Genomic DNA, 115,343 nt, shown 5'->3' on the forward strand with positions numbered 1-115,343 from the left:
CAATCTGGCTCCCGTTCAGGTGAATCTTTTGCAGGCCCTGGCCGGTTACATCAGCGTGGAACTTTTTCTGCTGACCCCCTGCCCGGATCTTTGGCAGCGCTCGCAACGGCGCCGACGTCAACTTGGCGACAATTGGACGGACTCACCCAATGGTTCTTGGCTGATCGAAGCCCCACGCCTGGAGGGAATCCTGGGCAGGATGGGGGCTGAATTTCAGCTGCTGCTGGAGGGCAGCGGTGACTGCATGCTTGGCAGCTGGGAACAGGGCGATCTCTTCGCCGATCCCACCGCCATGAACAGCGGTGATCCCGATGCTCCAACCCTGCTGGAGCAGCTGCAGCGCCAGCTGGCAGCTGGAGAGACTGAGCCAAGCCAATTGGTCTTGGCGGATCAGGATCAATCGCTCCAATTCATGGGCTGTGCGGGGCCATGGCGGGAAGTGCAGCTGGTGCGCGACCGCATTCTTGGCTGGATGGCGGACGACCCGACCCTTCAGCCCCGCGACGTTCTGGTGATGACGCCCGATGTGGAGCGCTATGCACCGCTGCTGGCCTCGGTGTTCTCCGATCAAGATGCCACCGGGGTGGATCTCCCCTGGCGCTTAACCGACCGCAGCCAGCAGAGTTGCCCAGGACTGCAGCAGGCCTTCATGACCCTGCTGCGTCTCAGTGCAGATCGCCTCACCGCCAGTGGACTCGAAGCCCTGTTGGGCAATCCGGCGCTTCAGGCGCTCCAAACCATCACCTCCGATGATGCGATGGCCATCACCTCAGCCTTGCAGCGCACTGGCTTTCGCTGGGGGCTCGATGCCAGCGAGCGCAGAGGAGACGACACCCATAGCCTGCGATGGTGCCTCGACCGCTGGCTGCTGGGCCTCACGCTTCCGGAAGACCCAGGCCTGGCCTTGGGTGATTGTGCACCGGCTCTAACCAATGTCAGCCTTCAGGAGCTGGCACTGTGGTGGCCCTTGCTAGACGGCCTGGCGAGCTGGATCAGCCGATTACGCGTCAGTGCACCTTGCCCGGTGTGGGTGGAACGTTTGCGGGACTTGCTCGAGGATCTCTTTCTCGATGGTGGCGATTGGGACTGGGAATGGCAGGCGATCCAGCAGAGCCTGGACACCTGGCAACAGCAGGCGGCTGATTGCTCCCTGCAACTGGATGTGGCAGTAGTCATCCAAGTGCTGCAGGAAGCGCTCTCTGCGGATAGCGGCCGGTTTGGCCATCGCAGCGGAGCCCTAACCGTGAGCGCCTTGGAGCCGATGCGGGCCATCCCTCACCGGGCGATTGTGCTGATGGGCCTGGACGCCGCATCATTTCCACGCCATCAGGAGCGTGCAGGCTTTCATCTGCTGGAACTGCAACGGCGACTCGGCGATCCCAGCAGCACGGATCAAGACCGCTATGTGCTGCTGGAAGCATTGCTATCGGCGAGGCAACACCTACTGGTCAGTTGGACTAGCCGTGATGAACGCCACGGCGCAGCGCTACCCCCTTGTCCACCCGTGCAGCAATGGCTGAGCCTGCTTGAAGAGCAGCTCGGATCCCAGGCCATGGAGCAGCTGATGATCGAGCCACCGGCCAATCCGCTGGACGCTGGCAATTTTCAAACCTCAGCAGAAACGGGGGCGATCAGTCGCGACCGTCGCCTCTTGGATGCGCGCCGAAACCTTGAAGTGCAGCTGCAAGGTCAACCCCAACGTCCCAGCCTGGGCTTGGCGATGCCCTTGCAATGGCGACATCAGGGGATCCAGGACGTGGCTGTGCTCAATCCAGAAGCGATCCAAATCCTGAACCTTTGGCTTCACGCACCCCAGAGCGACTGGCTCAAGCGGCAGGGCATCGAAGCAGGCGAATGGTGCGATGCCGTCGAAGACCTCTCACCCCTGTCGATGGACGAGCTGGATCGCCATCGGTTGATCAGGGAACGGTTGGCCGAACAACTGGATCATCTGGCCGAACATCCAGAGACGCGCTGGGATCACATCGACCACGTCGACTGGAGGGTGCGGTGCTGTGGCCAGGGCCTGATGCCTCCAGGAGCGGCGGCAGCACTGGACCAGGACAGGCTTGAACAACGCTGGCAAAACCTGCAGCACACCCTGTTCAGCCTTGGCCCCGTGCATCAGCTCCAATCGCACAGCAACACGCTGAACACCGGTCAACTGATGGCCGGGGAGCTTGCCGTGCACATCAGCACGTCGAAACTGCGCGCCAGAACGCTCCTTCAGGCGTGGCTCCAACATCTCCTCGTGCAGTTGGGCAATGCTCCTTGCAGCAGCGCCGTGATTTGCCGACCTGAAGGGAGTGCCAAAGCGGATCAATTTCAGATCGCAATGCGTTGGCAGACGATGGCGCCGCAGGAAGCAGCGCATCAGATTGCACAGCTGCAGGGGCTCGCGGCACAGGGCGCGGAGCAGTGCTGGCCGGTTCCACCGGAGAGCGGCCTGGCTCGAGCCCTGGCGCTGGCCAAGGGACAAGACGCCGCGGACCGGGCCTTCACCAATCGCTGGCAAGGAGGATTCAGCCTCTGGGCGGAGCGAGACCAGGCCCAACTCAGCCTTTGTTTTGGCGACGGTTGTGACGCGCAACAGCTGCTGCAAGATCCAGGATTCAAAACAGCCTTTGCGTCGCTTTATCAACCCTTGCTCGAGGCTCGCTGCCAATGAGTCCGATGGCAGCGGCGACCAACCGGCGCTTTGACCCGAACAAGTATCCCCTGACACCAGGGGTGCGACTGCTGGAAGCGAGTGCAGGCACGGGAAAAACCTTCGCTCTCGCGCATCTTGTACTGCGACTGGTGGTGGAACAGCAGCTCACTCTGGACCAGCTGTTGGTGGTGACCTTCACCGAGGCCGCCGCGGCTGAACTGCGCGACCGAATTGGCCGCCGCCTGGATGGAGCACTGCAGGGCCTGATGCAACGGGAAAGCAATCAACCAGTGGACGACCGTGCGGATGCGGTGCTGGAGGAATGGCTGGAGCGGCACGGGCAAGACGCCTCTCAGCGCAGGATTTTGGCGAGCCGGTTACTGGAAGCACTCGAAGCGCTGGAACGTGCAGACATCACCACCATCCATGGGTTTTGCCGGCGCACATTGCGCCGGCAGGCCTTGCAGAGCGGACAGGCACTGGAACTAAACCTCGACGATGATCCCCAGACCATGGCCCAGGACGTGGCGCATGACCTCTGGCGGGAGCAAGTTCTCGGCCTAGCCCCCGCCGATCTGGCGGGATTGCTAGCCGCGGGGCTCAACGCGGATGCATTGACCGCGCAGCTGCAACGCCTTGATGGAGACTGCGCAGTGAGCATCGTCTCTGACGCAGAGCCGATTGAGCCAAGACAGCCCCTGGCCGTCGCCTTTGACGGGTGGATGCAAAGCCGCTGGATCCGGTTCTGCGAGCGCTGGAGAGACGGCGGCACCGCCTTGGAGCAAACCTTGCGATCCTGCGCTGCCGAATGGCGAGGCTACGGCTGCAAGGAGACCAAACCGTTCAGTCCGAAACCGAGAAAGGATCGCAGCCAGGAGCTCGATACCTGGCTGCGGCACGTGAACGCAACGGGACAGGAACGCCCGAGCTACGTCGACGTGCGCAACCAGGGGCTGCTGGGGAGTTATTTCCACCCAGGAAACTTCGAAAAAACGGCGCGTGCTTGCGGGGACATCAACCCCAGTCTCCCCGCACCAGAGCTGCAAGAGGCCATCGCCGATCTGTGGGATGGTCCCGCTGAGCAAACCTGGCGCCTGTTGCTCAGTCGCGGGCTGGAGCAGGTCAGAGAGCGACGCCGTCAACGGGGTGTGATCGGTTTTTCAGGCCTGCTGGATGCCTTGGACCCCGAACAGTCGGCCCATGCCGAATCCTGGATCCAACCGCTGCGAAAGCGCTATCGCGTCGCCTTGATCGACGAGTTTCAAGACACCGATCCACTGCAATGGAGGCTGATGCAGACCGCCTTCGGCACATCGGAACACCTGCTGCTGATGGTGGGTGACCCTAAGCAGGCAATTTACCGCTTCAGGGGCGGAGATCTAAACACCTACAAGAGCGCCCGTCGTGCCGTGGAGTGCATCGATGACCTGCTCGACAATCGACGTACCACACCGCCCCTGATGAAGGGGATGAATGACCTAATGGCTCCGGGACTGCTGCACTCTGAGCTGCCAGTGCCAGCGGTGACGCCGCGTGCCTCCATCAGCCCACTTCCTCTCAACAAGGACTGTCAGTCCCTGCAGCTCCTGGACATCAATCCCGAGGGGGAAACAGAGCAGACCAGTCGAACGACGCTCGAGGAGCGCATCCCCGCCATAACCTCCGAGCTGATTCTCACGACTTTGGCGGACGTACCGGAGCTCGACCCCTCGGACGTCTGCATTCTCGTCAGCCGTCACCGCCAAGCCGAAGCGATCCGCCGTCAGCTGGCGGCATCGGGATTGCCCAGTCGCCTGGTGAGCCAGGGCGATGTGTTGAGCAGCCAGGGTGCGGCAGATCTTCAGACGTTCCTGAATGCCCTGGCACGCCCGGCGCACTCCAGTGGACTGCGCGAGCTGGCCGTATCGCCCTTGCTGCAGTGGCGCCAGGTGGACCTGGAAATCGCAGAGACCAACGGTCGACTCGACCAACTGGCGGCCCAGATTCAGAACCTGGCGGAGGGGCTTCCCAAACTCGGCTTAATGGGGTGTCTGGCCCAGTTGATGGACGGACAAACCGTGGCCGATTTGTCCAGCCGCGGCCGGTTGCTCGGAGACCTGCAGCAATGCGCACGCCTGGTGCAAAACACCATGCATCGTCAGGGTCTCGATGCCGCCAGTGGCGCGGACTGGCTGAGGCGACAACGCCTGCATCCCCCAGATTCCATTCCCGAGGAAAGGCAGCCCTACAGCGATCTCGCCGAAAGCGCCATTGCCGTGGTCACGGTGCATCGCAGCAAAGGGCTGCAGTACCCCGTAGTGATTTGCCCCTACCTCTGGGAGGCACCCTCACCAGCCAAAGGACCGTTGTGGCGCAACCCAGCAAACGAGTCCGCCTCCGGCTGGCGCATCGCACTCAACATGCACTGGGGACTGGGTCGCCGTCTGGCCCAGGATGACGCGCAGGAACAATACGCAGAGGCAGAACGCCTCGCCTACGTCGCCGTCACGCGCGCGGAACGCCATCTCGTGCTGTTCCAGGCCCAAGCAGCTCAACAGGACGGCAACCCACTCGCACCCTGGCTGTGTGGGCAGGCGGAATCACCATCGCCATGGATCAGTGTGCATGCTGCCCAGCCCTGTCTTCAACCGGGTCGTTGGCGTCCACGCTTCAGCACAAAGCAGCTGGGATGCGGCCCCATCCCCACCCATGGCTTCGACCGAAGCTGGGGCCGCAGCAGCTATTCCGCCTGGGTTGCCAACCACGCGACTTCTCCCGTCAACCGTCAAGACCCGCGCAGTTTTGAAGAAGGGCGCGATGTGGATGCCCGCACCGGTGACGACCTCAGCAGCATGTCCACAGAAGCACCCAGCCCTGGTGGCGACAACGAAGACAGTCCTTTAGGCGCCTTCCCCCGGGGTGCCAATGCCGGAGATTGCCTGCATCGCATCCTGGAGCAGATCCCGTTTGACCAACCGGTCGCGCAAGCCGAGAACGAGGAGCTTGTGCAGCGCGAACTGAGTCGTTCGGGTCTTGACACCGACCTGACGGGTGTCGTTCTGAAGGGACTCACCACCCTGCTGCAGACACCGCTCGGCGGCCCCCTGGGAAAGCTCTGCCTCCGGGACTTGCATCCCGGCCGCCGCCTGCATGAAATGAGTTTCGATCTCCCCGTGGCACACCATGGGCGAGCCGTTCGCCCTCAGCATCTCGCAACTGCCTTTCGGACCGAACCCAAGCAGCGTTTTGGAGTGGACTACGCCGATGCCCTGGAACAGCTTGAGTTCATTAGCCGCGGCTTTCTCACTGGATCCATTGATCTGGTGTTCACCGATGGCGAGGATCCCAAAACCGCGCGCTGGTGGGTTGCGGACTGGAAAAGCAACTGGATCGGCGAGCGCGACAGTGCCGGACGACCGCTGCACTGCGGTCCACGTCACTACACCCAGGCAGCAATGGAGGATCAGATGCGACTGCATCACTACCCTCTCCAGGCCCATCTGTATCTCGTTGCCTTACACCGATTCCTGCAATGGCGTCTAGACGACTACCAGCCGGATCGCCATCTGGGTGGTTACGCCTACGTGTTTCTCAGAGGAGTCTCCCCAGAGAACGGTGGCGGTGTCGTCCTCGAAAGGGCACCACTGAAACGGCTCCAAAAGCTCGACGATGTGTTGCGAGGTGACGGGTGAGCGAACAACCACTGGAGAACGCTGCACCACAGGCCCTCAGCCGGGGACTGATGGCAATGCTGACTCGACGCCGTCCCTTACCGAAGCAACTAACACCGCTGGAGCACAGAGCGATGCAGGATCTCGTGCAGGCACTCACCCACGCCCTGAGTCGCGGTGAGATGAGCGTGACCCTCGGCCATGGTGCGCCCGAGCCCGAGGGTCTCTCGGCCGCGGGATGGCCCGACACCCACCGCCAGGCCCTGGAACACAGCGGCTGGCTCAGCGAAGACCCCGCCTTGATGGTGTTAATCGACGACCAGCTGCTGTGGAGGCGCTGGCATCAGGGGATCACCGACCTAGAGGAGCGCCTGGTGCAGCGAAGCCGACTGACCCCCTTGGGACAGGTTTCCGCACAGCACCCGCCGCTTCACAGCTCCGGCAGCGGCGTTCATGAGCAACACAATGCCGAACAGAAGGCAGCGGTAGAAGCCGTCAGCCGTCACCAGCTGGTGTTGCTCAGCGGAGGTCCAGGCACGGGCAAGACCAGCACCGTGCAAGCCATGTTGCTTCGGGCGATTCACGACCGCGGAAACCTGCGCATCCATCTCGCTGCACCAACGGGCAAGGCTGCCCGACGCCTGCAGGACGCAGTCCGGTGCCATGCAACCACCGCCGCACTGCCTTGCACCACAGTGCACCGATTGCTCCAGGCCCGGCCGGGAGGATTCGCCCGCAACCGCAGAAACCCCTTAAGCATCGACCTGCTGGTGGTGGATGAGATGTCGATGGTGGATCTCAACCTGGCCCAGGCACTGCTGGACGCCCTGCCGGAGGGCGCACAACTGGTGCTGGTCGGCGATGAAAATCAATTGCCACCGATCGGGGTAGGCGCGGTGTGGCAGGCACTGCAATCAGAGGGCCTGCGCCAGAGGTTCGGGCCGGCATCCATCCGTCTGCAGGTTGTGTACCGCAACCGTGGCGATCTGGCTCGCTTGAGCAACGGGCTTTGCAAAGACGGGCCAGAAGCCTTCTGGCAAGGCCTATCGGCACTGGATCACGCATCAAATATCAAGTCGATCCTCACACGCTCAACACGACTTCCCGACCTCGTGCTGACGGCCATTCGTCATCGCATGGACGCAATGAGCAGAGCCTCTCAGGCGCTGAGCATCAACCCCGAAGGAGAGCCTGACCCGAGCCAGGCCCATGCGCTGCTGGAGCAACTCGACTCCCTGATGGTGTTGTGCCCGCGGCGTCGCGGACTTTGGGGTGTCGAGACGCTCCACCGACAGCTCGTGTCGGGCCAAAGTCCAGAGACCTGGCCGGAGGGTTTGCCGGTGCTGTGCAGCGACAACCAGACGGAACTGGGGCTCGCCAATGGTGATCTTGGGATCTGCATCGGCCATGGATCCAGCCGAAGGCTGTTGTTCCGCTGCAGTGATGATGCAGGTGACAGCTGCTTTCGCCTGCTGCACCCGGCACGCATCAAACAGATTCAGCCGGCCCTGGCGCTGACGATCCACAAAGCACAAGGGAGCGAAGCCGATGCGGTGATCCTGCTCTGGCCACCCCAAGAGGAGCGGCCGACCACATCGCTGCTCTACACCGCGATGACTCGTGCGCGTCACCAACTGACCATCGTGCGACTGGCGGCCACGGTCACTGGCAGCCAGATTGAAGAGCGGCATCCTGGACACATCGGTCACCAAGGGGGCAGGACGTGACAACACGGGTTGAGCGTCCCTGGGGCTGGTACGAAAACCTGACGGAGGGACCCGGCTACAAGGTCAAACGCTTGCTGGTGAAGGAGAACGCACGGCTGAGCCTGCAACGGCACCGTCATCGCAGCGAGCACTGGGTTGTGGCGGCTGGTCAGGGGTCGCTTTACTGCGACGGTCAATGGCTGGATGCAAGCGCTGGCACCACCTTTGAAATTCCGGTTGGTGCCCTTCATCGGGCCCGTGGAGGCGCGGGCGATCTGCTGATCATCGAGGTGCAACGCGGCACCGTTTTGCAGGAATCCGACATCGAACGGTTGGAAGATGACTTCGGGAGGGTGATACCTTGAGCCTTCACCTTTGAACAGAAGGCAAGCAATACAGCGCGGCATTTGCCGATTGGACGTTGCAGGCCTGATTTGAAGGATCAATCAGGCGGCAAGCCTTCACGTCATGACCCAGATGCAATCGCAGGCCACTGAGCCCTGCGCCGTGGATCTCACTGTTTCTGAGCTCCCCGAGTCTCCCCAGGCCGAAAGCGAGTCGGACCTGTTCACCACCGTGATTGAACCCACGGTTGACACCAAGAGCGTCGAATCGAGCAGTTCCGACGCCAAGCAAGACGCTGCTGAAGGATCCGGCTTTGCCGGCTTTGGCTTCAGCGAAGCTCTGCTGAAAACACTCGACGCCAAGGGATACAAGGAACCCTCACCGATTCAAAAGGCAGCCTTCCCCGAGTTGATGTTGGGCCGCGATCTTGTGGGACAGGCCCAGACCGGCACCGGCAAGACCGCCGCATTCGCACTGCCGCTGCTGGAACGGCTGGAAGGCCGCAGCCATGACCCAAGGGTGCTGGTGCTAGCCCCGACCCGTGAGCTGGCCATGCAGGTGGCTGATTCCTTCAAGGCCTATGCCGCAGGACATCCTCATCTGAATGTGCTGGCGATCTACGGAGGCTCGGATTTCCGTTCCCAAATTCACGCCCTCAAACGGGGCGTCGACGTGGTGGTCGGCACCCCAGGTCGGGTGATGGACCACATGCGCCAGGGAACCCTCAACACCTCGGGACTGCGCAGCCTGGTGCTGGATGAAGCCGATGAAATGCTGCGCATGGGCTTCATCGACGATGTGGAGTGGATCCTCGATCAGTTGCCCGAAGAGCGTCAGGTGGTGCTGTTCTCGGCCACCATGCCGAACGAAATCCGTCGGCTCTCTAAGCGCTACCTCAGTGAACCAGCTGAGATCACCATCAAAACCAAAGATCGTGAAGCCAGGCGGATTCGGCAACGCTCGATCACGTTGCAGAACGCCCACAAGCTGGAGGCGCTCAACCGCGTGCTCGAAGCCGTCACCGGTGAAGGCGTGATCATTTTTGCCCGCACCAAGGCGATCACACTCACCGTGGCGGAATCCTTAGAGGCCGCTGGCCACGACGTCGCGGTTTTGAACGGCGATGTGCCTCAGAACCAACGCGAACGGACCGTGGAACGCTTGCGCAAGGGAACGGTCAACATCCTGGTGGCCACCGACGTGGCAGCCCGTGGACTCGACGTTGATCGCATTGGGTTAGTGATCAACTACGACATGCCCTTCGACAGCGAGGCCTATGTGCATCGCATCGGACGAACGGGGCGTGCCGGACGCACCGGCGAAGCCATCCTGTTCATCACGCCGCGTGAACGTCGCTTCGTCGGCAACCTCGAACGGGCTGTGGGGCAGGCCATCGAACCGATGGACATCCCCAACAACGCCGAAATCAACCAGAGCCGTCTGGACCGTCTGCGCGGTCGCCTCAGTGAGCAGGCCACAGCAGAAGGCAATGAAGAAATGGAGCTGCTCAGGGAATTGGTCCAGCGCGTGGGTCTCGAACATGAGCTGGGGATGGAACAGCTAGCCGTCGCCGCGCTCAAGATGGCTGTGGGCGATCAGCCTCTGCTGGTGCAGGGAGATGAAAGCTGGCTGAAGATGCCGATTCGAGGCGATCGACGCGACGACCGTCGTGGAGATCGTGGCCGTGATCGTCGCCGCATGGATCGTGAGTCCCGTCCTCCGGAAGAGAACATGACCCGCTATCGCGTTGAAGTCGGTCATCGCGACCGGGTCAAGCCCGGCAACCTCGTGGGTGCCATAGCCAACGAATCAGGGCTTCAGGGCCGGATGATCGGGCGCATCCAGATTTTCGACAATCACAGCCTTGTAGACCTGCCCAAGGGAATGCCCGAGGATGTCTATAACTCTCTCAGGCGACTAAAGGTCATGAACCGGGAGCTCCAAATCACCCAAGCCTCCTGAACCCCATGGTCGGCCGCCTTGCGTCGATCAGCGTGGCCCTTGGCCTGCTGATCACACCGTCTTTTCCTGCCAGGGCCACGGAAGGAGAAAATGCCATCACCCGCTTGTGTCTGGCTGGCTTCAATGCCGCCATGGCCCAGGCTGGCAAGACACCGCCGGACGGCATGGGTGATTTCACCTGTGATTGCTTTCTCACACAAGTGAATGAGGGTCGTTCGATCCAAACGGCGCAGGAGACCTGCAAACAGAAAGCAGCTCAGCAATTCAAGATCTGATCCTCCCGAGGGCAAGATCTCTATGCGAAAGGTCTCCGCGCCAACAGTCACTCGTCAGATCGCCCCCACCACCCCCCTATCGGGCTCCGACAGGGCTGTAGCTTGGATCGGTTCAGCTTCAACGTTCGGCTCTGATCGGCTCGCTCCCCCAGGCTTCAGCTTTTTGGCTTCAGCATCAAGGACTTTCCTTTTCGGACCACGGCTTCACTGATCACACCCCCCTCGGTCCCAATAGGAAATGACCATCTACATCGGCAACCTCTCCTTTCAGGCTGAGCAGGAAGACCTGCTTGACCTGTTCAGCCAGTACGGCGAAGTGAAGAGTGCCAGCCTCCCCCTCGACCGCGAAACCGGTCGCAAGCGTGGTTTCGGCTTCGTCGAAATGAACAGCGACGACGATGAGCAAAAGGCCATCGACGACCTCCAAAACGTGGAGTGGATGGGCCGCATGATCCGCGTGAACAAAGCCACCCCCCGTGAGCGCACCGGTGGCGGTGGCGGCCGCGGTGGCTACGGCGGTGGCGGCGGTCGCGGTGGCGATGGCGGCTACGGCGGCGGTGGTGGAAACCGCTGGTGATCTGATCACCAGGGGGAGTCAGTTCAAAGAGCTGGCTCCTCATTCAACATCGTGTCCGATTGTTCATCACGGCAGAGGGCACGTTGAATCAATCACTCACTCCCGTCCAGAGGTTTGGACTCGACCCGTTCGGGATGTTGCGTGAGAAAAGTGCGACACCAAGCGGCGATGGCCTCGAGTCAGATCATGCTGCAAGCGATGCATTGCGTGTGATCGGGCCAACCAACCTCCTCAGCTCCTGATACCGGCTGACCGCCTGTGACGGAACCAAACAGGGCATGGGCAACACAACGCTTGAATAAAGGCCTGGACAATCAGCGCGGATGCCCCCAGCCAACGGTCAAGCCAAGCCTCCAGCCAACGTTCATGCCGCGGGCGTCACAGCCTCACCGCTGAACCGCCTGATACAGCACCTGCGGCCTTACCGACGGCGGGTGTGGCTAGCAGCATCCTGTTCCGTGATCAACAAGGTGTTTGATTTAGCCCCACCGGTGCTAATTGGACTGGCTGTCGACGTGGTGGTGGAACAGGACACCTCCTGGCTCTCGAGACTGGGCGCCACCACGGTGACCAGCCAGCTGATCACACTGGCGGTTCTGTCTTTTCTGGTATGGACAGCGGAATCGCTGTTCGAATACCTCTATGGGATTCTCTGGCGCAATCTGGCCCAGAGCACGCAACACAGCCTGCGGCTGGAGGCCTATGACCATCTCCAGAAGCTGGAGATGGATTTTTTTGAACGGGACAGCAGCGGTCGACTGCTCACGGTGTTGAACGATGACATCAACCAGCTGGAGCGGTTCCTCGATCATGGAGCCAACGAGCTGCTGCATCTGATCACCACCGTGCTGCTGGTGGGCGGCGCCATGACCGTGCTGGCTCCGCGGGTGGCCGTTTTTGCCTTCCTGCCGATTCCGGTGATTCTCTGGGGGTCGCTTCGCTTTCAACGTCAGCTCGCACCGCGATACCGCGATGTACGGCAACGGGCCGGAGACATGGCCAGCCGACTCACCAACAATCTGGGAGGCATGCTCACGATCAAGAGCTTCGCTCGAGAATCCTGGGAGCTTGAACAGCTCAGGCGTGAAAGCGAGGCCTACAGGCAATCCAACCGTCAGGCGATTCGCGTGTCAGCTGCTTTCATTCCACTGATCCGTTTCGCAATTCTGTTTGCCTTCCTGGCGATTCTGCTGATCGGAGGATTGCAAGCCTTCAACGGTGTGATTGCTGTTGGCACCTACAGCTTTTTGGTCTTCATCACCCAGCGTCTGCTCTGGCCGCTAACCACTCTTGGCCGCACCCTGAACGAATACCAGCGCTCCATGGCCTCCACCAATCGGGTGCTCGATCTGATTGACACCCCGGTGCAGATTGCCGGTGGAGATCGGCGCCTCAATCCTCGAGACATTCAGGGAGAGATCCGCTACGAGGCCGTCTGCTTCGCCTATCGAGACCGTCCAGAACTCCTACAGAACTTCAATCTCAGCATCGCTGCCGGTCACACCATTGGCATCGTGGGCGCCACAGGCTCCGGTAAGAGCTCTTTGGTGAAGTTGCTGCTGAGGCTCTATCCCCTCAACCAAGGCAGAATTCTGTTGGATGGCATCGCCATCGACCAATTGCAGCTTGGCGATCTGCGTCGCGCCATTGCACTGGTGAGCCAAGACATCTACCTCTTCCACGGCAGCGTGGGAGACAACATCGCCTATGGCGCGCCGGATGCATCAGCATCAGCGGTACGCGAAGCGGCACGCCAAGCCGAAGCGCTGGGGTTCATCGAGGCCTTGCCACAAGGATTCGACACGGTGGTGGGAGAACGCGGACAGCGCCTCTCTGGAGGCCAACGTCAGCGCATCGCTTTGGCTAGAGCGATCTTGAAGGATGCGCCAGTGCTGGTGCTCGACGAAGCCACTGCTGCCGTTGACAACGACACCGAGGCGGCCATCCAGCGCTCCTTGATGCACATCACGGAGAACCGCACCACAGTGGTCATTGCCCATCGCCTCAGCACGGTTCGCCACGCTGATCGGATCGTCGTGATGGATCACGGAAGGATCGTCGAAGACGGCACCCATGACCAACTGCTGCATCAGGGCGGCGCCTATGCCGACCTCTGGCGCGTGCAGGCAGGGCTGCGCCGAGATGAAGCACTGACCCTTTGATGATCCAACCGTTGGCAGTGGCAGCACCAGGGCAGGCGTCGCTGGCGCAGCTGATCCATCAACCCCTGGGAACGTTTGCCCTGCTCGTGGCGCTCGCCATGCTGGTGCCCCCTCTCGTCCGGCGCACAGGACTGCCAGACCTGATTGGCCTGCTCTTGGCCGGGATCCTGATGGGACCGGATGTGCTGAACCTGCTGCAGCCTGATGGTGAAACGTTGCAGCTGGTGTCCGACATCGGAGCCATTTATCTGCTGTTCATCGTCGGACTGGAGATCGACCTTGAGGAATTCAATCGCGTGCGCAGCCGATCGCTGACCATCGGCATCCTCCACTTCCTGTTCGGCATGACAACAGGCGGCCTCATCGGTTTTGTCTTTGGCTTCCCACTGGTTCCTTGCCTGCTGATCGGCACCTTGATCGCCTCCCACACACCGTTGGGCTACCCCATCGTTCGCAGTTATGGAGCCCAGCGGGATGAAGCCGTGGTGGTCAGCGTGGGGAGCACCATCCTTACGGACATTGCTTCACTGGTGGTGCTGGCCATTGCTATCGGCCTTGGCAAGCAGACATTTTCCTGGGGGAATCTGATCGGCTTAATCGCCAGCGTAGGGATCTTCGCGCTCACCATTGTCACCGTGATCCGCATCGTCGGACGACACATTTTCAGGCGAAGCATCAATGACGAAAGTCGCATTTTTTTGACGATCCTGCTGATTCTTTTCATTGCCTCATTGGGTGCGGAAGTGGCTGGCGTTGAAAAGGTCGTGGGTGCATTTCTGGCTGGACTTGCCGTGAATTCGGTCTTACCGGAGGGCAAGTCGAAGCAGCAGGTAATTCTGGTTGGCGCGTCATTGTTCATCCCCATCTTTTTCATTCACCTGGGGCTGCTGCTCGATCTGGGCAGCCTGAGCAGCTCGATCACTCACTTCCAGATGCCGCTGTTGATGGTGCTTGGCGTGATCGCCTGCAAGGGTTTGGTCAGCCTGATTGCAGGTCGTGCCTTTGATTACAACGGCAGCCAGACCGTGATGATGTGGTCCCTGGCCATGCCACAAGTTGCAGCAACTCTGGCCACAGCCTTCATCGGATACGAAGCGGGATTCCTCGATCGCACGGTGCTAAATGCCGTGCTCGCGATGATGGTGGTAACGGCAACCCTCGGCCCTCTGCTGACCGCACGCTCCGTGCGACAGCTTGTGGAACCCAACCGTCAGCTGAAAGCAACGCCCCCGAGCGACGAATCATTCGCGATTGGCGATGACAGCTCACTCGCTGTTGTCCAGCGACCGCTGAATATCGTGGTGCCGATTGCCAATCCCACCACAGAGCGAGGACTACTGGATATCGCCTCGCGACTGCTCAGTGGCGGGGCCCAGTCGCAGGGACGCCTGCTGCCCTTGGCACTGGTTTGTCCGAGCCTCGAGGAAGCTCGAGGAGGTGTGAACCACGCCGTGTCATCCGCACGGGAGCGCCTCGCGCAGGCGGCAGTGATCGGTGACCAGCTCAACGTCAAGACTCGCTGTTTGTTGCGCCTGGATGAAGACATTGCCGGAGGCATGAGCCGGAGTGCGCGCGAACAGAGCGCTGACCTGCTCGTGATCGGTGCAGGGCGTCCAGACAAATTCAGGCGCTGGTTCTTCGGCGACCTCGTGGATGGTGTCTGTCGAACAGCGCACTGTCCTGTCGTCGTGGTCAATCTCGCCAACCGCGAGGTTGAGGATCTTCAAAGGATCCTGGTTCCCATCAAAGACCTTTCCGCTAGTGCCAGAGAGCAGTTTGAACTGGCACAGCGTGTGCTGGCCAGCACCTCCCCTGATGCCGGCCTGATCACCTTGCTGCACATTGTTGACCCCCGGTTCAACCGCACGGATCGGGAACGGATCGAGTGGGAACTGAGGCGCTGGCTACCGACCCAAGGCCAGACAACCAGCACCGTGGTCCAACTAGAGCGAGGACCGGGTGTGGAAACGAAGATCGAACGCCGCAGCCGTGATCACGATCTGGTGATTCTGCGATCGCAGAGGCGTCAGGTGGCTGGACTGCCAATCCCGGCCAGTGATCGAACTAGCAACCTGGTTTCACTGCTGGATTGCGCTTCGATGGTGATCAGCGAACCGTTGACATGACCGCAAAGCGGCGTAATCCAATGCTTAAGAAAACGCAAATACTGGGCTAACCTGAATAGATGGACCAAGCGAAAAAAGTTCGCCCAGGAACCCTTCTTCTCTCAGCTGCCATTGGGCTGACTGGGGGGTTTCTGCTGGCCATTCCGCTGAGCCGGTCCTTGACGACAGACGCTGGTGCACCGCCGCTGCTGCCGGTGAGCAATCCTTTTTCCTCCTGGTCTGTATTTGATAGCCGCGAAATTCTCGTGCTCGGTGTCGACGAGGGAGGTGGCAATACCGACGCAATTTTCACCTTGCGTGTGGAAGGGGGGCGTACCTCCATTACGCAGATCCCCAGGGATAGCTACATCAACTCCCAAAGCTTTGGTCCAGTCAAGGCCAATGCTCTCTATGCCTACGGCGGCTTGGACGCGGTCAAATCCGAGCTGTCTCGATTGATGGGCCGTCCAATCAATCATCATATTTTGGTCAATCTCAATGGCATCCGAACCCTCAGCGATCTTGTCGGAGGTGTCGAAGTCGACGTGCCCAAACGGTTGTATTACCGCGATAGCAGCCAGGGGCTGCTGATTGATCTGCAGCCAGGGCCGCAGGTGCTTCAAGGTGAAGACCTGGAAGGATTTCTGCGCTGGCGCCACGACGGTGAAGGTGACCTAGGGCGCTTGGCACGCCAGCAACTCGTGCTGAGAAGCCTGTTTGGCTCCATGACCCGACCGGAAAACCTGGTGCGCTTGCCTGCACTGATCCAAGCCGCAGGTCAGAACCTCGACACTGATCTGGGCGCGATGGAACTGGGTGGCCTGATCACCGCCATGGGCATCACAGAACTGGAAACTGAGCGCCTTCCGGCACGCCCCTTCTACAAAGACGGCATCAGCTATCTCGATACGGAATGGCCGGTGTACCAAAACGGTCGCAACGCCAGCGATTCGAGCGGTCAGCGTTACCCGTTCCTGTATTGATCCACCGCCTCGATCCGTGAACGGGAATCTGCTGAGACAGAGCCTCAGGCTTGGGTTGAGCATCCTGATCACCTGTGCGATCGCACAGCACTTTGACCGCATCACATTTGCCTGGTATCCGCTGCTCGCGGTCACCTTCGTCATCGATGACCAGGACGAGAACAGTTTGCGGGCAGCGCGTGGACGAATTCTTGGGACGATCACCGGCGGCTTGGTCACCTTTCTGGTGCACACGATCATGTCCGGTTGGATCGGCATTCTCGTGAGCCTGCTGATCACCATCCCCCTGCTGCGACGTCTGGGCTGGAGCAACGGACTGTCCACCGCAGTGGTGGTCACGGTGATGTTCCTGAGCATCGATGCGTACACCAAGCTCGATTGGGCCTACGTGTTCAATCGCAGCCTCGACACCCTGGTGGGCATTCTCGTGGCGCTGCTCGTCGGCCGTCTGCTCTGGCCCAAAAACAGGATGACGCGCTTGCAAGCTGTGCATGAGCAACTCCATGCCCTGCTGCACGCCCGCGTGAATGCCCACAGTCTGGCTTTGCAGGGACAAGCAGCAGCGCCAACACCCATCGCACCAGCCTTGATCACCCGGCTGGTGCTCGAAATGCAGAGCATCATCGCGGTGGAACAAAGTTTGGGGCCACGCCACGTCAGTCGGCTCAATCGACGTCGCTGGCTTCAATGCCTGAGCCTGTGGCGCTGTCAACAGGTGCGCTGGATGCTGGTGGAGCGGCTGATCGAACGACTTCACAAGGACAATGGCGCCAACGAACTCCCGGTGCTGGGTCGCTACCTCGTAGCCGAGCCTCGAAGCCAAGAGCGCCTGAGCCTGGAGTCGGATGACGCTGGACTGTCCCTGGCCCAACGCATCGCCCTCGAGGAACAGGTGACACGATTCGGCAGGCTGCTGAACAGCCAGCAACGGCTGGATCGAGCACGGGGACGGTCATGAAATCCTCCTCTGCGACCACCCGACCCTGGTTTGTCCGCTCCGACCTACGTCTTGCATTGGTGACGGGCCTCGGAGCGGCCTTTGGCTTGCTCAGCAGCATTCCCTTCGGTTACTACATCGCTCTCACCACCGGCGCAGTGCTCTCCGGCAGCTATGGGAACTCTCTACGACTGAGCATCCAGCGCTTGCTGGGATCGCTGATGGGAGTGGTCATCGTGGTCATCTTTTCCCGAGGCCTGGAATTGCCACTCCCCCTAGGTATCGGCCTGGCCATGGCCAGCGTGCGCCTGCTCGGTGGAGCCCTGGGTCTGCAGGTGGGTTACAAAGTCGCGGGCAACATCGTGATCATGGGCTGGCTGGTCCACAGCGCCGAAGAAACCACCTGGGGTTTCACCCGACTGTTTTGGACCGCGATCGGCATCCTGATTTCGCTCTGGGCAACCCGCTATGTGTGGCCCAGTGCAGCGATCCCTTCCCTGCACCGCCAGTTCGCTGCGTTCATCGACGAGATCATTCAGGAATTCAGCTTGGAGGTTGATCGCCTGGAAGCAGATGTGCCCACACGACTGTCCATGCGGCAGCGCCGAGAGCGGCGATCTCAGCTACTGGCAAAAATCAGTGCCATGAGAGTGCTTCAGACCACAGCACAAATGGAGCTTGGCGTGAACCCCGAGACGCATCCGTTGCATCGGCTCTGGACTGAACTGGACTTGCTGATCTCCCAGCTGATGTCGGTGCTGGACGGCCTGCGCGGCCTGCCGGCTCCAATCCAAGCACCGTCGGCCATCAAGACGCTTCACCAAGAAGAAGCACGAGTGATCAGGCACCAGATCCAGCTGCTGTCGCGCTTGGCCAAAATGCTGCGACAGCTCGATCCAGGCGCACGCCAATCGCTGGATTTGGAGTGCTTGAAGCCGCTGGATCTCACCCTGACAGCCGCGGCCAAACAGATGACCACCAACCTGGAGAATCGCGTCGGCAGCGAAGCCCTCAGCAGCGTGCCGACGGCACGCATGCGGCAGATCGTTCAACGCAGCTCACTGATCCGCCATGGAGCCTCCGTGTTGCATGACTGCCTTCCCGGCATGGCCGGATCGCAGCCTGTCACTGCCAATCGTTGAAGCCCGCCTGTGGCGGCAAGATCAGCGAAATTCGAATGCACCATTACGTCTTGATCCGCTTGCTCATCAAGGGTTCCTTCGTGATTCCTGTGATGGGCATGCTGTGCCAAGTCGTGGCCAAGGCACAAACTCCGATCGATGCGGCACCACGCCTGAACGAAGGCGGCAGCGTGCGCCAGTTGGAGCGCAGTTGGGATCAGTTGAACCAGCAGTTGAACAGTCTGGACACCCTGCTGGGCCCCGCTCCCGCGCTGGAAGCCTCCGATGATCTGCGCAGTCCAGAGCTACCTCGCCGTTTGCTTCGCGCCAATGAACCGGCCAATGGATCGCTAAGCGACGACCAAAGCCTCCCAGATGCACCTCTGCAACTGCCGAATGCGCAAGAAGCAATCGCCGGAAGCATTCGAGCCGTCAGCTTGGAGCAGGCGATCGCCATCGCCTTCCGCAACAACCCAAACCTAGAGATCCAACGCAATCAGATTGCAGCGCAAGCGGCCACGGTGGCTTCGCTGTCGGGGGCTTACTGGCCAACCATCAGTGTGTTTGCCGATGTCGAAGGATTCCAGAGCGGCAGCAGCACCTATTCGCCCTACGGCAACAACAACTATGGCTTCGGGCCCATGTTTGTGGCCCAAGGGCAGGGAGAGAACGTCGCGCTTACCAAGAACGGCAACAGTGTCAGTAGTCCATCCGCCGGTCCCTTCTATGTGCCCGCTGGCGGGGGCCTCTATGCCGTCGCCAATGGAGTGGATTCCGAAGCAGGACTTCAGCTCAACTATGCCGTGGTCGACTTTGCCCGCACCCCAAGGGTCCGAGCAGCCGAAGCGAGGCTGGAGCAATTCGAACAGCAATACGCCAACCAGCTCCGGGCCCTTCAGCTGGAGGTGAGTGAGGCGTATTACCAGCTGCAGCGTGATGAGCAGTTGGTACGCATCCGCGATGCCGTGGTGCGCACCGACCTCATCGTGCTGGAAGACACCCTCAACCTCAAGCAGGCCGGTCTCGTGCCAAGGGTGGATCTGCTGCGCCGCAGCGCCACCCTGTCAATCGACGAAGAAGCCTTGATTCAGGCGCTGGCAGACCGTGCCATCGCCCGACGCGCGCTCTGGACGGTGATGAATCTTCCATCCGATGTCACGCCAAGCGCAGCGGATGCGATCACCCTGGCGCCAGCCTGGCCCTTAAACCTTGAGCAATCACTGCTCGCGGCCTATGACAGCAATCCAGAGCTGGCTGCAATCCTGGCCACACGGCGGGCTCTAGCCCTGCAACAGGATGAAACGGCAGCACAGCTCCTTCCTCAGCTCAGTCTGTTTGCCTCCGTAGGTGGTCTGGCATCGGTGGAACGACTCTTCGACCTCTCCATCAGTGGAGGCGGATGTTGCGGCTCCACCTTCCTACCCCTGGAACAAGTGGCCGGTTACGACTGGTCCGTCGGACTCGCGTTCAACTGGATGATTTTTAATGCCGGTGCGACGTCTAACGCCATCAAGGCGTTAGCCCTTCAGGAGGAAGCCGCAAGCCAGGCCTATGCAGCGACGCGCAATCAGATTCGTCTTCGCCTGGAGCGCGCCTTTCTCAACCACGAAGCAAGCCTCGCCAAGCTCCTTTCGTCTCGGCGAGCAGTGGGAGCTGGCAAGGAAGCGTTTCGCGACAGCTCATTGCGCTACAAAACGGGCCTGAGCAATGAAGTGGATCTTTCGGTCACGCAGACCCAACTGGTGGAAGCGTTGGTGAACCGCTTAACAGCCACCGTGGATGTAAATGTGACCTACGCCAGGCTGCTACGTGAATTGCTGCCGATGCCGCGGGATCCTGAGCTTGCCGTGCCAACGACAATCACTCTTGAAGGGTTCTCTCCTCAGGAGTTGGGGCGTGATGCCCACCAGCGTTCGACGCGGTAGCCGAAGATCACCAGAAAGACGACCAGCCAGAACCACACCTCCGGTGGATTGGCATTGAGAAGAATCACAAGGAGAACCACTTCTGCAATCAGCCAGGGCAACTCCTGACGCAACAGGGGGCGGAGAGTCATTGAAGGCGCAGAGTTACTAAATGGTTCCGGGCTGCCGTAGGAACGGCAGATCCCAGAGTCGATCGATGCGCAGGGTGCGGAAGCCACCGGTGAGCGAGCGCAGACCGGGAATGATGTAAGTAACCGGTGAACGCCACTCCACATAGGCGAAGGTGTCGATGGTGAGTCCGTCCCGGATCGGGAAGACCCCACTGCCATTGGAGAGGGTCCAGCGGTAACCGTCATCGCTGCGTGCATCGCGATCCAGTTCAATCTCAGCGCGCATCACCGGACCGTTTTTGACGAGGGCCTCAGCCAACTGGCTGTTACCGACGGTGGTGGCGATATCCTCCCGGGTCGCCGGAAGGCTGAGCACGCTGCTAACCGTCCCCTCAATCCCACCAAACCGTCCCCGTTGGTTCCACAACGGCACCACCTCCACAGGCAACCCGATCGGCAAGCGGCGAGCATCGGCGGGTGGGAAGTAGGCAACAGCCATCAGATCACCACCGGTTTTGCGCTGATCAGTATCGGGGCTGGCACTGCGACCGATAGTGCCGAGGCGGTCACCGGTCTTGACGGTTTGGCCCTGGATAACCTGCAAATCCAGCACAGCACCACTGCGCTCAGCGGTGACGTTGCCATCGAAGGCAATGCGGGCCTCAGTCACGGCGATTTCTCGCTTGAGATCATCGATCTGGAAGCGTCGATCTAGGCGTTCGGTCTCAATCTCCAGCTTGATCTGCTGAAAGGCTGTGATCTCATCCTTTCGCTGGATTTTGATGTCATCCAGCTGAACGCTGGTGGTGGTCAGCCCCTGTTCAGCAGACACCACAGCTCTGGAGAGCGGTGCAACCACTTCGCGTTGGGCCAACCAGCTGAGGTTCTCAACTTTGGTGTTGTAGATCGACTGCAGGTTGGTCAGCCGCTTCTGATCGTCATCCAGCTTGGCGAGCGCCGTGTCAAGAGCCGCCTGGGCTGTCCGAATCCGCAGCGCGTCGCGCGCATCCAGTTCCTCGTTCTGGCGCTCCAACTGACGCAGGTTGCCGTTCTGTTGATCCAGCTGTCGTTCCAGAACAGGGAGATACAGGGTCATCAGCACCTGCCCCTTGCTGACGCGATCGCCCACCTTGGTGTTGATCCGCTGCACCTGCCCGCCCGAACGGGCATTGAGAATCCCGGCATTGTCTGGATAGATCAGAACACCGCGGCCCTCCACCTGCGTGGGAACGGGCCAGAACAGCAGCCAGACCCCGAACAGGCCGCCAACACCCGCCAACGCAACACCAACCTGGTGGTGATCCGAGAGCCCATTCCATCGGCTCTTGAGTCGCGCAACACGGGAGGAGGTGGTCATGGCAGCCATCTTGGAGGGGATGGACAGCCGTTGCCGTTCAGCGGAGGACAGTTCCGATCAACGGTTCGCGATTTAGATCAGCAGCGTGAACGAATGAATCACCGATTCGAACAGACCCTTCACCTTGGGCCAGCGCTCTTCATTGGTGCTCGTCGCCAACGTGTAAAGGCGACCTCGATCCACCACCACCGTGGCCAGTTCGTGGCGATCACGGTCTTGCAGGTGAACGGCAAATTCGAGGTCGTAGAAGATATGCCCCTCGGAATCCCGCTCACTGGCCTCGATCAGATCAGCATCGCGCCCGCTGCCGTCTGGTGCGATCACCTCACGCCGAAGCCGCTCGCCGACCGCCACGGCACTCCCGAGACTCTCCAGGTCATCGTCGGCATCGACATCCGAAACGACCAGGCTGACCGTTTCATCACTGTTGATCAGATCGTGGAACACCACCGCAGGGCCTCCGGTGACCGCCACCCGCGTCCAGCCGGTCGGATACAGGAAGGCATAACGGCCATCAGGACTCTTGAACGAGTTCAGACCGGCAGCGGCACCACCACAGGCACTGAGCGTGATGACGCAAAGCAGAACAAGCAGGGACCGGAGCGGACGTCGCAGCATGGAGCGCATGAAGAGAAGGGCCGGATGCCGGCATTCTGCCCGTCCCATCCCCTGCCTAGATTTTCTCCACCTGCCAAAGAGCTCTGAGCGGCTTCACCCGACCCCTGGCTCGGCTGATTGATCAGTTCGAGCGATTGCCGGGGATCGGTCCCCGCACCGCCCAACGACTGGCCCTGCATCTGCTGCGGCAGCCGGAAGAACAAATCCGCAGCTTTGCGGACGCACTCCTGACAGCACGGACCCAGGTGGGCCAATGCCAGACCTGTTTTCATCTCAGCGCCGACCCCACCTGCGAGATCTGCCGAAACCCCGAACGCTCCAATGGTCAGATTTGCGTGGTAGCCGATTCTCGCGATCTGCTCGCCCTGGAACGCACCCGAGAATTCAGTGGGCGCTATCACGTACTGGGTGGCCTGATCTCACCGATGGATGGCATCGGACCGGATCTTCTCCAGATCAGCAGCCTGGTGAAACGGGTTGCCGACGACAACATCGAAGAAGTCATTCTGGCCCTGACCCCCAGCGTCGAAGGCGACACCACCAGCCTGTATGTCGCCCGGCTGCTGAAGCCTTTCACACGGGTTAGCCGGATCGCTTACGGCTTACCGGTGGGAAGCGAGCTGGAATACGCCGACGACGTCACCCTCAGCCGGGCCCTGGAAGGACGACGGGTTGTGGAATGAGCCAGTACTCCGCTATCCCACCCAAGGAACGCCTGCCGGAATGGCTGCGCCGCCCGCTGGGCGATGCCTCAGCAATGGAACGGGTACAACAGCTGGTGAAGCGCAATGGCTTGCACACCATTTGCGAGGAAGGCCGCTGTCCGAACCGGGGCGAGTGTTACGCAGCAGGCACAGCCACGTTTTTGCTTGGGGGGGCGATCTGCACCCGCAGCTGCGCGTTCTGCCAGGTGGACAAAGGCCAAGCTCCGGAGCCCATCAACACGCACGAACCGAAGCGCGTCGCTGATGCTGTCATCGCCATGAACCTGCGCTACGTGGTGCTCACCGCCGTAGCTCGCGATGATCTTGACGACCATGGCGCGTCGCTGTTCACCTCCGCCATGGCAGCGATTCGGGAACGCAACCCACTGATCGCCATCGAGGTGCTGACACCCGATTTCTGGGGGGGACATGCCGATCATGCGGCAGCCGTCTCCGCCCAGCGGCAGCGCTTGGAGACCGTGCTGAAGGCTGAGCCGGTGTGTTTTAACCACAACCTGGAGACCGTGCAGCGTCTCCAGGGGATCGTGCGCCGCGGGGCCACCTACGCGCGCTCGCTCGCTCTGCTGGCAGCGTCACGCGCCTTGGCACCCCACATCCCGACCAAAAGCGGGCTCATGCTGGGTCTCGGGGAGACGCGCGATGAAGTGATCGCGACGATGCGCGATCTCAGGGCCGTGGACTGCCAACGCGTGACGCTCGGCCAATACCTGCGTCCATCCCTAGCCCATTTGCCCGTCGATCGTTACTGGCATCCCGACGAATTTGACGAGCTAGGGGCCATCGCCCGGGAGCTGGGCTTTGCGGTGGTGCGCAGCGGACCGCTGGTGCGCAGCAGCTATCACGCAGCGAGCTGACGCCAGCGATCCAGAGCCCGCGTCTGCACCCGTTCACAACTGCCGACCATGAGAGCGCCAGCACCGCCCCAGACCATGCGCAGGGGCAGATCCCAGAGCGCAGCCTGCACATCACGGACGGGCTCGAAACCGCGTTGTTGGAAATACCGCACCAGACGACGATGCTGGCGCTCGTCATCGCGTATGGCCAGCAGCCTGGCCCTGCGGCAAGGCGTGACCTCTAAGGCCCAAGCCATCGTTGCGGCCCAGATCAGATCACCACAACCCGCAGGTGCTCCCGGAAGCACCCGCATGGTGTCGAGCTGCAAACCATTGGCACCGCTGTAAGCCCAGGCCTTCATCTCCCCTAGCAATTGCAAGCTCTGAGGCAGTGATCGGGCCACCACCAGTCGCAGGCTCCACAGACCCAGCGGGCGTCCGACTTGGAGTCGTAGCAGCAGGTCGCGCTCACGCGCTTCCTTCTCCAATTGATCCAACATCAGCGTTCGGTGGCGGGGTAGGGACACGCAGCAGTCACCGCTGTCAGCGGTAGAGGGCCATAGAGATGGGGAAACAGTTCACCGCTGGGAATGGCATCAGCGCGCAAAGGTGCCGCAAGCGCATTCGGATCAATGGTGAGCAGCATCACCGATCCAGCATCGGCATAAAACCGTTCATAGGTGGCCGCCACCTGCTCCTGCCAGGAGAGATGCATGAATCCCACTTGGTCGACGGCTAGTCCTCGGGTTGAGATCGCGTAGACCCCCGACCGCTGAGCTGCTTGCCAGTCCTCGGCGAGTGCCAAATGGAACAAGGGCTGATCGGTCGGAACCGCAACGGCATCAGCGGGGAAATGCGGCTGAAGGCCTCCCGGATCCCAGGGATCAGCACGCTGCATCAAACGCTCAAAAAGCGGATCCGCGAGGATGCGCTCCAACCACTGGCGCAACGGATCCAACGACGCATCGCCATCAAAGGCATCAGGATCCGCAATCCGCCATTGACGCACAAAGGGCCAAAGCGCCGCATCCGCCAGCGAACAACGAGCATCGAGCAACCAGCCACCACGGGCTTGAATCCGATCAGACCAGCCGCGAAGAATGGCGAGACCCGCTTGACAGTGCTCCTGCTTGGATTCGCCCGAGTAGCGGTCGGTGTATTTAAAACGATCGAGATGGTGCTTAAACGCGCCATCGTTCAAGCCGATCAGCTCCTGGATCTGGCGTTGATCCTCGACGCAGTTCCGGCGACGCCAATCACATGGATCGGCCTGAGCGAAAGCCCACTCCATCACCCCAAGACTTTCGTCGATGACGGTGCCATCGGCGAGCGCCAGCACCGGAACGGTTCCCTTAGGAGAGAGGGCGAGCATCTGAGCTGGCTTGGCCTTGAGCGCCACTTCCCGCCATTGCACAATGATGCCGGCCTGCAGCAGCGACCAGCGGGCGCGCATGGCATAGGGACAACGCCGAAAGCTGTAAAGCACAGGAGCGGCTGTCATCCCCGGGCCTCATCCAACTGCCGCTGACGCATGGCAAAACGCGCGCGATCCGCGTCCGTAAATCGATCCTGGCAGTGAAGACACTGAACACCACGCACGTAGCTCTCCAGTTGCCGTTGAGCAGGCGTCAACGGCAGACCGCAGGCATGACACAGCCGATGCTCACCAGGCGCGAGCTGATGATTGACCGCAACACGTTGATCAAACACAAAGCATTCACCCTGCCAGCGGCTCTGGTCCTCCGGCACCTGTTCGAGGTAATTGAGGATTCCGCCCTTGAGATGATGGACCTCAGGAAAACCCCGTTGCTGCAAAAAACTGCTCGCCTTCTCGCAACGAATGCCACCGGTGCAAAACATGGCAATGCGTGCCGGTGAGGTCTGCTCCACCAGCGGACGCAGGTCGCTTTCCACCCAATCAGGGAAGTCGCGGAAACTCTCAGTCCCCGGATCCAGAGAACCGGTGAAGCTGCCAATCGCCACCTCGTAACGGTTGCGAGTGTCAATCACGAGGGTCTTGGGATCATCGACCAGGGCATTCCAATCGCTGGGCTCCACATAGGTGCCAACGCTTTGACGAGGATCCGCACAGGGTTCGCCAAGAGTGACGATCTCCCGCTTGCGACGCGCCTTGAAACGACGGAACACCTGCTTCGGACTACGACTGCGCTTCACCTGCAGACGCTCGAAATGCTCCTCTCCCAGGCAGAGATCGGCATACAACCGATCCAGCATGACCTGCACCCCGACATCCGGGCCACTGATGGTGCCATTGACCCCCTCCGGAGCAATCAGAATCGATCCGACCACATCAGCGCGGCGTGCCATCAGCGGCAGATCCGTTAGCAACGCCTCCAGCCGCTGCGAATCGAGGGGCGTGAAGGCGTAGAACGCAGCCACCAGAAACGGTGCTGCCTCCTGGGAGGCCGTCATGCGGCTGCCGTCTCCTGCCAGCGCGCCTGAACACCGGCCGCCTCCAGCAGAGCACGATCGGCCTCCACAGCTGGATTGCCCGTTGTGAGGAGTGTGTCGCCGTAAAAGATGGAATCCGCCCCGGCCTGAAGGCAGAGAATTTGGGCCTCGCGGTTCAACTGTTCACGGCCGGCGCTGAGACGCACACGGCTAAAGGGCATCAGGATGCGTGTCACGGCCACCATTCGAACCAGCTCCAATGGATCGACCGAAGGAAGCGATTCCAGCGGGGTTCCCTCCACCGCCACCAGTCCATTGATCGGCACGCTCTCGGGATGCGGGTCGATGCAGGCCAGCACCTGCAGCATCGAGGCACGATCCTTGAGCGATTCGCCCATGCCGATGATGCCTCCGCAGCAGAGTGTCACCCCGGCACGACGCACCCGTTGGAGCGTCTCCAGCCGCTCCTGGTAGGTGCGGGTGGTGATGATTTGGTCGTAGTGCTCCGGACTGGTGTCGAGATTGTGGTTGTAAGCCGTCAGACCCGCTTCAGCTAGGCGTTCAGCCTGGTCGTCGGTGAGCATTCCAGCGGTGACACAGGCTTCCAAGCCCAGTTGCCGCACACCGCGCACCATCTTCAACATCGACTCAAATGCCGGCCCCTCACGGATCTCCCGCCAGGCCCAACCCATGCAGAACCGATCGGCTCCGGCATCAGCAGCAGCCCGTGCGCGATCGAGTACGGCTTGGACTTCCAGATCCGGCTGGCCTGTCACATCACTGCTGTGGTGCATTGACTGAGGGCAGTAAGCGCAGTCCTCCTCGCAGCCACCGGTTTTCACGCTGAGCAGAGAGGCCAGCTGCACCCGATACCCCGGATTGGCAGCGCGATGCACACCCTGGGCACGCCAGAGCAGGTCCATCAGGGGGAGTTTTAGGAGGGCTTCGATCTCCTCCAGCCTCCAGTCATGGCGTAGGTCCACCGTGTCCGTCATCGAACCAGCCACCGCTGCTGCAGCCTTCAGGATCCCAGAGCGTGGGTTTCGACCGCCTGCACCCCCCCGAATCGACGCTGACGTCCTTGGTAATCCTCAATGGCAGAGCGCAGGGCCTCTGCATCGAAGTCAGGCCAGAACAGGTCCGTCACATGAATCTCGGCATAGGCCAGCTGCCAGAGAAGAAAATTACTGATGCGGCGCTCACCGCTGGTGCGGATCAACAGATCGGGATCTCGCTCACCTGCAGTGAACAACTCAGCCGCCAGGGCCTGTTCATCGATTTGACACGGCAACAACTCACCGTTGGCGACGCGTTCCGCCAGTCGCTGACTGGCACGCACCAGCTCACGACGGCCGCCGTAATTGGTGCAAACGTTGAAGTGAATTCCCTTGTTGCCAGCTGTGCGCTCCGTGGCATCGGCAATCAAGGCTTGCAGCTTGGCAGGAAGAGCGTCGAGGTCTCCGAGGAACCGAATCCGCACCTGCTCGCGTTCCAGAGCCTGCAACTCACGCTGCAGCACGCTTTCGAACAACGTCATCAGAAAGTTCACCTCATCGCCAGGCCTCGACCAGTTTTCAGTGGAGAAGGCATAGGCGGTTAGAGCCTCAACCCCCCAGTCGCTGCAGAGCCTGAGCGTTGACTTCAAGGCCTCCACACCGGCCCGGTGACCCATCACGCGCGGAAGACCTCGGGATTGGGCCCAACGGCCATTGCCATCCATGATCACGGCCACGTGGGCTGGAATCCGAAGGGGATCAAGTCCTTGCGGACAGCACCGTGACGTGGGTTGTTCCGTACTGACGGCCAGATGACGGCTCAAGGCAAGGATTCCTGAGTGCCAGAGCTCACGCTACGACCAGATGGTGATTTCACCGGCGCCGATGACACAGAAGAGGCGATCAGTTCCGTCAGCAGATCCTGCAGACGTGAGCTGGTGATTGGTCGTTCCAGACGCCCCTGGTTGGCCAACGAGAGGGTTCCGGTCTCCTCAGAGATCACCACACAGATGCAGCGGTCGAAGCGTTCGGTGATGCCGAGCGCTGCCAGATGACGGGTGCCATAGCGACTGATCCCCTGCCGCGACAGGGGCAGGATCACCCCCGCCGAGACGATTCGGTTGCCCTTGATCACCACCGCTCCATCGTGCAGCGGCGTGTCAGACGCAAACAGGTTGAGGAGTAGTTCACTACTCAATTGCGCATCGATTGTGATGCCGGGATTGAGAAAGTCCTCAGGCCTGAGGTCGCTGCCGAGATCAACCACGATCAGCGCTCCGCGACGCGTTTTGGACAGTCGTCCGGCCGCATCGGTGAGCTGCGCCACCGTGCTGGCCGTCGAGCGCATCTTGCTCTGAGGATTGCCGAGCAAGACGGCCAGACGGCCCGTGCCGAGCAACTCCATTAGCCGTCGCAGCTCGCCTTGCCACAAAATGGCCAGGGAAAGGGAGCAAGCGAGCACCAACGCATCAATCAGTGTTGATGTGAGCGGAAGATTGAAAAAGCGTTTGACGAACCACGCCAACGCCACCAGGAACAAATATCCGCGCAGCAGCCAAAGCGTTCGCTGCTCATTGACACGCGTGAACAGTAAAAATCCGAAAAGCGAGGCGCAGAGAACGTCGAAAAGCAGGCGCAGTTGCAACAACGCCAACACGTTCCATCACACCCCGAAGTCTCCCTAGACTACTGAGGTCAGGCGTTCTGGCAGTAGGTCGTAACGGAGTAAATCCTCCGGCTGCTCGCGGCGTTGAACCAATTCCGCATGACCATCGTGCACCAGCACGGCGGCCGGTCTGGGGATGCGGTTGTAGTTGGAACTCATCGAGGCGTTGTACGCACCCGTGGCGAACACCGCTAACACTTCACCGCTGCTGCAGGCAGGGAACGCCAGATCCTTAAGCAGCACGTCCCCCGACTCACAATGCTTGCCGGCGAGCGTCACGGTTTCCTCTGCAGCGGCTAGGGGACGGTCCACCAGGCAGGTGGTGTAAAGCGACTGATAGGTGATGGGCCTTGGGTTGTCGCTCATGCCCCCGTCGACGGAGAGATAGGTGCGCACCCCTGGAACCACCTTGCGGGAACCAACGGTGTAGACCGTCACTCCTGCTGGCGCCACCAGGGAGCGTCCTGGCTCGCACATCAGTCGCGGCAGGTCGAGGTTGCGTTCACGGCAGGCCGTGGCAACAGCTTCCGCCACCACCTTGACCCAAGCATCGATCGACGGAGGGTTATCACTGGCCACGTAGCGGATGCCAAGGCCTCCACCAACATTGAGATCACGCACGGGATGGCCCAGATCACGGGCCAGGCGAAGTGCATCGGCCATCACTGCCGCGAGATCGCGATGGGGCTCGAGCTCGAAAATCTGTGATCCGATGTGAGCATGCAGGCCCTCCACCCGTGCCCAGCTGGCGCCTTGCAATTGACGCAGGACGGGCTCCAGTTGATCGGGATCGAAACCGAATTTGCTATCGAGGTGTCCAGTGCGGATGTATTCGTGCGTGTGGCATTCGATCCCCGGGGTGAACCGGAGCATCAAACGAGCGGGCGCGCGCCCTGCCGGAATAAGTTCCTGCAGTCGATCCAGATCGTGCTGGTTGTCCGCCACCACCATCACGCCATGGCGGTAAGCGAGCGCAAGCTCTTCAACAGATTTGTTGTTGCCGTGCAACACGATCCGATCAGCCGGCATGCCGCCATCCAGCGCTGTAATCAGCTCTCCGGCTGAGACGGCATCCAAACCAAGCGCCTCTGACGCCACAACAGCCGTTAGAGCCAAAGAACTGTTGGCTTTGGAGGCGTAGATCGCGAGTGAATCCCCTGGGTAGTGACGCTTCAGTGACTCGCGATAGGCCTGGCAGGCCTGCCGGATACTGGATTCATCGAGAACGTAAAGCGGCGTTCCGTACCGTTCAGCCAGCTCACTAAGCGTGCAACCACCCACCGCCAAACGGCCCTGATCATCCAGCTCAGCTGTGACCGGTGCGAGGTTGCGGTTCGGACTGTTCTGATCGCAGCCGGATTCAAAAGGCTGGGGCATGGATCCTGGAACTTGCTCGAAAGTGCAATGTAAAGAGGCATCCCCCTGAGCAGCGCAGGCATGACAGGTGAGCGCGCGATCGACATCCGCGAACTCGGCAGCGGCGATCTCGAGGATTGTCTGAGCCTCGACCAGCAGGCACTGGATGATTTTTGGACTCAGGAGCAGTGGTCACGCGAGCTCGCCGACCGCGATCGGCTGGTGCTGGGGGCCGTTCTTGATCAAAACACCTTGGTGGCCGTGGCCTCAGCCTGGCTTGTGCTCGACGAGCTGCAAATCATGGTCGTTGCGGTCACCCCAGCCCATCAGCGCCAGGGCATTGGTTCGCGCCTGCTGAACGCACTGTTGCGTCTCGGACAGAGCCGGGGAGCGCAGACAGCTTCCCTGGAGGTGGCTTCAACCAACCTGGCGGCGCAGAAGCTCTACAACCGCTGTGGCTTCGCGAACTGCGGCCTGAGGAAGGGTTATTACAGCAATGGGGACGATGCCCTGTTGCAAAGGCGACCAATCAGCACCGGGTAGGGATTCCCGCACTGATCGAACTGAATAAAGGGATACATTTCGGCATTGTTTAATACTTTCTGAAGCAACCAACCCCTGGCAGCACTGGGATGTGAGTTGTGACCAATGAAACCACAACAGACCTACAGCCCTGATAGGTTGGTGCTCATCAGCTGTCGGCCTAGACGATGTTTGAGAGGTTTACCGAGAAGGCCATCAAGGTGATCATGTTGGCCCAGGAAGAGGCACGCCGCCTGGGTCACAACTTCGTAGGCACAGAGCAGATTCTCCTTGGACTGATCGGCGAAGGAACCGGCGTCGCTGCCAAGGTTTTGAAATCCATGGGCGTCAACCTCAAGGACGCTCGGGTCGAGGTTGAAAAGATCATCGGTCGGGGTTCTGGGTTTGTAGCTGTCGAGATCCCCTTCACACCACGGGCCAAACGGGTTCTCGAGCTCTCCCTCGAAGAAGCTCGTCAATTGGGCCACAACTACATCGGCACAGAACACTTGCTCCTGGGACTGATCCGGGAGGGTGAAGGTGTTGCAGCACGTGTTTTAGAGAATCTGGGAGTCGACCTGGCCAAGGTGCGCACCCAGGTCATTCGAATGCTCGGCGAAACTGCTGAGGTCGGCGCAGGCGGGAGCAGTAGCTCCGGCGCCAAGGGCTCCACCAAGACCCCAACGCTCGATGAATTCGGCAACAACCTCACGCAGCTTGCAAGCGAAGCCAAGCTCGACCCTGTTGTTGGACGTCACAACGAAATCGACCGTGTGATTCAGATTCTCGGTCGCCGGACAAAGAACAACCCTGTGCTGATCGGCGAACCCGGCGTTGGTAAAACCGCCATCGCTGAAGGTCTCGCACAACGCATTCAAACAGGTGACATCCCCGACATTCTCGAAGACAAGCGTGTCCTCACCCTGGATATCGGTCTGCTCGTGGCAGGCACCAAGTATCGAGGCGAGTTCGAAGAACGTCTCAAAAAAATCATGGAGGAGATCAAAGCCGCAGGCAATGTGATCCTCGTGATCGATGAGGTGCACACCCTCATCGGTGCTGGTGCCGCTGAAGGTGCCATCGATGCCGCCAACATCCTCAAGCCGGCCCTGGCACGCGGTGAGCTGCAATGCATCGGCGCCACAACGCTGGATGAATACAGGAAGCACATCGAACGAGATGCCGCCCTGGAACGCCGTTTCCAACCGGTCAACGTCGGTGAGCCTTCCATCGAAGACACCATCGAAATTTTGCGTGGCCTGCGCGAGCGCTATGAGCAGCATCACCGCCTGCGGATTACGGATGAAGCGCTCGAAGCTGCCGCGACCCTTGGTGACCGCTACATCTCTGATCGTTTCCTACCCGACAAGGCAATTGATTTGATTGATGAGGCGGGCAGCAGGGTGCGACTTCTGAACTCCAAGCTTCCTCCCGAAGCCAAGGAAGTCGATAAGGAGCTCCGTTCCGTTCAGAAAGAAAAGGAGGACGCCGTTCGCGATCAAGATTTCACCAAAGCCGGTGAACTGCGCGATAAGGAAGTGGAGTTGCGGGAAAAAATTCGCACCCTGCTCCAAACCAGCCGTGAAGGTACTCCGAGCGACCAAGTGATTTCATCTGAGGCTCGAGAGGCGACCGCGGTTGCCACTTCTGTGGTTTCAACCAGCATTGACTCCACGTCCGCCACCCCGGTGGTGAGTGAGGAAGACATTGCACAGATCGTGGCGTCTTGGACAGGAGTGCCCGTCCAGAAGCTCACCGAAAGCGAATCGGTGAAGCTGCTCAACATGGAAGAGACTCTGCACAAGCGTCTGATTGGTCAAGACGAAGCAGTCAAAGCTGTTTCGAAGGCCATCCGCCGTGCCCGCGTCGGCCTGAAAAATCCCAACCGCCCGATCGCCAGTTTCATCTTCTCCGGCCCGACGGGTGTGGGAAAGACCGAGCTCACCAAGGCTCTGGCTGCTTACTTCTTCGGCAGCGAAGAAGCCATGATCCGACTGGACATGTCGGAATTCATGGAGCGCCACACGGTCAGCAAACTGATCGGTTCGCCTCCGGGCTACGTGGGCTTCAACGAGGGTGGTCAGCTCACCGAAGCCGTCCGCCGGCGGCCCTACACCGTGGTGCTCTTCGATGAGATCGAAAAAGCCCACCCTGACGTGTTCAACCTGCTTCTCCAACTGCTTGAAGATGGGCGCCTGACCGACTCCAAAGGTCGCACCGTCGACTTCAAGAACACGCTGATCATCATGACTTCGAATATCGGTTCGAAAGTGATTGAGAAAGGCGGTGGCGGACTTGGCTTTGAGTTTTCCGGAGAAAATGCCGAGGAAAACCAGTACAACCGCATCCGCTCCTTGGTGAACGAAGAGCTGAAGCAGTACTTCCGTCCCGAATTCCTCAACCGTCTCGACGAAATCATTGTGTTCAGGCAACTGAATCGCGAAGAGGTCAAGGAAATCGCCGAGATCATGCTGCGCGAAGTGTTCAATCGGATCGGGGAGAAGGGCATCACCCTCACGGTCTCCGACGCCTTCAAAGAACGCTTGGTCGAGGAGGGTTACAACCCTGCCTACGGCGCGCGTCCCCTGCGTCGTGCCGTGATGCGTCTCCTTGAAGACAGCTTGGCCGAAGAAGTTCTCTCCGGTCGCATCAAGGACGGCGACTCCGCGCAAGTGGATGTCGAAGATGGCAAGGTGGTGGTGAAGCACCTCACCGGCACGGTCAGCGGGACGCCCGAATTGGCTGGAGCCGGTCTCTGACCTGGATGATCCAATCAGCCATCCGTGACGGAAGGGTCTCGACCCACTCCATCGCTCCAGCCCAAGTCATCCGTGGTGCTGGAGCCTGGAACCAATCTTTTACGGCAATTCAGTCGCTGACGCAACGTCCGTTGCTGCTGGGTCGAAGTTTTGCCACCCAGTCACTGCGTGACGAGCTCGTCCGAGACTTACGCAGTCTCAGCCTCAGCGTGACCCCTCAAACACTGGATTACGACTGCTGCGAGCACGATCTGCAGCGTTTGGAATCTGCGTTCAGCACCCATGGCTGTGATGCCGTGATTGCTGCAGGCGGCGGCAAAGTTCTTGATGCAGGAAAACTTCTGGCCCACCGCAAAGGAGTGGCCTGCATCACCGTTCCACTCAGCGCAGCCACCTGCGCCGGCTGGACGGCGCTGTCCAATCTCTACAGCCCTTCAGGTGCTTTTCAAGGAGATCAAGCTCTCGACCGCTGTCCTGATCTGCTCGTGTTCGACCACGACCTGCTGCTGCACGCACCAGCACGAACCCTCGCGAGTGGAATCGCCGATGCCTTGGCCAAGTGGTACGAAGCGTCCGTCAGCAGCGGCTCTAGCAGGGATGGTGTGATTCAGCAGGCTGTGCAGATGGCGCGGGTGTTGCGCGATCAATTGTTGCTCGACAGTCTCGATGCGATGGCACACCCTGGGGGAGAAGCCTGGCAGCGGGTGGTGGAAGCCTGCGGACTCACCGCGGGAGTGATCGGCGGACTGGGGGGAGCGCGTTGCCGCACGGTGGCCGCCCATGCCGTGCATAACGGTTTGACTCAGCTAGAACCCTGCCACTCTGTTCTGCATGGCGAGAAAGTGGGCTTCGGCGTCCTCGTGCAACTTCGCCTGGAAGAGCGGTTGGGAGGCAACCGCTTAGCTGCCCAGGCCCATCGACAACTCCTGCCACTGTTGCAGGCGCTCGAACTGCCCGTCAGCTTGGATGATCTCGGCCTGGGCAACGCAAGTCTCAAGGATCTGCAGCAGGTGTGTGAGTTCGCCTGCAAGGAAGGCTCTGATTTGCACCACCTTCCCTTCCCGGTCACACCTGGCGCGCTGCTGGAAGCAGTTGTGGGCGCAGCCGAAGTCAGTCCGGTGCTGCCTTGAAATCACTGCTCGACACGCTCAAACCCGAGCTTCTCGATCCAAGCGCTCAAGCCCTGATTGACGACCTTCAGTGGTGGTCGATGCCCGAGCTGGGCATAAAGGACCCGTTCCCGGTCAGCGTGGTCGGCCATGGGGATCCCCTGTTATTGCTGCATGGTTTCGACAGCAGTTTTCTTGAGTACCGGCGTCTAGCACCGCTACTGAGCGAACGGTTCCAGTTGTTCATCCCCGATCTGTTCGGCTTTGGTTTTTCACCTCGGCCCCTTAATGCGAGTTATGGCCCAGAGAGTGTTCTCACCCACCTGGATGCCCTTCTTGAGCGCATGCCAGCGCAATCAGTTGGTGTGATTGGTGCCTCCATGGGTGGATCCGTGGCCGTCGAAATGGCGCGGCGACAACCGGAGCGGATTCACTCGCTACTGTTGCTAGCCCCCGCCGGTCTCACCGGACGGCCGATGCCGGTTCCACCGCTGCTCGATCGACTGGGGGCTTGGTTCCTGGCGCGACCCGGTGTCCGCAAAGGTCTTTGCCGACAGGCCTTCGCTGACCCTGATGCTGATGTGGGCGCTCCCGAGGAACAGATCGCCTCGCTGCATCTGCAATGCCCGGGCTGGGCGGACGCCCTCGCTGCTTTTGCCCGTAGCGGTGGCTTCTCCGGCTGCGGAACGCCCTTGCCCCAGCAACCGCTGCATGTGATCTGGGGAGCCAACGACCGCATTCTGCGAGCACCGCAGAAACAGGCCGCAGCAGCGATCCTCAGGGATGGCGTTGAGGAATTCGACGATTGCGGACACCTCCCACACATTGACCAGCCCCGCAAGGTGGCTGACCGCTGTCTCAACTGGTTCCAAACGACCGCGCACGCCGCCTGATGATGCGAGTTCATCGGATGATGCACCGGCGATTCCGCCTCGAGGTCTGAAGCGTTTATGCCCCAGTCCAGCTCCGGACCCGTTCTCCAACTCCTTGCCAGTGGACTTCAGCGCTGGATCCGCAGCCAGTGCGATTCAGCCGAGGTGATCAACCTGGCTCTGAAGGGTTCAGCCCTGGAACTGCTGCGCGGCCGACTGCAAGGGGTCTCACTGGAAGCCAGGAAGGTGAGTTTTGACCAGCTGCCTCTGATGCGCGCAGAGATCGAATGTGGTGCCTTGAAGGCGACGCTCCGGCCGGGCCAGCCCAATCAGCCCGTGCAACTTGAAGCCCCGTTCTCGATCAAAGGAGAGGTGGTGCTGGCTGGCCAAGATCTCAATCAGGCCCTGGCCAGCGATCGCTGGCGCTGGCTTGGGGATCTACTCGCCGAACAACTGATGGGATTGACGCCCTTGCGTTCGTTGGTCATCGACAACGACCAACTTGTGCTGACCGCGGATGTGATCACTGGCAAGGATCCAGTGATGCAACGATTCCAACTCTGCGCAGACCAGGGGACCATCCGCGTCGACCACTGCGATGCCGAAGAGTCGCTTTTGCTTCCCATGGACCCCAACATTCAGATCCATGCAGCCCGACTTCAGGGAGGGCACCTGGTGCTCAATGGACAAGCCATTGTTCAACCTTGAGACTCTTCAACCCTGAGACCGTTCAACCCTTCAAGCGATTGAATCTTGAGTGGCTCAGCTTCGGCCAAGAACCGGAAGCAGGAGGGTCACCCCATAGAAGACCACCGCTGGAGTGAACAGGAAACTGTCGATGCGGTCGAGAATGCCGCCGTGGCCAGGCAAGGCATCACCGGAATCCTTCAGACCCGCGTCTCGTTTCATCATCGATTCAGTGAGATCACCCACAAGCGCAAACAAGGCGACAAGAGCACCGAGACAACCACCGGAGAGTGCCCCATAAGGCCACCCCAGCGATGCACCGGCAACCACGCCCAACAGCACGGAGGAGGCCAAACCGCCATAGGCCCCCTCCATCGTTTTGGCCGGCGACACTGGAGACAGCTGGTGACGTCCGAAGCGGCGACCGATCATGAAGGACCCGATATCGGTGGCCACCACCATCAAACAGGCCATCAACGTGATCGCCAGTCCCGGCGTGATCCAATCACCCGACCACCCCGGCAGTTGGGCGAGTGTTGGTGCGAGATCCACATCGGTGAGGTTGCGCAGCTTCAGCCAGTGACTTGGGAGAAAGCCCAAATAGAACAGTCCAAAAATCGAGGCGGCGATGTCGGCGATGGAACCGGTGATCGGCTGCAGCAACAACCATCCGCAGATAGCAGCTCCGGACAGTGGCAGCACCGCATCGGCGAGATGGGAGGCAAGACCACCATTCACGGACCATTGGGTGCAGACCAACAGCAGCTGGCAGGCCACCAGGGTCGTCTTGGTGGCAGGTCGCATGCCTTTGAACTGCGCCATCCGGAAAAACTCCAGAAGGCCGAGATGCACCATCACACCAAGGGCGATGGTGAACCACCAGCCGCCCAAGCCCACCACCACAAGACCGAACAGGCCAACGAGCAGGCCGCTGACAAGACGTTTCTGATCCGAAGCCAGACGTTGACTGGGGCCTTTACTGGTTGTGACGTCTGCAATCACCGGCCAGATCCCAAGGCGCTTCAGGCCAGAACCTTCACCATACCGGGCACCTGATCAGGCCACCGCCGGTGTTGCTGTTCCAGCCAGGCACAGCGTTGCGCATCCATCCGCTCTCCTGGCACCAGCAGGGGCACGCCGGGGGGATACGGACAGATCAGTTCAGCCGCAATGCGGCCGATGCAGCGGGCCACAGGCAAACGGGTGGCGGGTCGGCGCAGCGCTTCATCGGGCGGAAGCACAGGAACCGAAACGCGATCGCAGGGCGGTGCCGGTATCGGGGCCAGGGGCTCACCGCCCGCCTCGTCAAGCAAACGCCGCCAAAGGTGCCTGAACTGCCTGGCTAGGCCTCGATGCTGGGCGAAGCCAAGACAAAAGGTGAGGCAGAGCGGTTCCGGCAATTCGGCAATCAATCCCTGCTGCATGCACCAGTCATCGGCCTCCAAGCCACTGATCCCCGCCTGGCCAGTCGCCAAGATCAAGCGCAGCGGATCATCACCGGAATGGAGTGGCACACCGGCCCGTGCCAGAACCGTCGCCAGAGTGGTGGCGTCACACTGACGTGCCTCCAACAACACCGGCCAGCGCGGCGACAGCATCCAATCGAGGGTGGCTTCACAGGACGCCAGCATCAAGGCACTGGGGCTCGTGGTCTGAAGTCTCTGCAATGCAGCTTGAACTCGCTCTGGATCGATGCGTCCGTTGCGTTGCCAGAGCACAGCAGTCTGTGCCAAGCCGGGGGCTGACTTGTGCAGGGAATGCACCACAAGATCTGCACCAGCGTGAACCGCTGACGCCGGCAGCGCCGAGCGGGAGGGAAAGGCCAGATGGGTGCCATGGGCTTCATCCACCAGCACCGGCAGTCCCCGCGCATGCAACAGGTCAAGCAAGCCGCTGATGTCAGCGGCATAACCGTGATACGTGGGGTGCACCAGCACCGCAGCGGCGATGCGACAGCCAGGGTCAGGCAAGGTGTCCAAAGATCGACGCAGGCCCGCGACAGACATGGCACCTGGATGGCCGCGATCGGCAAGAAACGGCACCGGTAGAAACACCGGCATCACTCCTCCCAGTTCACAGGCAGCAATCAAGGAGCGGTGGACATTGCGAGGCAACAACACCGCTTCACCAGGCTGAGCCATCGCCAGCAGAGAAGCCTGCAACAGCCCCGTGGCCCCATTGACGCCAAACCAACAACGATCCACACCCAACGCAGTGGCCAGCCGCGCCTGACTGGCGGCCACCGCTCCCTCCGCCTCCAGGGGACCGCCGATCTCTGGGAGCTCCGGAAGATCCCAACGACCCGGCGGTTGTCGCAACAGTCGCTGCAAGGACGGAGGCAGGGCAGCACCTCGTCCATGGACAGGCAAATGCAACGACCGTCCACCAACTGAACGCAGCAGCGAAAGAAGCGACGTCATCTCAAAACAACGGGGACGAGCGCGGTGAAGACTTTCTAGGATCAGGTTTGTGACAGCGCCGCTGCGCTTGGAATCTCTTCGTTACAACCCCGGCCGCGATGCTCGCTGGCTGCTGCTCCGTCCCTGGATCGGCATTCCGCGCCTGATTCAGATTCTTTGGGCCCTTTTGGGGTTGGTGCTGAGTGTTCTGCTACGCGGTAACAGCAGTGATCCGCGCGTGCAGCGCAATCTGGCACGAACCCTGCTGCGCACCCTCACCAATCTCGGACCTTGCTTCATCAAGGTCGGTCAGGCTCTCTCCACACGACCGGATCTAATCCGCAGGGATTGGCTGGATGAACTGACCCGCCTCCAGGACGATCTGCCGGCGTTCAACCATGCCATTGCTCTCAAAACCATTGAAGAGGAGCTGGGCGCTCCTGCCGACGCGCTATTTGAGGAGTTTCCGGATTCACCGGTGGCCGCCGCCAGTCTTGGCCAGGTCTACAAAGCCCGAGTTCGCGATCAGCACTGGGTCGCGGTCAAAGTTCAGCGCCCCAATCTGGTCTTCATCCTGCGGCGCGACATGGTGCTGATCCGCAGTCTCGGAGTGCTGGCAGCACCCTTCCTGCCCCTCAATCTGGGGTTCGGCTTGGGAGAAATCATCGACGAATTTGGGCGCAGCCTGTTCGAAGAGATTGACTACTGCTGCGAAGCGGACAATGCCAAACGCTTCTCCCGACTATTTGCCGAGAACCCTGCTGTCACCATCCCTGAAGTGGACGATGGTCTTTCGAGTCGCCGCGTGCTGACCACCAGCTGGATCAGTGGGACCAAGCTGCGCGACCCTCAGGAGCTGAAAGCCCAACGGCTTGACCCAGCGGCTCTAATTCGAACAGGAGTGATCAGCGGCCTGCAACAGCTCCTGGAATTCGGCTACTTCCACGCCGATCCCCACCCCGGCAACCTGTTCGCGCTCAGCGGTCGCACTGGCGAGCTGGGTCATGTGGCCTATGTGGATTTCGGAATGATGGATTCGATTAGCGATGACGACCGTCTCACCCTCACGGGCGCGGTCGTCCATTTGATTAATCGCGATTTCGAGGCCGTTGCCCGCGATTTTCAGCAACTGGGATTCCTCGCACCCGACGCCGATTTAACGCCAATTATTCCGGCTTTGGAGGATGTGCTGGGGGGCAGCCTCGGAGATTCAGTGGGCTCGTTCAACTTCAAAGCGATTACTGACCGCTTCTCCGAGTTGATGTACGACTATCCCTTCAGGGTTCCTGCACGCTTCGCACTGATCATTCGCGCTGTGGTCAGTCAAGAAGGCTTGGCCTTGAGGCTGGATCCTGACTTCCGGATCATTGCGGTGGCTTATCCCTATGTGGCCAAGCGATTGCTGGCGGGTGATACCCGGGAAATGCGCGAGAAGCTTCTCGATGTGATCTTTGATGAGTCCGGCAGCCTCCGGGTGGAACGACTGGAAAGCTTGCTTGAGGTGGTGGGCAACGACACCAGCCTCCCGAGCGGTGGCGATTTGCTGCCGGTGGCAGGGGCGGGTCTACGTCTGCTATTCAGCCGTGATGGCGGTGATCTCAGACAGCGACTGTTACTGACATTGATCAAGGACGATCGCCTGAACATCTCAGACCTTAAGGAGCTGAGCACTTTGATCCGGAAAACCTTTGGCCCTAGAAAAATCGCTGGAGGCATGTTGCAGCGCCTGAATCCACTGGCTGCATGACATCGCCATAATGGCGATCCGCAATTTCTGACCGTTTTCGATGTCGCTTGCTCCGGATTACGCCCCGGTCGATCTCGACCAGGCCGAGCTCGATATGCTCACTGGAGCCTTCGGTGATCTCAGCGCTGACGAGATCCTGCTGGAGTTCGCGCGGATTCAGCAACCGCCCTATCTCGTGGCAGGCCTTGGGCTAGCCATTGGAATCCTCTGCGGACTGACCTTCTCAAAACTGGTACAGAACCGGTTAGACGGTTGGAAGAGTGATCGGCTGGCCATGCTTCCCCTCGGCACAGCTGAAACCACCATCAGCTTCGCGGGAACCTTGTTGGGCATCACGCTGTTCATCGGCGGGTCCCTGCAAGTGTTCGGCTTCGCGTCGGGTGCGGCCTACCTAATCGCGATGCTGCTGTCACTATTGACGGGCGGAGCCCTCTGGGTTCAGCTGGAAAGGCTGATGACCCAGGTGGAGACAGGCAATTTCAAGGCTGTCGATTTCGACAACTTCGACGAATTTTTCTAAGAAGCGGCATCGATTGGAGGGAAGATTTGATTCTTCAACTCACCACATAAGCGTCCAACTGAGCATCACCGCGGCGCAGCAACTCCAACCCTTCCCTCTCCAACTTTCGGGTGCGATCGCGACTCATCTTCAAAGACTTGGAAATGGCGGTGAGGCTCATCGGGTCCTCGCCGTCCATCCCGTAACGCATCCGCAGCACACGCTCCTGCAGTTCCGGCAGCTGACCCAGCAGATCCCGCAGGTCGCCCTTCAAGCACTCACCCTCCACCTGTTCGCTTGGCAGCTCGCCTTCACCCGCCAGCAGATCCAGCAGCTCGGTGTCATCACCGTCGCCCACCTTCATCTCCAAGCTCACCGGCTGACGCGCCCGGCACATCAGATCCTTCACGTCGTCTTCCGGCAGTTCCACAAACGCCGCCAATTCCGTCACCGATGGTGTGCGGCCCAGCTCCTGACTTAACTCACGCTGGCCTTTCTTCAGCTTGTTCAGCATCTCGGTGATGTGAATCGGTAGCCGGATCGTGCGGCTCTTCTCCGCAATCGCGCGCGTGATCCCCTGACGGATCCACCAGTACGCATAGGTGCTGAACTTGTAGCCCCGAGTCGGGTCGAACTTCTCCACTCCCCGCACCAAACCAATCGTTCCCTCCTGGATCAGATCCAGCAGTTCCATGTTCCGCTTGGTGTATTTCTTGGCGACGCTCACCACCAGGCGCAAATTCGCGGCCACCATCCGCTCCTTGGCACGCCGGCCCGCCTGCAGTTTGCGCTTCAGTTGCACCGGGCTCAATCCCGCTGCCTTGGCCAACTCGGCCGCAGGCACAGCGTCACCGCCACGCTGATCGCTCAATTCCGCTTCCTGCGCTTCCAGATCCATCAGCTCCTGCACCTGACGGCCCAGAGTGATCTCCTGTTGATGGCTCAGCAGCGGCACACGGCCGATGTCCCGCAGATAAGAGCGCACCAGGTCCACATCAGGCAACAGGGACAGGGGCGCCATCGGCTTATTACGAAACCAATTAGTTTCTTAACTTACCACTGATCAACAAATTTTCCGCTCAAATGACGAGGCAGATGGTTCAGGGCAGAATGTGATTAACTCTGAATTTGCCGGTGTCTGCAGCCCTAGCCAGTGCCGTCAGCACAGCTCGACTGCTGGTTGTCGAAGACGATGACTCCATCAGAGAAACCGTGCAGGAAGCCCTCAGAGCGGAAGGGTTCGATGTCACAACCTGTCAAAACGGCAGCGATGCTTTAACACTGCTCACCACAACAGCCGCAGAAGGCATCGATGCCTTAGTGCTCGACCTGATGCTGCCAGGTATGGGCGGCCTCGACCTCTGCAGAGAATTGCGCAAACGCGGAATCACCACGCCGATTCTGGTGGTGAGTGCCAGGGACAGCGAAACCGATCGTGTGCTTGGACTCGAGGTTGGAGCGGATGACTACCTGGTCAAGCCGTTTGGCCTGCGTGAGTTGGTGGCCCGCTGCCGTGCCCTGCTGCGCCGATCACAGCAGATCCAACCCAGCCCCGGGGAGGAGCAGGAAACCATCGAACACGACAACCTCTGCCTTTACAGCAGGGAATGCCGAATCACGCGGGACGGCGAAGATCTGAATCTGTCACCCAAGGAATTCCGGATTCTGGAATTGCTGATGCGCAATCCGAAGCGGGTCTGGAGTCGCGACCAGCTGCTCGAGCGCATCTGGGGCGTCGACTACGTGGGCGACACCAAAACAGTGGATGTTCACATCCGGTGGCTGAGGGAAAAAATTGAATCGACGCCATCGGCACCCCAACACATCCGAACCGTACGAGGTTTCGGCTACCGGTTCGGCTAATCACCGTGAGCTCAGGCGCATCGCTCTTTCTTGGCATCACGATCGGTGTGTTAACAAGTTGGGCGCTGCACCATCGCTGGCCCCGCCAGGATCGGAAACGACAGGACGCCAGCAAAACGCCACCGGTGATCTCGGGCTATTCGCTCAGCACAGCCCAATTGTTGGCTTGGATTGACGCCGCCACCCAGGGATGGTTGATCCTCACACCGGATTTGACCATCGGCTACCTCAATTCAAGGGCCGAACGCCTACTGCGGTTTTCCAGCAATCTTTTGGTGCGCGGACAACCACTCGACCACGTGTTGTCCGTGCCTCAGCTTGAAGAGGCGATTGTCAGCGTGCGACATCAGCAGCGACCGCAGCGCTGCGAATGGGATCAACAAGGTGCTCCCTTGGAAGCGATTGTTCTGCCAGGCTCGGATGAATGGCTGCTGGTGCTCCTGCAGAGTCGCCAGTCCCTGGAGGCGCAGCAGCAGCAACAGGAGCGATGGGTAAGCGATGTCGCCCATGAATTAAAGACACCTCTCACCGCTTTGATGCTGGTGAGTGACCGTCTGGAGGGATCCGTATCTGATCAGGACAGTGTTCTTGTGGAGCGTCTGCAACGGGAACTGAAACGCCTGCAGCTGATGGTGGAGGATCTACTGGAGCTGTCCCGGCTGGAGAACGTGCTTCCCCACGAACAAGGGAGCTACTCACCGGTCTGCCTGGATCAGCTGGTGGATGCGGCTTGGAACAGCATTCGCCCTCTGGCGGATCACCGACAGGTGTCACTCATGCTCAACACCGAAGAGCCAGGGCCGCTGCTGGGAGATCAGAGTCGACTGCATCGCGCCGTGCTCAATCTTCTCGACAATGCCCTGCGGTATTCACCCGATGGGAACTGTGTTGAAGTGGAGATCCTCCCGAGCGGAGGGTGGTGGTTGCTCTCCGTTCGAGACCATGGCCCTGGCTTGAGCGAGCGCGATCTCAGCAACATGTTCCAACGCTTTTATCGCGGCGACCCGTCTCGCGCCCGCTCCAATCGCAGCGGCAGTGGTCTGGGACTATCAATCGTGCAGCAAATCGCCGTCAATCACGGCGGCAGGGTGCAAGCCAGGAATCACCCTGATGGTGGTACCTCCATCGAACTGCTGCTTCCCCGCGGCGTGCGCTGATGCAAGACCGAGCTTGATGCAACAGAGATTGCAGAAACTGATCGCCGCTGCAGGACTCTGCTCAAGACGCCGAGCAGAGGAGTGGATGCTTCAAGGCCGTGTAGCCGTGAATGGCCAAGTGGCATCCCTAGGAGATCAAGCTGACCCTTCCAGCGATCAAATCACGATTGATGGCAAGCCCCTGCCGATGGGAACCGCACCAAGAGTGCTGCTACTCAACAAACCGATGGGTGTGATCAGCAGTTGCCATGACCCCCAGGGTCGGCCCACCGTTTTAGAGCTGATCCCACTGGCGTTCAGGCAGGGACTGCACCCGGTGGGCCGCCTGGATGCGGACAGCAGAGGAGCACTGCTGCTGAGCAACCATGGTGACCTCACCTTGAAACTCACGCATCCCCGCTACGAGCACCAGAAGACCTATCAGGTGACGGTGGCTGGAGCACCAAGCCAAGGGAGCCTGCAACGCTGGCGAGAGGGCATCGAACTGGATGGATCCCGCACCCTGCCGGCCTTGGTGCGCCTGATCTCAAGACGACAGGGCAACAGCAAGCTAGAGGTGACCCTCCGAGAAGGACGAAACCGCCAGATCCGCAGAACTGCAGCCAAACTGGGACATCCAGTGACCGATCTGAAGCGGATCGCGATCGGAGGCCTCTCCCTTGGATCCTTACCAGAGGGCTGCTGGAGAGAGATCCCCGAGCAAGAATGGCGGAGCCTGATCAGCAACGCATGAGGCGGGGCGCGAAGCAGCCATGGCTCTGATTCAACGTTCACTCTTCTCGTTGTGGAGAAAGCAGCGCACGCAGGAATCAACGGGAGACGACCTCGCCTCTGATGCCGACCCCCTGTTCGAAGCAGGGCGGCGATTGCGGGAGCACCGTGAGCAGCGCGGCTTAAGCCTCCGGGATCTATCCCGTGAAGTGCGCATCACGACCCCAGTTCTGGAAGCCTTGGAGAGGGGCTGGTCCGATCGCCTCCCCGAGCCGGCCTACCTGGTGGCCATGCTTCACCGGCTGGAGCAATATCTCGATCTCGAACCAGAAAGTTTGAGCGGTGCCCTGCCCAAACACTTCTTCCAGCAACAACTGCCGAAGGATCAACGGCGCACTCGCTTCACGCTGGGCAGCATCGACATCTTCACCACCTGGCAAGGCAGCGTGGTGTACGGCGTTGTGATCACGGTCTCACTGCTGGCGTTGAACCAGCAGCAACGGCAACTGGCCATCAACAACACCAAATCGTTCACGCCAGTGGCACTCAACCTGCAACAGCCAGACAAACAAGAGGCAACCCAGCCAGCACCTGGTTTGCTGGAACTGAACCTGCTGCAACCCAGCACCATCATCATCATCAGCAGTGAAGGTGGCGAGACCAGCGACTTGCGCGGCGTGACCGGTGAACTGAAATTGCAACTGCTTCCACCCCTGGAGTTACGCGTGGAACCGGCACCCGATGAGGGTGCGGTGCAATGGAACGGACGTCCCCAACAGCCCATCCAGGAGGCCGCCGGGACTTATCGCCTTTCCCAGGCCTCGGCGCGCAAGCCGTAACCCAGAAGCGCTCCATCAACGGCCTCATCCAACGACGCAAGCCGCCAATCCCAGTTGCCACCGACCGTGCCCGGAGTGTTGAAACGGGCTGCGTCATCCAGATGCAACAAGTCTTGGAGCGGAGCAATCACAAGCTGAGCGGTGGAGGCCATGCCGAGCTCCAGTAATTGCCATCCAGGCGCGTCGACTGGACCATCCACGCACGCAGCAAAGCGCTGCCGGGATCCCTCATCCAGCCGCTGCCACCAACCCAGACTGGTGGGGTTGTCATGGGTTCCCGGGTAGACGACCCACTGAGACCCTTGAATGTTTGCGGGGAGATAGGGGTTGTTGGGATTCCCATCAAAAGCGAACTGCAACACCTTCATCCCTGGAAGATGAAACCGATCCCGCAGCCGCTCCACATCCGGCGTGATTACACCCAGATCTTCCGCCACCAGCGGCAACCGGCCTCCGGCATCACGTCGGAGCAACCCGAGCAGCTCTGCACCAGGTGAACGTCGCCATCGCCCCCGCATGGCGGTGTCATCACTGCCGGGAACGGACCAGTAGGAGGCCAGGGCACGAAAATGGTCGAGGCGTAGTTGATCCACCAGCGCCCACTGACGCTTCAGCCGATCACGCCACCAACGGAATCGCGTGCGCCGGTGACGTCCCCAGCTGTAGACCGGCGTCCCCCAGAGTTGGCCGGTCGCTGAAAAGTAATCCGGCGGTACACCGCTCTGTTCACGGAGGCATCCATCGGCAGCGATCGAAAACAGATCGCGGTGACTCCAAACATCGGCGCTGTCGCGAGCGACATAAAAAGGCAGATCACCGAGGATCTCTACGCCCAACTGTGCGCCAAGACAGCGAAGCCGCTGCCACTGGCGATCGAGGTGCCACTGGAGCAGCTCCTGCTCCAGCAGATCATCCTGATGATCACCTTTCCAGGCCTGCAACACGTCCTGATCGTGCCGGGCCAACCCTGCTGCCCACTGCCACCAGGGCTGATGGTTGTGCTGCTCCCGCAGCACCATGAAGGCCGCATGATCCTCCAGCCAACGGGCTTGATCGTTGCGCCAGTGATGGAAGGCTCGATGTCGCGCAGGGTCTTGCTGCGACCAGCACCGTCGCAAGCCGCGACCGAGGCCGCCCGCCCGCTCCAGGGCCAACTGAAAATCCAGCCGGGGACGAACGATGCCAGCACCTGGCAGTGCCGCTTCATCCGCGCGCGACAGGAATCCCTCGTCCACGAGGTCCGTCGCATCGAGCAACCAGGGATTGAGAGCAAAACTGGATGGAGAGCTGTAGGGCGACCCCGTGCCATCCGGAGGTGCAAGGGGCAACACCTGCCACACCCCAATGCCATGCCGTGCCAGAGCATGGATCCACTGACGCGCCGAAGCGCCAAGACCTCCACAGGTGGGGCTGCCGGGCAGTGCAGTCGGGTGGAGAAGAACGCCGACTCTGCGGCGCGACTTCAGGCCAGTGGATTGCGACATCGCCATCACCGATCACCCCCAGGAACTGGCGTCATCAGAACAGTGCCGCATCACCGAGATCCTGGCCTTCCATCCCGTCGCGCACAACACGCTCAAAGAACTGCTCCAGGGTGTCGGTGCCATAGGACGGCGTTGCATCACTGTCGTATTGCTGGCGCTGTTCGTCCCACACCAACATGGACTCAGCGGCGTAGTAGCGACCGATCTTGCCAAACTCGGCAGTGTCTTGCAGCGCTGGAAACCGCTGCGAAAGGAACTCCAGAACACCCACGGGAACATCCATCAGGGCAATCGGGAGAGAAATCATCCAGGGCTTCTTGCCGAGAGCCTTGAACAGCATTTCCCCCTGCTGACGAGCACTCAAGGCAGCACCAGGTCCCCCGATCGGCAACACCTGATTGACCTTGTCACGATCAGCGACGCAATCGACGATGAAAGCAGCCAAATCGGCCTCGCTGATGGGTTTGCAACTGGCGAGCTCTCCTCCTTCAAACATCACATAGGGAGCACCTTTGCGACAGCTTTCAACTTGAGCACCGAGGCTTTTAAAAAAGGCAGTGGGTCGCACAATCGAATAACTGACGTCGTCGCCTTCACGCAACTTGGCTTCCAAGGCCAGTTTCGCTTTCTGAAATTCCAAGAGCGGCTTCTGCACGCAAATGGCCGAGAGCAACACGAAGTGAGCCATCCCCGCCTGTCGCCCCTGCTCGTAGGTGTTCAGGGTGGCTTCGTAGTCAATGGCCCATGAATCCTTGCGGCCACCCGTTCGTGATGCCAAGCAGCTGATCACCACATCGGTGGGTTGATCAAAGGCTTGGGCAGCCAATGAATCCGGTTGGGTGACATCGCCGAAGCGAACCTCAGCGCCGGGGAAATCAGCAATAACACTGTCTTGCCCCTGGCGACCGCCAATGCCGCTGCGCTCGCGGGCGAACGCCACGACGTTGTAGCCACGCTGCACCAGCTCTTTCACCACGAACCGTCCGATGTAACCGGTGGCGCCGAAAACCACAACGCGCACCTGGTCGGGCGATCGGTCACGGAACGCGTCGTTCGCAAGCATTGGCATATCGTCAACACCCCCCATTATTCGCGGAAAACCAGGCCAGACTGCGAGTCGGAGACGGATGACACGGCGCAATGAAGGGTGAGGCAGCGAGGAGCGAGGCATCCTCGAAACAGCGTGAGCGCTGGCTGGGTAGTCGCCCCTTCCGCACCATCCTCCGCATTGCTGCTGCTGTGGGCGGAGCCGCCCTAATGGCGGGAGGTCTGGGACTCATCTGGCCTGAACCGGATCCCATGGCGGAAACACCGCCCACTGCCGACGATCCCGCCAGCTTGGCACCGCTTCCCAAGCAGCCCGTGATGGTGCTCGTGGTGGGACTCGATGGCGACGGTCTCAATGACATGAGCAACCAAGCCGCACCTCTTGGACCCGCCAACGCCGACAGCCTGATGCTGCTCAACGTCAGTGCCGGCGGACCCTTACAAGTGCTTCAACTACCGATCGAGCTGGCGGTGAACCTGCCGGGTCAAGACGAGCTTCAATCCCTTTCAGCCACCTACCGGCAGGGAGGTGTCTCCCTCACTGCTGATGTGATCGCTGAAGTGGTGGGCCTCGATGAAGGGAAACCGGATCGCTACGTGGTGATGCCCCGTGAAGCGCTCAGGACTCTGGTGGATGGGCTTGGTGAAGTCGACGTCACCCTCAATCAGACCTATTCGCGTCAAGATCTCGCTCAGAACTACAGCGTCAATCTTCAAGCAGGTCGGCAGACCTTGAATGGTCAACAGGCGGAGCAATTGGCGCGACATAAAGCCAATCCAGGTGATGAAGAAGACCGGCGCCGGCGTCAGCAGAAGCTGTTGAGCGGGATTCACGATCAACTCAATCAACCGAATGCCATCACCCTCCTGCCAACAGTGGTCGGTGCGCTGTCATTGCAGATCGAGACGGATCTAACCCCCCCGGAGATCCTCAGCCTTGCTGCTGGAGTCCTGAGTAGCCAAGAGGCTCCCGAGATCAGTCAGCTCCAACTGACGCCGCGGGTCGGTCAACAGCTGCTTCGGGAACTTAAACCTGACCAGCCACTGCCGCTCTGGCCGTTGCTTGCCAACGAAGGCGCAGGCAGCTGACCAACCCTGCAGGATCGTCATCCGGCCCCTGCAGACAACCGCACCACGGCAACCCATCGGTACGGCGAAGCTCTGGTGACCAAGTGCCACCCATCTGTGCCAGACCCACCAGAGAGAGATTGAGCTCGTGAGCCAACGCCACAGAGGCACGAACGATGCCGGCAAAACGCCCATCGGAGCGGGGTTCGGCGAGCATCAACACAGAACAACGCCAAGCCGCTAACGCGTCCAACCAACTGCCATAGCCCGATTCATCGACAGCAGCGTCACCACTGATCTGCAACAGCGTGAAAGGCTCGGAAGCAGAAGAGCTCATCTCCGTCAGCGTCTGCAGCAGAGGATGGGGCGGTTGACCACAACCTTCCTGCACCAGAAGGGCATCAAGGGCGCGAGCGAGATCGTGACAGGCCGCTGACATCAGCCGGTCTGGCAGGACACCAGCACCGACCACGACCAGGAGGTTCTGAGGCATGGAATCACCCTAGGAGGCTCAGTTTGAAAAGCGCCTGTGGGTCGTCTGGACCTCGCAGCACTACGATCGGGGTACCGAATTTTTCGTTCGCGGGCATCGTGACCGGATTCCTGACTGCAGCCCGCGCCGAACAGGAGAAGATTCAGCACGACACCCGTCGTCTGAGGCTGTTCAGCGGCACCTCGAACCCAGGGCTATCCCGTGAGATTGCCGCCTACCTCGGCGTGCCTGATGGTCCAAGGGTTTGCAAGCGTTTTGCAGACGGTGAGCTGTACGTCCAGATTCAGGAATCCATTCGCGGCTGCGACGTCTTCTTGATTCAGCCCACTTGTGCTCCGGTGAACGATCACCTCATGGAGTTGCTGATCATGGTGGATGCCTGCCGGCGCGCCTCAGCACGTCAAATCACCGCCGTGGTCCCGTATTACGGCTACGCCAGGGCTGACCGCAAAACGGCTGGACGTGAGTCCATCACCGCAAAGCTCACCGCGAATCTGCTGGTGACCTCGGGAGTGGACCGGGTGCTGGCCATGGATCTTCATTCGGCTCAGATCCAAGGCTATTTCGACATTCCCTGCGATCACATCTACGGATCACCCGTGCTGGCGGATTACCTCTCTGATCAAGATCTTGGTGATTTGGTTGTGGTGTCTCCCGATGTCGGTGGTGTTGCCCGGGCACGCGCCTTCGCCAAACAAATGGATGATGCGCCGCTGGCCATCATCGACAAACGACGGACCGGCCACAACATGGCCGAAAGCCTGACCGTGATCGGTGATGTGGATGGACGCACCGCCATTCTCATCGACGACATGATCGATACCGGTGGCACCATCTGCGCTGGCGCCCGTCTGCTGCGTCAGCAGGGAGCACGCCGTGTGATTGCCTGTGCCTCCCACCCGGTGTTTTCTCCTCCTGCCGCAGAACGCCTCTCAGAAGAAGGGCTGTTTGAACAGGTCGTTGTGACCAATTCGATCCCGATTCCTGCGGACCGCACGTTCCCGCAGCTCCAAGTGCTCTCCGTCGCCAACATGCTCGGAGAAGCCATTTGGCGCATCCATGAGGAGAGTTCGGTCAGCTCCATGTTCCGCTGATCCAGCCACCCGACCTCAACGGGTGATGCGTCGGCGACTGACGGTTGCGCTTGCTGGGGTGTTAGCCCTGTGGATGGGTGCACCGGTTGCAGCCGGTTTGCCCACTGCTCAACGCAAGCGCACGCTCGGGGTTTGGCTCACCAATAGTCCAAGCCGGTTGTATTACGACCGGGCAGAAATGACTCGAGCCCTGAATGAACTGCAAGCTGCTGGGTTCAATGCCATTTATCCCAACGTTTGGAGTCGGGGCACCACCTTCCACCGCAGCCAGTTTGCTCCTGTTGAACCGGCCTTGATCAAAGCCGGCATTGAGCTCGATCCCATCTGCACCCTGGCGAAAGAAGCCCGCCAGAGAGGCATGACCATCATTCCCTGGTTCGAATACGGCTTGATGGAACCGGCCGACGCAGCCGTGGTGCAAAACAACCCCGAATGGGTGCTCGCCAAGGCGAACGGCAGCCGCAGCATGACGATGCACGGCAAGCAGATGTCTTGGTTGAATCCAGCGCATCCACAAGTGCGTGAACGTTTCATCGGGCTGGTGCTTGAGGTGATGCAACGCTGCCGCGTCAATGGCCTCCAGTTGGATGACCACTTCGCGTGGCCCGTGGAATTTGGCTACGACGCTTACACCTCTGCCCTGTACGAACAGGACACAGGGGCACCACCTCCCAAAAATCACACCAACCGCTATTGGATGACATGGAGACGCCGCCAACTCACGGGATTGCTGCGTGAACTTCGCCAGCGACTCAACAAAGAATCCTTGCCACAGCGCATCAGCCTGTCGCCGGGGCCCTTTCGGTTCGCTTACAACCACTGGCTCCAGGATTGGGAACTGTGGGCAGTGGGCGAACTGATCGACGATCTCGTCGTTCAGAACTATGCCTATTCACTGAAAGGGTTTGCCAAAGACCTGAATCAACCTGCTCTGCGTAAGGCCAGACAGTGGGGCCTTCCCATACAAATTGGCATACTCGCTGGATTTGGAAAACGCACGACACCTATTCCAATTCTTGCCGAGAAAAAACGGCTTAGCAATGAACAAGGCTACGGCGTGATCTACTTCTATTGGGAGGGATTATGGGGGGTCCACAGCGGCATAGAAGGGGCATCTTTTCGCAGAAAAGCTTTGCAACAGATGGGAAGCGCGAACTAATCAATCTCCATCTGGTGGAGACAACTTGATTGACACAATCAACGTATCGGTAAAACCGAAGCGAACGCTAGCTCAATGGCGGATAAGATTCCTTGCAAATACCGATCACTTCCATCAGAGGCATTTCAGTTTGCTGCTCGTAAATAAAATCAGCGACACAATCACAATACTTTGATTTTTGCTCCCGATAAGCACTGTCATCTATTTTTTCATCACCCATACAGCTTGTCTTAAAAACATCACCTGCACTGGATTCAATTTCAGCAATGGCAGGATGCATTGAGAGCAGGAGAGATGAAATAAATAAAGAGAATTGCACAACCATAACCAAAAAAGAAAGTACTCAATTGATTCGTCCGAAACAATTAAGCAAGAAGATTGATCAACCCTCAAAGCACCGAATTCAACCAATCAATGAATACCTGATTCACTTCATCGGGAGTGAACTGCGTTTTCTTGAAAGCAGCCAGGATGGCACCTGGATGCCGTTCACTGCAGGCGCAGCGTGCTTCATCTGCATCGGCAACCCTGAGGCGATCAATGCCTGCACCTCCCCGAGGGACGTGCCAGAACACCGCATAGTTGTAATCCATGACCCCTCAAGAGGAAGGACACTCTTCTGGTAGCCACGAATGCGCCTCAGTGGGCTGGATTTCCGCGAATCAGCAATCGGGGGAATCAAGCCAGCGAACCATCAAGCCTGCATCAGGCTGACCACTTCTCGTGTGTTCGTGGACAGGTCTGCTTCAGCCAGAATTGATAACGCCATCTTCACAGCCGCTTGGCGCTCAGCGCCATAGGTGCGCCAACGGCTGAACACCTTGGCCAGACGTGAAGCCGTAATCGGGTTGCGCTGATCCACGGCAATGATCTGCTCGGCCATGAATCGATATCCACTGCCATCCAGTGCGTGGAACACCCTGGGATTGCCCACAAGGCCGCCCAGTACCGCGCGCACGGAATTCGGAGCCATCGGGTCATAGTTCGGGTGTTCCAGCAAAGCCGCCACCCGCGCCAGTGCATCGGTGCGTGGTGTCGATGCTTCCAAAGCAAACCAAGTGTCAAAAATCACAGGACGCTCCTGCCAGCGGTCGTGAAAAGCCTTCAGGGCCTGATCACGTTCCTGGCAATCCAACGGCTGCAACGCCCGCAGGCCTGAGCGTGCAAGGGTCATCGACGCACCATGCACCGCTTGAACAGCTGAAAGTCGCGCCGTTGCATCGCCTGCAGCCGCAAGCCAGCTCCAGATCAATCCGGTGAGTTGGCGCTCTCCCTGACCGGCAGGCCAAGGCTGTTCTAGCCCTGAGGCCACGCTATTCAGGCGAGCTTGCAGCAGCGACGCCAGCTGGGAACCCAGGTGGGCACGTAGTTCGCAGGCAGCGCGTTCCAGGGCCGGAGGATCTGCTTCGGTCTGGAGCGCTTCCAGCTCCGCTTGTCCAGGAAACGCCAGCAACGTGGCCAACACAGCCGGATCCTTCTCACCCTGATCAGACAACAGTTGACGGAGCGCCTCCAGCATGCGTGTCTCCAGCGCAAGCGCAGGAGTGCCGGCAGCACGAGCCAGCATCAGCTGTTTCCAGAGCTGCTGTCCTGCATCCCAACGCGCAAAAGCATCGTCATCCCCTGCAAACAGGGCAAACAGTTCGTCCGTTGACTGACCGGCATCCCAGGTGACCGGCGCAGAAAAATTGCGAAACAGTGACAGAACAGGGGGGTTGGCTGCGGGTGGCAAGCCCTCGATCACCACCGTCTGTCGTTGCTGATCGAGCACTAGCAAGCGTTCCTTCCCAGGACGACCGTTGGGCTGAAGGGCTGCCCAAAGCACGGGAATCACCAGCGGCAGCTTCTCCGGCTGACCCGGCGTGGGAGCCGTGATCTGCTCCAGGGTGAGTGTCAGTCGTCCCTCCTCGCCATTCCATTGCGAGCCGACCGTGACCCGGGGCGTTCCAGCCTGGTGGTACCAACGGCAGAATTGATCGGGGTCAAATCCCAAAGCCTGACCATCGGAGCAGGCTCCTTCGACGATGGCGGTCACGAAATCTTCCGTTGTAGCGGCTTCACCGTCGTGACGTTTGAAATAGAGGCGCGTTCCTTGCATAAACCGCTCGGGGCCCAGCAATGTGCGCAACATACGGATTAGTTCTGCACCTTTTTCGTAGATGGTTGTGGTGTAGAAATTATCAATCGCCTGGTAGGCATCAGGCTTTACCGGATGCGCGGTCGGCCCAGCATCTTCTCGAAATTGCGTGTTGCGCAGCATCGCTGCATCCTCGATTCGTTTCAACGCCTCGGAGTGCAGGTCAGCAGTGAAGCATTGATCTCGAAAAACAGTGAGGCCCTCCTTCAATGACAACTGAAACCAGTCGCGGCATGTGATGCGATTGCCGGACCAGTTGTGGAAATACTCATGACCAACGACACTTTCAATCCGCTCGAGTTCGCCATCCGTGGCCGACTCCGCATCAGCCAGTACCAATTTGGAGTTGAAAATATTCAACCCCTTGTTCTCCATCGCGCCCATGTTGAAGTGGCGCACAGCGACGGTATTGAACTCATCGAGGTCGTATTCCAGGCCATACACCGATTCGTCCCAGGCCATGGACCGTTTCAGTGATGCCATGGCATGGGCCGTAAACGGTTCATCACCAGCTTCCACATGAAGCCTGAGCGTGATGTCACGACCCGAAGCAGTCACATACTGATCGCGGATCTCCCTGAGATCACCGGCAACAAGCGCAAATAGATACGACGGCTTGGGGAACGGGTCTTCCCAGATCGCTACATGGCGCGAGGGATCCTCAGCCAAGGGGTCCGAACTGATGGGATTGCCGTTGGACAACAGCACCGGATAGCGCTCGCGATCGGCCTCGATGCGCACGCGAAAACGGCTCAACACATCGGGCCGGTCGGGATGGAAGGTGATCCGCCGGAATCCCTCGGCCTCACACTGCGTTGTGAGCATCCCACCGCTCACGTACAACCCCTCCAGGGACGTGTTGGCCTTGGGATCGAGGCGGCTGACTGTTGTCAGTTGAAAGGGGTGTGCGGGAGTGTTCGGGAGCACCAGCCCGTCACCATCCAGGGAGTAGGCCTCCGGCGGAAGAGGCTGGTTGTCGATAGCAATCGACACCAGCTCGAGATCAACGCCCCGAAGCACCATGGCTTTGGACGCCCCGCCGTGCTTCGGTTCCACCTGAAACTCAGCCGTCACGGTCACGAGCTGTTCGCCAACGACCACATTCAGGGCGATGGCAGGAATACGAAACGGATATGGCTGGTAATCACTCAGACGAACCGTGGACTGGGGTGCAGCGGTGGAAACCATGACCAGCTCATGCTGCTGTGATCCTGCCTCGCATCAGCAGCAAACGGTGGGAGGGAAAACCTCACTCAAGCGGGAGAAAACCCCATCAGGACGATCCCGGCCGTTGCACATCGGCGACCGCCGGGAGGGATCCGTTGATTTGAAGCTGATCTCAGTTGGCGCCAGCCTGCTTCTCGATCGCTTCTTCCACCTTTTCCTTCACATCCTCGGGGACGAGATCAGGACAGAACTGCATCGCACCGGTGATGATCTGGAATTCAGCCCCAGCAAACAGCTGCTCGTTGGTGAGCTTTTTGCTGCCAGCAGAAGCAACGAGGCCACCGTGACGGCCATTGAGCAGCTGCACGTAGGTGGCAGCGGCGATACCAACTGCTTTGGGAAACTCAAGGCCTGCGGTACGGGCATTACAGACATAGGAAGACCCCATGCCGCGGTAGAGAAACACGTCCTCATTCGACGCAGGTTTCGTAGCCTGGCCCGTAGCTTGAGCGAATGCTGCGGGACCTCCCAGCAGGATCGGCATCAGAGCCAGGGGAGCAGCCAATGCTGCACGGATTCGACGGATGGAAGTCAAGAGTCCTGACTTAAGAATGCGGCCATGGTGCCGCATCTGATCGGTTCCGCACCACCTGCTTCAGCACTGAATGCAAACCGTCCTCGTTGGTCAGCTGGGGATGGGCGCTGACGCATCCTCGAGACGCGTTTCATGGTGGTGTTCAACGATCTCCAATTCCCCTTTCTGCCAGCTGTAGATGGCACGGGAACGGAAACGATCCTGATCAATCAGACGGGTGTATTCCTGAACATCCCAATCGAGGTAATGCGACTCAAACACCACTTCATGCTCATCCACCTGACGGATCTGCGTGCGCGCTTCCACTTCTTCGAGATAGGCACGACTGCGTTGAAGCTGATGTCCAAGCAAAGTTGCTTCCATCACACCCTCGCGCTGGTAGCGGGGTTTCCGTTCAAAAAAGTCTGTGTCGTGCTCCGGCCACCAACTCATTCGATAGCGCGGCTTGCCGACTCTTGATTCAGCGAAAATTTCGACCCGAATCATCATGTCGAGGAAGAGAACCTCCTCGTTTTTGAAAACGTATTGGCGGCGCGACCGCCAGAGACCGAGGTTGCGTGCGAACCACCTGCGCAGATTGCTGTCGAGATGCACCCGTGTTGAAGCCGGAGGCTCTCCGTCTGGAGGCTGAGCACCGCGACGTTCAACGGGGAGAAGGGGCATGAACTGTTTGACCTGACAACAGTCTGTTCAAAATCGTCTTAGCGGTTCTGCTGCGCTTTGCAAAAACCCATAAGGTGAGGCTCAACTTTCGGAGCCACATCTGGTGGTCGGGATCGATCCCACACCACGTCAACAGCTGACACTGCTCCTCGTTGCAGGTCGTCATCACCTTTCCAGTGGTGATCTGCGTTCATTGATCCAGTTTCTGGAGCATGAGGACTGCGGCTTTGACGTGACACTCCAGGTGGCAGATCCGGTTCAGCAGCCGGAGCTGCTCGAACTACACCGTCTGGTTGTGACACCAGCCCTGGTCAAACTTCAACCACTTCCCAAACAGGTATTTGCTGGAAGCAGCATCTTTCAACAGCTGCGTGGCTGGGTTCCACGCTGGCAACAGGATGAAGTGGTGAGTGGTCTTGGCTTAAGCCTCAAGCCCACTGAACTGGATGGCAGCCGCACCCAGCGGGAACTGCAACTCGAAGATCAGTTGCTGGTCTTGCGTCAGGAAAACGAAACACTGATCGACCGTCTGCAGTCCCAGGAGCGGCTGCTGCGGATGGTGGCCCACGAACTGCGCACCCCGTTGACCGCCGCAACGCTTGCCGTCCAGAGCCAACAACTGGGGCAGATCGACCTCAACCGTTTCCGTGATGTGCTGAAACGCCGGCTCGAAGAGATCGCCTTGCTCTCCAAAGACCTCCTGGAAGTGGGGAGCACTCGCTGGGAAGCCCTGTTCAACCCACAACGTCTTGACCTGGCCAGCCTTGCCGCCGAGGCCATTCTCGAACTGGAAAAGCTCTGGCTGGGACGAGACGTGACCGTCAACACCGACATCCCAGCGGACCTGCCGTTGGTGTACGCCGATCAGCGACGCATGCGCCAAGTGATTCTCAACCTGCTGGAGAACGCACTCAAGTTCACACAAGACGGAGGAACAATCTCTTTGGCCCTGGTGCATCGCACCAACCAATGGGTTCAGGTCAGTGTCAGTGATAGTGGCCCTGGGATTCCTGAGGCAGAGCAGCAACGCATCTTTCTGGACCGCGTTCGCTTACCGCAGACCTCCGGAGGAACCTCTGGCTTCGGGGTCGGATTGTCCGTCTGCAGACGCATCGTTGAAGTGCACGGCGGGCGGATCTGGGTGGTTTCAGAACCAGGCAAGGGCGCATGCTTCACCTTCAACGTTCCGGTCTGGCACGGACAGGGGCAAGAGAAGTCCATAACTGTCTTGACGGAGGGTCCGTCTGACCCGTAATTTCGTTTAGTGCTCGGGGGATCTCCTGAGATCACGGCCTCGCCCCCATCGTCTAGAGGCCTAGGACACCTCCCTTTCACGGAGGCGACAGGGGTTCGAATCCCCTTGGGGGTACTGATCTTTCAGTCATCATTTTCTAACACTCACTAAGGTGAGTGTTTTTTTATGACAATGACGCCCCGCATCTTCGGTTGTGAAACCCTAACTCTTAATTGAATTCTTCAGTGTGGGACGGTGTGCAATGCCTGAATCAGGCGAATCGACGTTCTGCTTCTGATTCAACCGCCAGCAAATTGGCGCTGAGATCTTGACGAAGACGCTGCTCAATTAGACCAATGGGCATTCCCAAACAGCCCTGAACAGTGAGCTCGTAAAGCATCAACGTTTCATCGGGTACGGACTGCAGTCGCCATGCTCCTTCGAAACGGCGGAAGTCCCCTTTGATCATCCGGAATTGCAGGAAACCTTCCGGTCGGTGCTCGGTCAACTCAAGCTGAACTTCAGCGGAGAACTTCAGACCAAGAACTAGTTGTTGACTGCCAACTTGGGAGAGGGTGACTCGGTTTCCCGTCCGCTCAAGCAGAGTGCTTTGGCTGAGATTAGGGATGAAATTGCTGAGGCCCTCGTAATCGGTGAGCACTTGCCAAAGCTGCTCAACGCTGTAGCGGGTGCGCAATTGAACAGCCAGACGCCGAACTCCTTGCGGCAGACGTTCCACGGTCTGCTCGATCGTCTGCTGACGGCCTCGGATTGCTCGCTGAAGAGTCGGCAAGGGGTCGGCGAAGTTCAACCTGAGAAAGGTAACAACCAGATCCTAATAAAAGTGCGCAGTCCGTCCAGCCAATCATCCGAAACAACCCTGTGACAGCTGGGTAAGAAATTGAGTCGTCACGCCTATGATCGCCCGGTCTCGAACGGGAAGCCTTCAACTCATGCGTGTCAGCTCGGCGGGTACCAGCACCTTCAACGAACGGATGTTCACGTTGGTCGTCGTTGGGCTGCAGTCCGGTTCTCAACGCAGATCCGAACAACGCATCAATGTTGCCTATAACCAGTTACAGGCCACTGTCCAGCGCATCAACGCTGCAGGCGGACGCATTCAGTCGGTGACGGCTGCCGGCGCTCCTGCCCAAGCAACGCCTGATGCACCGGCCCCCAAGCCGACGCCCGCCAAGGCCGCTGCGAAACCCACCGCAACCAAGGCCAAGGCCGCCAAACCTGCTCACAACTCCGTGCCCGTCAATCTCTACAAGCCGAAATCTCCCTTCATCGGCACCGTCACCGAGAACTACAGCCTTTTGGACGAAGGGGCCATCGGCCGAGTTCAGCACATCACCTTCGACCTCAGCGGTGGCGATCCTCACCTCGAGTACGTCGAAGGGCAATCCATTGGCATCATTCCCGAGGGCACGGATGCCAAAGGCAAACCCCACAAACTTCGCCTTTATTCCATCGCCAGCACTCGCCATGGCGACAACATGGAGGACAACACCGTCTCGCTCTGCGTTCGTCAACTCGAGTATCAGAACGAAGCTGGCGAACAGATCAAGGGCGTTTGCTCCACTTATCTCTGCGACATCAAGCCTGGGTCCAAGGTCAAGATCACAGGTCCTGTCGGCAAAGAAATGCTGCTTCCTGACGACGAGGAAGCCAACGTGATCATGTTGGCCACAGGCACGGGCATCGCTCCGATGCGCACCTACCTGCGTCGCATGTTCGACCCTTCAGAGCGCGAAAAGAACGGTTGGACCTTCCGAGGCAAAGCCTGGCTGTTCATGGGCGCACCCAAGACACCAAATCTTCTTTACGACGCCGACTTCGAGCACTATCAGACTGAGTTTCCCGACAACTTCCGCTACACCAAGGCGATCAGTCGCGAGCAGCAGAATGCCAAGGGTGGTCGTATGTACATCCAGGACCGTGTGTTGGAGCATGCCGAAGAGATCTTCTCGATGATCGAGGATCCCAAGACCCATGTCTACATGTGCGGTCTGCGCGGTATGGAGCCCGGCATCGATGAAGCCATGACCGCTGCCGCTGCGGCCAAGGGACTCGACTGGTCCGAACTTCGACCGCAGCTGAAAAAAGCCGACCGCTGGCATGTCGAAACGTATTGATGACACGCCAAAGCCTGGTTCATTCTTGATTGGATGCTCCGAACCCGCCCAATGGCGGGTTTTTTAATGCGTGTCGAAGTTGTGACGAGACGGCCACAAATCATGGCGTGATGTGCTGCGGCACTGTCATCTCGAGGATTCCTGGTTAAACCTGCGACAGAGATTGCAGTGCCATGAGCGCAACGATCACGAACCCGTTGAGGGTGGGGCTGCGTCAAGAGCGCGTGATCGCCCCACAGTGTCTGGTGATCTTCGGAGCCAGCGGTGACCTCACCCACCGCAAACTGGTACCGGCGCTCTTTGAGCTCTTCAAGCAACGACGACTGCCCAGTGAATTCGCACTGCTCGGCTGCGCTCGCAGGCCATGGAGCGACAACGAATTCCGCCAAAAGATGGCAGCCGCGATGGAGAGCACCATCGCGGAAAATCCTGAGGCCTGGGAACAATTCTCAGCGGGCATGTTCTACGAGCCCGTGGATCTCCAGCAACCCGAAGATCTGGTGAAGCTGGGACATCGGCTGCATGAAATCGACCGGTTGAGGGCTACTCGCAACAACCGCACCTTCTATCTGTCGGTGTCTCCGAAGTTTTATGCCGGCGGCTGCAGAGCCCTCGCCGATGCAGGCCTGCTGAAAGACCCGGAGCGCAGCCGGGTGGTGATCGAAAAACCCTTTGGTCGGGATTACAGCAGTGCCCAAGCCCTCAATCGCGTGGTGCAGAGCTGCGGACAGGAAAACCAGATCTTCCGGATCGATCACTATCTCGGAAAGGAAACTGTTCAGAACATCATGGTTCTGCGGTTCGCTAACACCATTTTTGAGCCGATCTGGAATCGCAACTACATCTCAAGCGTCCAAATCACAGCGGCAGAAACGGTTGGCGTGGAGGAACGCGCTGGCTACTACGAAACCTCTGGTGCACTCAGGGACATGGTGCAGAACCACCTGACCCAAATGCTGGCCATCACGGCCATGGAAACCCCCGGGCGCTTTGATCCTGAAGCGATCCGAAGTGAAAAAGCCAAGGTTCTGCAAGCCGCACGCCTGGCCGATGAGAACGAGCCTTGGAACTGTTGCATCCGCGGCCAGTACGGACCAGGGGGCACGCATGAATCTCCCTTGCTTGGTTATCGCCAGGAGCACGGGGTCGACCCGAACAGCACCACGGAAACCTATGTGGCGATGAAGCTGTTCATCGACAACTGGCGTTGGCAGGGGGTGCCCTTTTACGTCAGAACGGGGAAACGCCTGCCAAAACGACTGAGCGAAGTGGTGCTGACCTTCCGCGAAGCGCCGGTGCATTTGTTCGATGCAGCCGGAGGCGGGCCCACTGCCAATCAACTCATCCTGCGCATTCAGCCCGATGAAGGCGCAGAGTTCAAATTCGAAGTGAAGTCACCCGGTTCCGGCATGCGCAGCCGCCCGGTGGAAATGGAGTTTTCCTACGACGAGTCGTTTGGAGAACCCTCCGACGAGGGGTATGTGCGGCTCCTGGCAGACGCCATGCTGAGCGATCCAACTCTGTTCACCCGCAGTGATGAGGTCGAAGCCGCCTGGCGCCTTTACACCCCTCTGCTGGAACTGATCGAAGACAGCCCATGGCAGCTGCCGATCCATCCCTATGAATCCCGCACCTGGGGCCCCGCGGCCTCCGATGCCCTGCTCGCACGCGACGGATTGCTGTGGCGCCGACCCTGACCTGATCCGCCCTCTCCGACCTGCTCCACCCAACGGTTCGCCATGTCTCCCCAGCTCACCCTTCAGACCCCTCTAGAGCTTCCGCCTTCGGAAGTTCCCAACTACCTGGAACAGCTCTGGTCACGCGATCAGCCCAACAACACCGGGGCGCACACCTTCTGCCTATTGATTTGGCAACCGGCCTGGGTGGAACAGCAACTGGTTCGGACGGGGCGGCTGGATGGGCCCATCACCGGTGTGCAACGAACGCAGCTGATCGAAGCGGGACGCAAGGCGGTGGTCGACGGCGATCTGCCCATCAGCACCCCACCACTGACCGAGGCCGTGGCCCGTTGCCTGAGTCAGATGGATGGCGATCACACCAGTGAAGATCTCCGTGGTCAGCATGTGGATGCGGTCCTCAGCCATTTGCGTCCACGCCGGCTGATCACCCTTGCGCCCAGTCTGAAAGCAGAGCAGCCGATGGAAACCCTCGTGGCCGCCTATTGCCCACTTCCAGAGGAAGGTGGCGGAACAGCGGTTTGCGGAGATGTGGTGGTGCTACGCGGTGGAAAGCCATCTCTGGTGCAAGGGTTGTCAATCCTTGATCCGCTCTTGCCCGAGGAACTGCCCGCTTGGGTTTGGTGGAACGGAGCCCTCGATGAGGCCCCCGATTTGCTGCAGCAACTGGCCAGCGCACCACGGCGACTGATCCTCGATTCAGCACTGGGAGACCCCAGGCTCTGCCTCGGTCTTCTCGCCGACAGAATCGCAGCCAATCAGGCCGTCAATGATCTCAATTGGCTGCGTTTGGGCAGCTGGCATCAGACGCTGGCGATGGTGTTTGATCCGCCGCACCGGCGGGATGCCTTGGGCCACGTGGTGCAGCTCGACATTGACGTCGAGGGCGATCATCCGGTGCAAGGCCTGCTGCTGGGCTCTTGGATCGCGGATCGCCTGGGTTGGACGCTGGACACCCATCAGCACCATTCGGACCAGAGCATCACCGCCACGTTCAAGCGGCCTGATGGCACCGCAGTGAAGATGCGTGTGGCACCAGTTCCCATGGGTCAGCCCAGTATTCATCCCGGACAAATTGTGGGACTCCGACTGATCTGTAAGCCCGATGACCAACCGGCGATGTGCGTCATTCTCTGCACAGAATCCGGAGGCTGCATGCGCCTCGAAGCCGGTGGCATGGCAAGTCTGGAGCTGATTGAAGAGGTTGTGCCGGTGCAGCAGCTGCCCGTGGAAGCCGATGTGTCCCGCCTGCTAGAAGGCGGCCATGACTCCACCAATCCGCTCTTGGCAGCAGCGGCTCCATTGGCTGCCAAGCTGATCAGCTGAACCCCCGCTGAGCGGGACCTGACGTCGTTGTTCCGCTCAGACCATGGCCTGCATGATCGCTGCTCCGGCGAGCGGAAGTGGCAAAACCCTGCTCAGCCTCTGTCTCATCGCCTGGGCGAGGCACCATCAACGCAGCATTCAACCCTTCAAGGTTGGGCCTGATTATCTCGACCCTCAGCTGCTCACGCTTGCAGCAGGGCAACCCTGCCGCAACCTCGACCTACCGCTCTGTGGCAAGGCCTGGGTCAATCAGAGCTTTAACGGCTACGGAGGTCGCAGCCATCTGGCCCTGATTGAGGGCGTCATGGGTCTCTATGACGGCATTGGCTGCAGTTCAGAAGGGAGCAGCGCCGATGTGGCCATCCAGCTCAGACTGCCCGTTGTGCTGCTGGTGGATGCCGGAGGGCAGGCCCGATCACTCGCCGCTCTTGTGGCTGGCTTCCGTGCGCTCGACCCACGCCTGCAGCTGGCGGGTGTGGTACTGAACCGGGTCAATAGCCTGCGTCATCGAGAACTGCTGGAGGAGGTGCTCGAGCAGATCGGCGTGCGCTGCCTGGGATGCCTGCCGAACGATCCCCGCCTTGACTTACCCAGTCGCCACCTTGGACTGGCACCAGCGCATGAATTGCGACAGCTCGAACCACGGCTCAAGCGCTGGGCCGAGCTCGCCGAAGAGCATCTAGCGATGGACGTGTTTCAGGAGCTGCTCAAGGCTCCCTCTCCCGGTCCCGATCCCATTCAGACCGCGCTTAGCTCTGCCCTCACGGCTGGAGAGCCAATGCCTGCCTTGCCCGTGGCGGTGGCGCAGGACGAAGCCTTCCACTTCCGTTATCCAGAGATGCAGGAGTGTCTGGAAGCCCTCAACATGCCTGTGCTGCCCTGGAGCCCACTGGCAGATGGTCCACCGCCTGAGGAGGCGAGGGGGCTGGTGCTGCCGGGGGGCTTTCCGGAACTGCATGCCGCCCGACTCAGCACCTGCGAACAAAGTTTTGCAGCCCTGCAGAGCTGGATTCAGACAAAGCCGATCTATGCCGAATGCGGCGGCATGTTGCTGCTCGGCCAGAGCCTGGCTGATCCTGAGGGCCGACAGCACCGAATGGCGGGGCTGCTCCCTTTTGAAGCCAAGCGAGGCCGCCTACAGGTGGGCTATCGCACGCTCAAGGTCAGAAGCGACACGCTGCTGATGCGCCGAGGAGAACAACTCAGGGGCCATGAATTTCATCGCTGGAACTTAAGCCAAGAGGCCGATACCACGATGGGCAAAACCGGACCGCTGTGGCAGGTTGAAGGTTGGAAGATCAAGCGAAGAGCTGAGGGATGGAACAGACCCAACCTCCACGCAAGCTGGGTCCACCTCCACTGGGCCGGATCCTCGACGATCTCATGCCGTTGGCGCGCCGCGCTCGCGTCCGCAGCGAAGCGGAACGACGCCGTTGGGTAAGCCGAAGCGATCGTCAACGAACCAACCGATTGCTGGAACGCTGGCGCTTCTTGGTGGAGGGACACGTCCAAGGAGTGGGCTTCAGACAGGCCTGCAGGCGACGCGCCATGGAGCTTGGGCTCAGCGGCTGGGTGCGCAATCTCGCGGATGGACGGGTGGAAGTTCAGGCGGAGGGCGAGTCGCTACCCCTCAACGAAATGCGGCTGTGGTGTGAGCAGGGCTCCAGTGACGCCCGTGTTCGCCTGGTGAGGCCATCCCAGATCCCGATCACCGGCGACGACTGGTTCGAGATCCGAAGCTGAGCCAACGGCAAGCCAACCCTTGGTGTGCTGAGTGGCGGAAGGAGGAAACATGCGATCCTGCGCTGACATGCACTCGTCGACGGCCGGTTCTGATGAGCGACACCACCCTCTGGGCTGAATTGCTGGCCTACGGCACAGGCATTGGCCTATCCCCAATCCACATCGCCGTGCTGCTGCTGCTGCTGCTGGGCCCCCAACCGATCAAGAGAGGAGGCTGGTTCGTCGCTGGCTGGGTGGTGACCACCCTGTTGGCCGCGACACTGCTGGTGACAGTGGGACACACCCTTGTGCTGGACATGAGCCATGGTTCCCATCACCGCACCGGGCTGGATCTGCTGGCAGGTGGCGCCTTGATCGCCGTTGGCGGTCGTGAATTGATCAAATCAGCCACGGAAGGCGGTGAGCCACCGAGCTGGACGAAGGGCATTGACCGGTTTGTAGCTATGCCACTGCCACTGCTGCTGCTGCTGGGATCCGTCGGTGAGCTGGTGAGCCCCGATGATCTCGTGCTGTTCGCCAAATCGGCCGGCGTGGTGCTGTCTGCCCAGCTACCCACCTGGCAAGAAGCGGTGGGTCTGATCGCTTTCACGGTGGGCGCGAGTCTGTTTCTGCTGGCTCCCCTGATCGCTGTGATGATTGGTCGCGACAAGGTCATCCCTTTTCTGGAAAAGGGTAAAACTGTGCTCTTCACCCGCGGTGAACTGGTGGTGGGCGGCCTCAGCCTTGGCCTGGGGATCTACCTGGGATGGCAAGGCGTGAGCGGGCTCACTCTGACCTGAGTGCTGATGTCCAGCGCTCAGCCATCACCGCGGAAGGAGAACGGCCAGCCAGCCAGACCCCCTCTCTGGCACGACTGACCGCGACGTAAACAAGTTGCCGCCTTAAGGCCTGATCTTGCGGCCAGAACACATCATCCGCCACAAAAACCTCACCGAAACTGCTGCCCTGGCTGCGATGCACCGTGAGTACAGCGGCTGGCCCCAGCGACGCGAAAGCATCCCTGACAAGGAAGTATCGGCGCCACAACGACCGTCCACCGCGCTTGCCGGCTTCCCGTGCCTCCTGGGCCAGACGCTTCATCAGGGCATCCAACTGCTGCCTGGCCTGGCTACCGGATGGGGGCTGCAGGCGCAGATTGAGCTCCAATTCACCGCTGCGCACCCGGGCATTGAGAGTTTCGATGACGGGTGCCCCAAGGCCAGCCAGCGAGAGCTGGGTGTCACCAGCCACACCGAACTCCGCCAAGTCGCAGCGTTCCGGCGCTACGTCTTCCACCACCACCTCACGGTTGGAACCCAGCACCAGATCCGGCTCCTCACCGGTTTCACCATTATCCCGTGAAGCCGGGGCCATCACTGCCGTGCGGGTGATCAACACTTCACCAGGCAGCACCGCCATCTGATCGGCCATGTCGCCATGAATTGCCCGGCGGGCATGGGGCACGAGCGCCTCCAGACGGCGATTGGTGAAGCAAAGAATCCTTGCAGCATCGGGGTTATCGCAAGCCGCGGCCTGACGGAGGCCTTCCTTGGCTCGCTCTAGCCAGTCGTTGCGGTTTAACACCCCCACCTGGCCGAGCTCGGTGCGCACAGGCGGAATGATTGGTGGCACTTCACAGGGCAGCCGTCCATCGCGCAGGCAACTGGCCAGCTGCAATACAGGGCCCTGATGCCGCACGACCTGGCGCAAGCAGGCGGTGACAGCCCGATTCATGGCAAACACGGGGCTATCGCTCTCACCCACAGGCGGTAACTGGGCCGGATCACCAACAAACACCAAACGCGTCTTAAAGGGATGGGCGCATTGCAAGGCGATCGACAACAACGAGCTGTCGACCATCGAAGCCTCATCGATCAGCACCAATCCCAGATGTTCCAAGGCACCGGCGGTCTGCTCGGTGGCTTCACAGAGCTCCCGGTCCCCCTGGCGTTTGAGCTTCAGTCGTAACAAGCGATGAATGGTGGAGGGATACCAGGTCGGATGCAGGCCCTCGAGTGTGAGTGCCTGGCGCAGCACGCCGACGGCCTTGTGGGTAGGAGCAACCACGGTCCAGCACAGACCACTGGCCTCCACCTCACGCAACAGGCGCATGGACAGAAAGGTCTTGCCGCTACCGGCGAAACCGCTCAAAACAAACGGCAGGCCAGGATCCTTCTGCTGCAGCCAGTCAGAGAAGGCAGCAGCAGCATGGGTCTGATCCTGCGTAAGGCTCAGTTCGGCGTGGGGAGGCGATGTCACCCCAGGGCGTCGGTGATGGTGTGCGCCAACTGAAGCGGAGAACCCACAAAAGTCAGTCCGATCAAGGCGATCGCCGGCCCCATCAAGCTTCCTACCAACACTTCGGTGCGGGAATGTCCCAGCCGTTCCTTGAGTGGTTGTTCAGGAACTGTGTCCCACACGGCATCAGGCAGCGCATTCACCCGTTCCGCCGTGAAACCGGCGGAACGGCGAACACCACTGGCGTCGTACATCACCACGAATGCCACGGTGGCGGCCAAGGCAAACACGGCCGAGTTGAACCCCTCCTGCCAGCCCGCAGCCGCCGCAGTCCCGGTCACCAGAGCCGAGTGACTGGAGGGCATTCCTCCTGTTTCGATCAACACCGCGGGCCGCCACCGCCGGTGGAGCACCAGTTCAATCACCAGCTTGGAGAGCTGAGCCAGCCCACAAGCCGCAAGGCCCCAAGCCAAGACGGCGTTATCGAGAAACTGAAGCGGCATGGACACAGTCATGACCGCCATGATCAACGGTCGCGGCTAGCAACGTAATCAGCCAGGGCCAGAAGCGGTTGTGCCTTGTCTTTCCAGGGGTCGAGTACCGACTTGGCCTCCGCCACCAGCTCGAGAGCACGGGATCGGGATGACTCCAGGCCGAGAAGCTTCGGATACGTGGTCTTGTCTGCGACCAGATCCTTACCAGCGGTTTTACCCAGCACCTCGCTGCTGGCCGTGACATCCAGAATGTCATCAATGATCTGGAATGCCAGGCCGATGCCATTGGCATAGGTACGCATGGCCGACACCTGCTGGGCATCGGCACCACCAATCAAGGCACCAGTGACCACACAGGCCCGCAGCAGGGCTGCGGTTTTGTGCAGATGGATGTATTCCAGCGTTTCCAGGTCGACTTGTTTGGCTTCACTTTCCAGATCCACCACCTGGCCGCCCACCAGCCCTGGAGCACCAGACACCAGCGCCAGCTCGCCCACCACCTGGACCAGCCGATCGGGAGACACCCCTTCACTGCGGACCGCCACCATTTCGAAGGCACGGCTGAGCAGAGCATCACCGGCCAGAATGGCCATGGCATCGCCATAGACCTTGTGATTGGTCGGACGGCCTCGCCGCAAATCATCGTTGTCCATCGCCGGAAGATCGTCGTGGATCAGCGACATGGTGTGGATCATTTCCAGAGCCACGGCTGTGGGCATGGCCAGTGCAGCATCGCCCCCCACCAACTCACAGGCGGCGAGACACAGGATCGGACGCAAGCGCTTGCCCCCAGCCAGCAATGAGTAGCGCATGGATTCCCGCAGGGATTCCGGCCGCTCGGGCCCCAATGAGGCATCCAGAGCCGCTTCCACCCGTTCGCGGGCGCTGCTCAAGTAAACGTTGAAGTCAAAGCTGGGCTTGGGGTCACCCGACGGCGGAACACCCTCAGGACTTGTCGCCGTTGCGGTCATGGGGAACGCAATGCTGGCGGAATTCTGTCAGGCCACTGGCCAACCCAGGACCATCACTCGATCAGATCGGCAAGATCGTGATCGATCTGGTGTCGCCGACACCAGGCCACCACCGTGTTCACCAGAAGCATGGTGACTGTCATGGGTCCCACCCCCCCAGGCACTGGCGAGAGTGCTGCTGCAATCGGCTCCAGTTCGGCCGCTTTCACATCACCGCAGAGCCCACCCTCGGGTCTGCGATGGATACCGACATCCACCACTACGGTGCCAGGACTGACGTGGTCAGCCCCCAGCATTTCGGGACGACCGGCGGCCACGACCAGGATCTCGGCCTGACGGGTCACAGCGGCCAGATCGCGGGTGCGTGAATGCGCCACCGTGACCGTTGCATTGGCAGCCTGCAGCATCAGCGCCATGGGCTGGCCAACCAGGATGCTGCGTCCGACCACCACAGCCCGCTTTCCAGATGGATCAATGCCCTGACTGCGCAGCATCGCCATCACTCCGGCCGGGGTGCAACTGCGTGGCCCAGGTTCACCCTTGAGCAGCCGACCGAGATTCAGGGTGTGCAGTCCATCGGCATCCTTCTCCGGATCAATGGCAGCAAGCAATGGCGCTTCATCCAACCCCTCAGGAAGGGGAAGTTGCAACAGGATCCCGTCCACGCGCCCATCGGCATTGAGAGCACGGATGGCCTGCAACACCTGGTCTGCTGATGCATCAGATGGCAGGTGGGATCCGAAGCTGTCCACACCGATCCGGGCACAAGCCTTCTCCTTGTTGGAGACATACACCGCGCTAGCCGGGTCGTCCCCCACCCGCAAAACAGCTAATCCAGGTGGACGTCCCGCTGAAGAGCATGCGGATTGGATTTGCGTCTGCAAGCGCTGTTCGAGTTCTTTGGCCAGCGCCTTGCCATCCAATCTGAGGGCCATTGCCTTGTCATGCCATTGAATCCAGCATGCCGCTCCGGCAGAGCTAGCGTTTGGTCTGGATGCCGTCCATTGAGTTGCGCTCGCACCGCCTAACACGGCTCTGGAGATCCTGGCTAAGGAGCGAATCGCCACGTCGCCCCGTGCTGCGCTGGAACCGCTTGCAGACAGGTGCACTGCTGATCCTGTGTGGGCTGGTGGCGCTGGTTTCAAGCTGGCCATGGCTGGTGGAGCCAGATCTGCGACCGGGACTGACCGCTCCTTTCGATGCCGTAGCGCCCAAGGAAGCGCGGGTCGTGGATAGCGAAGCGCTGGAGCAACGCCGATCCAGCCTTGGGTCCAGCACCTTTGTTCAAGTGCTCAATCCCGCTGACAACCAGCAGATCCGCATGCGGCTGGAGCGGTATCTAAGCGAACTGGAACGGGTGGCCAATAGCGAAGAGGCCGAGCGTATCGGCCCCGTCAATCTCTCGGCCGATGAACAGCAATGGCTCCAACAACGCAACCCTGAACAAGGTCGCCAATGGGACATGGCCCTGCGCCGGGCCTTGGCACGCATGCTTAGCCAGGGACTGGTCAACAATCTCGCCCTGGAGCAGCTGCAGCAAGCGACGGCACTTCAACTCCAGGGGCTCGAGGACACCAAGAGCCCAGGAGCGCTCAGCCTGGGCAGCAAGGTGCTGACGACAACGCTTCAAGGCGCGAGCAATCTGCAAACCGACCCCCTGCGCAGCCAACGGCTGATTGAGGAATTGATCACGCAGCAGGGAATCCCCACGATTGAAGTGAGCAAGGGCGATGTGATCACACGGAAGGGGGAGCCAATCAGCTCTCAGGCCTACGACGTTCTGGATTTTTTCGGCATGGTCAATCGACGCCCCAAGCTGGGGCTGTGGATCAGCCATTTCACCGAAGCGCTTGCCGGCTGCGGTGTGCTGCTGCTGGTGATGCGCAGGGAACGTCCTTGCCTGGAGGCTCCCCACGGCTTGTTGGCGCTTGGGCTGCTACTGCTGAGCCAAGCCTGCAAGCTGTGGTTCGGAGCCTCGGTCAGCCCGCTGGCGGTGATCGTGCCGCCCACCTTGTTGTTGGCGCAAGGGTTAGGCACCACCAGTGCCTTGGCCTGGATGGCCATGGCCAGCTTGCTCTGGCCGACGCCTGTGACAGGACTGGGTGAGGGAAGACTGCTGATTGCTGCCGCGACAGCCACCGTTGCGGCCATTCAGGCGGGCCGCCTGCGCAGCCGTGCTCAACTCCTCCAATTGGCGGTGCTCTTGCCGATTGGGGCTTGGCTGGCCGAGCTGTTACTGCCTTCTCAAGGGGGCTTATCCCTCACTGGTTCGTGGATGCCGCTGCTCCCGAATGCAGGCGATCGAGCACCAGAAGCGTTGCTGCTCGGGCTGATGATGATGATGGCTATTTTGGTCATTCCTCTGCTCGAGAGCTCCTTCGGCCTCCTGACCCGGGCCCGGCTGATGGAGCTGGCCGACCAGGAGCGACCGTTGCTCCGACGGCTCTCTTCGGAAGCACCTGGCACCTTCGAACACACCTTGATGATCTGCGGACTCGCCGAGGAGGGAGCCCGTGCCATTGGTGCCGATGTTGATCTGATCCGCACGGGCTCGCTCTATCACGATGTGGGCAAGCTGCATGCACCCGACTGGTTCATCGAGAATCAGACCAGCGGGGAGAACCCCCATACCCGACTGAACGACCCTCTGGCCAGCGCCGGCGTACTGCAGGCCCATGTGGACGAGGGCCTCAAACTGGCGCGCCGTCACCGCCTGCCTCGCCCGATCGCCGACTTCATTCCTGAGCATCAGGGGACACTGAGGATGGGCTATTTCCTTCACCAGGCCCGCGAGAAGGATCCCAGCGTTGCGGAAACACGATTCCGTTACCACGGACCAACGCCACGTTCCAAAGAGACGGGGATCATGATGCTGGCCGATGGCTGTGAGGCCGCTCTGCGTTCCCTGCCACCCGACACCAGCGAACAGGAAGCCAGGAACACGGTCAAGCGGATCGTCGAAGCTCGGATTAGCGATGGTCAGCTGGCGCAGAGCAGTCTCAGCCGGGCTGAACTGGAGCTGGTCATGCACTCCTTCGTGCGTGTATGGCGACGGATGCGTCACCGCCGCATCCCCTATCCGATTCCTGCGAAACGACGGTTCTCCGCCTAAGCCCAGCTTGGGAATTGCGCCCTGACCCGCACACGACCACGGCCTTCAAAATTTGGGAAACTTAAGGCCAGCGCGTGCAACCGCATCGGCCCAAGGCCGCTGCTCTCGGAGCCTCCATAGATGGGATCACCAACAATTGGTGTTCCCATTGCTGCAAGATGGGCCCGCAACTGATGGGAACGGCCGGTCAGCGGGCGCAACCAAAGGCGGGTTAATCCAGGCATACGGGCATGTTGTCGCCAGAGTGTGCGACAGGGTTTGCCATCGGGGTGCGGGCCATAGCGCGGTGGATGCCTCTCCAGCCGAGCCAAGGGTTGATCCTGGCAACCCTGGTGCTTGCCAACCGTGCCCACCACATCAGCGAGATACAACTTCTGCACCAGGCGGGCCGCAAAGAGCGCACTCAGATCACGCAAGCTGTCTTGGTCGCGGGCCACCACCACCAGCCCTGAGGTGTCGCGATCCAGACGGTGCACCAAACGCAACCCCTTGCACTCGCGCTGGAGCCGCGTGATTAGCGAATCCTGCTGATGGGCCCCGAGTCCTGGCTGACTGAGCAGACCTGCAGGTTTCTGCACCACGAGAAAGCGTGGATGAGCAAGCACCAGCGGGATGCCAGACAGCTCACCCATCAGAGCCGGCCGCCCCGCCGGTGTTCGGAACGGCACCAATAGATCAGGGCCAGCAAGTGGAGCACGGCCAGTAGGACCGACCAAAGACCGATGGCAGGTTGAGCTCCCAAGGCCAGGCGAACGATGCCGTAGGGGAGGGCTCCCGCCAGGCTCATCGAGAGCGCCACGATCGCCAGAATTACGCCCCAGCGTCGCTGCGCCAACAGACCGGCACAGGCAACGATGCCGACGATCGTCGCTGGCCAGGCCAGGGAAAAAGCCAGGCTGATGTTGGTGGCCTGAAAACCGGCCGAGTGATCCGATCGAAAGGCCAGCACACCAATTGCAGGAAGCGCCAAGAGATTGGCCACCAGACCGATCCAGGTCATGAACCAGTAACCGCGCATCCGGGGACCCATAGAAAGCATGAACCGAAGCGCTCACCGTACGGTCTGCCGATTAATCGATGACCCCATCCGCGGATGCGGCTTCATCGTCCAGGTCGGTTTCAAGAGTCGCCAGAAGCAGATTGAGTGCGTCCTCGCGACTGAGCGACTCAGCGGACACCTGATTCATCCAACGTTGCGCGAGGCTCTCGATCTGATCCAATAACAACCCCGCATCGCGCAGCGCATCGGCCACACGCAGGGATGTCTGGTGATCCAGCTCCAGCGCATCCAGAACCACGTAGCGCTGGCCGTCCTCTCCGATGTAGGTCAGGCGGCCTTGCGCATCGAGCGTGGGTCCGGCGCAAGGGGTGATGGGTTCCTCCTTCATGGCAGTCATCAAGGTGGGGAGAACGGTGATTCTTGAGGTGAGATGGGACCGCCCCCACGCAGCTCATCGGCACAGAAACTGCGGAACAACGCTTCCACCTCTGCAGGGGGCATGCCCTGCACAAGGCGTGCCTCGATCTCATCACGGCGCTGAGACTGGTGATAGAGCCTCAGCTCCTGGAACGCCAAAGTGGATTGGGCTTCAATCCTCGCCAATGCATGGCCCACCTGATGGTCCTCCAGCAGCGGCGCACCGTGGCAATGCTGCATCACGTGGGCAGACTCATGGGCCAGCACCACCCAAACCTGCAGCGGATCATCCTCGAGGTTGTTGGCACACAGAAGCAGGGCATTCTGGGGAGCATGAAACGCCCCGAGCAGCGTCTCTGGACAATCCTTGGCCACCATCGTGTCTGTACCCGCTTGCCGAATCAGAGCGGCATAGCGACCGATGCGATCCCACGTGTCCGCCTTGGCGCGGCCTGGATGGAAAGGGGCCAACAATGCCAGCACCAGCGCGACAGCGACAGGCACCCGACTTGGTGGAGGAAGACCCAGCAAAGCGAAGCATCCAATCCCTGGTCTTATTCAAGACGCGCTGGACAGAATTGGCATCCCTTTCGTCAAATTCAAGGCGCCAATCGGCGCACACTCTCCACCTTGTCGCGAAACGACTGGACGCGATCGATCCGGGTGTTCACCCGCAACGAAGCATGCAAACGCGGCACCCCCTCAGCGTGAAGCCGCACATGGCAGGCCTTCACGCAGGCGAAAACGGCATCCCAATCACCCTCAATCGCGGTTCCATCAGGCCCCAATTGATGCTCGAGCCCTGAGGACTCAATCACCTCCTGACACATCGCCACATAGGGAGCCAGAGAAACACCAACCCCAAGCGGCACCAGGCAGAGATCAACACTCACTTTCATGGCTCGCGCCTTTCACACCCGACCATGCTTGATCTGGAAGCCAGAGGACGCAAGGCCCCTTTTCAACGAGCCATCATGCATTCCTTATCGACCACCGCCAAGCTCCGGCTCACTCGTTAAACAAGCACTGGGATATCCGAGCGTGCGCCACTCACCACATCGGGTTTGCACCTCAAGCGCCATGCCACGCTCACAAACAGAAAGGGATCGTCCCTGACCGGCACACCAGCGACTGGCTGCCGCCTCAGCAGCCGCCACAGACTCGTATGGGGCATCCAGCACTGGGTGCGGTGTTCCATCCAGCGCCACGAGCCTGTACATCGGGCGACCGGAATCGGGCATGTCCACTTCTGCATCTGTCTACAGTGTTTCACGGCACAGGCGGTCCCGCCATCCCGGATGCTGAACCGAGCCGCCTTCACGCGATGCCTAGCCAAGTCCTCGCTGACGCCTACGAGGCACTGCTCACTCGAGCTCCTGCGCCTCTCTTTGCTCGTGCCAGGAGGCTCTACCTCGACAAGTACTGCCTGGAAGGGCGGGACACCGAGAGTCCGCTTCGCCTTTTCGTGGCCCGAGAACAGCTTCATGAACAGGTCCAACCGGACCAGGACGCAGGCCCCAATGGACGGATCGCCACACTCACCTCCGAAACGAGAGAACTGGCGCTGGTTCATTGGCAACAGGACTCACCGCCGGACCCTGACCTCATCGAGATGTACCTCAACAATCATTGGCAATGCCAGCCGACGCTGATGATGCCAAGCGAGCAGCGCTGGTTTCGCAATAGCGGCTACCAGATGCGCCTGACCCTCTCCGATCCGCTGATCTGGATTCGCAGCACCCGCTACCAAGAGACGGAGAATCAATCGATCAACGAAAAACCCACAAAAAGCTGAAGTGGATGACACCAGCCACAGAGAGCTGGCTAGGCATTGATCAGGACAAGATGACATCCGTGATGAGAACGCAACGCCTTGAGCGCTACGTCCTTCGCCATGAGGGCACAGGTGACTATTTGCGCGTTAACGAGGAGAGTCAAGAAATTGAACGCAGCACCAATCCTGAAATGGCGTGGGAATTCCACACCCATGACGGTGCTGTCACCCATGCCATCTGGATCGGCCAAGTGTTCGGTCAGACGCCCGACGTGGTGAGGATGGATTAAAGATTTGGTGAGCGAGGCCCACCAAGTTGATCAGAGCTCGTCTTCCACCTCGGCCTTGATGGTGCAATCCGATAGCGGATAGCTCACACATAGCAGGGCAAATCCGTTGCCCATCTGTTCATCATCAAGAAAGCTCTGGTCGGTCTGATCAACGCTTCCAGAGATCACTTTTCCAGCACAGGTGCTGCAAGCTCCAGCGCGACAGGAATAAGGAAGATCAATTCCTTGCTCTTCTGCTGCGTCCAGAATGTATTGGTCATCCGCACAGGAGAAATCTTTGCCGCCCTCAAGGGTGATGGTGAAAGTAGCCATGAACCTGAAAACACCAAACCGTTCGTAGGTGGTGTGACGCCATCCAGACACACCGGTCAGGAAACTCAGACGCAAATCACGGGCGATGGTCTCAAGGGTGAACTTCAGCCCTGGATGAAATGGCGCAGGCGTCTGGACTCATCAGCCATGCGTCGCTGCAACTCGGTAGACGACACCGTCGACTCTTCTCGCTGCTGCGCCAGGAAAACATCCTCTTCCGTAATCACCAGATCACGTTCACGTCCGAGCGCGATCAGGGTCTCCAACGACAAGGGCTCCGACAAACGTTGCGCCAGTTCAGGCTCATCCTTTCGACGTTGCAGCAGGGCATCGAGATCCTGAAGAGACAAGGGCAGCAGCCTCACGTGCACAGAACTCATTTCATCAGACCATTGCTAGACATCGCAAAAGTGCTGCTACGCCCAATGGCATTGGACCGTCTGAGCACCGCTGCACGGAGCCTTGGAACCAGCCTGATCAGGCTCGACCTCGGTCGGTCCGCCATGCAGGCCGCCTGCCGTGTTCTGCCACCCGTTGGCGGTGACGGCAACAGTGACCCTCTCAACAAACGGGTGGGAAACGCCAAGAACATCGGCCACACCCAATGGAACACCGATTTCGCAGTAGACGGTCCTTCCACGAGCTCCAAGCCAGTCTTCACCGCCGATTCATTCGCCAGCAGCGGGGCCAAGATATTGAGGCCTCCTACCATCACTCAAGGCAGACAGATCAATCAGGTGAAGTTCAAGAACGGTGCTGGCAGCGATCCCAGTTCCACAGGATTCAGCTGCCAAAGATCCGTTCAAACTTGAAACTGAGCCGCCGAACCTCCCATGCAACAACGCCTTTGGCTCATCCTTCCCACCGCGGGGATCCCACTGCTGATTGTTTTGTTTGTGGTGCTCTGGCAAGCCGTTCAACGCCAGAATTTGATGTTGCAGGAGCTCGTCGATCGCGTCGAAAAGTTGGAAGGGTTTGACCGCGCAGAGCAAAAAACCAGTCAAGAGCTCCTCCAACAGCAGCTAGGCGCCCTACAAGCCCGGCAACGGCGACTGCAGGGAAAGATCTTCGATCTTGAGAGCTGGCGCAGCGGATCACGAGAACGCGAGCGAAGGTTGCTGGAGCGACTCAACCCTGGCCCCTTCCAAAGTCCGGACACTCTGCAAGCACCACCGGAGCCCAGCATCAACCCTTAACGGCATCACCGCTGGCACTGGGAAGAATGAAACGCTGCAAAAGAATGAACAACAGCAGCACCGGAAGAATCGACACCACCGAGCCGGCTGCGACCATCCGCCAGTCCAGGGAAAAACTGCTGGCCAACTGCTGAAGACCCAAGGGCAGTGTGAACAGCTGTGGATCATCAAGGATCACAAGCGGCCAAAGGAAATCACTCCAAGTGCCGATGAACACGAACATCGCCAGGGTGATCAGGTCGGCACGCGCAGCCGGAATCATCACGTTCCACCACTCCCCGAGCTTGCTGCAACCATCCATTCGGGCTGCTTCCTCGAGCTCCACAGGCACACCTAGAAAGCTTTGGCGAAGGAGATAAAGCCCGAAGGCGGTCGCGGCCTGCGGGATCACCAAGGCCAGCAACGTGTTGCGCAGTCCCAGCTGAACCATCAGCAGGTAAAGCGGAATCATCACCACCTGGAAGGGAATCAGAATCGTGGCGACCACTAGCCCAAGAACGAGGCCACGACCGGCGAAGCGCATGCGCGCAAGGGGATACGCCGCCAATGAGCAGAAGAGAAGGTTGGCCACCACCGCCACCAGGCTCACGATCGCGCTGTTGAGCAAATAACGACCCAGAGGGTTGTCCTGAAACAAACGAACGTAGGCATCAAGACTGGGCTGGGCGGGAAGTAGTGCCGGAGGGCTCGTAAAAATGTCCTCCGCCTGTCCTTTGAGCGAAGTGCTCACCAGCCAGAGCAGGGGCACCAAAACGGCCAGCGCCAGAAGGATCAGAACCAGAAGCTGAAGCAGAGCACCGAGACGAACGCCGGCACGGCCTGGGGATGCCTGCATCAACGTCAACGTGCTGGGCTCGAATCCAGGGGGGCCGCATCCCGCTGAGGATGCAGAGCCGGCTGGGCCGCGGCGGCGACAAGACGGTTGAGCGCATTCACAAAGGCCTGAGCCGCTGCCACCACCACATCGGTGTCAGCGGAATGACCGGAATACAGCTCCCCATCGCGTCGCAGGCGGATGGTGACCTCACCCATGGCGTCAATGCCTTCGGTCACAGACTTGACTGAAAACTCCACCAGCTCATTCGGCTCCCCAGCCAAGGCATTCAGCGCTCGGCAAACGGCATCCACCGGTCCAGTCCCGATGGAGGCCATGGTTTGCTCTTCTCCATCCTCATCCGCCAGGGTGACGGTGGCGGTTGGGCTGAGGCTGCTCCCGCAGCTCACTTGCACCAGCTTCAGCTGGTAGCGAGCTTCCGGTTGCTGCACCTGCTCGCTGACGATCGCTTCAAGATCACGGTCGGTGATCTCTCGTTTGCGATCGGCCAAATCCTTGAATCGCGCGAAAGCATCGTCGAGATCCTCCCGACTGAGGTTGTAGCCCAGCTCTTCCAGACGGGCACGCACGGCACTGCGACCACTGAGTTTGCCGAGGGAGATCCGGTTGTCGCTTAAACCAACAGTGCGTGCGTCGACAATCTCATAGGTGAGGCGATTCTTGAGAACACCATCCTGGTGGATTCCGGATTCATGAGCGAAGGCATTGGCACCAACGATGGCCTTGTTGGGCTGCACCACCATGCCGGTGAGATTGGACACCAGACGAGAGGTCTTGGTGATCTCTTCGGTGCGCACCGCCGTGAGCGGGGTCGGTGAATCTTCTTCACGCCCAAAGTAGGGATTGAAGAAGCGGCGTCGCACGTGCAACGCCATCACTAACTCTTCCAAAGCCGCATTTCCAGCCCGCTCCCCAATGCCGTTGATCGTGCATTCGAGCTGACGCGCACCGTTTTTCACCGCCTCGAGGAAGTTGGCCACCGCCAGCCCCAGGTCGTTATGGCCATGCACGGACAACACCGCATCCGCAATGTTCGGCACATGCCGGTCAATACCAGCAATCAGCGCACCGAATTCGCTCGGGGTGGTGTATCCGACAGTGTCTGGGATGTTGATGGTGCTGGCACCGGCTGCAATGGCAGCTTCGATCACCTCGTACAGGAACTCCGGATCACTGCGGCCGGCATCCTCGCAGGAGAACTCGACGTCATCCACCAGGGAGCGGGCGTAGGCCACCATGTCGGGGACGATGGCGAGCACCTCCTTACGGCTCTTGCGCAGCTTGTGCTCTAGATGGATATCGCTGGTGGCGATGAAGGTGTGAATCCGCCTACGGGGTGCAGGCGCCACGGCATCCGCACAGGCTTTGATGTCGCCACGGGAGGCCCTAGCCAGTCCGCAAATCACTGGTCCGTTGTCGCCGCCCACCTGCTGGGCGATGCGTTGCACAGCAGCAAAATCTCCGGGACTGGCGAAGGGGAAACCAGCCTCGATCACATCCACTCCGAGCCGGGCGAGCTGTTGAGCAATCGCCAGCTTTTCTTCGAGGTTGAGGCTGGCTCCAGGAGACTGCTCACCATCCCTGAGGGTGGTGTCGAAGATCAGAACGCGGCCTGGATCGTGGGCCATGGCGGAAGCCTCGACGCGATTTAGTCGGAATGACTATGAGTTAGGCCAGTCTAAGCGAGTGTGCGTGTCGATTCTTGCGAAACCCGCAAGGAATACCGGTACATTCACACGGTTGATGGGACGGGACCGTGGCACCCGGAGCACTCGCTCTTGTTCTGCACGCACACCTTCCCTATGTCCGGGCAGAGGAAGAACACTCTCTAGAAGAGGACTGGTTCTTCCAAGCGCTGATCGAGTGCTATCTACCGCTGCTGGAGACCCTGGAGGCAGCAGCAGCCGATCCGCAGCTGGCACCCGAACTCACCATGGGGGTTTCACCCACCTTGCTGTCGCTGCTGTCGGATCGAACCCTGCAGCAGAGGTTCCCCGCCTGGATTGAGGCCCGCCTCAGCCTGTTGAACCAAACGCCAGACAACCGCAAGGACGCCGCCGATCACCTGGCTGACAGCTTCCAACGCCACCTGAGCTCCTGGCATCAGTGTGAAGGCGATCTGATCGGTCGCTTCGCAGGCCTCCAACGCCAAGGTGTGCTGGATCTGCTCACCTGTGGTGCCACCCATGGCTACCTGCCCCTGCTGCGCGAGCATCCGGAGGCGGTGCGTGCACAACTCCGCACGGCTGTGCGGGAGCATCACCGGCTTTTGGGAGAACGCCCACTGGGAATCTGGCTGCCGGAATGCGCTTACTACGAAGGTCTTGACCACTGGATGCGGGATGCGGGTCTGCGCTACGCCGTCCTCGATGGGCATGGTCTACTCCACGCCGAACCTCGACCGCGCTACGGCGTCTACGCCCCAATCGTGAGCCGTCAAGGCGTGGCGTTCTTTGGCCGGGATAGCGACGCCACGCTTCCGGTTTGGTCCGCCAAGGATGGCTATCCAGGAGATCCTTGGTATCGGGAATTTCACCGGGACCTTGGCTGGGATCTCCCAGCGGAAACCGTTGCCGCCGAGGGGCTACCCACCGGCAGACCCCTTGGCCTGAAGCTGCACCGCGTCAGCAATCCCAGCAGTGGGCTCGATGGCAAGCAGCCTTACCAACCCAACCGGGCCATGGAACGCACCTGCGAGCATGCCCAGCATTTCCTCCAAGGTCGTCGTCAACAACTGGATCGGTTGCAGGCAGGCATGGCCATCGAACCCCTTCTCGTGGCGCCCTTTGATGCCGAACTGTTTGGCCATTGGTGGTTCGAAGGTCCCCGGTTCCTGGCGGAGCTGTTTCGACAGGGACCCAGCGAAGGCATTCGCTTCACCAGTCTGCGCAGCGTGCTGAATGCCCAACCCAATCTGCAACTGTGCAATCCCTGTCCCTCCAGTTGGGGGCGTGGTGGTTTCCACGATTACTGGCTCAACGAAACCAATGCGTGGATCATTCCTGAATGGAGCCGGGCCGGCCGCGCCATGGTGGAGCGCTGCAGCCGAGGCGTTGGCAGCGAATCGGATCTGCGCCTGCTGCATCAAGCAGGGCGAGAGCTTCTCTTAGCGCAGTCGTCGGACTGGAGCTTCATCCTGAGAGCAGGGACCACCACAGAACTGGCGAAGGAACGCATCGAACGTCACCTCCAGCGTTTTTGGCGTTTGATGGCGGCCATCGATGGCCGCGAGGATCTTCAGGAGAGCTGGCTGGATGAACTGGAACGGGAGGATGCGCTGTTCCCGCTCATTCAGCCTGCAGATTGGGCCAGGGCCAGTCCTTAACCCTCCGCAGGCATCCAACACCCCTGGAGGACGACCACGACATCAGAACTGCCAGGTCATGCCGCCGCTCGCGCGCCAGGTCGTGCCACGGTCGCTCGCCCAGAACTCCATGCCACCTCTTCCATACAGCTTCACCGAGATGCCGTTGAAGTTCTGCACCGTGTAGTCCAGACCCGCCTCAATCAACGCACCGTTCTCGGTGCCCAGCTGTGAATCGAAATTCACCGTCTTGTTGGTGAACTTGTAGCCGATCTCCTGGCCTTCATTGCCCTGGTTCCAGTCCGCAAGCCAGGCCGCCCGAACACTCGGCACCAGCAGTCCCCGCTCGCCGGTGCGGATCGGCACCGACAGCTTCATGCCCAGCTCCGTCTCGGCAAAGTTCGTTGTGCGGCTCTTGTACTTCAACCGCAGGTTCTCCGTTCCGCTGGTCTCGGAGAATCCCTGTTCATGGTTACGGGTCCACACCACCTGCCCTTGGGGCTCGAGCACCACGCCACCGGTCTTGAACGGTGCGCCGATCCGCAGTGCGCCCAGGTAGCTGGTGACGCTCTTGTCACCCCGGGCCGTATTGCCACCCAGATCGTCGTTGATCCGCAGGATGTTGCGCGACTGCTCGCCGCTGAATTCACTCGCCCCCAGCAGGCCCTGCACATAGAAATGGCGGGCGGAGTACTGGGCCGTTAAGCCCCCACCCCAGCCCTCAGGGTTCCAGCTGCCGCCACCGGTCTCGCCGCTGTGCTGGTTCACGTTCAGATCGCCGTAATTGGCATAGGCGCCGATCTGGAACGTCTCGCTCAGCGCCACATTCACACCAAAGCTGGTGCCGTAGGCGGTCAAGCTGTAGTCGTTGTAGAGAATCGATGAGTCATCAGCCCGGCTGTTGCCGCCGAATCCCTTCACCCAGGCGCTCACGCCCTCACGCTTGGCCAGATCCAGTTCGTCATCCTGCTGGTCGACAAGGCGGACGCCGTCGAACTCAACAACAACGGCTTCTTCTTCTACCTCGATTGCTACCGCAGCATCAGCATCGGCAACCTCAACGCTTTCAACAGCGCCTTCCACATACTCAGCCGCTTCTCCATCGCTGAGCTCCTCAGGCTTCAGCCACAACGGCTGCACCGGAGCCGACTCCTCAATCACGGCCTCGTCTTCCACAACGCTCTGCTCAACAACTTCTTCTGCAATCAGCAGTTCCTCGAACTGACGCAGCGGCTGTCGATCAAACAACGTGTCCACCAGCAAATTGTTATGCAGCGCCAAACCACGACCCGCAGCATCCACATTCCGTGGGGCTAAACCACTGCCCACCAACTTTGCCAATTGCCCGTAATCAAAACTCAACAGCAGATCAATTTGCTCTTGCTTTAAGCCATCGAGCAAACCTTCAATTATCTCCAGCGCAACCTCTTCCTCGTCTTCCCAAGCGTCGTCTTCATCACCGGGGACATCACTAATCACGTCGCACAGGTCGTCATCTTCTTCACAACCAGGGAGTGGAACAGGCTTATCATTTTTGCATTCATCACCCTCACAGATCGGCGGATCCGGGTCCGGCTTATTAGGCTCTTCCTTGCACTCTTCGAGAGCGGGATATAAGTCGCAGATCGGCGGATCCGGGTCTGGCTTATTAGGCTCTTCATTGCACTCATCAGAATCAGGATGCAAGTCGCAAATAATCTCATCACTTTTTTTGACTTCTATAACAAGATCTAAAGAACCTTTGGCCAAATAACCCTTGTAAAGAGCTGGACCATCTTTGGCATATTCTTCGCCAATTCCATCAAAGGAAAAGATCTGATCTTGACTAACTACGATATATGTATTTTCGGCAAGATCATCAATATTTTTGACATCTCCATCGATGATCTCCCAGACCCCTTCGGGATCATCAGAATCTGGAGCGCCAACAACCAAGCTGCCATTCTCATAATCAAATGACTCACTGACTCGCAAAGGCGGATTATTCTTTCCATCCAAAGAGGTGATAATTCCACCTGGACTTGAATCCTCTAAAGAGTAAGCATCTAGGCTGATTGTTTTAGAGACCAACGGCTGTTCAGGCGAAACATAAACCCGACCCCCTTCCTTGATACTTAGACGATCAATCTCAAATTCACCTCTTCCTGACGGCCCGGACAGCAAGTCAAGTCGACCAGCTCCTGTCACCAATGTGGAAGATCGCCGAGGGATGCTCGACAAGTGTCCCAATAAAAGGGCACCATCTTTAATCTTCGTCTCGCCCTTGTAGGAGTTGGCGCCAGAAAAAGTGGTTGTACCATCACCAACCTTGGTGAATCCACCATCACCAGAAATCGGACCAGAAAACTCCGTATCCGTCCCCAAACCACCAGCAGTCAGGGTCTGGTCATCGTCAATGACAATGTCGCCAGCACCTTCAATCGATCCGATCTCATCACTATTAGTAACTTCATAGGTGGCGCCATCGGAGACAGAAACACCCGTAACATCGCTGAGCGAGCCCGTGACCTTCAACGTTCCCGCCTTGATCTCAGTAGCACCCGCATAGGTGTTATCGCCAGAAAAACTCGTTGTGCCATCTCCAACTTTCTTAAATCCACCATCACCAGAGATCACTCCAGACAACGTGGTATCTGTATCAAGACCACCAGCTGTCAGTGTCTGATCTTTTTCAATAACAATATCGCCAGCACCTTCAATCGATCCGACCTCATCGCTGTTAGCAACTTCATAGATGGCACCATCAGCGACAGAGACAGCCGTAGCGTCGCTGAGAGATCCAGTGACTCGGAGAGTTCCTTCAAGAATATTGGTATCGCCAATATAAGAATTGTCTGCAGCCAAGACTGTTATGCCACTCCCCTGAAAATTTAGTGTTCCAGAGCCGGAGAAAGTCGCCAACAAAACATCAGAAAATTCCCCATTGAATCTTGTTGCGATTCCATTATTGTCCACTGTTCCACCCTCAATTCCAACCCAGAAAGGAATATCTAAGTTCGTGTTGGATGATTGTCCTTCGACATCGACAACCGTTTTTAGTGTTCCACCCTGAAACACTGGTGCATATAGATCCTCTCGAACTTTACCGTCTTCAAATTTACACGGATCGATAGCAGTTTTGATAAGCTGTTGATTGCTTGTTGTCGTTATCTCGCCAGAGGAGATTGTATTCACAGCACAACCACCAAAAGCTTGAATTCGGTTATTTGGCCCTTCATGGGTGTAATATTGAGCTGAATTCCACATGTACTGTAGCCCATTATTTCTCGTAGATGCATTATTTGGCCTCTGATCTCCAGGAGGGAGATCACCCTTCCAGCCATCAAAAATAAATCCGCCACCATTGAAGATATCATTCAGCCATAGATCACCATCCACAAGCAGATTGTTATTTTCCGCAAATTCTTCATAGCCATTCGAAAGACGTTTCGCCAGATCCTCATCGTCTCCCCAGGGAAAGAATTGTCCTATTTGGCTATCTTTCCACCATAGCCCTGCAGATATTCCAGGAACAGCATCGTCTCTGCCTGCGTCATTCACCTTCGGATTAACATAGGTATAGTAATTGATTGCGTAATATTTGTCGTCATCACCTTCAATAACTGTTTGCATATTTACAGGCAAAGTATAAATTTCAACAACGCCAGTCTCGTCCTCTGTGATTTTTTCTCCGCCATCGATGGGGACCACCTGTGCATGCACAGCAGCAGTGGCAGAGAGCGAAAGAGCCAGAGAAAGCACGGAAAGCAGTTTTCTAGTCACCAGACACGCGAACAGCTTGATTCCTTTTAGCGGCACCGTCGAAGTGCGCCATGCAGAAAATATTGACTTTTTATTTGTATGTCACGGCTTCACCTCAGAGTGAATCGCACGAGGAATCTCAAGAGACTCGCGATGCGTATCTCTTGATCGAGCTTTAAGGAGCCCACAAACGTGATCCCAAAAACATTAAGTCTGCCGTTTTGACACATGAGGAATTTAAAAAAATGCCTCCCCATCAGGGGGAGGCATGGATGTTCAAAACTCCCTCAACTGAGGGAGTGGCGTCCTGAGTAGCGATCAGAACTGGAAGGTGGTCACACCACCGCTCGCGCGCCAGGTCGTGCCACGGTCGCTCGCCCAAAACTCCATGCCACCTCGGCCGTACAACTTCACCGAGATGCCGTTGAAGTTCTGCACCGTATAGTCCAGACCCGCCTCGATCCAGGCGCCGTTTTCCGTGCCCAGCTGTGAATCGAAATTCACCATCTTGTTGGTGAACTTGTAGCCGATCTCCTGGCCCTCATTGCCCTGGTTCCAGTCCGCCAGCCAGGCCGCCCGAACACTCGGCACCAGCAACCCCCGATCGCCGGTGCGGATCGGCACCGACAGATTCATTCACTGATGCACAGACGAACAGACACGCACTCCCTTTGATTGGCCGTTATTGAGATCTCTTAGTTACGCCAGCCACAAGGATCTCAAAAACGCGGAGCTTGATCCTGAGCCGCACCCAACACCAATCCCCACCGCAACTCCCAAGGCGAAAGGGCGAACAAGCGCAGCATCACGCCCATCAAGCGCGGCAACGGCAGGGTGTTGGTGAGGAAGCCAAACCACTCCTCCCGCGGCAATGAGAAGAACGTGGCGAAGTGGGTGCGCAACAACGCCTCGTTGAAGCCCATCAACCGGCCCAAGCCGAATTGATAGAGCTGATGCCGCAGCACGAGCTCGATTGGCCACAGCGCTTGCCAACCCCGTTGCGCCAGGGCGGCTGAACCAAGGGCTGGATTGGCGATGGCTTCGGAGATGGCATAGGCCAGATCAGGTCCCCGCCGCAGCAACGCCCCCACCATGTAGCCCGAGGCCGGATGCACCATGCTCGCGGCGCCCCCAAACGCCAGCACCGGCTGATTGCGATCCGGCAGCGGCAAGTTCATCGGGAAGAGGCAGAACTCTTCGTGGATCACCTCGGTGATCTCCACGCCGCGCAGATCCAGGCGCTGTTGGAGCCGTTGCTTGAGCACGTCGTAGGGAACACCCGGTGCCAAGGCGAGTGAGGTTTCCTCCACGAAGAACACCCCATCGCCCAGATCCATCGCATAGAGGAACGTGGGCGGTTCGCTGCGCTGCTCCTCGCTGAGGTGATCACAGCGGTAGTCCATCAACACAAATCGGTTCTCCTCAATCGACGGTTTGGAGAAACGCCCCACCACGCCGTAGGCCGCCTGACCCGCCACCGGCCCCTGATCGGGACGGCGAATGTGGGGTGTGCGCGAGCCGGAGGCATCGATCACCAAGCGCGCCTGCAACGTGGTTCCCGATGCGCAGCTGACGCTGGTGGTTGCACCATTCACGTCCACCCGTTCGGCGGTGTCTTGATGCCAGACCACACCATCAGCCCGTTCCAGCCAGAAGCGCTGCAGGGCGGCCCGATCGAACAAACCGTAGTCAATGCCGTGAGCATGGCTCTGATCCTGAGCCGTTGAGCCGCCTTCGCCGAAATAACTGACGGTGTCGCTCCAGCGGTGCTCCAACAGGTGCTCGAGCCCCAGCCCTTTCAATTCGTCGGCCCAGATGCCGTAGGTGTTGGGCCAAGGAGCGTCAATCGGATCGGGAGCTATCCCAGAAACGTCAACACCGCGCTGGTTCAACTCTGAAGCGATGCAGAGAGCAGCCGGGCCGCCCCCGAGCACCAACACATCCACAGGTTCAGGCAAGGTCAGCTGTCCTGTGCTTCAGCGTTCGCCTCCGGTGCGGCAGCAGCGTCAACGTCCGCATCGACGCCGTCATCAGCATCGGCATCGTCGCCTTCTGCCTGCGGCGGCACGAGCACCACCTTGAGCAAACGATCGCCTTTGTCGAGCTTTTGCAGGCGGACGCCGGTCGCCGCGCGGGACTGCTGTGGAATGGCATCGGCACTTGTGCGCACGATCACACCCTTTTCGCTGACCAACAGCAGCTCTTCGCCCGCTCCAAGCACCCGCAGGCCCACCAGTTCATCGGCATCCGTGCGGAACTTCATCGCCCGCAGGCCCATTCCGGCCCGTTTCTGAAGGCGGAACTGAGTCACAGGCACCCGTTTGCCAAGACCAGCGGCCGAGGCTACCAGCACCCATGGACCTTCACTGCCGACATCGTCCTCATCATCGTTGCTGGCGGCCACTTGGTCCGCCAACTCAACGGGCAAGACGTCCATGCTCACCAGCGCATCGCCATCACGGAGGTTCATCGAGCGCACGCCACGGGCGGTGCGTCCGAGAGGCCTGAGTTCATCGTCACTCAGGCGGAAATGAATGGTCATTCCAGCCTTGGAACCGATCAGCACACTGTCTCCTGGAACCGCCAACCGCACCCAGGTGAGCGCATCCCCGTCTTCCAAGTTGATCGCGATCAGACCGTTGGAGCGGATGTTGCTGAAGGCCGACAGGCGCGTGCGCTTGATGAAGCCACCGCTGGTGAGCATCAGCAGATCCGTGTCGTCGTTGAATTCCGACACAGCCAAGAGGGATGTGATCGCCTCCTCTCGGGGGATGGGGAGCAGCTGCACCACGGGCGTGCCCTTGGCAGCCCGACTGCACTGGGGAACCCGATAGGCCGGCAGGGCATAGGACACACCCCGATCGCTGAACAACAGCAGGGTGTCGTGATCGTTGCAACCAATGAACAGCTTGACCGCATCTTCCCCCTGACTGCGGGTTCCGGCCTTACCGCGAGTTCCTCGGCTGGTGGCTTCGAATTCACTCACCGGCATCCGCTTGAGGTATCCGGTTTCGGTGACCAGCACCACGGAACGCTCATTCGCAATTAAATCGATGTCTTCGAGCCCACCACCGAGGTCGAGGATTTCCGTACGCCTGGGCACGGCATGGCGATCCCTGAGCTGAGCGAGTTCGTCTTGGATCAGGCCGAACACGCGCTCACGCCGGCCAAGGATGTCTTTGTAGTCGGCGATCTTGACGACAAGATCTTCGTGCTCGAGGCGAATCTTGTCGGCCTCGAGAGCCGTGAGACGCCGAAGCTGCATCTGCAGAATGGCGTCCGCCTGGATGTCCGTGAGTCCGTGGCGGTCTTGCAACTGCTGTTTTGCTGTTGCTGTATCGGATGCCGCTCGGATAAGGGCAATGATCGGATCCAGCTGATCAAGGGCCAGCAGCAAACCGAGGAGAATGTGATCACGTTCCTCGGCCTTGCGCAGCAGGTAGCGCGTGCGTCGCTCGATGGTCTCGACCCGGAAGTCGAGGAACACCTCGAGCATTTTGCGCAGGGTGAGCAGGATTGGCTCACCGTTCACTAGCGCCAGCATGTGCGCACTGAAGTTGCTCTGAAGTGGCGTGAGTTTGTAGAGATTGTTCAGCACCACCTGCGGATAGGCATCGCGGCGCAGCTCCACCACGATGCGCATGCCATCGCGATCACTCTCATCGCGGATGTCAGAGATCCCCTCGAGCTTCTTGTCGTTAACCATTTCGGCGATGCGCTCGATCAACGCCGCTTTGTTGGTCTGATATGGCAACTCGGTGATGATCACGGCGTCCCTGTCAGGGCGGCCCGGTGCCTCAATGGTTTCAATCTCCGCGACACCACGCATGGTCACGGAGCCGCGGCCACTGAGGTAGGTCTCGCGGATCCCAGTGCGACCGAGGATTTGTCCGCCGGTGGGGAAATCAGGACCGGGAATCAGGGTCATCAACTCCTGATCGTCGAGCTCAGGGTTCTCAATCAGAGCCAGCAGTCCTGCGATCAGCTCACCCAGATTGTGAGGCGGAATGTTGGTCGCCATGCCAACAGCGATCCCGGCAGATCCATTCAGCAGCAGCTGAGGAATCCGTGACGGCAGCACCGTGGGTTCCTGCTGCGAACCATCGAAATTGTCGATGAAGTCGACGGTCTCGGCTTCAATGTCTTCGAGGAGGCTGTCGGTGGTGAGCGCCTGAAGCCGCGATTCGGTGTAGCGCATGGCGGCGGGCGGATCGTTGTCCACAGAGCCGAAATTTCCATGCCCATCGATCAGGGGCATGGACATGGAGAAGCTCTGCGCCATGCGCACCAGTGCGTCATACACAGCCGTATCGCCATGGGGGTGGTACTTACCCAGCACCTCACCGACCACACGGGCACATTTCCGGTAAGGGCGGTCGCTGGTCAGACCCAGCTCGTACATCGCGTAAAGAATGCGGCGATGCACAGGTTTGAGGCCATCTCGGGCATCGGGCAAGGCCCGACCCACGATCACACTCATCGCATACTCGAGGTACGAGCGCGACATCTCGTTGCGCAGATCCGTTTGGATGATCCGATCGTCCGAATCTCCGGGACCGCCGCCGCTGGGCCCCACAGGATCCGCCATACAAGACCTACTTACCGCCCTTCAGTTTATCGCGTCAGGGCCAACTGAAAACAGCCTCCACGTCTCCTTTTGCTGTCGACACGGGTCGATTACGGATCCTGCCCCTACGCTTTGGCGCTGCTGTGTGATCTGAAGACGATGTCGTCCGATAACTCCCCGAAAAAAAAGGGCACTGAGGACTCCATCAGCAGCGATGGAGCTGATTCTGAGACCACCACCGTTGACACGTCCATGCCAGCAATTAACAGCGAAGCGGATGCTGTAACGGTCTCCGCGGTTCCAGAAGCCAGCGAAAGCGAAGCGCTCGCGACACCGCAGAGCCAACCGGTGGCTAAGCCATCCGCCCCGACGGTGAGCGAGCCAGCTCCAGTCGGACAGGCAACCGCACCCGCTGTTCAGCCCAGCACGCCAATCTCCTCCATCGCAGAACGCGTCCAAGTGCCCGCGCAGGCCCCGAGTGGAGACAGCGACGAGAGCGGCGGCGAGTGGGAGATGCTCTCAGGACGCATCAAGGAGTTCTTGGAAGGCAACAACCTTGTGGAGTGGTGGCAGAAGATGCGCCAACCCCTGATTCTGGTTGGTGTGCTGATCGGACTGATCCTGACCTTGAGGATCTATGGGGGCATCCTCGACGCCATCGCCACCGTGCCCCTCGCACCGCGGCTTTTTCAACTGGTCGGAGCGATCTACGCCGCCTGGTACGCCGCAACACGACTCGTGAAAAGCAACGAGCGCAAGAAGGTGTCCAGCAACCTCCAAGACCTCTGGACCAGCATCCGTGGAGGTCGCAAGGGGTAAGGCAGCAGACGGGTAGAGCGAGAAACACCGATTGGTAGTTTGATCAAACTCTGTAAATTCCCGCGGTGGACATTCAGCTCGGACGCTCAAAGGTTGTACGTCGGGCCTACGGCATTGACGAAATCGCCTTGGTGCCCGGCGGCAGGACCGTTGATCCGGAAGTGACCGACACCAGCTGGAGCCTCGGGGGCATCAACCGCGAGATTCCGATCATCGCCAGCGCCATGGATGGCGTTGTGGATGTGGACATGGCCGTGAAGCTGTCCCAACTGGGAGCCCTCGGCGTGATCAATCTCGAAGGAGTGCAGACCCGCTACGACAATCCGAACATCGTTCTTGATCGCATCGCAGCTGTCGGCAAGCACGAGTTCGTTCCCCTGATGCAGGAGATCTACAGCCAGCCTGTTCAGGAATCGTTGATCCGCAAGCGCATCCAAGACATCAAGGCCCAGGGGGGCATTGCAGCTGTCAGCGGCACTCCTGTGGCGGCCATGCGCTTTGGCAAAGTCATCGCGGAAGCCGGTGCCGACCTGTTCTTCGTGCAGGCCACGGTGGTGTCAACCAACCACATCGGGCCCGAAGGTCAAGACACCCTTGATCTCGAGGCGCTGTGCCGGGATATGGGTGTTCCCGTGGTGATCGGGAACTGCGTCACCTACGACGTGGCGCTTCAGCTGATGCGAGCTGGCGCTGCCGGCGTGATGGTGGGCATCGGCCCTGGCGCCGCCTGCACCTCCCGCGGCGTGCTTGGCGTTGGGATTCCCCAAGCAACAGCCGTCGCTGACTGTGCCGCAGCCCGGGATGACTTCCAGAAAGAAACGGGTCGCTATGTTCCGATCGTGGCCGATGGCGGCATCGTTACCGGTGGCGACATTTGCAAATGCATCGCCTGTGGTGCCGACGCGGTGATGATCGGCTCGCCGATTGCGCGTGCGGAAGAGGCTCCCGGTCGCGGCTTCCATTGGGGCATGGCCACACCAAGCCCTGTTCTTCCTCGGGGCACGCGCATCAACGTCGGCAGCACAGGAACCCTGGAGAGGATCCTGCGTGGGCCGGCCAAATTGGATGACGGCACCCACAACCTGCTGGGCTGTCTGAAAACATCCATGGGCACGCTGGGAGCCCGCACCATTAAGGAAATGCAGCAGGTGGAGGTGGTGGTAGCCCCTTCACTGCTCACCGAAGGCAAGGTGTATCAGAAGGCCCAGCAACTGGGCATGGGCAAATAACAAGAAAGTCTCAAGCTGAGACATGTTGAATCAAGTGAGACGCAAGGTAAGTTGAAAGTGTGCGGGCTCCGGCCCACACACTCCTCACACCCCCTGGCCCGACGCGTTCGGGCTTTCTGTTTTTTTCGGCGTCCATCACAGTTCAGGCGCAGAGAGGCTGTGATCGAAAGGCAACCTCGGAATCGGTTGCTAAATTTCGCCCATCTCGACCCATCCTGAATGTCCAGCGCTGCTGCTGTTACCGACGCCTCCTTCGAACAGGACGTGCTTCAGAGTGACGTTCCCGTGCTGGTGGATTTCTGGGCGCCTTGGTGCGGCCCCTGCCGCATGGTGGCTCCCATCGTCGATGAGATTGCAAAGGAATTCGAGGGCAAGATCAAGGTGTTCAAACTGAATACCGATGAGAATCCCAACGTGGCTAGCCAGTTCGGCATTCGCAGCATCCCGACCCTGATGGTCTTCAAGGGTGGCCAGAAGGTTGACACCGTTGTTGGTGCTGTTCCGAAGGCAACGCTGTCTGGCACGATTGCCAAATACCTCTGAGGCCAACACTGACCTCGACCGCAGACGCTTCATCCCAACCCGTGACAAGACCGATCCAGAGGATCGGTCTGATTGATTACGGCATGGGCAACCTTCATTCCGTCCAGACCTGCTTCGAACGGTTAGGACAACCGTTAACCGCAGTGCAGCATCCAGAGGATCTGGAACCCTGCGATGCCCTAGTGCTTCCTGGCGTTGGTGCCTTTGACCCAGCGATGCACAAGCTGCATGCATCGGGTCTGGTTGCCCCCCTGCAGAAGTGGCATGCCGAAGCTCGTCCCCTGCTCGGCATCTGCCTGGGTCTCCAATTGTTATTTGAGCGTAGTGATGAGGGCAGTGCTGAAGGACTTGGCCTTCTCAAAGGTGGCGTCCACAAACTACCCAGCGGCCAAGGTGAACGGATCCCCCACATGGGCTGGGGACAGCTGAAACGCCACAACGCTTGTCCACTGCTTCCAGAGGAAGCTGACGAACCCTGGGTCTATTTCGTGCACTCCTTCGCCGCGGCCCCGGCCTTAGAAGCCGATCTGGCCGCCACAGTCCCCTTCGGCCATGGGAACGCCACCGCGATGGTCTGGAAAGGACGCACAGGAGCCTGCCAATTCCACCCAGAGAAGTCATCCGTCGCTGGATCACAGCTGCTGCAGCGCTGGCTGAAATGGCTTCAGCACGATGCAGCTGATCCCACGTGAGCGGCGGGCAGCTGCGATTGATCGGGGGGCGTCGGTTGCGCAGCCCTGCCGGTCAGAGCACGAGACCGACCACGTCTCGCGTCCGAGAAGCGTTGATGAACATGTTTCAGGCGGAACTGCAGGGGTGCCACTGGCTTGACCTCTGCAGCGGCAGTGGCGTGATGGGATGTGAGGCTCTGCAGCATGGTGCAGAACGCGTGGTCGCCATCGAGAACAACCCGCGGACAGCAGCCATCTGCCGCGAAAATCTCGAGACTGTGGCGTCAGCGCACACAGAGCGAGCCCGGGTGAGCGTGATTCGAAGGGATCTGCTCAGTTGGCTGAAGAGCGGACGTCCTGCCGATGAACCCGCCTTTTCAATGGTGTACTTCGATCCACCCTATGCAGCGGGGATTTACAACGAAACCCTCGGTCTGCTCCATCGTGGTAGGTGGGTGCAGCCCGAGGGATTGGTGATTTGCGAATACGCCAGCAACATTCAGATTGAGGCTCCATCACCCTGGATTGAAAGGGAGCGACGGCGTTATGGAAGCAGCAGCCTGCTGATCCTCAGCCCCCCAGGGCACTACCCCGGCGATACTGGTTCCAAGCAGCCACAAACAGACCCAAAAGCGTAACGGGGATCAAGCCCAAAACTATCCCGCAAAGTAGGGGTTCGATCATGGCGTCACGCCGGATGGAAGGATTAACCACAATTGTTCCATGCATGCGATACATCTGTGACCTCATCGTCATCAACTGCTGCAGCTTCTGAGCGCAGGCGTGGGTTGGTGCCAGCGCTGGTCGCAGTGGCTGTGATTACCGCCCTGGTGCTGGTGGGATGGCTTTACGCAGGAGCTCGTCTCGACCCTTACAGCAAGGCGACATTGGCCCTGACCGGTGACATCCAGCACGGTGGTCAAATTTTCAGAATCAATTGCGCTGGCTGCCACGGCATCGCCGCCCAGGGTTTGGTTGGTCCCAGCCTCCAGGGCATCAGTGTGCGCCGATCTGACCGCGCTGTGATCCACCAGATCGTGAGCGGTGAGACTCCACCGATGCCCCGTTTCGAAATTGAACCGGAAGGGATGGCCGACCTGCTGAGCTACCTGCACACCCTCGACTGATCGGCCTTTGACTCTTGTTGTCGTGCTGGTGGAGCCTGCCGGACCGCTCAACGTGGGCAGTGTTGCCCGCCTTTGCGCCAACTTCGCAGTGGATGAGCTGCGGCTGGTCAACCCACGCTGCGACCCCAAAGACCCTGAAGCCCTGCGCATGGCCGTGCATGGCCAAAACGTCTTGCACAACGCAAGGCACTGTCCATCCCTGCTGGACGCCCTGTCCGATTGCCATCGGGTCGTGGCCAGTTGCGGACGATTGGACCACGGAGAAATCCCACTGCAGGCACCCGAACAGGCCATGCCCTGGATCCATCAGGGGCTCGAGACCAATGCCCGCGTCGCTTTGGTCTTCGGACGGGAAGACCGTGGACTCAGCAACGAAGAGTTGCTGCTCAGTCAGCGTGTGGTGCGGCTGCACTCGGGCGATGCCTACCCATCGCTCAATCTGTCCCACGCGGTGGCTGTACTTCTGCACGAGCTGGAACGCACCCGCAGGCAACCCAATCCACATCCCCTGGAACCACTTCAGGGGGGCGAGGCCGCACTGCCTCCCCAGCTGGATGCCTGCCTCATCGATGCAGAGGATTTGTTGCTGGAAGCGGGTTTTCTGCTCGACCACACGGCCAAGGCACGGATGGCCAAGGTGAGAGCTCTGCTGCAGAGGGCCTTGGCGCGACCTGAGGAAGTGGCACTGCTGCGTGGCATGGTGCGCCAACTTCGTTGGGCGATTCGTTGCAACCGCCCGTAATCTCTGGCTTTCACACACCGCTCTTTGGCCACAAGTCGATCCAGTCGCCAAACCCCAGGCTGGGGACGACCACTGCGTCTGTTGTTGCGCCTCGTGCTGATGGGCGTGGGGTTGGGGGTGATCACTGGATCCGTTTTAAAGCTTGCTGGCACAGGGGCCCAACGGGGTGACTGGCCCATTCCCAGCTGGCTGGTCTCAACAGAAACGGCACCGGAAGACCCGCCAGCACCAACGGCAACGGGCAGCAATGGCCTGCGCTCCAACGGCAACGACAACCTCGGTCGCTTTGAAACTCGCAATGAACTCACAGCCCTGAGTCAACGCTGGAAAGAACTGGCCGCCACGCAAGCAGACCTGAAGGTGAGTGCTTTCATGCTCGTGCTGGATGACGGTCGCTACGCCCAGCTCGAGCCGGACACCGCGCTACCCGCAGCGAGTTCGATCAAGACACCGATTTTGCTGGTGACCCTGGAGGAGCTGGATGCTGGACGCTTGGTCTGGAATGAGCCACTCACCCTGACCAAAACCGTGGTGGGAGGAGGGGCCGGCTGGATGGCCTCCAAACCCATCGGCACCCGCTTCCCCACGCATGAAGTCGCCACGGAGATGATTCGTGTGAGCGACAACACAGCAACCAACCTGCTGATCGATCGACTCGGCGGCAAGAAAGCACTCAATCTCCGCTTCAACGCCCTGGGGCTGAGCGCCACGACCGTGAACAACTGGCTACCAGATCTTGAGGGAACCAACACGACAAGCGCTCGAGATCTGGCCTATTCGATTGCCCTGGTCGACACCGGCGAAGCCCTATCGATTCGCAGCCGGGATCTGTTCCGTCAGGTGATGGGCACATCCATTACTAACACCCTGATTCCCCGTGGGCTGATGCGTGGGCTCGGCGGTCAGCAAGGCAAACCTGATCAAAGTCTGATGATCAAGGGCTATCGAGTTTTGAACAAAACCGGCGACATCGGTATTGCCTATGCCGATGCCGGGTTAATCGAACTCCCTGATGGCAGTCGAGCCGTTGCCGCCTTCCTCGTGAAAGGTCCTTTTAACGACCCACGCTCAACGGAAATGATCCGCAAGCTCACAGCTGCCATGGCTCCGGCGCTCAAACCCAAACTGGCTGTGAGCGCGGCCGTCTCTGAACCCAGCAACAACCCGTGATGAAACGCCTCACTCGGATTCCGATGCTGGTCACGCTGGCCTCATTCGTGGCCTCCGCTGCAAGCCTGTCCGTTGCTCCATCGATGGCATGGGCGCAAGTTCAGACATCCACCAGCCAAGCGGCTGCAGACGACGGTCCGCTGATCCGACGCCAGGAGGTGCGCAGCCTGCCCGGCGGTCTTGACCAGGTGCTGATCATCAACGACAACAATCCGGAACTGATCATCGGGGAAGGGATTCTGGTGTCCACCTTCCCGCAGAGCCCTGGACTGAATCTGGCCTTGAACGGGCGTTTCGACCTGTTCAGCCATCACGTCTATGCCGGAACACCTGATCGTCTCGACTCCACGCTCTGGCTTGCCGTCATCGCTCAGCCGGCAACTAATCAAGCGGTTTCACTGGAACTGCTAGGTGGTAGCACCGCACTCTCCCAGGCTGTCAGCGAAGAGCAAACCGCATCGCCCTTTCTGCCCCTGCCTGCCTTGATGCAGGAAAGCGGAACCGTCATTTCTTCAGGTCCGGGCAGTCGCGTGGCCGGCGATCTGCTCCGCGGAGACTCGGCTGCCGAACTCCCCCGGCAATGGACGATCCAGCCAGGGTCACCGTCATTACTGGTGGCGCTCCCCATTCCTGTGGCCGGGCTGGACCCCCTGCTGAACGGTCGCAATCTGCAGATGCGTCTGCACAGCTCAGGGCCGGTGCACCTTGCCACCCTCGCCGCTTTCGGCGACAACCGTCAGGCTCCCAACGCCGCTTACTGGCAGCGGCTTCTCGACGCCGGCAAACAGAGTCCGAAAGAACACGAACCGACACCACGTGGCACCAGGGGGCGCATCATCTACTCCCGCGTCAGTGGCGTCCAAATCGGCAGCACCTGGCAAGCAGAGCTTTCCGACCCCGGGTCAAGCCATCTCGACTTAAGTGAAACCGCAGTCTCCTGGCCGATCAGCAGCCTTGTTAACGGCGATCTACGAACCGGGCAGATTCAGACCGCGGAGCTCGAGGCATTCGACCCCGGCACCGCCTGGGCAGCCCACGGCAACTACGGAGTGGAGTACGACCTCACGCTTCCCCTGCGCAACACCAGCACCGAGACGCGAACCGTGGCAATCGCCCTGGAATCTCCCTTTAAAAATCGCAGCACGAACCAACAACTCATCTTCAGCCGCAGCGATCGGGAACCGGTGATGTTCCGCGGGCCGATCGAGGTGACAGGGCTGGACGGATATGACGGGAAACTCAGTGCAACTCAGCGGTTTCACCTTGTCCTGCGTCGGGGTCAGGAAGGCCCCGAGCTTGGCCAGGTGTCGCTGGGCCCCGGTGAAAGCCGGCGGGTGCGCGTGCGCCTGATTTACCCAGCGGATGCCACACCACCACAGGTGCTGAGCCTCCGACCTGTGAAACAATCCTCTCCAGCACAAGACGATCGTCCGTGAGTTCACCGCGCAAGCGCAGAGTCTTCCCCTTCACCGCTGTGATCGGGCAGGAGGAGATGAAGCTTGCTCTCCTGCTGAACGTGATTGATCCCCGCATCGGAGGGGTGATGATCATGGGAGATCGGGGCACAGGAAAATCAACCACCATCAGGGCTCTGGCTGATTTACTGCCCGGGATTGAAGTGGTGGCCGGCGACCCTTACAACAGCTCGCCCACGGATCCGGATCTGCAAAGCAGTGACGTCGTTCAGCGTCTCGAACATGGTGAAACCCTTGGGACAGAGGAACGCCAGGTGCCGATGGTCGACCTGCCGCTCGGGGCCACAGAAGACCGCCTGTGCGGAACCATTGATATCGAGAAGGCACTCAGTGACGGCGTTCGAGCCTTCGAACCGGGCCTGCTAGCCAAAGCCAACCGAGGCTTGCTCTACGTCGATGAGGTGAATCTGCTAGACGACCACCTGGTGGACGTTTTGCTGGACTCAGCCGCTTCCGGCTGGAACACTGTGGAACGCGAGGGAGTGTCGGTGCGCCACCCGGCCCGTTTTGTGCTGATCGGTTCTGGCAACCCTGAGGAAGGTGAGCTGCGTCCTCAGCTGCTCGACCGCTTCGGCATGAGCGTGGAAGTGCGCACCGTGCGTGACCCCGAGCTGCGCGTGCAGGTGGTGGATCAGCGCACGGCCTTCGACACAGACCCTGATCAATTCAGTGCAGCCGTTGAAGCTGGCCAGCAAGCTCTGCAGCAACGCGTGGTGGAGGCTCAGCAGCGTCTCGACCAGGTTCAGATCGACGACGATCTGCGTCTGCGCATCTCAGCGGTGTGCGGAGAACTCGATGTGGATGGCCTCCGTGGTGACATCGTCACCAACCGGGCCGCACGCGCCCTCGCGGCATTTGAGGGTCGCACCGAAGTGACCGAAGACGATGTTGCCCGGGTGGCGTCTTGTTGCTTAAGGCACCGCCTGCGCAAAGACCCACTGGAGCAGATCGACTCGGGCGATCGCGTGGTCAAGGTGTTCTGCAAGGTGTTTGAACGAAGCGAAAGCAGCGATCGAGCTGAGTTCGAGCTGGCTTTGGCCGCTTAAGCACGGGAGGCCACTCCTTTGCGCATCCTCGGTATCGACCCCGGTCTCGCCCGCGTGGGCTACGGCGTGATCGACACCTGCGGGGGTGAGCAGACCATGCTCGACTGCGGGATCATCCGCACGGACCCCGGCCGAACAGAAGGGGAGCGGATGGTGGAAATTGCAAGGGATCTCCGTCAGCTCATCCGGGTTTGGCGCCCGGAGCTGGCGGCGGTCGAGAAATTCTTTTTCTATCGCTCGAGCAACACCATCGCGGTGGTGCAGGCCCGTGGGGTTGTGATCATGACCCTCAGCCGGTTTGGACTGCCGGTGGTCGAATTCCCTCCGATGCAGATCAAACAGGCCCTCACAGGCCATGGCCATGCCGACAAAGACGAAGTCCTTGAAGCGGTGATGCGTGAACTCGCCTTGGACTCACCCCCACGACCCGATGACGCCGCCGATGCCCTTGCTGTGGCCCTGACCGGTTGGTTCCAGCGATGACCGGGGCCTGGTATAAAAATGGCGCAGCCGGACTTGGGTGCTGAGATGGACCGAACCGAAAGCACCGTTGATCTCACGCTGAATGCTGCGGGCCTGAGACTGCTCTTGAACTCCGTGAGCCATGAGCTCGAGCGCTGGCCGGGTGGAGATCCCGCAGAACAAGACGATCTACAGGAGATGAAGACACTCCTGACCGCAGCACTTCTGGAATGCAACTTTCAGGACAGCTGAAACCTTCCAAGCGCTGCAATCAAAAAAAGAGCCCTCGCGGGGCGAAGGCTCGACGCAATTCTCTTGTGGCGAAGTTATGCAACAACCGCAGTGACGGGCAAGTGAGATGAGTGAATCCATCCCTGTTCATCGGCTGGGCTTATCGATCCGATTCAGCAGGCGATGAGCAACACCCCCAACAACGGCTGGTTCGGTGCTGTCGCCCAGGACTACTCCCGGTTTCGCCCCCGCTATCCCGATGCAATTTTTCAATGGATGGCCGAACGGGCTCCTGCCCGAAGCCACTGTTGGGATGCGGCCTGCGGCAACGGGCAGGCCTCTGTTGGCTTGGCTCGCTGGTTTGACCATGTAACGGCCACGGATCTGAGCCCTGAACAGATTGAAGCTGCCCAACCGCATCCTGGCGTGACTTACAGCGTGGGGGCTGCAGAGCGCTCCCACCTACACGACTGCAGCACAGATGCAGTGCTCATTGCCGCGGCCATTCACTGGCTGGATGTGGATGGCTTCAACCGTGAAACCCTGCGGGTGCTGAAGCCGAAAGGCCTGCTCGTCTGGCTGGGTTATCAGCCCATTGAGGGGGCACCGATGGTCCTGCAGAACTGGCTGGAGGATCTGTATCACCAACGGCTGCGGAGCTTCTGGCCTCCCCAACGCATGCATGTGGACCGGCACTACACCGATCTCGACTTTCCACTTCCCAGCCGAGCCATTCCTGAAGGGTTCGTGATCAACGTGCAATGGACCCAGGTCGAGCTTCTGTCCTTCATCAGCACCTGGTCAGCCATGCGGCGCATTGAGCAGAGTCTGGAGTTGGACCGGCAACACGACTTGCTCCTGCCTGCACTCGCCGTCGAACTCAGGACGATCTGGCCTTCGGAGTCGGACACACTGCAACTGCAGCTACCGCTGATGGGCCGCTGGGGGCTTGCGCCATGACCATGCCACGTCGTGAATGGAACAAACCAGCGTTGCGTCGGCTCTACCGCTCGGAGCGCCAGCGTTGTTTCCAGCAACAGCACAACCTGCACATTCAGATCCGACATCAGGTTGAACGCCAAATTCACTGCCGCCATCACAGCGGCAGCTTGCAAGGCTTCGTGGGGTTGTACTGGCCACTGCAAGGGGAAGCCGACCTGCGGCCTTTACGCGATGTCTTCCAACACAAGCTGGGCCTGTCGACGGCCCTACCAGCAGCGGACGGCGATGGTTCTCTGCAGTACCACCCATGGAACGACGCCCCTCTCGCACCCGATGGCTGCGGCATCGCCGCTCCCCTCGATCAGCCGGCTTTAAGCCCCGAACAACTAGCGCTGCTACTGGTACCAGCTCTCGCAGTGGATCAGCACGGCATGCGCTTGGGGTATGGCGGCGGCTACTACGACCGTCTGCGTTGCCAGACGACTTGGAAGCAGCGGCTGGCACTCGTGGTGGTGCCAGAAGCCTGCGTCAGCCCCGAACCCCTCCCCGTGAATGACTGGGACCAACCCTTCGATGGCTGGATCACAGAAACGGGCTGTCAACTCAGGAGGGAACGCAGCAGTGGTTGCTGAGTGCTTGCCGATCCGACTGGCGCCCACCCCCCATGGCCCGCAGGATGGGCATCCAGGCGCTTCAACCTCCATGCCAGCCCTTCCCCGCTTTGCCCTGATGAGCATGACCGCCCTGGCGATAGGGCTCGGGCAGGTGCAGAGCGTCAGCGCCCACGGCGTCGAAAGCACCTTGCGTTACCTCGACGGACAACTGGAACTGAAAAGCAGCTTTTCCACCGGCGAGCCTGTGGAAGGTGCCGTGGTGCGGATACTGGAGGCCGACGGCACGGCAGGAGCGGAGCTCGGTCGGATCGACGCCTCTGGTCGTCTGCAGGTGAACCTGCCTGATCTGAGCGACGGCCAGGTGGACTTGCAGGTGGATGGGGGGCCGGGTCACCGGGATTATCTGACCCTGCCGCTTGAGCAGGGACGGGTGAATTTGGACGACGTGGTGCGCGCCCCTCTCCCCTTCGATGCCTTCCCCTGGGCCGTGGCGCCAGCCATGGTCGGCACCGTAGGCCTGATGGTTAGGGTGCGCAGGTGAATGCAGCGACGCTGATCCAGCCATGGCTGAAGCAGGTAGCTCCACATCCCAATACGGCAGCCAGGCCCTGGATCAGCTAGCCGAACGACTCAACGGCACGGCTGATCCGCGCAAGCGCTACGAATACGTCCTCTGGTTGGCGAAGAAACTGCCCGCCATGCCGGCGGAGCTGCAGACCGACGACCGCAAGGTGAAAGGATGCGTCTCTCAAGTGTTCATCGCCTCCGAGCTGGTGGGTGGCCGGATGTGCTGGCAGGGCGATTCCGACGCATTGATCACCAAGGGACTTTTGGCTCTGTTGATCAAAGGACTGTCCGACCTGACGCCGGATCAGGTGATGGCTGTGGATCCAGGCTTCATCGCCGCCACGGGGCTACAGGCCAGCCTCACGCCATCGCGAGCAAACGGATTCCTCAACATCCTGCGCACCATGCAAGAGCAGGCGCGAATTCTGAAACAAGCCGACTGAAGCGCAGCGACAGGCAGGCCTGAACCGGCTGCTGCCTAAAGTCGACGGCTCAGCGAAACCCACGGACCCGCCCATGGCGACAAGGATCGGCATCGGCCTGCTCGGCCTCGGAACCGTCGGCGCGGGCGTTGCAAGCATCCTGAGCAGCCCCGACGGCCGCCATCCCTTGATTGCCGATCTCGATCTGGTGCGTGTTGCCGTTCGCGATCTGCAGCGAGCTCGGCCGGTCTCCATTCCCCAGGAGTGCTTGACGACCAACCCTGAGGAGGTGGTGGACGACCCCAACGTGGATGTGGTAGTCGAGGTGATCGGTGGCATCGAGCCAGCCCGCACCTTGATCATGCGAGCGATTGCCGCTGGGAAATCCGTAGTGACAGCCAACAAAGCTGTGATTGCGCGTCACGGCGAAGAGATCGCTGCAGCGGCGGCGGCGGCAGGCGTTTACGTGCTGATCGAAGCTGCTGTGGGAGGAGGTATTCCAATCATTGAGCCACTTAAGCAGTCCCTTGGAAGCAACCGCATTGATCGGGTCAGCGGCATCATCAACGGGACCACCAACTACATCCTCAGCCGCATGGCCGATGAGGGTGCTGACTATCACGCGGTTCTCAAGGAAGCCCAGGATCTGGGCTACGCCGAAGCAGACCCCGCCGCTGACGTGGAGGGTCACGACGCCGCCGACAAGATCGCCATCCTTTCGGGACTGGCCTTCGGCGGCCCCATTGAGCGCGGCGGTATTCCGACCAACGGCATCAGCAACCTTCAAGGTCGGGACGTGGATTACGCCACGCAGCTGGGCTATGGCGTGAAACTGCTGGCGATTGCAGAGCGACTGGAAAGCGACGGGGAGCCGGGAGGATCTCTGCCCTTGGCCGTTCGGGTTCAGCCAACCTTGGTTCCCAACGATCACCCCCTTGCCGGGGTCAATGGCGTCAACAACGCGATCCTCGTTGAAGGCGACCCCATTGGACGGGTGATGTTCTACGGCCCAGGAGCAGGGTCTGGGCCCACGGCTTCTGCTGTGGTCGCCGATATTCTCAACATTGCGGGCATCCGCCAACTGAAGAGCAGCGATGGAGGCCTCGATCCATTGCTGGCCGCCAGCAGCTGGCGGTCTTGCCATCTCGTGGACGGCAGCCAGATTCGCCAACGCAATTACGTGCGTTTTCACACAGAAGACGCTCCTGGCGTGATTGGTCGCATCGGCAGCTGCTTTGGGGAGCGAGGCGTCTCGATTCAATCCATCGTTCAATTCGACGCCAGCGACCAAGGCGCTGAAATCGTCGTCATTACCCATGAGGTGGGCAATGGCGCCATGCAAAACGCCCTTCAGGCCATTGCGGCATTGCCGGAAGTGCGGACCCTGGCCGCCCACCTCGGCTGCTTCTGATCAGGACCCCAGGGGTTGTGATCGGACACACATCGACAAGCCGCCACCTGGCAATGCCCCCCTTGCATGCGGCAGAGTCATAAGAACCATCACAGATGAGGTCTGCATTCGCAGATCCATGATCCAAACCGTTCATGTCGAACGAACTCTCAGTTCTGCAAGGGCAACGCTGCGTTCAGTCGGGCCACCGATCCTGCATGAGGCTTCATCAAGGTGATTGCATCCGTCTGAGAACCAACGCGGGGGTCTATCAGGTGATCGGGATCGACGACGATCACGACCGTTGCTGGGTGCGCGAGTGGCCGCTCACATCCCAGGGATCTCCGGTGTTTGAAGTCCCTTTTCACCAGATCACGCCACCCCTCAGTGCCGATTCAGCCTGAAGGGCCTTTGAATGGCGTTGTCCGAATCACCTGAAGCGTGATCGATCAACGCAGCCCGTCAGGCTCGGCCAACATCAACAGGGTGTTTCGCTGCTTGCTGTCAGTGAGCGCAGCCGCAGCAATTGGACTGAGCCAGAGCGCCTGTCAGCCGATTCGACCCAGTGACCGAATCACGGTGGCCCGTGCTGGCAGGATCACCTCTCTGGATCCCGCACAGGCGAGCACGTTTGGCGCCCAGCAAGTCATCAGTGCTCTTGGAGACACGCTGTACACGCGGTCGATGAGCGGCGAACTGATGCCTTCGCTCGCGTCAGGTCCGCCAGAAATTAGTGACGACGGTCTCACCGTCACCATTCCTTTGCGTGACGACGTGCTGTTCCACGACGGCACGCCATTCAATGCAGAGGCGATGGCCTTCAGTCTGCGTCGCTTCCTGGCCATCGGCACGCTCAGCTTTGTGGTGGGCGATCGGATCAAGGCCGTGGAGACGCCGAGCGCGTTTGAACTGAGATTGCGGCTGAATCGACCCTCCAGCTCCCTGGAGAACCTGCTGACCTCCACCAATCTCACCCCGGTCTCCCCGACCGCCTACCACGATCATCAGGAGCGTTTCCTGAACGACAACTTCGTGGGCACGGGCCCTTATCGCTTGGCCAGTTTCCAAGCAGTGCAGCAACGCCTGGACCCCTTCGAGCAGTACTGGGGGCAGCCACCGAGTAACCCTGGACTGAATCTGATCTATCTGAGCAATTCCACAGCCTTGTTCGGTGCGATTCGCAGCGGCGAGGTGGATGTGCTGATCTCAGACTCCATCGACGAGGATCAGCGCCTAGCGCTTAATCGCATGGCCGACGAGGGCCGGCTGCGGGTCGGAGAGGGCCCTGCACTGGTGATCGGCTACATCACGCTGCTGAGCAACGACGGTCCGCTCAAGAATCCCGTTCTGCGCCAGGCACTGACCTACAGCCTGGACAGACCACTGATCAGCCAACGGGTCAGCCACGGTCTGCGTCTCCCTTTGCTCTCTCTGGTTCCTCCCGGACTGCCTGGTGGCAATGCCGAACCCTGGCCCCGTTATGACGCCGCTCAGGCCAGAAATCTGTTTCTCAGTGCTGGCTACTGCAATGGGCAGGTCTTCACCCTGCCCTTCACCTATCGAAGCAATCTGCCGGCCGATCGACTGATGGCGCTCACCTGGCAAGCCCAAATCCAGCGCGATCTTTCCGATTGCCTTGTGTTGAAACTGGATGGCGTGGAATCAACCACGGTTTACGACCAGCTTGAGCAAGGAGCATTTCAGGCAGTGATGCTCGACTGGCGCGGCTCCTATCCCGATCCAGCCGCATATCTCACACCTCTGCTGAGTTGCAGCAAATCCAACGGCAGCATCTGCGAGCGAGGCGAAGCCGCCATTAGCGGCAGTTTCTGGACAGCCCCAGGCTTGGAAGACACCTTGCTGCGCTCGGATCGCAGCAGTGGTGAAACCCGCCTACGCGATCTCAACCAGGTGGAGGCCATGGCAGCCGAGGGCGCTGCTTACATTCCCGTTTGGCTTGTCACACCGCGGGCCTGGAGTCTGCCCGAATTGGCAACACCAGAATTTGACGGGAACGGTCGGCTGAAGCTGGCTCGGTTGCAAGAGGCGAGCTGATGGGGCGAAGTCGCGACCTACTGCGCTACGTGGCCACCCGTCTGGCATTGGCACCTCTGATGCTGTGGCTCATTGCCACGCTGGTGTTTCTGCTCCTGCGGGTTGCACCGGGTGATCCTGTTGATGCGGTGCTGGGAAGCCGGGCCCCTGAAGAGGTAAAGGCTCGTCTGAGAGAGCAGCTTGGCCTGGATCAGCCTCTCTGGCATCAGTACATGGACTTTCTCGGCGGCTTGCTTAATGGAAACCTCGGTGAAGCACTGATCAATCAAGAGCCCGTCCGTCAGATCATTGGGAGGGCGTTACCCGCCAGCCTCGAACTGAGCGTCACCGCCCTGCTGGTGGCTGCTGTTGCCGGACTGGCGGTGGGCTTTACAGCCATTGCTAAATCTGAAGGGAGCATCGACCTGGCTGGACGCTTTTACGGCATCGGCACCTACGCGCTGCCCCCATTTTGGGCAGCAATGCTGGTGCAATTGCTGTTCGCAGTGATCCTTGGCTGGCTACCGGTCGGCGGACGATTTCCACCGGGAATGATTCCTCCAGATGGCAGTGGCTTCCTAATTTTCGACAGCTTGCTGCAAGGAAACTGGATCGCTCTAAAAGGAGCGATTCGTCACCTGGTTCTTCCGGCCTGCACCCTTGGGCTGCTCTTGAGTGGTGTCTTCACCAATGCCTTACGACTCAACCTCAACCGCAGTCTTCGCTCGGATTACGTCGAAGCTGCTCGCAGCCGCGGCCTCAGCGAAACCCAGGTGATTCTTCGCCATGCCCTCCCCAACGCTTTACTGCCAGTGCTCACCATTGCGGGGATCACCGTGGCTTCCTTAATCGGTGGTGCGCTGCTGATCGAGGTGACCTTCTCCTGGCCAGGCATCGCTCTGCGACTCCAAGAAAGCATCAACCAGCGGGACTACCCCGTGGTGCAGGGGATTGTGGTGGTGGTGGCTGCGCTGGTGGTGCTGGTTAGTGTGGCGGTGGATCTTCTTGTGGCCCTGCTCGATCCACGCGTGCGTTACTGACAATCACCTGAGCCGACTGCAGTTAGAGAGTTCTCATCAGCTCTTCAGAGCATTCTGATTGCGCAGTCGCACAAACCCCACATGATGTGACTGTTGGGGTTGATCCAATGCAATCTTCAATCGTTTCTGAACCTGAAGCGTTCAGCATGGCCTGCCTGATTTATCAGGGATTAACGGTTCCAGGCCCGCGTCAGATTCCCTGCGAACACGAGTCGAGCCTGAGCCCTCTGGGCATCTACAGGCTTCGCGATGCGCAGGCGATGCCGATTCTCGAAATGAAACTGCGGCAACTGCAAGCCACGGTGTCCAGGCTTCAATCCAGCAGACGAGTGGCGCCGGTTTGATCGAGACGATGCAGGTGCAAGTCGCCCACTATCAGGTGTTCGACCCCACCAGGAATGTGCGCTGACTGACGGTCATTTTCGAGATCCATCAGAAATTGGCTGATCTCGAGTTCTAACTGGGCCTGAACCTCGAGGGGTTGCACGCCAACCAGCTCCTCACCGAGCTGAAACACGTCCTCACCGCGACCGGTGCCGTTCTGACCTTCCACGCGGATGGGGGAGAAATGACTGGCACCCTCCACCAGCACAGCTCGGGAGTCTGGGTGAAAGGGCAACGCACGAAGCAGACCCACTTGTTCACTCAAGGGCGGTGTGATCAGATCGAGGGTGCCACCGCTGAGGAACACGGGCAGTGAATCCTTAAGAGCAAGATGGCGCGGCCAAAGCAGGCTGCCGAAGCTGTTGAGACCAATGACCGCAGCCAGCTGATCAGGCGGACGAAAGGACGGAAGCTCCACGTCCTCGATCTGGCATTGCAGCAGTCGGGAGAGGTTGTTGACTGGAAGGTCATCCAGGTCTTGTCCACATCGGCGCGCCAGCCCTTCCTGCGGACGGGCACCAGCGGCCAACAATGCAGTGAGCGCTCCGAGCGAGTGACCCGCCAACACCAAACGCTCGCCGGGCAACGCAAGTTCACCGTTCTCTCGGGCTGCCAGCACGGCCTGAAGATCAAGAAGCCGATCGGGAATCACCTCCGCACCCGGTGGGGGCAAACGGCCCTCGAGCAACGCTTGCACAGCCAAGGCATCGCTGCCGGGATGCTCAAGCACCAGAACGGAATAGCCCCGGCGGCTCAGTGAGCGGCCAAGCCAGCGGAAATGATCGGGACTGCCTCCAAGTCCGGGCATCAGCACCAGCCAGTGACGCCGGAGATCACCATCAACCGCCGACGGTGACCACAGCTGAAGCTGCAGCGGGCGATCTCGGTGGTCTACTGCAAGCGTGACCCGACGCAGATCCCGATCCGCGATCAAGGCATTGGCTCTTGCGGGGGCAATCTGGCGGTTGTTGGCTGAAAGAGGAGTTTGGTGCAGGTTTTTAACCAAGGCCTGCTGACGCTGAAGCTGTCGACGCCAACTTCCGGCCACGGTCAGCAGAGCATCCAGATCGAGATGCACGCGTTCAGCAGGCAGCGCCTCCAGCAGATCAATCGTGGACACCTGCGCGCGCTCGTTCAGGAGCGACTCAAGGGTCTCTTGCACTTTCCGCCCTGTGACGTCTCCATCCACCAGCACGAGGTCTCCCACCTGATCCAGAAGACGACGCCCAGCCCAGCTGTTGAGCATTTGCCGGGCCATGCTGCGATCGTTGATCAGAGGGGCCTGCAGCAGTTCGATCACCCCTTGCCGGCTTTCTTCCTCCAGAAGATTCAGCCAGATTCCCAGCTCGGAAAACGACGTCCCGTTATTGCGCAGCCAGCCGCCCAGATCATTGACAGGGAAAGGAAGTTCCATCCCATCAAGGCGCACTACGAGCTCCCGCGCGGCCTGAACAGGTCGCAGTGACAGGCCATGGAGCAGCAGACTGCTGATCAGTCCCACGGCAACCCGTTGTCCTGTTGAGCGTCTTCGCAAGGCCAAAGCCCATTCACTGGTGGAACCAGTTTCCCGCACCTTTGCAGGAATTGGCGTCGATCCGGCTGATGGCCTCGCTCGGGGCAGGTGGTGTCATCTATCTGACACCAATGGTGTTTCATCTGGCCAGCTTCAGCGCCAGCCAGGTCACCCAAGGTCTGGCCGCTTCAGCTTTGATCGGCACGGCAGCACGGCTCCTCAGCGGCGTCTTACTTGATCGTGGACTGTCCTGCTCCTGGCCAGTCCGTGCCGCAGCTGTAATTGGTTGTATCGCCGATCTCACCCTGCTGCAGGCGAATGGTTTTGGTGGTTACCTGGCGGGACAGCTTCTGATCGGAATCGCTGCAGGGTTGTATTTCCCGGCCATTGAGCTGGCCGTTCCTCTCAGCTGCACAGGCTTCAACTCTAGTCGGGGTTATGCCTTGGCCCGAAGTGCTGACGCCCTGGGTGTGGCACTGGGGGCCCTCATCGGAGCCTTGGTCACAGCACTGGGAATGATCCGCGCGATCTACCTGGTGGAGATGGGTGCTCTGGTGGCCATGTTGCTGATCCTGGGCTGGCGTCCGCTGCCTGATGGACGCGCACCGTTGCTCCATGTGAACAGCCCGGATCCGATCACTCAACAGCGCGCAGTGGGGGACGAAGGCGTGGGTTGGCTGACACCACTGCTCCCGGTGCTGGCGGTCAGCATCGTGGCCACTGGGATCATTGCTTTGATGCAAAGCGCTCTGCCACTCGATCTGGTGCGCGGGGGCCTTGCCCGTCCGCCACTGAGTGAAACGTGGAGTGGCACCTTGATTGCGTGGCAACTGGGACTGCTCGTGCTGCTCCAGTGGCCCATCGGCAACTGGGTCGCCAAGCGCAGCCTGCGTTTCGGGCTTGGTATGGGCCTAGGGGGATTCGTTGCCGGCTGCTTACTGCTGGCAGGTTCCGCACTTTGGAGCGGTGGTATTGCCCTCATCGCCGTCGCGATGGTGCCGATTGCCTTCGGGGAGGCCGCCTTTCTGCCGACCGCAGCTGAAGCCATGGTCGAGGAAACACCGATGCAACATCGCGGTTTGGCCATGGCACTGTTCTCCCAATGCTTTGCCATTAGTGCCACGGGTGCACCGTTGATCGCCGGGTTATTGCTGGATCGTCAGGGCCACGGCCTGATGCTCTGGCTGTTGATGGCCGGCATCTGTCTCAGCATGTTGCCCCTACTTAAAACAGTGCGCCCCCGCTACTCGGCAGAACTCAGTGCCACGTTGTTGGAAAACGAAAGCGACATCACAACTCCACGAGCTGCCTCCGTGCAATAACAACTGCTGATCTTCACTGATCCAATCATCCACATTAATTAAGGGTTTGATTAACACCAAGACGGTAATTTCCGTTTGATAAAACCGCGGCCACTTGCCAATCATCAATCACAACCTAAATTCAAAAAATAGCCCTTTCACCATGCAAGCATCAGCATTGAATGAACAGCAGATTTTAGTTATTGCAAGCATGAAAATTAAATTCGCAGAGCAGGAAAGATCCGATTTTTATCGTGTTACAAAGACGCTCATTCAGAAGACAATCATGATTGAAAACCCCATTCAATATACTTGCTGTGAAAACATTAATGATCCAACCGATTTTACTTGGAATGAAACATGGCCATCGAAGTCAGCACTCGATCAGCATTTCTCATCCGATCATGTCCAAGAATGGTTGAGATGGGTACAGCCTCGCCTCATCGAGCCAATCAAAGCAATTTTTGTTGAAACAACAAAAACAACAGCTTTATAAGTTGAGTCCGCCCATCAAAGCTGGTTTTGATGAACGAACGCACCACAACCCGTCTGATGACTTGAACTGAACCTCGTTCGATAGACATCCGCGAGGCGTCAAGATGGCTGAACCTGATTGGATGGCAACGCTGTTGCTCGATCACCAGAGTCTTGTCCTGGAGTTGGAAATGCTCAAGACCAGCCACAGTTTGAGCAGGATGTCCCTGCTCAAAACGACGCTTTCTCGCTAGAAAGCGGATCTGGAATCGTTTTTTGGAGGGCGGGGACGATGTCACGAGCCCGCGAGCTGCTTCGGTCCGTGAGGAACTTGTCAATCCTGCGGGATCTGGCCAAAAGCCAAGGTGGTCTCGACAGCGTTGGAGACCTGGTCGACAACTTCATCGACAGTGAAGCGATGGAAGTCTGCCTGCAACGCTTCAAAGCCCTTCCCGGCGGAACAGACATGGTGGAGCAGCGATACCCCCCTTTTCAACCGGACATCTCGGCTCTCAGAAAGTTGCCGGAAGGAACCCTCGGCCATGCCTATGCCGGCATGATCAGCCGCCTTCATTACGACGCCGATTTCTTCCGCCCCAGAGACACGAGCACAGAAGCATTGTGGCTAACCCAGCGCATCGCCTCCACCCATGATCTGCACCATGTGATCGCAGGCTTCAACACGGAACCGGCCGGTGAATCGGGTGTGCTGGCCATCACAGCCACCCAAATCGGTTTCCCTGCCTACGTTCTACTCAACATCTTGGCCAACTTCCGAGCTTTTCGCTTTCAACCCAAGCAGCAGGAAGTGATCAGTCAGTCCATCGCCTTTGGCAGTCGCATTGGGCTGGAGGCAGCACCGCTGGTGCTGCAACGCTGGGAGGAGGGCTGGGACAAACCCTTGAGCCAGTGGCGGGAGGACTTGGGTGTCAAGCCCGTGGAGGATGAACGCTTCGGCGCCATCTACTGACGCTTCAGTCCAAGATCCCTCAGCAATCGTGCGGTGCGCTCCATAAACTGCCCAGACGCCTGTGCTGCCATGGCATTGCAGATCCAAGACTCATCCAAAGCTCTGAAACGAGATGCGTTGCGTTCATGGATGAAGGCCTGGGGATCTCGAGCGATGGCGTTGGGCCTGGTGGGACCCATGGCTCTCCCCACAGCGGCCAATCAGCAGGAGACGCGCAAGGCGCTCGTAGGTCTTGCCGCTTACGCAGAATGCAAAGTGCTGCATGACGGCTACAGCAGGGCTCGCGCCGAGGCCATCATCCAGGCTGGCATCGAGAACAACGGCTGGCAGCAGGATGCCTCCTGGCTGCAGTCACCACAGGGCATCCGCGTGGTGACGCTCACCAGCAAAGCGATGAACACGAGCTGCAACAACTTCGATCAAAGCAGCCCCCAGTTCATCCCGGCCATAGAGGCCATTAATGCGCTTTAAACCGAACGCCACAACGATCCAAAACGGATCATTGGGACTGATTACACGTTGAACAGAAACTCCATCACATCCCCTTCTTCCACCACATAATCCTTGCCCTCACTGCGAAGCCACCCTTTGTTGCGAGCTTCCGCTAGGGAACCGGCTTCCAGCAGTTTCTCTGTACCGATCGTCTGCGCACGAATGAAACCACGCTCGAAATCGGTGTGAATGACACCAGCGGCCTGGGGGGCCGTCATCCCAGCCTTGAAGGTCCAGGCCCGGGTTTCCTTTTCACCCGTCGTGAAATAAGTCCGCAGTCCCAATAAGCGGTAGGTAGCGCGGATCAAGCTCTGTAGGCCCCCTTCTGTCACGCCCAGACCGTCGAGGTAGTCCTTGCGCTCCTGCTCACCCAGCTCCACCAGTTCGGCCTCCACCTGGGCAGAGATGCGAATGGTCTCAGCACCTTCAGCCTTGGACAGAGCCACCACCTCCTCACAGAACGCATTGCCAGCGGCGAGATCGTCTTCGCACACATTGGTGGCGTAGATGATCGGCTTAGCTGTCAGCAGCCCAAGGGGTTTGATCATGGCTGCTTCATCGTCTGCCAGCTCGACGCTTCTGGCGGCGCCACCATCCTCCAAAACCGCCTGGATGCGCTCCAGTGCTGCATCTTCAACCTGAGCCTCCTTGCTGGTGCGCATCTGTTTCTTTAGACGCTCCCGCCGCTTCTCGATCTGGGCCAGATCTGAGAGACCCAGCTCGAGGTTGATCACCTCAGCATCCCGGGCCGGTCCCACCGAACCGGACACATGGATGACATCGTCGTCCTCAAAACAGCGCACCACGTGCACGATGGCGTCCACCTCACGAATGTTGGCCAGAAATTTGTTGCCGAGACCTTCTCCCTGACTGGCGCCCTTCACCAGACCAGCAATGTCCACAAACTCCATGCGCGTGGCAATGGTCTCCGCGCTGCTGCTCAGCGTTGTGAGCTGCTGCAGTCGAGCGTCAGGAACTGCCACCGTGCCGACATTGGGCTCGATTGTGCAGAACGGGAAGTTCGCAGCCTGAGCCTGGGCATTGGCAACCAGAGCATTGAAGAGAGTGGATTTGCCCACGTTGGGCAAACCGACGATTCCGGCTTTAAGCATGGAGGGGAATCTATCGGCAGGGGTCAGCCGAAATCCCCCCGCCTTGACACAATTTGGCCCTCCACGCGCGAGACTGCGTAACGAAAGATGTAAGTGGGGCCATGGGCAGCCGTCAAAGCTTGTCCCCTGGGGGAGTTAGTCAGGATGCGCTGCGATCCCTATCCCGCCTAAGCGGCATGAAACGACGTCGTCGAAAGCTGATGGGTGCTGCGGCTGCCGCACTTGTGTTGGTGGGCGGCGGTGTGATCTGGAGCCAGAGTTCAGGAAATGGCCGCGCCCGCCAGCTGGGTGATTTCACCGTTGCTGCAGAGCAGGGATCCCTGCCTGGCGTCATCACCGCGAGTGGGGAGCTGGAAGCCATTCGGCGCGTGAATGTGAGTCCTAAAAATCAAGGGCGCCTGGCAGCCCTTTACGTGGACGAAGGAGATGTGGTGCGCAAAGGGCAGGTACTGGCGCGCATGGACAGCGGTGATTTCAAAGACCGTTTGGATGAACTCACCGCCCTTGAACGCCAGGCCCGTGCTGAGTACCAAGCCAAACGAGCTGACTTCCTTCGCCATCGTCAACTGCTCGACAGCGGCGCCATCAGCGCATCGGACTTGGACGGTTTCCGCGCGGCCTTCATCAGCAGCCAAGAGGCCCTGACAGCAGCGCAAGAGCGGGTTGCGCAGCGGAAGGTGGAGGGCAGTGACCTGGACATCCAGGCGCCATTCGACGGAATGATCACCGAACGGTTTGCCGAGCCTGGCGCCTACGTCACACCCACCACCACCGCCTCCACCAATGCCGGTGCCAGCAGCTCATCGATCGTGGAACTCTCGGAGGGATTGGAGGTGGCGGCCAAGGTTCCCGAAAGCGACATCGGCCGCATCCGAGTGGGTCAGGAGGCTGTCGTGCGGGTCGATGCCTATCCCGACCAGCGCTTTGCCGCGCAGGTGCGTGACATTGCACCTCGTGCTGAAAAAACCGACAACGTGATTTCGTTTGAAGTGGAGTTATCCCTGATCGACCCGCCGCCGAGCCTTCGCATTGGCATGACGGTGGATGTTGACTTTCAAACCGGTCGCACGGCGGATAGCACGCTGGTGCCAACGGTGGCGATCGTGACGGAAAACGGGACGCCTGGAGTGCTGCTTGTGGGCGACAACAGCGAACCCACATTCCAGCCGGTGGAGCTAGGGGCCAGCAGTGGCAGCAAGAGTGCCATTCTCTCCGGTGTGACGCCCGGCACCCGGGTGTTCATTGACATGCCGCCCTGGGCGAAGACGCGCGACTGACTGACACCGGACCTGCCCGAATCCATGCCCGACACCAAGGAGAAACCGCTGCTGCTGCTGGTGGATGGCCATTCCCTGGCCTTCCGCAGCTTCTATGCATTCAGCAAAGGAGGCGATGGTGGACTGGCCACCAAGGATGGGCGGCCCACCAGCGTGACCTATGGGTTTCTCAAGTCACTGCTCGACAACTGCAAGGGCTTGAAGCCTGAAGGTGTCGCGATCGCCTTCGACACCGCGGAACCCACCTTCCGGCATGAAGCCGATCCCAACTACAAGGCCCATCGCGATGTGGCGCCAGAGGTGTTTTTTCAGGATCTGGATCAATTGCAGGGAATCCTGCGCCAGTTCCTGCAGCTGCCGCTCTGCCTGGCTCCAGGATTTGAAGCCGACGACGTACTGGGCACCCTGGCCAACCGCGCTGCCGAGTCCGGCTGGCGCGTGCGCATCCTCAGCGGCGATCGTGACCTGTTCCAGCTGGTGGATGACCAGCGCGACATCGCGGTGATGTACATGGGAGGCGGCCCCTATGCACGCAGCAGCGGTCCGACCCTGATTGATGAAGCGGGCGTGGAGAGCAAGCTGGGCGTGATGCCCAACAAGGTGGTGGATCTCAAAGCCCTCACCGGTGACAGCTCCGACAACATCCCGGGTGTGAAGGGGGTTGGCCCGAAGACAGCGATCAACCTGCTCAAGGAAAACTTCGACCTCGATGGCGTCTACAAGGTGCTGGCAGAAGTTGAAGCCGAGGGACCGAAAGCCAGTCGGGGGGCGGTGAAGGGAGCGCTCAAAGGCAAGCTCAGCGCCGACCGAGACAACGCCTACCTCTCGCGCAAGCTGGCCGAGATCCTGGTGGACATCCCGCTACCGGAAGAGCCTGTGCTCGAGCTGGGCCCCGTGGACGCGGACGGACTGCAGCAGCAGCTGGAAGATCTGGAACTAAACAGCCTGGTGCGCCAGGTGCCCGGATTCGTCGCCACCTTCTCCACCGGCGGGCTCAATGCCAATGGGCATCTGCTCGAATCAGCCACACCCAAACCCAAGAGCACCAGCAGCGAGGCCCCTGCCGATGAGAGCGCATCGGCCTCCATTCACGACACGCACGAGACCGCCGCGGCACACCCTGAACTGCAACCTCAGGTGATCAGCACTGCAGCGGACCTCGAGGCGCTCGTGCAGCGGCTGATGGGCTGCACGGATGCCATGGCCCCTGTGGCCTTGGACACGGAAACCACCGACCTCAACCCTTTCAAAGCCCAACTGGTGGGGATCGGCATGTGCTGGGGACCCGAGCCGACGGCTCTGGCCTACATCCCGATCGGACATCGCTCCGCGACAGAGCCCACCCTCGACAGCTCAGATGCCCCAGTGCAGTTGCCACTGGAGACCGTGCTAGCTCAGCTGGCTCCTTGGCTGGCCAGCCCTGACCATCCCAAGGCCCTTCAGAACGCCAAATACGACCGTTTGATCCTCCTTCGCCACGGCATGCCCTTGGGAGGGGTAGTCATGGACACCCTGCTGGCTGATTACCTGCGTGACGCCGCAGCCAAGCATGGCCTGGACGTGATGGCACAACGGAACTACGGCATCACTCCCACGCTGTTCAGCGATCTCGTCGGCAAGCCCAAAGACGGCAAAGCCAGTTGCTTTGCTGAGGTGTCCCTCGATCAAGCCGCGTTGTACTGCGGAATGGACGTTCATCTCACCCGCCGCCTCGCCATTGATCTGAGGGCGCAGCTGCAGGCCTGCGGCGACCAGCTGCCTCGCCTGCTGGATCAGGTGGAACTGCCTCTTGAGCCGGTGCTGGCGGTGATGGAAGCCACTGGTATCCGCATCGATCTCCCCTATTTGGGAGAACTCTCGAAGGAGATGGGAGACACGCTGGAGCGGCTGGACAAGGACGCCAAGGACGCGGCAGGCGTTGACTTCAACCTGGCCTCACCCAAACAGCTGGGAGAACTGCTGTTCAACACCCTGGGCCTCGATCGCAAAAAATCCCGGCGTACTAAAACTGGCTACAGCACCGATGCCACGGTGCTGGAGAGATTGGAAAGCGATCACCCGGTGGTGCCGCTGGTGCTCGAACACCGCGTGCTCAGCAAGCTCAAGAGCACCTACGTGGATGCTCTGCCCCAGCTTGTGGAAGCCGAGACCGGCCGTGTGCACACGGATTTCAACCAGGCCGTGACTGCTACCGGTCGCCTCAGCAGCAGCAACCCCAACCTGCAGAACATCCCCGTTCGCACGGACTACAGCCGACGCATCCGCAAGGCCTTCCTGCCGCAGGAGAACTGGACGCTGCTCAGCGCTGACTACTCGCAGATCGAGCTGCGCATCCTCACCCATCTCTCCGGGGAGGAAGTGCTCCAGCAGGCCTACCGAGACGGAGA

At 59.8% G+C, this 115,343-nt stretch carries 111 protein-coding genes, 1 tRNA gene and 1 pseudogene (2 of these 113 running past the window's edge); 70 read left to right on the forward strand and 43 right to left on the reverse strand.

The window, feature by feature from the left end:
* The 13 genes from SynA1560_RS09710 to SynA1560_RS09770 all read left to right on the forward strand — a co-directional run.
* A protein-coding gene (locus SynA1560_RS09710) for an exodeoxyribonuclease V subunit gamma (protein WP_186500387.1) crosses the window boundary here: on the forward strand, positions 1-2,668 show its 3' portion. The gene continues 650 nt to the left of window position 1, outside the view; 2,668 of the gene's 3,318 nt are visible here — the last part of the coding sequence; the start codon falls outside the window, past its left edge; the stop codon is at positions 2,666-2,668.
* Positions 2,665-6,321 carry a UvrD-helicase domain-containing protein gene (locus SynA1560_RS09715; protein WP_186500389.1) on the forward strand — a complete coding sequence of 1,219 codons (3,657 nt, stop codon included), beginning with the start codon at positions 2,665-2,667 and terminating at the stop codon, positions 6,319-6,321. Before SynA1560_RS09710 ends, SynA1560_RS09715 begins: the two co-directional genes overlap by 4 nt.
* A complete protein-coding gene (locus SynA1560_RS09720) occupies positions 6,318-8,027 on the forward strand; it encodes an ATP-dependent RecD-like DNA helicase (protein ID WP_255476918.1) in 1,710 nt (569 codons plus the stop codon). Before SynA1560_RS09715 ends, SynA1560_RS09720 begins: the two co-directional genes overlap by 4 nt.
* Positions 8,024-8,371 carry a phosphomannose isomerase type II C-terminal cupin domain gene (locus SynA1560_RS09725; RefSeq protein ID WP_186469088.1) on the forward strand — a complete coding sequence of 116 codons (348 nt, stop codon included), beginning with the start codon at positions 8,024-8,026 and terminating at the stop codon, positions 8,369-8,371. Before SynA1560_RS09720 ends, SynA1560_RS09725 begins: the two co-directional genes overlap by 4 nt.
* A gap of 103 nt (positions 8,372-8,474) precedes the next feature.
* Entirely contained in the window at positions 8,475-10,313 is a 1,839-nt protein-coding gene (locus SynA1560_RS09730; RefSeq protein ID WP_186500390.1) for a DEAD/DEAH box helicase, read from the forward strand.
* 5 nt (positions 10,314-10,318) lie between these two features.
* Positions 10,319-10,588 (forward strand): hypothetical protein, encoded by a 270-nt coding sequence (locus SynA1560_RS09735; RefSeq protein WP_186469090.1) that lies wholly within the window; start codon positions 10,319-10,321, stop codon positions 10,586-10,588.
* Between the two features lie 238 nt (positions 10,589-10,826).
* On the forward strand, positions 10,827-11,165 hold the full coding sequence (locus SynA1560_RS09740; protein WP_186469091.1) for an RNA-binding protein: 339 nt from the start codon (positions 10,827-10,829) through the stop codon (positions 11,163-11,165).
* A gap of 323 nt (positions 11,166-11,488) precedes the next feature.
* Positions 11,489-13,327: an ABC transporter ATP-binding protein gene (locus SynA1560_RS09745; protein ID WP_186500391.1), complete on the forward strand. Its 1,839-nt coding sequence runs from the start codon at positions 11,489-11,491 to the stop codon at positions 13,325-13,327.
* Entirely contained in the window at positions 13,327-15,453 is a 2,127-nt protein-coding gene (locus SynA1560_RS09750) for a cation:proton antiporter (protein WP_186500392.1), read from the forward strand. The genes SynA1560_RS09745 and SynA1560_RS09750 overlap by 1 nt, the downstream gene beginning before the upstream one ends.
* Before the next feature lie 59 nt (positions 15,454-15,512).
* Complete coding sequence (locus tag SynA1560_RS09755; protein WP_186500393.1) at positions 15,513-16,415, forward strand: LCP family protein; 903 nt, start codon at positions 15,513-15,515, stop codon at positions 16,413-16,415.
* A gap of 16 nt (positions 16,416-16,431) precedes the next feature.
* Positions 16,432-17,373: an aromatic acid exporter family protein gene (locus SynA1560_RS09760; RefSeq protein ID WP_186500394.1), complete on the forward strand. Its 942-nt coding sequence runs from the start codon at positions 16,432-16,434 to the stop codon at positions 17,371-17,373.
* Complete coding sequence (locus SynA1560_RS09765; RefSeq protein ID WP_186469096.1) at positions 17,370-18,494, forward strand: FUSC family protein; 1,125 nt, start codon at positions 17,370-17,372, stop codon at positions 18,492-18,494. Before SynA1560_RS09760 ends, SynA1560_RS09765 begins: the two co-directional genes overlap by 4 nt.
* On the forward strand, positions 18,491-20,398 hold the full coding sequence (locus tag SynA1560_RS09770) for a TolC family protein (RefSeq protein ID WP_255476919.1): 1,908 nt from the start codon (positions 18,491-18,493) through the stop codon (positions 20,396-20,398). The genes SynA1560_RS09765 and SynA1560_RS09770 overlap by 4 nt, the downstream gene beginning before the upstream one ends.
* Here SynA1560_RS09770 and SynA1560_RS09775 read toward each other — a convergent pair.
* The 3 genes from SynA1560_RS09775 to psbP all read right to left on the reverse strand — a co-directional run bounded on the left by SynA1560_RS09775 (position 20,356) and on the right by psbP (position 22,492).
* Positions 20,356-20,529 (reverse strand): hypothetical protein, encoded by a 174-nt coding sequence (locus tag SynA1560_RS09775; RefSeq protein ID WP_186469097.1) that lies wholly within the window; start codon positions 20,527-20,529, stop codon positions 20,356-20,358. The genes SynA1560_RS09770 and SynA1560_RS09775 overlap by 43 nt on opposite strands.
* A 16-nt stretch (positions 20,530-20,545) precedes the next feature.
* Positions 20,546-21,865, reverse strand: a complete 1,320-nt coding sequence (locus SynA1560_RS09780; protein WP_186500395.1) for an NHLP bacteriocin system secretion protein — start codon at positions 21,863-21,865, stop codon at positions 20,546-20,548.
* 72 nt (positions 21,866-21,937) lie between these two features.
* On the reverse strand, positions 21,938-22,492 hold the full coding sequence (gene psbP, locus SynA1560_RS09785) for a photosystem II reaction center PsbP (RefSeq protein WP_186469099.1): 555 nt from the start codon (positions 22,490-22,492) through the stop codon (positions 21,938-21,940).
* A 104-nt stretch (positions 22,493-22,596) separates the two neighbouring features.
* On the opposite strand from psbP, the gene recR reads away from it, so the two are divergent.
* Positions 22,597-23,166, forward strand: coding sequence for a recombination mediator RecR (gene recR / locus SynA1560_RS09790; protein WP_304623168.1), 570 nt, complete (start codon positions 22,597-22,599; stop codon positions 23,164-23,166).
* Positions 23,163-24,062, forward strand: coding sequence for a lipoyl synthase (gene lipA / locus SynA1560_RS09795; protein WP_186500396.1), 900 nt, complete (start codon positions 23,163-23,165; stop codon positions 24,060-24,062). Before recR ends, lipA begins: the two co-directional genes overlap by 4 nt.
* Here the strand turns inward: lipA and SynA1560_RS09800 are convergent.
* The 7 genes from SynA1560_RS09800 to lysA are packed head-to-tail and all read right to left on the reverse strand — an operon-like array spanning position 24,047 to position 30,491.
* Positions 24,047-24,541 (reverse strand): hypothetical protein, encoded by a 495-nt coding sequence (locus SynA1560_RS09800; protein WP_186471158.1) that lies wholly within the window; start codon positions 24,539-24,541, stop codon positions 24,047-24,049. The two genes, lipA and SynA1560_RS09800, sit on opposite strands and share 16 nt — an antisense overlap.
* Positions 24,541-25,542, reverse strand: a complete 1,002-nt coding sequence (locus SynA1560_RS09805) for a DUF952 domain-containing protein (RefSeq protein WP_186500397.1) — start codon at positions 25,540-25,542, stop codon at positions 24,541-24,543. Before SynA1560_RS09805 ends, SynA1560_RS09800 begins: the two co-directional genes overlap by 1 nt.
* Entirely contained in the window at positions 25,539-26,474 is a 936-nt protein-coding gene (locus tag SynA1560_RS09810) for a rhodanese-related sulfurtransferase (RefSeq protein WP_186469102.1), read from the reverse strand. The genes SynA1560_RS09805 and SynA1560_RS09810 overlap by 4 nt, the downstream gene beginning before the upstream one ends.
* Positions 26,471-27,448 (reverse strand): biotin synthase BioB, encoded by a 978-nt coding sequence (bioB, locus tag SynA1560_RS09815; protein WP_186469103.1) that lies wholly within the window; start codon positions 27,446-27,448, stop codon positions 26,471-26,473. The genes SynA1560_RS09810 and bioB overlap by 4 nt, the downstream gene beginning before the upstream one ends.
* 26 nt (positions 27,449-27,474) lie before the next feature.
* A complete protein-coding gene (locus SynA1560_RS09820; protein ID WP_186469104.1) occupies positions 27,475-28,272 on the reverse strand; it encodes an isoprenyl transferase in 798 nt (265 codons plus the stop codon).
* Positions 28,269-29,102 (reverse strand): diadenylate cyclase CdaA, encoded by an 834-nt coding sequence (gene cdaA, locus SynA1560_RS09825; RefSeq protein ID WP_186469105.1) that lies wholly within the window; start codon positions 29,100-29,102, stop codon positions 28,269-28,271. Before cdaA ends, SynA1560_RS09820 begins: the two co-directional genes overlap by 4 nt.
* A 27-nt stretch (positions 29,103-29,129) precedes the next feature.
* Complete coding sequence (gene lysA, locus SynA1560_RS09830; protein ID WP_186500398.1) at positions 29,130-30,491, reverse strand: diaminopimelate decarboxylase; 1,362 nt, start codon at positions 30,489-30,491, stop codon at positions 29,130-29,132.
* Positions 30,492-30,551: 60 nt separating this feature from the next.
* Between lysA and rimI the strand changes: the two genes are divergently transcribed.
* The 5 genes from rimI to SynA1560_RS09855 all read left to right on the forward strand — a co-directional run bounded on the left by rimI (position 30,552) and on the right by SynA1560_RS09855 (position 36,440).
* On the forward strand, positions 30,552-31,013 hold the full coding sequence (gene rimI, locus SynA1560_RS09835) for a ribosomal protein S18-alanine N-acetyltransferase (RefSeq protein WP_186500399.1): 462 nt from the start codon (positions 30,552-30,554) through the stop codon (positions 31,011-31,013).
* 167 nt (positions 31,014-31,180) lie between these two features.
* Positions 31,181-33,751, forward strand: a complete 2,571-nt coding sequence (locus SynA1560_RS09840) for an ATP-dependent Clp protease ATP-binding subunit (protein WP_186500400.1) — start codon at positions 31,181-31,183, stop codon at positions 33,749-33,751.
* Between the two features lie 5 nt (positions 33,752-33,756).
* Complete coding sequence (locus tag SynA1560_RS09845; protein WP_186469109.1) at positions 33,757-34,881, forward strand: iron-containing alcohol dehydrogenase family protein; 1,125 nt, start codon at positions 33,757-33,759, stop codon at positions 34,879-34,881.
* On the forward strand, positions 34,878-35,753 hold the full coding sequence (locus SynA1560_RS09850) for an alpha/beta fold hydrolase (protein WP_186500401.1): 876 nt from the start codon (positions 34,878-34,880) through the stop codon (positions 35,751-35,753). The genes SynA1560_RS09845 and SynA1560_RS09850 overlap by 4 nt, the downstream gene beginning before the upstream one ends.
* A 57-nt stretch (positions 35,754-35,810) precedes the next feature.
* The gene (locus tag SynA1560_RS09855; RefSeq protein ID WP_186500402.1) at positions 35,811-36,440 is read left to right on the forward strand and encodes a DUF2993 domain-containing protein; all 630 of its coding nucleotides are present in this window, start codon (positions 35,811-35,813) and stop codon (positions 36,438-36,440) included.
* Between the two features lie 54 nt (positions 36,441-36,494).
* On the opposite strand, the gene SynA1560_RS09860 is transcribed toward SynA1560_RS09855, so the two are convergent.
* On the reverse strand, positions 36,495-37,421 hold the full coding sequence (locus tag SynA1560_RS09860) for a phosphatidate cytidylyltransferase (protein WP_186500403.1): 927 nt from the start codon (positions 37,419-37,421) through the stop codon (positions 36,495-36,497).
* Between the two features lie 20 nt (positions 37,422-37,441).
* Positions 37,442-38,839: an aminotransferase class I/II-fold pyridoxal phosphate-dependent enzyme gene (locus SynA1560_RS09865; RefSeq protein WP_186500404.1), complete on the reverse strand. Its 1,398-nt coding sequence runs from the start codon at positions 38,837-38,839 to the stop codon at positions 37,442-37,444.
* Positions 38,840-38,888: 49 nt separating this feature from the next.
* Between SynA1560_RS09865 and SynA1560_RS09870 the strand changes: the two genes are divergently transcribed.
* Together SynA1560_RS09870 and SynA1560_RS09875 are read left to right on the forward strand one after the other, a co-directional pair.
* Positions 38,889-40,565, forward strand: a complete 1,677-nt coding sequence (locus SynA1560_RS09870) for an AarF/ABC1/UbiB kinase family protein (protein ID WP_255476920.1) — start codon at positions 38,889-38,891, stop codon at positions 40,563-40,565.
* Positions 40,566-40,605: 40 nt separating this feature from the next.
* On the forward strand, positions 40,606-41,085 hold the full coding sequence (locus SynA1560_RS09875) for a hypothetical protein (RefSeq protein ID WP_186469115.1): 480 nt from the start codon (positions 40,606-40,608) through the stop codon (positions 41,083-41,085).
* 34 nt (positions 41,086-41,119) lie between these two features.
* On the opposite strand, the gene SynA1560_RS09880 is transcribed toward SynA1560_RS09875, so the two are convergent.
* The gene (locus SynA1560_RS09880) at positions 41,120-42,085 is read right to left on the reverse strand and encodes an RpoD/SigA family RNA polymerase sigma factor (RefSeq protein WP_186469116.1); all 966 of its coding nucleotides are present in this window, start codon (positions 42,083-42,085) and stop codon (positions 41,120-41,122) included.
* Positions 42,086-42,198: 113 nt separating this feature from the next.
* On the opposite strand from SynA1560_RS09880, the gene SynA1560_RS09885 reads away from it, so the two are divergent.
* The 4 genes from SynA1560_RS09885 to SynA1560_RS09900 are packed head-to-tail and all read left to right on the forward strand — an operon-like array spanning position 42,199 to position 45,634.
* Positions 42,199-42,927 (forward strand): response regulator transcription factor, encoded by a 729-nt coding sequence (locus SynA1560_RS09885; RefSeq protein WP_186469117.1) that lies wholly within the window; start codon positions 42,199-42,201, stop codon positions 42,925-42,927.
* Positions 42,927-44,084, forward strand: coding sequence for a sensor histidine kinase (locus tag SynA1560_RS09890; RefSeq protein WP_370523238.1), 1,158 nt, complete (start codon positions 42,927-42,929; stop codon positions 44,082-44,084). Before SynA1560_RS09885 ends, SynA1560_RS09890 begins: the two co-directional genes overlap by 1 nt.
* A gap of 13 nt (positions 44,085-44,097) precedes the next feature.
* Positions 44,098-44,817, forward strand: coding sequence for a pseudouridine synthase (locus tag SynA1560_RS09895; RefSeq protein WP_186469119.1), 720 nt, complete (start codon positions 44,098-44,100; stop codon positions 44,815-44,817).
* Positions 44,818-44,836: 19 nt separating this feature from the next.
* Positions 44,837-45,634 carry a RodZ family helix-turn-helix domain-containing protein gene (locus SynA1560_RS09900; protein WP_186500406.1) on the forward strand — a complete coding sequence of 266 codons (798 nt, stop codon included), beginning with the start codon at positions 44,837-44,839 and terminating at the stop codon, positions 45,632-45,634.
* Here the strand turns inward: SynA1560_RS09900 and malQ are convergent.
* Entirely contained in the window at positions 45,598-47,118 is a 1,521-nt protein-coding gene (malQ, locus tag SynA1560_RS09905; protein ID WP_186500407.1) for a 4-alpha-glucanotransferase, read from the reverse strand. The two genes, SynA1560_RS09900 and malQ, sit on opposite strands and share 37 nt — an antisense overlap.
* Before the next feature lie 34 nt (positions 47,119-47,152).
* Positions 47,153-48,181: an NAD(P)-dependent oxidoreductase gene (locus SynA1560_RS09910; RefSeq protein WP_370523147.1), complete on the reverse strand. Its 1,029-nt coding sequence runs from the start codon at positions 48,179-48,181 to the stop codon at positions 47,153-47,155.
* A 77-nt stretch (positions 48,182-48,258) separates the two neighbouring features.
* Here SynA1560_RS09910 and SynA1560_RS09915 point away from each other — a divergent pair, with 77 nt between their 5' ends.
* Positions 48,259-49,254, forward strand: a complete 996-nt coding sequence (locus SynA1560_RS09915; RefSeq protein WP_186500408.1) for an LCP family protein — start codon at positions 48,259-48,261, stop codon at positions 49,252-49,254.
* Here the strand turns inward: SynA1560_RS09915 and SynA1560_RS09920 are convergent.
* A complete protein-coding gene (locus SynA1560_RS09920) occupies positions 49,193-49,726 on the reverse strand; it encodes a hypothetical protein (protein ID WP_186500409.1) in 534 nt (177 codons plus the stop codon). The two genes, SynA1560_RS09915 and SynA1560_RS09920, sit on opposite strands and share 62 nt — an antisense overlap.
* Positions 49,727-49,824: 98 nt before the next feature.
* On the opposite strand from SynA1560_RS09920, the gene SynA1560_RS09925 reads away from it, so the two are divergent.
* On the forward strand, positions 49,825-50,820 hold the full coding sequence (locus SynA1560_RS09925; protein WP_186469125.1) for a ribose-phosphate pyrophosphokinase: 996 nt from the start codon (positions 49,825-49,827) through the stop codon (positions 50,818-50,820).
* A gap of 25 nt (positions 50,821-50,845) precedes the next feature.
* Positions 50,846-51,979 carry a glycoside hydrolase family 10 protein gene (locus SynA1560_RS09930; RefSeq protein ID WP_186500410.1) on the forward strand — a complete coding sequence of 378 codons (1,134 nt, stop codon included), beginning with the start codon at positions 50,846-50,848 and terminating at the stop codon, positions 51,977-51,979.
* A 67-nt stretch (positions 51,980-52,046) separates the two neighbouring features.
* On the opposite strand, the gene SynA1560_RS09935 is transcribed toward SynA1560_RS09930, so the two are convergent.
* The 5 genes from SynA1560_RS09935 to SynA1560_RS09955 form a co-directional block, all read right to left on the reverse strand.
* Positions 52,047-52,304, reverse strand: a complete 258-nt coding sequence (locus SynA1560_RS09935; protein WP_222930206.1) for a hypothetical protein — start codon at positions 52,302-52,304, stop codon at positions 52,047-52,049.
* A gap of 64 nt (positions 52,305-52,368) precedes the next feature.
* Positions 52,369-52,572, reverse strand: coding sequence for a hypothetical protein (locus SynA1560_RS09940; protein WP_186469128.1), 204 nt, complete (start codon positions 52,570-52,572; stop codon positions 52,369-52,371).
* 101 nt (positions 52,573-52,673) lie between these two features.
* A complete protein-coding gene (gene pepN, locus SynA1560_RS09945; protein ID WP_186500412.1) occupies positions 52,674-55,304 on the reverse strand; it encodes an aminopeptidase N in 2,631 nt (876 codons plus the stop codon).
* A 151-nt stretch (positions 55,305-55,455) separates the two neighbouring features.
* Positions 55,456-55,914 carry a cAMP phosphodiesterase gene (locus SynA1560_RS09950; protein ID WP_186469130.1) on the reverse strand — a complete coding sequence of 153 codons (459 nt, stop codon included), beginning with the start codon at positions 55,912-55,914 and terminating at the stop codon, positions 55,456-55,458.
* A 54-nt stretch (positions 55,915-55,968) separates the two neighbouring features.
* Positions 55,969-56,541: a hypothetical protein gene (locus SynA1560_RS09955; protein WP_186469131.1), complete on the reverse strand. Its 573-nt coding sequence runs from the start codon at positions 56,539-56,541 to the stop codon at positions 55,969-55,971.
* Between the two features lie 103 nt (positions 56,542-56,644).
* Here SynA1560_RS09955 and SynA1560_RS09960 point away from each other — a divergent pair, with 103 nt between their 5' ends.
* On the forward strand, positions 56,645-57,796 hold the full coding sequence (locus SynA1560_RS09960; protein WP_186469132.1) for a histidine kinase: 1,152 nt from the start codon (positions 56,645-56,647) through the stop codon (positions 57,794-57,796).
* A 41-nt stretch (positions 57,797-57,837) separates the two neighbouring features.
* Positions 57,838-57,910, forward strand: a tRNA-Glu gene (locus SynA1560_RS09965).
* A 136-nt stretch (positions 57,911-58,046) separates the two neighbouring features.
* Here SynA1560_RS09965 and SynA1560_RS09970 read toward each other — a convergent pair.
* Complete coding sequence (locus tag SynA1560_RS09970) at positions 58,047-58,568, reverse strand: SRPBCC family protein (RefSeq protein ID WP_186471159.1); 522 nt, start codon at positions 58,566-58,568, stop codon at positions 58,047-58,049.
* Between the two features lie 160 nt (positions 58,569-58,728).
* On the opposite strand from SynA1560_RS09970, the gene petH reads away from it, so the two are divergent.
* The 6 genes from petH (at position 58,729) to SynA1560_RS10000 (ending at position 65,458) form a co-directional block, all read left to right on the forward strand.
* A complete protein-coding gene (petH, locus tag SynA1560_RS09975; RefSeq protein WP_186500413.1) occupies positions 58,729-59,913 on the forward strand; it encodes a ferredoxin--NADP reductase in 1,185 nt (394 codons plus the stop codon).
* A gap of 173 nt (positions 59,914-60,086) precedes the next feature.
* Positions 60,087-61,610 (forward strand): glucose-6-phosphate dehydrogenase, encoded by a 1,524-nt coding sequence (gene zwf, locus SynA1560_RS09980; RefSeq protein WP_186469134.1) that lies wholly within the window; start codon positions 60,087-60,089, stop codon positions 61,608-61,610.
* A 42-nt stretch (positions 61,611-61,652) separates the two neighbouring features.
* Positions 61,653-62,936, forward strand: coding sequence for a glucose-6-phosphate dehydrogenase assembly protein OpcA (locus SynA1560_RS09985; protein ID WP_186469135.1), 1,284 nt, complete (start codon positions 61,653-61,655; stop codon positions 62,934-62,936).
* A gap of 43 nt (positions 62,937-62,979) precedes the next feature.
* Positions 62,980-64,377 carry a cobyrinate a,c-diamide synthase gene (locus SynA1560_RS09990; protein ID WP_186500414.1) on the forward strand — a complete coding sequence of 466 codons (1,398 nt, stop codon included), beginning with the start codon at positions 62,980-62,982 and terminating at the stop codon, positions 64,375-64,377.
* Positions 64,320-64,679, forward strand: coding sequence for an acylphosphatase (locus SynA1560_RS09995; protein WP_186469137.1), 360 nt, complete (start codon positions 64,320-64,322; stop codon positions 64,677-64,679). The genes SynA1560_RS09990 and SynA1560_RS09995 overlap by 58 nt, the downstream gene beginning before the upstream one ends.
* 92 nt (positions 64,680-64,771) lie before the next feature.
* Positions 64,772-65,458: a GAP family protein gene (locus SynA1560_RS10000; protein ID WP_186500415.1), complete on the forward strand. Its 687-nt coding sequence runs from the start codon at positions 64,772-64,774 to the stop codon at positions 65,456-65,458.
* On the opposite strand, the gene SynA1560_RS10005 is transcribed toward SynA1560_RS10000, so the two are convergent.
* Genes SynA1560_RS10005 through folD form a run of 4 tightly spaced genes read right to left on the reverse strand, consistent with a single transcriptional unit; the run spans position 65,445 to position 69,296 of the window.
* Positions 65,445-66,917, reverse strand: a complete 1,473-nt coding sequence (locus SynA1560_RS10005) for an AAA family ATPase (RefSeq protein WP_186500416.1) — start codon at positions 66,915-66,917, stop codon at positions 65,445-65,447. The genes SynA1560_RS10000 and SynA1560_RS10005 overlap by 14 nt on opposite strands.
* A complete protein-coding gene (locus SynA1560_RS10010) occupies positions 66,914-67,420 on the reverse strand; it encodes a divergent PAP2 family protein (protein WP_186469140.1) in 507 nt (168 codons plus the stop codon). Before SynA1560_RS10010 ends, SynA1560_RS10005 begins: the two co-directional genes overlap by 4 nt.
* 2 nt (positions 67,421-67,422) lie before the next feature.
* Positions 67,423-68,361, reverse strand: coding sequence for a geranylgeranyl diphosphate synthase CrtE (gene crtE / locus SynA1560_RS10015; RefSeq protein ID WP_186469141.1), 939 nt, complete (start codon positions 68,359-68,361; stop codon positions 67,423-67,425).
* Between the two features lie 53 nt (positions 68,362-68,414).
* The gene (gene folD, locus SynA1560_RS10020) at positions 68,415-69,296 is read right to left on the reverse strand and encodes a bifunctional methylenetetrahydrofolate dehydrogenase/methenyltetrahydrofolate cyclohydrolase FolD (protein WP_186500417.1); all 882 of its coding nucleotides are present in this window, start codon (positions 69,294-69,296) and stop codon (positions 68,415-68,417) included.
* Between the two features lie 59 nt (positions 69,297-69,355).
* On the opposite strand from folD, the gene SynA1560_RS10025 reads away from it, so the two are divergent.
* The gene (locus tag SynA1560_RS10025; RefSeq protein WP_186500418.1) at positions 69,356-71,473 is read left to right on the forward strand and encodes an HDIG domain-containing metalloprotein; all 2,118 of its coding nucleotides are present in this window, start codon (positions 69,356-69,358) and stop codon (positions 71,471-71,473) included.
* On the opposite strand, the gene SynA1560_RS10030 is transcribed toward SynA1560_RS10025, so the two are convergent.
* From SynA1560_RS10030 to SynA1560_RS10055, 6 genes are all read right to left on the reverse strand, one after another.
* Positions 71,470-72,141: an RluA family pseudouridine synthase gene (locus SynA1560_RS10030; RefSeq protein ID WP_370523148.1), complete on the reverse strand. Its 672-nt coding sequence runs from the start codon at positions 72,139-72,141 to the stop codon at positions 71,470-71,472. The genes SynA1560_RS10025 and SynA1560_RS10030 overlap by 4 nt on opposite strands.
* Positions 72,105-72,503 (reverse strand): hypothetical protein, encoded by a 399-nt coding sequence (locus SynA1560_RS10035; RefSeq protein WP_186469144.1) that lies wholly within the window; start codon positions 72,501-72,503, stop codon positions 72,105-72,107. Before SynA1560_RS10035 ends, SynA1560_RS10030 begins: the two co-directional genes overlap by 37 nt.
* 40 nt (positions 72,504-72,543) lie before the next feature.
* A complete protein-coding gene (locus tag SynA1560_RS10040; RefSeq protein WP_186469145.1) occupies positions 72,544-72,861 on the reverse strand; it encodes a hypothetical protein in 318 nt (105 codons plus the stop codon).
* Positions 72,862-72,869: 8 nt separating this feature from the next.
* On the reverse strand, positions 72,870-73,394 hold the full coding sequence (locus SynA1560_RS10045) for a hypothetical protein (protein ID WP_186500419.1): 525 nt from the start codon (positions 73,392-73,394) through the stop codon (positions 72,870-72,872).
* Positions 73,395-73,489: 95 nt separating this feature from the next.
* Positions 73,490-73,789, reverse strand: coding sequence for an MTH1187 family thiamine-binding protein (locus SynA1560_RS10050; protein WP_186500420.1), 300 nt, complete (start codon positions 73,787-73,789; stop codon positions 73,490-73,492).
* A gap of 84 nt (positions 73,790-73,873) precedes the next feature.
* Entirely contained in the window at positions 73,874-74,131 is a 258-nt protein-coding gene (locus tag SynA1560_RS10055; RefSeq protein WP_186500421.1) for a hypothetical protein, read from the reverse strand.
* A gap of 83 nt (positions 74,132-74,214) precedes the next feature.
* Here SynA1560_RS10055 and SynA1560_RS10060 point away from each other — a divergent pair, with 83 nt between their 5' ends.
* Positions 74,215-74,685 (forward strand): hypothetical protein, encoded by a 471-nt coding sequence (locus SynA1560_RS10060; protein WP_186500422.1) that lies wholly within the window; start codon positions 74,215-74,217, stop codon positions 74,683-74,685.
* A gap of 5 nt (positions 74,686-74,690) precedes the next feature.
* Positions 74,691-74,954, forward strand: a complete 264-nt coding sequence (locus SynA1560_RS10065) for a hypothetical protein (protein ID WP_370523149.1) — start codon at positions 74,691-74,693, stop codon at positions 74,952-74,954.
* A gap of 30 nt (positions 74,955-74,984) precedes the next feature.
* Here the strand turns inward: SynA1560_RS10065 and SynA1560_RS10070 are convergent, their stop codons facing one another.
* Together SynA1560_RS10070 and SynA1560_RS10075 are read right to left on the reverse strand one after the other, a co-directional pair.
* Positions 74,985-75,266, reverse strand: coding sequence for a 2Fe-2S iron-sulfur cluster-binding protein (locus SynA1560_RS10070; RefSeq protein ID WP_186469150.1), 282 nt, complete (start codon positions 75,264-75,266; stop codon positions 74,985-74,987).
* Between the two features lie 104 nt (positions 75,267-75,370).
* A complete protein-coding gene (locus SynA1560_RS10075; protein WP_370523150.1) occupies positions 75,371-75,646 on the reverse strand; it encodes a Nif11-like leader peptide family natural product precursor in 276 nt (91 codons plus the stop codon).
* A gap of 45 nt (positions 75,647-75,691) precedes the next feature.
* Between SynA1560_RS10075 and SynA1560_RS10080 the strand changes: the two genes are divergently transcribed.
* Both SynA1560_RS10080 and SynA1560_RS10085 read left to right on the forward strand, forming a co-directional pair.
* On the forward strand, positions 75,692-76,078 hold the full coding sequence (locus tag SynA1560_RS10080; protein ID WP_186500423.1) for a hypothetical protein: 387 nt from the start codon (positions 75,692-75,694) through the stop codon (positions 76,076-76,078).
* Between the two features lie 21 nt (positions 76,079-76,099).
* Positions 76,100-76,462 carry a signal protein gene (locus tag SynA1560_RS10085; protein WP_186500424.1) on the forward strand — a complete coding sequence of 121 codons (363 nt, stop codon included), beginning with the start codon at positions 76,100-76,102 and terminating at the stop codon, positions 76,460-76,462.
* On the opposite strand, the gene SynA1560_RS10090 is transcribed toward SynA1560_RS10085, so the two are convergent.
* Together SynA1560_RS10090 and SynA1560_RS10095 are read right to left on the reverse strand one after the other, a co-directional pair.
* Entirely contained in the window at positions 76,452-77,297 is an 846-nt protein-coding gene (locus SynA1560_RS10090) for a carbohydrate ABC transporter permease (protein WP_186469153.1), read from the reverse strand. The two genes, SynA1560_RS10085 and SynA1560_RS10090, sit on opposite strands and share 11 nt — an antisense overlap.
* Positions 77,298-77,302: 5 nt before the next feature.
* Entirely contained in the window at positions 77,303-78,925 is a 1,623-nt protein-coding gene (locus tag SynA1560_RS10095) for a 2-isopropylmalate synthase (RefSeq protein WP_186469154.1), read from the reverse strand.
* 128 nt (positions 78,926-79,053) lie between these two features.
* On the opposite strand from SynA1560_RS10095, the gene SynA1560_RS10100 reads away from it, so the two are divergent.
* Entirely contained in the window at positions 79,054-80,622 is a 1,569-nt protein-coding gene (locus SynA1560_RS10100) for a glycoside hydrolase family 57 protein (protein WP_186500425.1), read from the forward strand.
* Positions 80,623-80,664: 42 nt separating this feature from the next.
* Here the strand turns inward: SynA1560_RS10100 and SynA1560_RS10105 are convergent, their stop codons facing one another.
* The 4 genes from SynA1560_RS10105 to gyrA all read right to left on the reverse strand — a co-directional run bounded on the left by SynA1560_RS10105 (position 80,665) and on the right by gyrA (position 88,930).
* Positions 80,665-84,342, reverse strand: a complete 3,678-nt coding sequence (locus tag SynA1560_RS10105; RefSeq protein WP_186500426.1) for an autotransporter outer membrane beta-barrel domain-containing protein — start codon at positions 84,340-84,342, stop codon at positions 80,665-80,667.
* Between the two features lie 318 nt (positions 84,343-84,660).
* Positions 84,661-84,978 (reverse strand): hypothetical protein, encoded by a 318-nt coding sequence (locus SynA1560_RS10110; protein WP_186469157.1) that lies wholly within the window; start codon positions 84,976-84,978, stop codon positions 84,661-84,663.
* Positions 84,979-85,061: 83 nt separating this feature from the next.
* A complete protein-coding gene (gene crtL, locus SynA1560_RS10115; protein ID WP_186500427.1) occupies positions 85,062-86,300 on the reverse strand; it encodes a lycopene beta cyclase in 1,239 nt (412 codons plus the stop codon).
* Between the two features lie 2 nt (positions 86,301-86,302).
* A complete protein-coding gene (gene gyrA, locus SynA1560_RS10120) occupies positions 86,303-88,930 on the reverse strand; it encodes a DNA gyrase subunit A (protein WP_186469159.1) in 2,628 nt (875 codons plus the stop codon).
* Positions 88,931-89,068: 138 nt separating this feature from the next.
* Between gyrA and SynA1560_RS10125 the strand changes: the two genes are divergently transcribed.
* The 5 genes and pseudogenes from SynA1560_RS10125 to rsmD form a co-directional block, all read left to right on the forward strand.
* On the forward strand, positions 89,069-89,728 hold the full coding sequence (locus SynA1560_RS10125) for a CAAD domain-containing protein (RefSeq protein ID WP_255476922.1): 660 nt from the start codon (positions 89,069-89,071) through the stop codon (positions 89,726-89,728).
* 65 nt (positions 89,729-89,793) lie between these two features.
* A complete protein-coding gene (locus tag SynA1560_RS10130) occupies positions 89,794-90,957 on the forward strand; it encodes a GuaB3 family IMP dehydrogenase-related protein (RefSeq protein ID WP_186469160.1) in 1,164 nt (387 codons plus the stop codon).
* Positions 90,958-91,176: 219 nt separating this feature from the next.
* Positions 91,177-91,500, forward strand: a complete 324-nt coding sequence (gene trxA, locus SynA1560_RS10135; RefSeq protein ID WP_066909933.1) for a thioredoxin — start codon at positions 91,177-91,179, stop codon at positions 91,498-91,500.
* 41 nt (positions 91,501-91,541) lie between these two features.
* Positions 91,542-92,192, forward strand: a complete 651-nt coding sequence (hisH, locus tag SynA1560_RS10140) for an imidazole glycerol phosphate synthase subunit HisH (protein WP_186500428.1) — start codon at positions 91,542-91,544, stop codon at positions 92,190-92,192.
* Positions 92,189-92,728: pseudogene (gene rsmD / locus SynA1560_RS10145) on the forward strand (16S rRNA (guanine(966)-N(2))-methyltransferase RsmD); the annotation flags it as partial. The gene hisH and the pseudogene rsmD, both read left to right, overlap by 4 nt.
* A gap of 13 nt (positions 92,729-92,741) precedes the next feature.
* Here the strand turns inward: rsmD and petG are convergent.
* Entirely contained in the window at positions 92,742-92,855 is a 114-nt protein-coding gene (gene petG / locus SynA1560_RS13850) for a cytochrome b6-f complex subunit V (protein ID WP_006041770.1), read from the reverse strand.
* Positions 92,856-92,887: 32 nt separating this feature from the next.
* On the opposite strand from petG, the gene SynA1560_RS10150 reads away from it, so the two are divergent.
* The 16 genes from SynA1560_RS10150 (at position 92,888) to SynA1560_RS10225 (ending at position 105,777) form a co-directional block, all read left to right on the forward strand.
* A complete protein-coding gene (locus tag SynA1560_RS10150) occupies positions 92,888-93,298 on the forward strand; it encodes a cytochrome c (protein WP_186469163.1) in 411 nt (136 codons plus the stop codon).
* A gap of 7 nt (positions 93,299-93,305) precedes the next feature.
* Positions 93,306-94,040, forward strand: a complete 735-nt coding sequence (locus SynA1560_RS10155) for an RNA methyltransferase (RefSeq protein ID WP_186500430.1) — start codon at positions 93,306-93,308, stop codon at positions 94,038-94,040.
* A gap of 24 nt (positions 94,041-94,064) precedes the next feature.
* Positions 94,065-95,210, forward strand: a complete 1,146-nt coding sequence (locus SynA1560_RS10160) for a serine hydrolase (protein WP_186500431.1) — start codon at positions 94,065-94,067, stop codon at positions 95,208-95,210.
* Positions 95,210-96,646: a DUF3370 domain-containing protein gene (locus tag SynA1560_RS10165; RefSeq protein WP_370523151.1), complete on the forward strand. Its 1,437-nt coding sequence runs from the start codon at positions 95,210-95,212 to the stop codon at positions 96,644-96,646. The genes SynA1560_RS10160 and SynA1560_RS10165 overlap by 1 nt, the downstream gene beginning before the upstream one ends.
* The gene (gene bchI / locus SynA1560_RS10170) at positions 96,643-97,731 is read left to right on the forward strand and encodes a magnesium chelatase ATPase subunit I (RefSeq protein ID WP_186469166.1); all 1,089 of its coding nucleotides are present in this window, start codon (positions 96,643-96,645) and stop codon (positions 97,729-97,731) included. The genes SynA1560_RS10165 and bchI overlap by 4 nt, the downstream gene beginning before the upstream one ends.
* 18 nt (positions 97,732-97,749) lie before the next feature.
* Entirely contained in the window at positions 97,750-98,214 is a 465-nt protein-coding gene (gene ruvC, locus SynA1560_RS10175; RefSeq protein WP_186500432.1) for a crossover junction endodeoxyribonuclease RuvC, read from the forward strand.
* An 18-nt stretch (positions 98,215-98,232) separates the two neighbouring features.
* Positions 98,233-98,445 carry a hypothetical protein gene (locus tag SynA1560_RS10180; RefSeq protein ID WP_370523152.1) on the forward strand — a complete coding sequence of 71 codons (213 nt, stop codon included), beginning with the start codon at positions 98,233-98,235 and terminating at the stop codon, positions 98,443-98,445.
* A 162-nt stretch (positions 98,446-98,607) separates the two neighbouring features.
* Complete coding sequence (locus tag SynA1560_RS10185; RefSeq protein ID WP_186469169.1) at positions 98,608-99,384, forward strand: class I SAM-dependent methyltransferase; 777 nt, start codon at positions 98,608-98,610, stop codon at positions 99,382-99,384.
* Complete coding sequence (locus SynA1560_RS10190) at positions 99,381-99,998, forward strand: 5-formyltetrahydrofolate cyclo-ligase (protein ID WP_255476923.1); 618 nt, start codon at positions 99,381-99,383, stop codon at positions 99,996-99,998. The genes SynA1560_RS10185 and SynA1560_RS10190 overlap by 4 nt, the downstream gene beginning before the upstream one ends.
* Before the next feature lie 70 nt (positions 99,999-100,068).
* The gene (locus tag SynA1560_RS10195; protein ID WP_370523153.1) at positions 100,069-100,521 is read left to right on the forward strand and encodes a hypothetical protein; all 453 of its coding nucleotides are present in this window, start codon (positions 100,069-100,071) and stop codon (positions 100,519-100,521) included.
* 22 nt (positions 100,522-100,543) lie between these two features.
* Positions 100,544-100,990 (forward strand): SufE family protein, encoded by a 447-nt coding sequence (locus tag SynA1560_RS10200; protein ID WP_186469171.1) that lies wholly within the window; start codon positions 100,544-100,546, stop codon positions 100,988-100,990.
* A 73-nt stretch (positions 100,991-101,063) separates the two neighbouring features.
* Positions 101,064-102,380 (forward strand): homoserine dehydrogenase, encoded by a 1,317-nt coding sequence (locus tag SynA1560_RS10205; protein ID WP_186469172.1) that lies wholly within the window; start codon positions 101,064-101,066, stop codon positions 102,378-102,380.
* 197 nt (positions 102,381-102,577) lie between these two features.
* Entirely contained in the window at positions 102,578-102,763 is a 186-nt protein-coding gene (locus SynA1560_RS10210) for a hypothetical protein (RefSeq protein ID WP_370523154.1), read from the forward strand.
* Between the two features lie 82 nt (positions 102,764-102,845).
* Positions 102,846-104,414, forward strand: a complete 1,569-nt coding sequence (locus tag SynA1560_RS10215) for an ABC transporter substrate-binding protein (RefSeq protein WP_255477146.1) — start codon at positions 102,846-102,848, stop codon at positions 104,412-104,414.
* On the forward strand, positions 104,414-105,433 hold the full coding sequence (locus tag SynA1560_RS10220; protein WP_186469174.1) for an ABC transporter permease: 1,020 nt from the start codon (positions 104,414-104,416) through the stop codon (positions 105,431-105,433). The genes SynA1560_RS10215 and SynA1560_RS10220 overlap by 1 nt, the downstream gene beginning before the upstream one ends.
* Before the next feature lie 107 nt (positions 105,434-105,540).
* Positions 105,541-105,777 (forward strand): hypothetical protein, encoded by a 237-nt coding sequence (locus tag SynA1560_RS10225; protein ID WP_186469175.1) that lies wholly within the window; start codon positions 105,541-105,543, stop codon positions 105,775-105,777.
* On the opposite strand, the gene SynA1560_RS10230 is transcribed toward SynA1560_RS10225, so the two are convergent.
* On the reverse strand, positions 105,747-107,390 hold the full coding sequence (locus SynA1560_RS10230; protein WP_186500433.1) for an alpha/beta hydrolase: 1,644 nt from the start codon (positions 107,388-107,390) through the stop codon (positions 105,747-105,749). The two genes, SynA1560_RS10225 and SynA1560_RS10230, sit on opposite strands and share 31 nt — an antisense overlap.
* 29 nt (positions 107,391-107,419) lie before the next feature.
* On the opposite strand from SynA1560_RS10230, the gene SynA1560_RS10235 reads away from it, so the two are divergent.
* The 4 genes from SynA1560_RS10235 (at position 107,420) to SynA1560_RS10250 (ending at position 110,546) form a co-directional block, all read left to right on the forward strand.
* Entirely contained in the window at positions 107,420-108,652 is a 1,233-nt protein-coding gene (locus SynA1560_RS10235; RefSeq protein ID WP_186469177.1) for an MFS transporter, read from the forward strand.
* A gap of 94 nt (positions 108,653-108,746) precedes the next feature.
* Entirely contained in the window at positions 108,747-109,127 is a 381-nt protein-coding gene (locus tag SynA1560_RS10240; protein ID WP_222930207.1) for a putative quinol monooxygenase, read from the forward strand.
* 300 nt (positions 109,128-109,427) lie between these two features.
* Positions 109,428-110,075, forward strand: a complete 648-nt coding sequence (locus tag SynA1560_RS10245; protein WP_370523155.1) for a Coq4 family protein — start codon at positions 109,428-109,430, stop codon at positions 110,073-110,075.
* 69 nt (positions 110,076-110,144) lie between these two features.
* Entirely contained in the window at positions 110,145-110,546 is a 402-nt protein-coding gene (locus tag SynA1560_RS10250) for a hypothetical protein (RefSeq protein WP_186500436.1), read from the forward strand.
* Between the two features lie 41 nt (positions 110,547-110,587).
* On the opposite strand, the gene ychF is transcribed toward SynA1560_RS10250, so the two are convergent.
* Complete coding sequence (gene ychF / locus SynA1560_RS10255; protein ID WP_186469180.1) at positions 110,588-111,679, reverse strand: redox-regulated ATPase YchF; 1,092 nt, start codon at positions 111,677-111,679, stop codon at positions 110,588-110,590.
* A 101-nt stretch (positions 111,680-111,780) separates the two neighbouring features.
* Between ychF and SynA1560_RS10260 the strand changes: the two genes are divergently transcribed.
* Both SynA1560_RS10260 and polA read left to right on the forward strand, forming a co-directional pair.
* Positions 111,781-112,956 carry an efflux RND transporter periplasmic adaptor subunit gene (locus SynA1560_RS10260; protein WP_186500437.1) on the forward strand — a complete coding sequence of 392 codons (1,176 nt, stop codon included), beginning with the start codon at positions 111,781-111,783 and terminating at the stop codon, positions 112,954-112,956.
* Positions 112,957-112,980: 24 nt separating this feature from the next.
* A protein-coding gene (gene polA / locus SynA1560_RS10265) for a DNA polymerase I (RefSeq protein ID WP_186500438.1) crosses the window boundary here: on the forward strand, positions 112,981-115,343 show its 5' portion. Its footprint extends 643 nt past the window's final position; the window shows 2,363 of its 3,006 coding nt (coding positions 1-2,363); it begins with the start codon at positions 112,981-112,983; its stop codon lies off the right edge, out of view.

Origin of the sequence: Synechococcus sp. A15-60 (assembly GCF_014280095.1) — a bacterium.
GTDB lineage: Bacteria > Cyanobacteriota > Cyanobacteriia > PCC-6307 > Cyanobiaceae > Synechococcus_C.

Coding starts and splice junctions, on each gene's coding strand:
- SynA1560_RS09715 (WP_186500389.1), top strand. CDS start 2,665: ATGAGTCCGATGGCAGCGGCGACCAACCGGCGCTTTGACCCGAACAAG.
- SynA1560_RS09730 (WP_186500390.1), top strand. CDS start 8,475: ATGACCCAGATGCAATCGCAGGCCACTGAGCCCTGCGCCGTGGATCTC.
- SynA1560_RS09735 (WP_186469090.1), top strand. CDS start 10,319: ATGGTCGGCCGCCTTGCGTCGATCAGCGTGGCCCTTGGCCTGCTGATC.
- SynA1560_RS09740 (WP_186469091.1), top strand. CDS start 10,827: ATGACCATCTACATCGGCAACCTCTCCTTTCAGGCTGAGCAGGAAGAC.
- SynA1560_RS09745 (WP_186500391.1), top strand. CDS start 11,489: ATGCCCCCAGCCAACGGTCAAGCCAAGCCTCCAGCCAACGTTCATGCC.
- SynA1560_RS09750 (WP_186500392.1), top strand. CDS start 13,327: ATGATCCAACCGTTGGCAGTGGCAGCACCAGGGCAGGCGTCGCTGGCG.
- SynA1560_RS09755 (WP_186500393.1), top strand. CDS start 15,513: ATGGACCAAGCGAAAAAAGTTCGCCCAGGAACCCTTCTTCTCTCAGCT.
- SynA1560_RS09765 (WP_186469096.1), top strand. CDS start 17,370: ATGAAATCCTCCTCTGCGACCACCCGACCCTGGTTTGTCCGCTCCGAC.
- SynA1560_RS09775 (WP_186469097.1), bottom strand. CDS start 20,529: ATGACTCTCCGCCCCCTGTTGCGTCAGGAGTTGCCCTGGCTGATTGCA.
- SynA1560_RS09780 (WP_186500395.1), bottom strand. CDS start 21,865: ATGACCACCTCCTCCCGTGTTGCGCGACTCAAGAGCCGATGGAATGGG.
- psbP (WP_186469099.1), bottom strand. CDS start 22,492: ATGCGCTCCATGCTGCGACGTCCGCTCCGGTCCCTGCTTGTTCTGCTT.
- lipA (WP_186500396.1), top strand. CDS start 23,163: ATGAGCCAGTACTCCGCTATCCCACCCAAGGAACGCCTGCCGGAATGG.
- SynA1560_RS09800 (WP_186471158.1), bottom strand. CDS start 24,541: ATGTTGGATCAATTGGAGAAGGAAGCGCGTGAGCGCGACCTGCTGCTA.
- SynA1560_RS09805 (WP_186500397.1), bottom strand. CDS start 25,542: ATGACAGCCGCTCCTGTGCTTTACAGCTTTCGGCGTTGTCCCTATGCC.
- SynA1560_RS09810 (WP_186469102.1), bottom strand. CDS start 26,474: ATGACGGCCTCCCAGGAGGCAGCACCGTTTCTGGTGGCTGCGTTCTAC.
- bioB (WP_186469103.1), bottom strand. CDS start 27,448: ATGACGGACACGGTGGACCTACGCCATGACTGGAGGCTGGAGGAGATC.
- lysA (WP_186500398.1), bottom strand. CDS start 30,491: ATGCCCCAGCCTTTTGAATCCGGCTGCGATCAGAACAGTCCGAACCGC.
- rimI (WP_186500399.1), top strand. CDS start 30,552: ATGACAGGTGAGCGCGCGATCGACATCCGCGAACTCGGCAGCGGCGAT.
- SynA1560_RS09840 (WP_186500400.1), top strand. CDS start 31,181: ATGTTTGAGAGGTTTACCGAGAAGGCCATCAAGGTGATCATGTTGGCC.
- SynA1560_RS09845 (WP_186469109.1), top strand. CDS start 33,757: ATGATCCAATCAGCCATCCGTGACGGAAGGGTCTCGACCCACTCCATC.
- SynA1560_RS09855 (WP_186500402.1), top strand. CDS start 35,811: ATGCCCCAGTCCAGCTCCGGACCCGTTCTCCAACTCCTTGCCAGTGGA.
- SynA1560_RS09865 (WP_186500404.1), bottom strand. CDS start 38,839: ATGACGTCGCTTCTTTCGCTGCTGCGTTCAGTTGGTGGACGGTCGTTG.
- SynA1560_RS09875 (WP_186469115.1), top strand. CDS start 40,606: ATGTCGCTTGCTCCGGATTACGCCCCGGTCGATCTCGACCAGGCCGAG.
- SynA1560_RS09880 (WP_186469116.1), bottom strand. CDS start 42,085: ATGGCGCCCCTGTCCCTGTTGCCTGATGTGGACCTGGTGCGCTCTTAT.
- SynA1560_RS09900 (WP_186500406.1), top strand. CDS start 44,837: ATGGCTCTGATTCAACGTTCACTCTTCTCGTTGTGGAGAAAGCAGCGC.
- malQ (WP_186500407.1), bottom strand. CDS start 47,118: ATGTCGCAATCCACTGGCCTGAAGTCGCGCCGCAGAGTCGGCGTTCTT.
- SynA1560_RS09910 (WP_370523147.1), bottom strand. CDS start 48,181: ATGCTTGCGAACGACGCGTTCCGTGACCGATCGCCCGACCAGGTGCGC.
- SynA1560_RS09915 (WP_186500408.1), top strand. CDS start 48,259: ATGAAGGGTGAGGCAGCGAGGAGCGAGGCATCCTCGAAACAGCGTGAG.
- SynA1560_RS09920 (WP_186500409.1), bottom strand. CDS start 49,726: ATGCCTCAGAACCTCCTGGTCGTGGTCGGTGCTGGTGTCCTGCCAGAC.
- SynA1560_RS09930 (WP_186500410.1), top strand. CDS start 50,846: ATGCGTCGGCGACTGACGGTTGCGCTTGCTGGGGTGTTAGCCCTGTGG.
- SynA1560_RS09935 (WP_222930206.1), bottom strand. CDS start 52,304: ATGGTTGTGCAATTCTCTTTATTTATTTCATCTCTCCTGCTCTCAATG.
- SynA1560_RS09940 (WP_186469128.1), bottom strand. CDS start 52,572: ATGGATTACAACTATGCGGTGTTCTGGCACGTCCCTCGGGGAGGTGCA.
- pepN (WP_186500412.1), bottom strand. CDS start 55,304: ATGGTTTCCACCGCTGCACCCCAGTCCACGGTTCGTCTGAGTGATTAC.
- SynA1560_RS09950 (WP_186469130.1), bottom strand. CDS start 55,914: ATGCGGCACCATGGCCGCATTCTTAAGTCAGGACTCTTGACTTCCATC.
- SynA1560_RS09955 (WP_186469131.1), bottom strand. CDS start 56,541: ATGCCCCTTCTCCCCGTTGAACGTCGCGGTGCTCAGCCTCCAGACGGA.
- petH (WP_186500413.1), top strand. CDS start 58,729: ATGCGTGTCAGCTCGGCGGGTACCAGCACCTTCAACGAACGGATGTTC.
- zwf (WP_186469134.1), top strand. CDS start 60,087: ATGAGCGCAACGATCACGAACCCGTTGAGGGTGGGGCTGCGTCAAGAG.
- SynA1560_RS09985 (WP_186469135.1), top strand. CDS start 61,653: ATGTCTCCCCAGCTCACCCTTCAGACCCCTCTAGAGCTTCCGCCTTCG.
- SynA1560_RS09990 (WP_186500414.1), top strand. CDS start 62,980: ATGGCCTGCATGATCGCTGCTCCGGCGAGCGGAAGTGGCAAAACCCTG.
- SynA1560_RS09995 (WP_186469137.1), top strand. CDS start 64,320: ATGCCGTTGGCGCGCCGCGCTCGCGTCCGCAGCGAAGCGGAACGACGC.
- SynA1560_RS10000 (WP_186500415.1), top strand. CDS start 64,772: ATGAGCGACACCACCCTCTGGGCTGAATTGCTGGCCTACGGCACAGGC.
- SynA1560_RS10010 (WP_186469140.1), bottom strand. CDS start 67,420: ATGGCGGTCATGACTGTGTCCATGCCGCTTCAGTTTCTCGATAACGCC.
- crtE (WP_186469141.1), bottom strand. CDS start 68,361: ATGACCGCAACGGCGACAAGTCCTGAGGGTGTTCCGCCGTCGGGTGAC.
- folD (WP_186500417.1), bottom strand. CDS start 69,296: ATGGCCCTCAGATTGGATGGCAAGGCGCTGGCCAAAGAACTCGAACAG.
- SynA1560_RS10025 (WP_186500418.1), top strand. CDS start 69,356: ATGCCGTCCATTGAGTTGCGCTCGCACCGCCTAACACGGCTCTGGAGA.
- SynA1560_RS10035 (WP_186469144.1), bottom strand. CDS start 72,503: ATGGGTCCCCGGATGCGCGGTTACTGGTTCATGACCTGGATCGGTCTG.
- SynA1560_RS10040 (WP_186469145.1), bottom strand. CDS start 72,861: ATGAAGGAGGAACCCATCACCCCTTGCGCCGGACCCACGCTCGATGCG.
- SynA1560_RS10050 (WP_186500420.1), bottom strand. CDS start 73,789: ATGAAAGTGAGTGTTGATCTCTGCCTGGTGCCGCTTGGGGTTGGTGTT.
- SynA1560_RS10055 (WP_186500421.1), bottom strand. CDS start 74,131: ATGCCCGATTCCGGTCGCCCGATGTACAGGCTCGTGGCGCTGGATGGA.
- SynA1560_RS10060 (WP_186500422.1), top strand. CDS start 74,215: ATGCCTAGCCAAGTCCTCGCTGACGCCTACGAGGCACTGCTCACTCGA.
- SynA1560_RS10065 (WP_370523149.1), top strand. CDS start 74,691: ATGACACCAGCCACAGAGAGCTGGCTAGGCATTGATCAGGACAAGATG.
- SynA1560_RS10070 (WP_186469150.1), bottom strand. CDS start 75,266: ATGGCTACTTTCACCATCACCCTTGAGGGCGGCAAAGATTTCTCCTGT.
- SynA1560_RS10075 (WP_370523150.1), bottom strand. CDS start 75,646: ATGAGTTCTGTGCACGTGAGGCTGCTGCCCTTGTCTCTTCAGGATCTC.
- SynA1560_RS10080 (WP_186500423.1), top strand. CDS start 75,692: ATGGCATTGGACCGTCTGAGCACCGCTGCACGGAGCCTTGGAACCAGC.
- SynA1560_RS10085 (WP_186500424.1), top strand. CDS start 76,100: ATGCAACAACGCCTTTGGCTCATCCTTCCCACCGCGGGGATCCCACTG.
- SynA1560_RS10090 (WP_186469153.1), bottom strand. CDS start 77,297: ATGCAGGCATCCCCAGGCCGTGCCGGCGTTCGTCTCGGTGCTCTGCTT.
- SynA1560_RS10095 (WP_186469154.1), bottom strand. CDS start 78,925: ATGGCCCACGATCCAGGCCGCGTTCTGATCTTCGACACCACCCTCAGG.
- SynA1560_RS10110 (WP_186469157.1), bottom strand. CDS start 84,978: ATGAATCTGTCGGTGCCGATCCGCACCGGCGATCGGGGGTTGCTGGTG.
- gyrA (WP_186469159.1), bottom strand. CDS start 88,930: ATGGCGGATCCTGTGGGGCCCAGCGGCGGCGGTCCCGGAGATTCGGAC.
- SynA1560_RS10125 (WP_255476922.1), top strand. CDS start 89,069: ATGTCGTCCGATAACTCCCCGAAAAAAAAGGGCACTGAGGACTCCATC.
- trxA (WP_066909933.1), top strand. CDS start 91,177: ATGTCCAGCGCTGCTGCTGTTACCGACGCCTCCTTCGAACAGGACGTG.
- petG (WP_006041770.1), bottom strand. CDS start 92,855: ATGATCGAACCCCTACTTTGCGGGATAGTTTTGGGCTTGATCCCCGTT.
- SynA1560_RS10165 (WP_370523151.1), top strand. CDS start 95,210: ATGAAACGCCTCACTCGGATTCCGATGCTGGTCACGCTGGCCTCATTC.
- SynA1560_RS10180 (WP_370523152.1), top strand. CDS start 98,233: ATGGCGCAGCCGGACTTGGGTGCTGAGATGGACCGAACCGAAAGCACC.
- SynA1560_RS10185 (WP_186469169.1), top strand. CDS start 98,608: ATGAGCAACACCCCCAACAACGGCTGGTTCGGTGCTGTCGCCCAGGAC.
- SynA1560_RS10190 (WP_255476923.1), top strand. CDS start 99,381: ATGACCATGCCACGTCGTGAATGGAACAAACCAGCGTTGCGTCGGCTC.
- SynA1560_RS10195 (WP_370523153.1), top strand. CDS start 100,069: ATGCCAGCCCTTCCCCGCTTTGCCCTGATGAGCATGACCGCCCTGGCG.
- SynA1560_RS10200 (WP_186469171.1), top strand. CDS start 100,544: ATGGCTGAAGCAGGTAGCTCCACATCCCAATACGGCAGCCAGGCCCTG.
- SynA1560_RS10205 (WP_186469172.1), top strand. CDS start 101,064: ATGGCGACAAGGATCGGCATCGGCCTGCTCGGCCTCGGAACCGTCGGC.
- SynA1560_RS10210 (WP_370523154.1), top strand. CDS start 102,578: ATGAGGCTTCATCAAGGTGATTGCATCCGTCTGAGAACCAACGCGGGG.
- SynA1560_RS10220 (WP_186469174.1), top strand. CDS start 104,414: ATGGGGCGAAGTCGCGACCTACTGCGCTACGTGGCCACCCGTCTGGCA.
- SynA1560_RS10225 (WP_186469175.1), top strand. CDS start 105,541: ATGCAATCTTCAATCGTTTCTGAACCTGAAGCGTTCAGCATGGCCTGC.
- SynA1560_RS10235 (WP_186469177.1), top strand. CDS start 107,420: ATGGCCTCGCTCGGGGCAGGTGGTGTCATCTATCTGACACCAATGGTG.
- SynA1560_RS10250 (WP_186500436.1), top strand. CDS start 110,145: ATGGCATTGCAGATCCAAGACTCATCCAAAGCTCTGAAACGAGATGCG.
- ychF (WP_186469180.1), bottom strand. CDS start 111,679: ATGCTTAAAGCCGGAATCGTCGGTTTGCCCAACGTGGGCAAATCCACT.
- SynA1560_RS10260 (WP_186500437.1), top strand. CDS start 111,781: ATGGGCAGCCGTCAAAGCTTGTCCCCTGGGGGAGTTAGTCAGGATGCG.